Genomic DNA, 112,436 nt, shown 5'->3' on the forward strand with positions numbered 1-112,436 from the left:
TGAAACCGCTCAGCGCCGATGGTAGTGTGGGGTCTCCCCATGTGAGAGTAGGTCATCGTCAGGCACTTATTCAGAAAAAGCCCCGAGCATCGTGAGATGGTCGGGGCTTTTTTGCGTTCGTAGGAGGGGAGGTCAGCTCGCGGTCCTGGGCCCTGATGGCCGAGGTTAGACTTTGGTCTTTATACCAAGGTATAATGTTCGCCATTATCAATAGAGCCAGAGGTCCTTGTCATGATCAAGTCGGTCGAAGCCTTTCCTGCCATCTGGGACCGCAGCGGAACCTCGCGCCGTGTCGTAAAGCCTCTTCTGCGCGGCGTGTGGCGTGGAATGATCAAGCTGGCTGAAGCTCAGTGCGCTGCACATGCCCGCCGTGGTTTCATGCCCCACGTCTGAGCCTCGTCGCTTGCCGAGCCGGTCGGCGATACAGGCAACAACAGAAAAGCCCGGACCATGTGGTCCGGGCTTTTGCGTAGTGATGCTTCGGGGCGTGTGTCTTACACCACGCCCTGGTCGATCATCGCATCGGCCACCTTGCGGAAACCGGCAATATTGGCACCCAGCACCAGGTTGGTGGGTTCGCCGAACTCCTCGGCGGTATCGGCGCACTGGCGGTGAATATTGGCCATGATCTCCTTGAGCTTCTCGTCGACCTTCTCCAGCGGCCACTGCTCCATGCTGCTGTTCTGGGCCATCTCCAGCTGGCTGGTCGCCACACCGCCGGCATTGGCAGCCTTGCCGGGTCCGTAGGCGATCTTCGCCTCGAGGAAGCGGTCCACGGCATCTGCGGTGGAGGGCATGTTGGCGCCTTCGCTGATGCAGTAGACGCCGTTGTCCAGCAGGGCCTGGGCGTCGTCGGCGGTGAGTTCGTTCTGGGTGGCGCAGGGGAAGGCGGCATCGGCCTTGATACGCCAGACCGCGTGGCCACCCTCGGGGTACTCGCCGGCCGGAATGTAGGTCGCTTCGGGGTGCTGCTCCAGATAGGCCTCCAGCGAAGCGCGCTTGACCTCCTTGAGCTCCTTGAGCAGGTCAAGGTCGATGCCGCGGGCGTCATGCAGGGTGCCGCGGGAGTCGGAGCAGGTCACCGGCTTGGCGCCCATCTCGTAGAGCTTCTCGATGGTGTAGATCGCCACGTTACCGGCGCCGGAGACCAGGCAGGTCTTGCCTTCGAGGGCCTTGCCGAGGGCTTCCAGCATGTTCTGGGCGAAGTAGACCGCGCCGTAGCCGGTAGCCTCCTTGCGACCGATTGAGCCGCCCCAGTCCAGCCCCTTGCCGGTGAGTACGCCCTCATAGCGGCCGGTCAGGCGCTTGTACTGGCCGTAGAGGTAGCCGATCTCACGGCCGCCGACACCGATGTCGCCAGCGGGGACGTCGGTGTGCGGGCCGATATGCCGATACAGCTCGGACATGAAGGCCTGGCAGAAGCGCATGATCTCGCCATCGGACTTGCCCTTGGGGTCGAAGTCCGAGCCGCCCTTGCCGCCACCGATGGGCAGGCCGGTGAGGGCATTCTTGAAGATCTGCTCGAAGCCGAGGAACTTGATGGTGCCGGAGGTGACACTGGGGTGGAAGCGCAGCCCACCCTTGTAGGGGCCCAGCGCCGAGTTGAACTGGATGCGGTAACCCTTGTTCACCTGGACGCGGCCGTCGTCGTCGGTCCAGCAGATGCGGAACATGATCTGGCGCTCGGGTTCCACGATGCGCTCGATGATGCTGTGGTCCAGGTAGTGGGGGCTGTGCTGGAACAGCGGACGCAGGCACTCCAGGACTTCCTCGGCGGCCTGGTAGAACTCGGTCTGGGCAGGGCTGCTCTTGCGAAGGTTTTCCAGGGTATCGTGAACGTAGGGCATCATCGTTTCCTGTGTGAGTGAATGTGCCGGCCGCAACAGGCCAATCTGAAAGTGGTTTCCACGGGCAACGACTATATAGCAATGCACCATTATGCAGCAAATGTATGGGTCATGCGCTCGTTAGACATTGTTATGAGCCAAACACGCTTGTAAATCCGGAAAACACTTGCACCCAATTCATGCATCGATATTTCTTCATAGATGGTTTTTAAACGCAGGTTGCGTGATGTCTGCAATCCTTTACCGGCTTTCCTCGTGGGAAGCGTGGTGCTAAGGTGCTTCGCCCCCGGTTGCCCCGGCAGGGGCGGGGCCATAGGCATACACAGAAACAAGGTGCGGCATGGAGAAGACGATGACTTACCCGGGGGAGCTGCTCTGCTACTGTCGGCCTGGTTTCGAGCCCGATCTGGCAGCCGAGCTGGCCGACAAGGTCACGGCGCTCGGCAGAGAAGGTGAGGCTCACTACACGCAGGCCGATGGCTTCGTGCGTTTCCTGCTGCCTGAAGGCGAGGCAGCCAACGGCCTGCATCGTGACCTGCCGCTGACAGGGCTGGTCTTCGCCCGGCAGAGCCTGGTGGCTCTGCCACCACTGCTGCTGACGCGTGATGACCGGCTAACGCCGATCATCGACCAGGTGGTGGCCAGCGGCTGGAGCTTCGAGAGCCTGTGGCAGGAGACCCCGGATACCAACGAGGGCAAGGCGCTGTCCGGGCTGGCCAAGGCGCTGGAGAGGCCACTGACCTCGCTGCTGACCAAGCGCAAGGCACTGCGTCGCAAGGCCGGCGGGCGGCGGCTCCATCTGCTGTGGAGTGCCGGTGATCGTGTGCAGCTGGGCATGAGTTTTCCAGGCAATCGCAGCGAGCTGCCGGGCGGCATTCGTCGCCTGCGCTTCCCGAAAGCGGCGCCCAGCCGTTCCACCCTCAAGCTGGAGGAGGCGTGGCATGAGTTCGTGCCGCGCGCTGAGTGGGACGAGCGTCTCGGTCAGGGCATGCAGGCGGCGGATCTGGGGGCGGCGCCCGGCGGCTGGACCTGGCAGCTGGTGCAGCGCGGCATGCATGTCTACGCCATCGACAACGGCCCCATGGACAAGGCACTGATGGCCACCGGGCAGGTCGAGCACCTGCACGAGGATGGTTTTACCTGGGAGCCCCCGTATCGCCTCGACTGGCTGGTCTGCGATATCGTCGACAAGCCGTCACGGGTCGAGGCGATGGTGGAGCGCTGGCTGGTTAGGCGTTGGTGCCGAGAGGCGGTCTTCAACCTCAAGTTGCCGATGAAGCGACGCTGGCCCGAAGTGGAAGCCTGCCTGGGACGGCTCGCCGAGGCGCTGGAGGCTGCCAGGGTCGACGCCGAGATTGCCTGCCGTCACCTCTACCATGATCGTGAAGAGGTGACGGTGCATGTGCGCCTGCGGGGGTGATGCTCAGTGGGCGGTGGGCTCGTAGATGCGGATGCGCTCCTCCTCGGTCAGCAGTGGCAGCAGCCGCTGCATCACCCGGGTGCGGGTCTCGCTGGAGTACCACTCCTTCCAGGCGCGCATGTCGCGCCACTTGGTGATCATCAGACGCCGGTCACTGTGCCCCAGTTCCACGAGACTCTCGCCACCCACGAAGCCCCTGGCGCCCAGGGACTCACGCATGGCCTCGCGGGCAGCCTCCTCGTACTCCTCCTCGAGACCGGGCATGATACGGCGTTCGATAATGATCTTGATCATCTTGCAGGCTCCGACTGATTTTCTTAAGCAACCCACGAGGTCCTCGATGGCGGAGATACCCGACTTTCACGCCGAACTCGATACCACCGGGCTCTACTGTCCCGAGCCGATCATGCTGATGCACAACAAGGTCCGCGATATGCAGGCGGGCGAAGTGCTGAAGGTGATTGCCAGCGATCCGGCTACCACCCGCGACGTGCCCAGATTCTGCCAGTTCCTGGGCCATGAGCTGGTCGATCAGCGGCAGCTCGGAGACAGTTACCTCTACTTTATCCGGTTAGGCTAATTCTGTCCCGGCCCTGTTGGTCAGGTTCCGGGGTCGCTCTCCGGCATCACCATCAGGGCCAGTGCCTCCAGGATCGCAGGGTCTTCCTGACGGATGCGGTTGGCTATCTGACGCTGGAAGAAGTAGACCAGTCGGTGGCGGCTGTGTCCGGGATAGAGGCAGGCATCGCCGAGCAGGATAGGCGTCTCCTCGACGCGGCGCTCGTCGGCCAGCAGCGCTTCGATCTTGCCGTCGCTGTAGAGGCGCCAGCCGAACACCTGCTTTAGCTGCCAGGGTGCATCGCCGTCGTCCATGCACAGGGCATGGGTGCCCTGAATCTCGGGCAACTGCTGGATCAGGGTGACCTGCTCGGTCTCCTCATAGTCGAAGTAGTTCGCGGCGTGCTCCAGCTCCATCAGCTTGTGCTCCGGCGCTACCTCGAACAGCTCTTCGGTCTCGGGGTCTCGGTAGCCGACGAAGCGGCCGTGCTCGTCGTCATCGAGGCGATGGCAGGGCGTCAACGACTCCATCCACGCCACCAGTCCGACCACTTCACCATCCTCGCGCAGGCCCCAGGCCAGCAGCGGCATGCCATACAGGGTGTCCGGGCTGGAATCCAGGCGATACACCATCTCGAGCCCATCGAGTTCCGGTGCCAGTCGTATCAGGCGGCGTCTGGCCTGCTGACGCTGGCGCCTTGCTTCCAGGTCGATGACCCGGGCGGAGCGGGGTGACAGCTGGGTTCCCATGGCGTCTCTCCAGGTGCTGCTTGATCACGGGACCGGGCCGGGTGGCGGGCTCCCCGGGCCGGCGCGAAGCGCTCTGCGTCACTCAGGCACCACCAATAGCATAGACCCACCCCCAGGTTAAGCCCTGTGGCCTTGGGCCACCGTCGGGATAGACGCTCAACAGCGCGATGCCAGGCGGTGTCGCCGCTCCAGATGGCCTTGCATGGCCTGGCGAAAGCGGGGTAAAGGCGCCTCGTTGCGCTGTCGCGAGAGCCACGCCTGGCGGTACGCCTCCACATCGTCGGGCGGCGCTTTCAGGCTGGCGAAGAGCGGTTCCAGGCCCATGAGCCAGGCCGCGGCCGCGTCATCCAGTGCCTCCAGCCAGGCGGCGAGCCGTCGGGCCTCGGGGGTCTGCTGCAGGTCGGCGGTGAAGTCTCCTGTGGGGCAGTGCCCGGGGGTGGAGAGTGCCCGGTCGAGCAGGGCATTGGCTTCAGTGAGGCGCTGTTCGGCGAGCAGCAGGGTTCGCAGCAGCTCTGCCGTGTAGGGGCGGTCGTTGAGTGCCTGCAGGTGGTCCTCCAGCCTATCAGGGCTGGGTAGCGGTCGGTCTGCCTCGAAGGGGGCACGGCTCAGCTCGTGGAGATAGTCGAGGGCGGCCAGCTGCTCGCCTGGAGGCGCCAGGGCTTCCGGTGCCAGGGCGGAGCTGACCCGCGAAAAGCTATGCGCCCACTCCTCCGACCCGAACAACCCGTTCCAGATCGCGCGGGGCAGTTGCTCGCGCTTGGTCACGGTGAGCCGCTCTAGGCGGGCGAGATCATCCGCGGCGAGGCGCTCCGCCACCTCGCCCGACAGACATGACTCCAGGCGCCGCCAGAGCTCGAGCTCGTATTGCCAGCGCTGGCTGGCCGGTGCCACACGGCCCAGGGTGCTGTTGCGCTCGGCGACCAGGGTGGTGATGTGGCATTCGCGCAGGGCGTGGATGTCGAGCATGCCTTCGCGGGTCTCGGGAATGTTCACGCGGCGTTCGCGCAGTTCGGGGAAGGCGCCGATATTGCGGGGCTTGGCGTGCTCGGGGGGTGCCAGGTCGAGCCGCTCGGCGAGGGCTCGCTGGTAGTCGCGGAGCAGGTGGTCACTGGCGTCGTTGCCGCCGCAGCCGACCAGGCTTACCGACAGGACGATGCCCACGCCGACGCGGCGCAGTGAGTCAGGGATGGAGCGGGTCGCGTTCGCCATGGGCCACCGCCTTGCCGATTCGTCTCAGTCGCTCGCCGAGCATCACCGCGGCAGCGGTGAGCCCGCCGATCAGGCCGATCCAGTAGCCATGCACACCGAGAGGCTCGACGAGTCCGGGAATGCCGCGGGTGCCCAGCCAGTGACCGCCGGCCATGCCCACCAGCCAGTAGGAAGCCAGCGTGATCACCATGATGATACGCGTATCCTTGTAGCCGCGCAGCGCACCGGCCAGGTTGACCTGCAGTGAATCGGAGACCTGGTAGATCATGGCCAGCAGCACCAGCGACAGGGCCAGGCTGGCCACTTCGGCGTCGCGGGTATAGAGACCGATCACCGGTTCCGCGGTAAAGCGCAGCAGCAGGCCGTTGAACAGTGCCACGGCGAGGCAGACGGTGATGCCGTGCCAGGCCACCCGCCGAGCATAGCTCGGGCGGCCCTGGCCGAGCACGTTGCCCACGCGCACCGTCAGCGCCATGCTCAGCGACAGCGGGAGCATGAACAGGATGGACGTGTAGTTGAGCGCCACCTGATGGGCGGCCACGGTGATCTCACCCAGGCTGGCGATGAACAGGGCGATCAGCGTGAACAGCGTGACCTCGACGAAGATCGCCACGCCGATGGGCAATCCCACGTAGAGCAGCTCGCCGATCATCCGCCGCCGAGGGGGGCTGGGGGCGTGCCACAGCGAGACCTCGCCATAGGCTCGCGAGTGGCGGGTATAGAGCACCATGGCCAGGCACATGGTCCACAGCGACAGCGCCGTGGCGATGCCGCAGCCCAAGGCTCCCAGGGCTGGCAGCGTTTGAATCCAGCCCGGCAGCCAGCTGCCCAGCAGGTCGCTGAGACCCTCGCCGCCGTAGATCAGCACGAAGTTGCTGGGCACATTGACCGCGAGGCCCAGCAGGCTGATCCACAGCGAGGGACGGGTGTGATTCATGCCGTCGGAGAAGGCGCGCAGGGCCTGGAAGAGGGCGGCTCCGGGCATGCCGAAGGCGACCGCGAAGAGGTAGCTGCGGGAGCGCTCCGCCACCGCTTCGGGCACGTCCATCAGGGTGAAGATCGGGCCCACTGCGAACCACAGCAGGGTAGCGGCCAGCGCCCCCAGTGCCAGGGCCACCCACAATCCCTGGTGCACGTTGGGGCCGATCTCGCCTCCGCGTCGGCCACCCAGCAGCTGAGCGACGATGGGCGTCAGCCCCATCAGGGTACCGGTCATGAACAGCATCAGTGGCAGCCACAGGCTGGAGCCCACCGATACCGCCGCCAGGTCGGTGGCGCTCAGGCGTCCGGTCATCATCACGTCGGCCACGCTCATGCCGGCCTGGGCCAGCTGGGCACCGCAGATCGGCAGGGCCAGCACCAGCAGCGGGCGCGTCTCGCGGCGTGCGGTGTCGAGAAGGGTGGCAAGCGGGCGGCTCAAGGGGTGCCCTCCATGCGGCCGGGAAGGGCGCTCATGCTAGCAAGGCCGAGCGTTTTTTACCCGTCTGGCGACGGGTATACTGGCGCCTTACCCATGACCACGGAGGCCGCGTGACACACCGCCTCGAGGACATCATCGCCCTGTTCGACGGCCTGTTCGAGGAGACTTACCGGACTCGCCTGGTACGCGGGGGGGATGAACCCCTCTACCTGCCCGCCGACGCCGAGAGCCCCTGGCATCGAGTGATCTTCGCCCGCGGTTTCTTCACCAGCGCGCTGCACGAGATCAGCCACTGGTGCATCGCCGGCGCGCGGCGCCGCGAGCTGGAGGATTACGGTTACTGGTACCTGCCCGACGGTCGGGACGCCCGCCAGCAGCGTGACTTCGAGGCCGTGGAGGTGGCGCCCCAGGCGCTGGAACTGCTCTTCTCCCGGGCCTGTGGGCTGCGCTTTCACGTCAGCGTCGACAACCTCGACGGCGATGCCGAAGTGGATCGCGACGCCTTCCATGCCAAGGTCGAGGCGCGTGCCTGGCGCTATCTGAGCGAGGGCCTGCCACTTCGGGCCGAGGCGCTGCGCACTGCGTTGGCGACCTTCTACCGCGACGGCGCAGCACTCGACGAGGCGCTGGCGGCCGGTCGCGACCGGCTGCAGGTCGAGCCGGCCTGAAGCGTTGGCAAGCGTGAGTCGGCGGGTGCTGTTCGCAGCGGCCGCGAGCGGGCTAGGGTGTATGTTTTATCGCTGGCCGATGGAGTCACCGTGTACCCCGATCCGCACCCGCAGGAGCAACGCTTCCTCGAGGCCCTGGGCCAGGACGACTGGCCCGCTGCCGAGCAGGCCCTGAGCCTGGCGCAGGCAGGACTCTCCCCCGAGGCCCTGATCGAGCTGTTCGAATCGCAGCTGATGAGCCGCCACCTGGACCTCCAGGCGCGCCGCCTGCAGGCGCGTGGCGAGGCCTTCTACACCATCGGCAGCGCCGGCCACGAGGGCAATGCCGCCGTGGCCCTGGCGCTGCGACACACCGACCCCGCCTTCCTCCATTACCGTGATGCGGCCTTCTTCATCCAGCGCGCACGCATGGTGCCGGGTCAGGATCCGCTGCGCGATCTGCTGCTGAGCTTCGCGGCCTGTGCCGAGGACCCGATCTCCGGTGGCCGCCACAAGGTGCTGGGCTCCAGGGTGCTCAATGTGCCGCCCCAGACCAGCACCATCGCCTCCCACCTGCCCAAGGCCATGGGCACCGCCCACTCCCTGGCCCTGACGAAACGCCTGGGAGTCGCGGGCCAGTGGCCCCATGACGGGGTGGTGCTGTGCAGCTTCGGGGACGCCTCCTTCAACCACTCCACCGCTCAGGGGGCGCTCAATGCCGCGGCCTGGAGCGCCTACCAGGGCCTGCCGATGCCGCTGGTGTGGCTCTGCGAGGACAATGGCATCGGCATTTCGACCCCCACGCCCGCCGGGTGGATCGCGGCGAGCATGACGTCACGCCCCGGCGTTCACTACCTGGCCTGCGATGGCCTCGACCTGCTCGATACCTGGCGGGCGGCACGCGAGGCGGTGCATATCGCGCGCACCCGGCGGCGGCCGGTGTTCCTGCATATGCGCTGCGTACGGCTCTTCGGCCACGCCGGCTCCGATGCCCAGCAGGCGTATCTTTCTCCCGCGCGCATCCAGGCCGACGAGGCCCGCGACCCGCTGCTGATCACCGCCGGTCTGTTGCGCCGCCACGGCGTCCTGAGTCGCGACGCCATCGCCCAGCGCTATCATGACCTGCGTGAGCAGGTGGCGCGCCGTGCCGAGGAGGCGATCGGTCGTCCGCGTCTGACGAGTGCGGAGCAGGTGATGGCGAGTATCGTGCCGCCGCCTCGGCCGTCGCGTATCGCGCCCTGGCAGGGCACGGTCGATGTCACCCCCGACACCCTGGCGCGGCATCTCAATCGCGCCCTGGAGCGGCTGATGGGCCGCTACCCGCACCTGGTCATGGCGGGTGAGGACATCGGTCGCAAGGGCGGCGTCTACGGGGTGACCCAGAAGCTGCAGGCGCGATTCGGGGCGCATCGGGTGATCGATACCCTGCTCGACGAGCAGAGCATCCTGGGGCTCGGCATCGGCATGGCCCAGAATGGCCTGGTGCCGATCCTCGAGATCCAGTTCCTGGCCTACCTGCACAACGCCGAGGACCAGCTGCGCGGCGAGGCGGCCACGCTCAGCTTCTTCTCCAGCGGGCAGTACACCAACCCCATGGTGGTGCGTATCGCCGGACTGGGTTACCAGAAGGGCTTCGGGGGGCACTTCCACAACGACAATGCCATCGCCGTGCTGCGCGACATCCCGGGACTGCTGGTGGCCTGCCCCTCCAACGGGGCCGATGCGGTGGGGCTCCTGCAGGAGGCGGTTCGCCTGGCCGACGAGGAGCAGCGGGTGGTGGTGGTCATCGAGCCCATCGCCCTCTACCACACCCGCGACCTGTTCGCGGAGGGCGACGGCGCCTGGTGCTTCACCGATCCGGGGCCCGAACATCGCCTGGCGGTGGGTGAGCTGGGCCAGTGGGGCACCGGCCGGGACCTGGCCATCGTCACCTACGGCAACGGCGTCTACCTGTCGCGGCAGGCCGCGGAGCGGCTGCAGGCCGAGGGAATCGCGCTGCGCATCGTCGACCTGCGCTGGCTCACCGCCATCGACCACGATGCCGTGCATGCCGCCGTGGCCGACTGCGCGCGGGTACTGATCGTCGATGAGTGCCGTCGCTCCGGCTCGCCGAGCGAGGAGCTGGTGACCGGGCTGGTGGAGCGGGGGCTGGACGGCAGGCAGGTGATGCGACTCACCGCCGAGGACAGCTTCATTCCCCTGGGGCGCGCCGCCACCGTGACCCTGCCCGCCGCGGAGGACATCGTGGTGCGCGCCCGGGAGCTGCTGGGTCGATAGCCGGTCGTCTAGTCCGCCTCGCCGCCGTTGAGTCGCTGATGCAGTCGCAGCATCACTTCCACCTCGTGCTCCGGGCGCAGTGGCTCGAGGCCCAGTTCGCCGAAAAGCTCGCCGCGTGCCCGCGACCAGTCACCGGGGTCGAGGTCGTCATACAGGCTCTCCGCGGGAGCCAGTTCGACGAAGGGGTCCAGGCCGTAGGTGTCGAAGAGCCGTGACAGGGCCGCCTCGTCGTCGCCGACCCCGGCAGTGAACAGAGTGGCGCTGAAATGGTCGTTTTCCAGCTCGCGGATCACGTCCAGCGGGCTCACCCCCATGCTGCCGAGTTCCTCGAGGCTATAGCCGCCCAGCGAGACCAGCTCGGCCTCCAGCCACTCGTCCTCGGGCTGGATCAGGGTGTGCTTGACGCGGCCATCGGGCAGCGTCCAGGCGATCGCCAGCGGCAGCCCGCCCTCGTCGCCGGTCTCCACGGCGATAAAGCCGGGGATCGAAGTGTCATCGCCTTTGGGTGGCATGTCGGGTGTCCTCATGGTGTCGTGTCGCCGCGGCTCGCCTCGCGGGAAGCGTCGGCCGGCAGTCGGAAGAAGCGCCGGGCCGTTGTGGTCGTAGCCGCCGCCAGTTCGGCCTCGCTGTCGCCGCGCCAGTGGGCGATCTCGCGCAGGATCCAGGGCAGCAGCGCCGGCTCATGGCGCCTGCCCTTGAGTTTGGCAGGTAAGTTGCGCGGCAGCAGGTAGGGACAGTCGGTCTCCACCATCAGCCGCGTGGCGGGGATCTCCGCGACCAGCTCGCGCAGGTGGTGGCCACGGCGCTCGTCGCACAGCCAGCCGGTCAGGCCGATATGCAGGTCCAGATCGAGATAGCCGAACAGCGTTGCACGGTCGGCGGTGAAGCAGTGCACCACGGCATCGCCGATCGCGTCGCGCCATGAATGCAGCATCTCGCGCATGCGCTGGCCGGCGTCGCGCTCGTGGATGAACAGGGGCTTGCCGCTCTCCGCTGCCAGCCCCAGCTGGGCCTCGAAGGCGCGCTCCTGCTCGGCGGGGGTCGAGAAGTTACGGTTGAAGTCGAGGCCACACTCGCCCACGGCCACCACCTCGGGCTGGCGCTGCAGCTCGGCCATGTCGGCGGCAAGTCCCGCATCCCAGCGGCTGGCATCGTGGGGGTGGACCCCGGCGGTGGCGTGCAGCGCCAGGCCCTCGCCGGCGAGCCGACGGGCCATGGCCACCGCCTGCTCGGCGTGCTCGCGATCGGTGCCGGTGAGGATCAGTGTGGTCACGTTGGCCGCCCGGGCCCGGGCCAGCACCGCCGGCAGGTCCCGGGCAAAGCTGTCATGGGTCAGGTTGGCGCCGATGTCGACCAGCGGGCTGGGCGAGGTGAAGCGCAGCGCCTCGGGCAGGAAGTCATCGAAGGTGTCGGCCACGCCTAGGCTCCTGTGCAGTGGGGGTCGGCAGGGGGCGCTATTCTACCCGTCGGACGGAGGCCACGGCCACGTCCGGGCACGCTTGAGTTACACTGGGCGCCCTGTCGATCGAGGAGGACCCCGCGTGACCCTGCTACGTCTGGAACAGCTGCAACTGGCCTATGGTACCCATGTGCTTCTCGACGGCGCCGATCTGGTGCTGCAGAAGGGCGAGCGCCTGGCCCTGGTGGGGCGCAACGGCACCGGCAAGTCGACGCTGCTGCGCCTGGTGGCCGGCGAGATCCTGCCCGACGGCGGCAATATCTGGCGTGCTCCCGGGCTCAAGATCGGCGTGCTGGCCCAGGAGCTTCCCGAGGCCTCCGGCCAGACCATCTTCGACATGGTGGCGGGTGGACTGCCCGAGGCCGGCGAGCTGCTCTCCGAGTACCACCACCTGATCCATGAGGACGAGCCCGACATGCGCCGCATGGCCGAGCTGCAGACGCGGCTCGAGGCCATCGACGGCTGGTCCTTCCACCAGCGCATCGATGTGGTGCTGACCCGCCTCGGCCTGCCCGCCGAGGCCGAGATGGCAGACCTCTCCGGCGGCTGGCGTCGCCGTGTGGCGCTGGCCCGGGCGCTGGTCGCCGAGCCCGACCTGCTGCTGCTCGACGAGCCCACCAACCACCTCGACCTGGACACCATCGCCTGGCTGGAGGAGCAGCTGCTGGACTTCAGTGGTGCCGTGCTCTTCATTACCCACGACCGTGCCTTCCTGTCGAGGCTGGCCACGGCGATCCTCGAGCTCGATCGCGGGCGGCTGGGCCGCTATCCCGGGGAGTATGCCGCCTATCAGGCGCAGAAGAGCCACGAGCTGGAAGTCGAGGCCCGCGAGCATGCCGAATTCGACAAGAAGCTCGCCCAGGAGGAGGCCTGGATCCGCCAGGGCATCAAGGCCCGACGCACCCGCAACGAGGGCCGGGTCAGGGCACTGGAGCAGCTGCGCCGTGAGCGCAGCGAGCGCCGTGAGCGCCAGGGCAAGGCCGCGCTCTCCGTCGATAGCGGCGAGCGCAGCGGCAAGCGGGTAGTGAGCCTCGAGCATGTCACCCAGCGCTTTGCCGGCGAGCCGGTGATCCGCGACCTGTCGCTGGAGGTGCAGCGCGGCGACCGCATCGGCTTCATCGGCCGCAACGGTGCCGGCAAGACCACGCTGCTCAAGATCCTGCTCGGAGAGCTTCAGCCGAGCGAGGGCAAGGTGCAGTTCGGGACCAAGCTGCAGGTGGCCTATTTCGACCAGCTGCGCGCCGGGCTGGAACCCGAGAAGACGGTCTACGACAACGTCGCCCAGGGCAGCGATCGCATCAGCGTGGGCGGCCGCGACCGCCACGTGATGAGCTACCTGCAGGACTTCCTGTTCACCCCGGAGCGGGTGCGGCAGCCGGTCAAGGCGCTTTCCGGCGGCGAGTCCAATCGCCTGCTGCTGGCCAAGCTGTTCACCCAGCCCGCCAACGTGCTGGTGCTCGACGAGCCCACCAACGATCTCGACGTGGAGACCCTGGAGCTGCTCGAGGAGTTGCTGCTCGACTTCGACGGCACCCTGCTGCTGGTCTCCCACGACCGGGCCTTCATGGACAACGTGGTCACCAGCGTGCTGGCCTTCGAGGGCGAGGGCCGGGTGCGCGAATATGTGGGTGGCTACAGTGACTGGGTGCGCCAGGGCGGCAGTCTGCCGCCTGCCCCCTGGGAAGGGGCGGCGCGCCAGCACGCCGAGCCGGTGGCGGAGCCGTCGCCATCGGGGGGCACGACGGTTGTGGCCGAGGGGACGGAGAAGTCCGCCTCGGCCGGCCAGGCGTCGGCCGCTGACAAGGGTGCCTCCAGGAAGCCCGCCAAGCTCTCCTACAAGCTGCAGCGCGAACTCGACGGCCTGCCGGCGGAGATCGAACGGCTTGAGGGGGAGGTCGCCGGGTTCGAGGCCCAGGTCGGTGACCCGGGCTTCTATCAGCGGGAGGCCAGTGAGGTGACCGCCACGCTGGAGGCCCTCGCCGCGCGGCAGGCCGAGCTCGATGCGGCCATGGAACGTTGGATGGAGCTGGAGGCCCAGGCGTCCGGCGAGGCATGAGAAAGGCGCCCCGGAGGGCGCCTAGAGAAATGGGGCGACAGTAGGCGATTACTCTTCGCTCTTCTCGCCCTTCTGGCCCACGCGCACGGCCAGCACGTCGCACTGGGCGCCGTGGAGCACGCCGGTGGAGGTTGAGCCCAGCAGCAGGGCAAAGCCGTGACGGCCATGGGAGCCGACCACGATCAGATCGACATCGTGCTCCTCGGCGAAACGGTGGATCTCGGTGTCGGGCATGCCCACCACTACGTGCTGGTCCTCCTTGGCCACGCGCGGGTCGGCGATCTCGGCGAGACGATGCTTGGCATGCTCGTCGAGCTGGTCCTGGATGCTGGTCAGGTCCATGGGGATGTCGCCGCCATAGGCGAAGCCCAGCGGCTCCAGGGTGTGCATGATGGAGAGCTTGGCCTGGTTGCGGTCGGCGATCTGGGCGGCGCGCTCCAGCACCCGGTGGGAATCCTTGGTCAGGTCGACGGCGACCAGGACGTGACGATATTCGTTGCTCATGGGAGGGCTCCTCGACAGATGTCGTGCGGTCTATGGTGATGCCATCACTCTAGGCCGGCTGATCCGGCAAGACAACGGTCTATATCAACCATTTCGCATCCATTGTTGCGTATCAACCCGAAGGAGAGACGCCGATGATCTGGCTGTTCATCGTGCTGGCCATGCTGCTGGTGATCTCGCCGGTGATGTGGCTCAAGCCCAGCCCGCGACAGAAGCGTGTTGCGGCACTCCGCAACGCGGCCATGCAGACCGGGCTCAAGGTGACGCTGCAGGTGCCGCCGCTGCATGGCGACAAGGTGCCGATGCCGGCCTATCGCTGGCCCTATCCGCCACAGCGGCCGGGGCCGGATTTCATGCTGGTCCGCGGCTCGCATGCGGCCGCAGCGCTCAAGCCCTTCGCCCATGACTGGCGCTGGCGCAAGGAGCCGTTGCGGCCCCTGCCCGACGCGCTGGAGGCGAGGCTCAAGCGGCTGCTGGAGCGGTTGCCCCAGGATGCCCTGGTGGTGGAGTCCGATACCCGGGCCTTGACACTGTGGTGGCATGAATCCCAGGGCTATGAGCGCTTCTCGACCTATCTCGAGGATTTCGAGGCCCTGCGTGATGGCCTGGCAGGGCGGCCCGATGACCCACAGGCATCCGGTCCGCCGGTGCCGCCCGCCGTCTAGCCGTGCGCTTCATCCCCCCGCGCCTGCAGCGCCAGGCCATTGTTCTCGATGCGTGACAGCAGGTCGGCCAGGGTGGTCACCTCGGCCTCATCGAGGCCGGCGAGCATCTCGTTGCGTGCTTCTCGCACCACGTCGTCGATGCGCTCGAGCAGCGGCGTGGCCGCGGCGGTGAGATAGACGCGCTTGGTGCGACGGTCTTGGTCGCAGGGGCGGCGCTCCACCAGGCCCTGCTCGGAGAGCTGGTCGAGGGTACGCACCAGCGAGGGGGCCTCGACGCCGATGGCACGGGCGAGGTCGCACTGGGGCTGGCCATCACCCAGCCGCCACAGGTGGTAGAGCGTGACCCAGCGGGTCTGGGTCAGTCCCAGGGGGGCGAGACGCTCGTCGATGACCGCACGCCACAGGCGGGGCAAACGGCTGAGCTGGAACCCGATGTTCTCTTGCATGGACGTTGGGCCTTCGGTTCAGGAAATCTTCCTGAATTGTCGGAACCCACTGCGTGGATTGCAAGCGGGCTTATCATTCGCTTTTCCCTGCAGTTGCCGGCGCCGGTGTATCGGCGGGGCTGATCTCGCTCTCATCGCCACTCTCTTCCTCGCCACTTTCTTCCTCGCTTCTCTCGGGGTCGCCCGGCGTCTGCTCCATGGCTGCCTCCTGTGATGTCATCTCTGCGCCCTCGGCCTCACCATCGCCCGGGACGTGCGGCTGCCATGCCAGCCGCGGCAGGCCCGCTGGCCGGCGCGGACGCCCATCGGCCAGGGTGGCCGACTCATCCTCGGCCACCTGGAAGCGGATCACGCCGATGCGCTGGCCACCTTCGGTCATCACATCGATGCGCCAGTGCCCCGCGGGCGACTCGGGAAAATTCTGCTTGTGGCTCCAGGCGCGGTAGCCCGCCTCGCGGCCCCCCTCGATCACCAGCGGAATCCGGTCCACTTCCTGGCCATTCTGGCGCCACACATGCTGGATCTCCTCACGCAGGCCGCGAGGGGCCCGGATGGCCGTGTAGGCGAACAGCCCCTGGCTGCTCAGTGCCTCGGGGGTAAGGCGCAACTCGCCACTTGGTGCTCGGGCGGCCTCGTCGAAGCCCGGCGAGAGGGCGGTTGCAGTGATCCACAGGCTGGCCGGTGGCACCCAGGTGCGTCCCGCCCAGGCCGCCCCCGCCAGCAGCGGCAGAAGGACCAGCACCATCAGCCAGCGTCGTCCGCGCTGGTTGGCGGTCAGGTGCAGCAGGCTCGGCAGGCTGAACAGCAGCATGGCAGCGATGGCCAGCAGCAGGCTCTGGTAGGTGGTGAGGTGCAGCAGGGTGGGCAGGGTGACCAGCACCACCAGGAAGACGCACTGGGCGTGAAAGGCGAAGTAGAACCAGCGCTGCCGTTCGGCGATCCGGTGGTAGAGGGGATCGAGGACGGAAAACAGCGCCATGGCGATGATCAGCAGGGTGAACAGCGCCTGGCCGCTGCGCCACACCGTGGTGGCCAGCAGGAAGGGGAGACAGAAGAACAGCGTCTCCTGGTGGATCATCTGGGCAAGGAACTGGGTCACCGTGCGCGGCAGGGTGGGATAGCCGCGTCGCGCCAGCAGCCGACCGATCAGGCTTTCCGAGAGCAGCAGCAGCCAGGCGCCGAGCATCCCCAGCGCGAGCAGCGCGCCGAGCCACTGCTGGCGCTCCACCAGGAAGAAACTGCCGAGGCCGGCGGCGAAGGCAATGGGCGGCCACAGCCAGCTCCAGGGGCGCAGGCGGTGGATCAGTGCTTCGGCACAGGCCTGCAGGCGAGCGGCTCGGCTGGTGGCTGGCGTATTGTCGGGGTGGGACATTCGCATCTCGGTCGGCTGGCACCCTAGCAGACTAGCACTCGGCATATGGAGTCGCCGTCCGCCGACAGGCCGAGGTAGTGTACAAGGAAGTACTGGAAGCGTCCCAGCGGCGGTCCGGTGCTCCGGAGTCTGTCCCCGGAACCGCCTTGAGCGGTGCTGCCATCTGCGATGGCCCTGGGTCTTTGGCAGAGACACTTGACGCCGGCGCCAGGCTGAACCAAGCTGTGCGCATTCAAACGGCCGTATGAAATCGGGAGATTCGCGGAATGATCTATCAGGGCAATGCCATCACGGTGGTGCGTGGCGATGACGATATCGCCACGCTCACCTTCGATCTGCAGGACGAGTCGGTCAACAAGCTCTCCAGCGCGGTGGTCACCGAGCTGGATGAAGCGGTCAAGGCGCTGCAAGGCGAGAGTGGTCTGGCGGGCCTGCTGCTCACCAGCGCCAAGGAGGCCTTCATCGTCGGCGCCGACATCACCGAGTTCCAGGCCATGTTCGGCAAGGGGGGGGACTTCCTGGAGTCGATGCTGGTGCGGGTCCACGGGATCTTCAATGCCATCGAGGACCTGCCGTTCCCCACCGTCACCGCCATCAATGGCCTGGCGCTGGGCGGTGGCTGCGAGGTGCTGCTGACCACCGACTTCCGGGTGATGAGCGAGAGTGCCCAGATCGGCCTGCCCGAAACCAAGCTCGGCATCCTGCCCGGCTGGGGCGGCTGCGTGCGCCTGCCGCGTCTGATCGGCGCCGACAACGCCGTCGAGTGGATCGCCGGCGGCACCCAGAACCGGGCCGATGTCGCCCTGAAGATGGGCGCTGTGGATGCCGTGGTGCCGGCCGAGCAGCTGGAGGCGGCGGCCCGCGATATCCTGGCCCGCGCCATCGCCGGTGAGCTGGATTACCGGGCCCGCCGCGCCGAGAAGCAGCAGCCACTCAAGCTGGGGCCGATCGAGCAGATGATGGCCTTCGAGACGGCCAAGGGTTATGTGGCCGGCAAGGTGGGCCCGCACTACCCGGCGCCCGTAGAGGCGATCAAGGTGATCCAGAAGGGCGCCGGCGAGGAGCGCGCCCGGGCCCAGGCCATCGAGTCCAAGGCCTTCGTCAAGTTGGCGATGGGTGAGGTGGCCTTCAACCTGGTCGGCCTGTTCATGAACGACCAGGTGGTCAAGAAGAGGGGGGCCCGCTACGAGAAGCAGGCGCGCCCGGTCAAGCAGGCCGCCGTGCTCGGCGCCGGGATCATGGGCGGCGGTATCGCCTACCAGAGTGCCAGCAAGGGCACGCCGATCCTGATGAAGGACATCAAGGACGACGCCATCGAGCTTGGCCTCAAGGAGGCGCGCAAGCTGTTCGCCAAGCAGGTGGAGCGTGGCAAGCTCACCACCGAGAAGATGGCCGAGCGGCTCACCAATATTCGTCCGACCCTCGCCTACGGCGACTTCGGCCACGTCGACCTGGTGGTCGAGGCGGTGGTCGAGAACCCGAAGGTCAAGGAGGCGGTACTGGCCGAGGTGGAAGCCGAGGTGAGCGAGCAGACCATCCTGACCTCCAACACCTCCACCATCTCCATCACGCGCCTGGCACAGAACCTCAAGCGCCCCGAGAACTTCTGCGGCATGCACTTCTTCAACCCGGTGCACCGCATGCCACTGGTGGAGGTGATCCGCGGCGAGCAGACCAGCGATGCCGCCGTGGCCGCCACCGTGGCCTACGCCCGGGCCATGGGCAAGACCCCCATCGTGGTCAACGACTGTCCGGGGTTCCTGGTCAACCGGGTGCTCTTCCCCTACTTCGGCGGCTTCAGCCTGCTGATGGAGCAGGGCGCCGACTTCGCGCGGGTCGACAAGGTGATGGAGAAGTTCGGCTGGCCCATGGGCCCCGCCTACCTGCTCGACGTGGTGGGCCTGGATACCGCGGTGCACGCCGGCGAGGTGATGGCCGAGGGCTTCCCGGAGCGCATGGGCAGCCTGGCCGGTGGCGCCAAGGGTGAAGGCGACAGCCAGAGCGCCATCCAGATGATGTTCGAGAACGACCGCCTGGGCCAGAAGAATGCCAAAGGCTTCTACGCCTACGAGGAGGATCGCCGCGGCAAGCCGAAGAAGGTGCGCGACGAGGCCGCCATCGAGCTGGTCAAGGGGGTGGCCAGGGAGAGCCGCGAGTTCAGCGACGAGGAGATCATCGCGCGCATGATGGTGCCGCTGTGCCTGGAAGCCGTGCGCTGCCTCGAGGATGGCATCGTCGGCAGCCCGGCCGAGGCCGATATGGCGCTGATCTACGGCATCGGCTTCCCGCCGTTCCGTGGGGGGGCGCTGCGCTACATCGACGCCATGGGCGTGGATGCCTTCGTCGCGCTGGCCGACGACCTGGCCAAGGAGCTGGGTGCCCTCTATGCGCCCACCGACAAGCTGCGTGAGATGGCCGCCGCCGGCGAGCGCTTCTACGACACCCAGAACCAGGCCCCGGCCCAGGCCTGATCCCCGCCACGACAACAGGAGTCGCAAGCAATGAGTCTGAATCCGAGAGATATCGTGGTGGTCGACTGTGTGCGTACCGCCATGGCCAAGGCCAAGAACGGCGCCTTCCGACACGTGCGCGCCGAGAACCTCTCTGCCGCCGTCATGCAGTCGCTGTTCGAGCGCAATGCCGGCCTCGATCCGGCAGAGGTTGACGACGTGATCTGGGGCTGTGTCAACCAGACCCTGGAGCAGTCCATGAACATCGCCCGCAACGCGGCGATCCTGACCGGCATTCCGCGCAGCGTGCCGGCCCAGACGGTCAACCGCCTGTGTGGTTCCTCGATGAGCGCGCTGCATATCGCTGCGGCCAACATCAAGGCCGGCATGGGAGACTTCTACGTGATCGGTGGCGTGGAGCACATGGAGCACGTGCCCATGACCCACGGTGTTGACGTCAATCCGTCGGCCAGCAAGCATGTCGCCAAAGCGGCGATGATGATGGGCCTGACCGCCGAACTGCTGGGCAAGATGCATGGCGTCTCCCGTGAGGAGCAGGACGCCTTCGGCGTGCGTTCCCACCAGCGTGCCCAGGCGGCCATGGAGAAGGGCGGTTTCGACAACGAGATCATCGGCGTGGAGGGGCATGATGCCAATGGCTTCCGCACCCTGGTCAAGCGCGACGAGGTGATCCGTGCCGATGCCAGCCTGGAGAAGATGGCCGAGCTCAAGCCGGCCTTCGACCCGCGTGGCGGCACCGTCACTGCAGGCACCTCCTCGGCGCTCTCGGTGGGCGCCTCGGCCATGGCGGTGATGAGCTACGAGCGCGCCCAGGCGCTGGGTCTCGAGCCCATCGCTCGGGTGCTCTCCACCGGCGTGGCCGGCTGTGACGCCTCCATCATGGGCTATGGCCCGGTGCCGGCCTCGAAGAAGGCGCTCAAGGCCGCCGGCCTCACGGCCGACGATCTCGACACCGTGGAGCTCAACGAAGCCTTCGCCGCCCAGGCGCTGCCGGTGCTCAAGGATCTCGGGCTGCGTGATGTCATGGAGGAGAAGGTCAACCTGCATGGCGGCGCCATCGCCCTGGGCCACCCGCTGGGCTGCTCCGGCGCGCGCATCTGCACCACCCTGCTCAACGTGATGCGCGAGCGCGACACCACCCTGGGCCTGGCCACCATGTGTATCGGCATGGGCCAGGGCGTGGCCACGGTGTTCGAACGGCTGAAGTAGGGCCTCGGGTTTCCCTGAATACAAGCGGCGGCGCTCTCTGGACCGCCGCCGCTTGCGTTTGCAAGTGCCAAAGCTACAGCATGCCGCCCTCTAGCCCCGCGGCCATGGCCATGCCCAGTTCCTCCACCTGGCCGACGAAGTCCTCCTGCCACTCGCCGCGCAGGGTCAGCGGTTCCTGCACCCACTTCCAGCGCAGGCCGGTGATGATGCCCTCCACGGCCCGGCGGGTGCCGGTGCCGTCATGGCCGGCGCGGACATAGAGCGCGCAGGGCAGCCCCTGCTTTTCCTCCAGCACCGGGTAGTAGCTGCGGTCGAAGAAGTCCTTGAGGGCGCCGCTCATGTAGCCCAGGTTTTCCGTGGTACCAAGCAGGATGGCATCGCAGGCCAACACATCCTCGGGGCCGGCCTCCAGCGGTGCCTTGACGGTGATCTCCACGTCCTCGATATCGGGATGGCACGCCCCACGCTCGGCGGCCTCGAGCAGCCTGGCGGTGTTGGGGGAGGGGGCATGGGCGACGATCAGCAGGCGCTTGGGCATATTGACAGCTCCTCGGTTGTTTCCCAGGCTACATCGGCACTTATTCGCTTTCATCAGGAGGATCATCCATGGCATTCGCCCTGTCGACCCTGCGACTCTCCAGCCCCGCCTTCGAGGACGGGGGTGCCATTCCTGCCAAGCATACGGGTGAGGGCGATGATCTCTCGCCGGCACTGGTCTGGCAGGACGCCCCGAAGGGCACCAAGGGTTTCGCCCTGATCTGCCACGATCCGGACGCCCCGCTGGTGCAGAACGGCACCTACGGTTTCGTGCACTGGGTGCTCTACAACATTCCGGCGTCCACCGGCAGCCTGGAGGAGGCGACCCGGGTGGGAACTCGCGGCAAGAACGACTTCGGCAAGCTGGGCTACGGCGGCCCCATGCCCCCGGAAGGGCACGGCGACCACCGCTACTACTTCTGGGTGCTGGCGATGGACAAGCCCACCGACGACCTTCCCGAAGGGCTCTCGCTGCGTGACCTGCTGGTCAAGGTCGAGCCGCATCTGCTGGGCATGAATCGCCTGGTGGGCACCTACCGTCGCGGCTGATCATCTCCGCTCCAGACGACGACGCCCCGGTATCCTGATGGATGCCGGGGCGTCGTCATTTCCTGCCCTGGGTGGGGGCGCTGCCGGGTGGTCAGGCGATCACTCGGCCAGTGCCTCCAGCAGCACCCTGGCGACAGGCTCCGAGGAGGGCGGGTTTTGGCCGGTGATCAGGCGGCCGTCGCGGCAGGTATAGGGCGCGAAGTCATCCGCCTTGGAGTAGTCGGCGCCGGCGGCCTTCAAGGCCTCCTCCACCAGTTGCGGCACCACCTCGGTCAGCCCCACGGCGTCCTCCTCGCCGTTGGTGAAGCCGGTGACCCGGCGGCCTCGGACGAGCGGCTCCCCGTTGGCGTCGCGCGCATGGAGCAGCACGATGGGAGCGTGGCACACCGCCGCCACGGGCTTCTGCTGGGCCCAGAAGGTCTCGATCAGGCGGATGGAGTCGGGATTGTCCACCAGATCCCACAGCGGGCCATGGCCGCCGGGGTAGAAGATGGCATCGAAGTCGTCGGCGTTCACCTCGTCGAGACGACGGGTGGTGGCCAGTTGCTGCTGGGCTTCCGGGTCCTGCTTGAAGCGCCGGGTGGCCTCGGTCTGGCTCTCCTCGGCGTCGCTGCTGGGGTCCAGCGGCGGCTGGCCGCCGGCGGGCGAGGCGAGTACCACCTCGGCACCGGCATCCAGGCAGGCATAGTAGGGTGCCGCCAGCTCCTCCAGCCAGAACCCGGTGGGCTTGCCGGTGTCGCCGAGGCGGTCATGGGAGGTAAGGACCATCAGAATACGTTGGCTCATGGAGCTCTCCTGTCTGTAGCATTGTCTTCGCAAGCGTCGCGATCCATTGTGAAGCAAGAGCATGCCACTCGGGAATTGGAGTTTGGCTATGGCCGGCATGCAGGGTATCCATCATGTCGGCACGGGGAAGCGGAGGCCTGTCATGCCAGAGGGGCGTAACGACGTCTTGCGGGTCTACTACGACGGCATCTGCCCCGGTTGCCGGCGTGACCGCGCCCGCTACGAGCGCTGGGCCGGGGAGGCGGGCGCGCAGGTTCAGTGGTGCGACGTGACCGAGCATCAGCAGGCGCTACGGGACAGGGGCGTCGACCCCCAGGCGGCGCTGCTCTCGCTGCACGTGGAGGAGGAGGACGGGCGCATCAGCGAGGGCATCGACGCCTATATCCTGCTGATGCGCCGGGTGTCGCGGCTCAGGCCCCTGGCCTGGTTGATCGGTCTCCCCGGCGTCAAGTCGCTGCTGCGCCGGGGCTATGACGCCTGGGTCAGGCGACGCCTGGCGCGCCAGGGGCGCCTGCCGTAAAGGGCGTGTCATCTCGGCCTCTACGGCAGGTTGATGGCTGGCGAGCGTGGCGGTGTCTCAGTTTGCCTCCCGCGCCTTGCGCTCCTGGGGCAGCAGGGCCGAGTGGATCAGGGCGTTGACCGGGGTGGCCACCCCGGCCTCGCGGCCCAGGCGCACCACGGCCCCGTTCTGTGATTCCAGTTCGGAGGGGCGGCCGGCCATGATGTCGCGCTGCATGGAGGCGGTGCTCGCCTCGGGCAGGGCATCGATGAAGCCCAGCGCCCTCGCCTCGGCATCCTCGGGCAGGGCGATACCTCGCGCCCGGGCCACCGCGACGATCTCTGTGAGGATCTGCTCAATCATCTCGCGGGTCTCGGGCAGGCGGCGGGTCACGCCGATGGGTGCGCGGGTGATGGCTCCGATGCCGCTCATGGCGCAGATGAACAGGAACTTGCTCCACACCGCGGCCTGGATATCGTCGGGGATCTCGGCGGTGACGCCATGGGCCGCATCGAAGGCGGCCTTGAGGCGCTCGGCGCGCTCGCTCGTGTGGTTGTCGCGCTCGCCGAAGCGCACGAAGGGGGCGACGCCGGCATGCCTGATATGCCCCGGGGCCTCCTGCCAGGCGAGGATCCCGCACAGCCCCTCCAGTACGCTCTCCTTACCGAGTGCCTCGGCCAGGGTATCAGCGGCCTCGACACCGTTCTCCAGCGGGACCACCAGGGTCTCGGCCCCCACCAGGGGGCGTATCGCCTCGGCGGCCTCGCTGACCTGCCACGCCTTGACCGCCACGATGACGGCATCCACCACGCCGACGGTGTGCGGGTCGTCGGTTGCCTTCACCTCGGTCAGGTGCAGGTCGCCCTCGATGCTCGAGACTCGCAGCCCGTCGCGCTGCAGGGCGGCCAGGTGCTCGCCGCGGGCGATGAAGGTGACCTCGTGGCCGGCTGCGGCCAGGCGCGCGCCGAAGTAGCCGCCCACGCCGCCGCTGCCCATGATCGCGAAACGCATCCCTCTCTCCTCGTGCCGATGTCATCAGGCAGAGCCTACACCGCCGTGGCGCTAACGGCACGGCCGGCACCCCGGTTCAGCGTTCGCGGCGGGCCGACCAGTGGCGCTGCATCTCGAGGAAGGTGAGCGAAGCCGACCAGGTGATCAGCATGAAACCCAGCAGTGCCTCGCTGCCGGTGATGAAGCGGATCGGCCCGGTGGGAAATAGGTCACCGTAACCCAGGGTGCTGTAGGTGATGGCGGAGAAGTAGACGTAGTCGAGCAGGGTAACGGTCTCGAGTCCCACCAGCTGCCCTGCCAGGGGATGTTCGGCAAGCAGGGCCATGGCCACGCCGAAGATCCAGATCTCTGCCACATGGGCGCCAAACAGCACGAAGCTGAGCATCAGGAAGCGCCGGCGCAGGGTGCCATGGGCGCGTTCCAGTCCCCGCCAAAGCCGCATCGACACCTCGTAGTGCAGCAGGATGCAGAGCGTTACCGCGATCAGGGCAGTGGCCACGGCCCAGAAGTGGCCTGGATCCAGGTAGGCATCGAACACTGGAGGTACTCCGCTGGTCGGAAGCCGTCAGCCTAGCGTGATCCGACGACCCGCGTTAAGCCCCGCGCGACGCCATGACGCCCCGACGCGGCGGCTGGTAGGATGGAGGTATCCAACCAACCCGTGATGGTCCGGCCATGGGCCTGGCTGCCACGCCCCTGGACGTCGCCATGAAGAAGAGTTCCCCCGCGGTGGCACCGCTGGACGATACCCTCTCGCCGCTGGTACTCAAGCGGGTGGGTATCGACACCTATCGCGAAAACGTGGCCTACCTGCATCGCGAGTGCCACCTCTACCGTGCCGAGGGCTTCCAGGCCCTCTCCAAGGTGGAGGTGCGTGCCAATGGCCAGCGTATCCTCGCCAGCCTCAACGTGGTCGATGACCCCAGCATCGTCGACTGCCAGCAGCTCGGCCTCTCCGAGGACGCCTTCGTCTCGCTGGGGCTGGAGGAGGGACGGCCGGTGAGCGTCTCCCAGGCCGAGCCGCCGGCCTCGATTCCCGCCCTGCACCGCAAGATCCGTGGCGAGCGCCTCGAGCGCGACGACTACCGGGCGATCATCCAGGACATCGCCGAGCTGCGCTACTCGAAGATCGAGCTGACCGCCTTCGTGGTGGCCTGTGACCTGGGCGAGCTGGATCGCGAGGAGATCTTCTACCTCAGCGATGCCATGTGCCGGGTGGGGCGTCGCCTCGACTGGCACGAGCAGCCGGTGGTCGACAAGCACTGCATCGGCGGCATCCCCGGCAACCGGACCTCGATGCTGGTGGTGCCCATCGTCGCTGCCCACGGGCTGCTCTGCCCCAAGACCTCATCGCGAGCCATCACCTCGCCCTCGGGCACCGCCGACACCATGGAGGTGCTGGCCAACGTCGACCTGCCCTTCGACGCCCTGGGCGAGATCGTGCGTACCCATCGCGGCTGCCTCGCCTGGGGCGGCACCAGCCAGCTTTCGCCGGCCGATGACGTGCTGATCTCGGTGGAGCGCCCGCTCTCCATCGACTCACCGGGCCAGATGGTCGCCTCGATCCTCTCCAAGAAGGTCGCCGCCGGCTCCACCCACCTGCTGCTGGATATCCCCGTGGGCCCCCATGCCAAGGTGCGCTCCATGCCCGAGGCCCGCCAACTGCGCAAGCTGTTCGAGTTCGTTGCCGGACGCATGGGGCTGACGCTGGACGTGGTGATCACCGACGGCAGCCAACCCATCGGTCGCGGCATCGGCCCCATGCTCGAGGCCCGCGACGTGATGCAGGTGTTGACCAATCATCCTGATGCCCCCATGGACCTGCGCCAGAAGGCGCTGCGCCTGGCCGGGCGGATACTGGAGTTCGACCCCGACGTGCGCGGCGGTGACGGCTTTGGCATCGCCCGGGATATCCTCGATTCCGGGCGTGCCCTGGAGAAGATGCAGGCGATCATCGAGGCCCAGGGGGCGAAGCCCTTCGACCCGGAGAGTCCGCCCCTGGCGCCGCACCGCTTCGAGGTGTTGGCACCCGAGGATGGCGTGGTGGTGGGCATCGACAACCTCAAGCTGGCGCGCATCGCCAGGCTGGCCGGGGCGCCCAAGGCCCTCGGGGCGGGGGTCGACATGGCCGTGCGCCTGGGCGATACGATCAGGGCCGGCCAGACGCTCTATACCGTCTATGCCGCCTTCCGCAACGAGCTGTCGCTGGCCCACCAGTCCAGCGAGCGCGACAGCGGTGTGACCCTGGGGCAGCGTGATCAGCTGATGCACCTTAACGTGGAGATGTGATCCCTTGAACCGAGACAAGGCATGCGCACTCCTGCATTTCGCCGACGAGGCCGCCGCGGCTCGGCGCCTGGCCGACGCCACCGGCATGCAGTCACTGGCCGTCGAGCGCCACCGCTTCCCCGATGCCGAGCTGAAGCTGACCCTGCCCGTCAGCAGTGAGGGCGCCCTGCCCGAGAACCTGGTGGTCTATCGCAGCCTGGATCGGCCCAACGACAAGCTGGTCGAGCTGCTGCTGCTGGCCCGCCATGCGCGCCGCCAGGGCGTGAGGCGCCTGGTGCTGGTGGCGCCCTACCTCGCTTACATGCGCCAGGATATCGCCTTCCACCCCGGCGAGATCGTCAGCCAGACCATCGTCGGTGGCTTCCTGGCCGAGCTGTTCGACGCCGTGATCACCGTGGACCCGCACCTGCATCGCATCGAGCGCCTCGACCAGGCGATCCCCCTCGAGCACGCCATCGCGCTCTCCGGTGCGCCACGCCTGGCCGAACTGGTGGCCGAGAAGCGCCCCGCGGCACTGCTGCTGGGCCCGGACGAGGAGGCGAGGCAGTGGGTGGCCCAGGCTGCCGCGGTCACCGGCGGCGACTTCGGGGTGTGCCGCAAGGTACGCCACGGCGATCGTGATGTGTCGATCCAACTCCCCGAACTTTCTTTGGCGGGTCGCCAGGTGGTGCTGATGGACGACGTGGCGAGCTCCGGGCATACCGTGGCCCGGGCCACCGAGGCGTTGCTTGCCGCGGGCGCGGCGTCGGTGGACCTGGCCCTGACCCATGCGTTGTTTGCCGATGATGCCCTGGCGGTGATTCGCTCGGCCGGCGTAGGAGAAGTGTGGAGTACCGACTGTATTGCCCATCAGAGCAATGCCATCGCCATGGCGCCGGTGCTGGCCGAGGCCCTGGAAGGGTTGTGGTAACCCCCAGCCGGTCAAGGTGATGAATCCATACAAAACGACCGCGCCGCCCAGGAAGGCGGCGCGGTCGCAGGGTTGCTGTGCGGCTCAGGCGAAGGCGGGACGTGGCATGAAGGCCCTGAGGCTCTCCAGGCTCATCACCTTGTGACCGGTCTCGGGCTGGTCGGTCTGGAAGCCGATGTCGAAGCCCTGATCCTCCAGCCTTTCCTGCCAGAATTCCTGGGTGGCCAGTTCCTCGGCCTCGCCAGCGTTGGTGGCGTGGAAGATGCCGCCGCCGAGGTGGTGTTCATGGCCGCGGGGGTGGATAGCGTAGACGTCGACGAGGAAGGGTTGCATGACGCTCTCACTGGCTGGTGACTGTGAGACACATGATAGTCCCCTGCAGTGGATTTCCTGAGCGAATGTGAATGCCGTTGTCACACTCCCCATGACGCCAGTGCATCATTCCTCGCCGGCATGATGGATGCCGCAAACGACAGGACCCCGCATGCAGGCATGCGGGGTCCTGGTGTCGGTGTCACGACAGGCGTCGCGGAGTATCGGTCAGCTCTGCTGGTCTGCCGGTTTCTCGCCACCACGATGGCCCAGCGGACCGGCCTGGTCGAGGCGCGGATGGTGGTCGAGGAACTCGCGGTGCGGGTCGGGCAGGGCATCCAGGGCCTGCAAGCTGCGGGTGATGGCGTGGATCGCCGCCACCACATCCCGGGTGTTGCCGGTCTCCGAGATGGTGTGCATGTTGCGGATCGGGAAGCCGATGGAGGTGGCCACGCAGTCCACCGCGGCGAGCACGCCGGCCATGCCGTCGGTACCGGTGTCGACACCGGCGACGTCGCGCTGCATGGGGATGGCATGCTCGCGGGCGGTGCTCTCGATGATGCGGTTGAGCTGCTCGCTGGCGATGGAGCCCACCGACATGGTGAAGCCCTTGCCCATCTCCAGAGGCTGCATGCGGCGGTCGCCGATGCCGGGTGCGGCCACATAGTCGTGGTTGACGTCCACGGCGATGATGGCGTCCGGCTCGAGCTCCCCGGCCAGCACCCGGCTGCCGAAGCGGCCGATCTCCTCGTAGCTGGCGATGGCGAACATCACCCTGACCTTCTCAGTGCCGCCTGCCTCGGCGATCAGTCGCGCCACCTCGGCGGTGACGAAGCAGCCCAGGCCGTTGTCGAGGTAGGCGCCGTAGAAGGTGTCCGGGCTGAAGCCGTGGCGGATGGGACGCTCCAGCAGGATGGCGTCGCCGGGACGCACGCCCAGGTTCTCCACCTGCTGCTTCTTGTTGTCGCCATGGATCTGCAGGTCGAGGTAGAGCTGCTCCTTCTTGATGCCCTTGTCACCATTGCGCTGGGCCGGGTCGGAGAAGTGGATGGCGCCCAGTGCCTCCACGGTGCCGCCCTCGATGCGCCGGTAGCTTCCCGGTGCCTCGGGGTCCTCGCTGAACAGGGTCACCTCATGGCCGACCAGCACGTTGGGCAGGAAGGAGTCGCTGTTGATCCAGATCTTGCCGTCCTCGCCGATGGAGCGCACCTGCATGCGGATCTTGTCGGCGTGGCCGATGATCATCACCTTGAAGAGGTCGTCGCGGCCCGGGTGGGTGTCCAGCACCACACCGGCGTGCCCCTTGAACTGGTGGAGTTGCCAGCCATCGGGGGCAAAGCGCTCGAAATGGGGCTTGAGCACGCCGTAGGTCATGGCCCCTTCGAGCCCCACGGGGCTTGGTGCGGCGAGGATCTTGCGCATCAGCTCGAACTGCTCCTCGGGCATGGCGGACGTCCAGGGGGTATCGCTCATTCGTTGGTTCTCCTTGCATGGCGGGCGCCATGACCGGCGCCCGCGTCGTGATGGGTGTCGAGACGTGGGTCAGGCGCGCTGGGGAAGCAGGACGCCCAGCCGCTGGCGCAGCGGCTTGATGGCGAGTACCAGCAGTACCACCAGGGCCGCCGCTTCCAGCCATTCGGGCAGCAGTTCCTGCACCCCCTCGACCTGATCCGGGATATTCAGTTGCCAGACATTGGCCAGGACATCGGTGCCCAGCCCCAGCAGTAACACGCTGGTCAGGATGCCGGCCAGGTAGGCGATCAGCGCATGGCCCCCCAGTTCCCGGCGCAGCACCCCCAGGGTAGCCAGGCTGGTGACGGGGGCGGCCACCAGGAAGACCAGCACGGTGCCCGGCGAAACGCCGGCCAGCAACAGGCCAGCGGCTATCGGGGTGGCCGCGGTGGCGCACAGATACATGGGAATGCCGATCACCGCCATCAACAGCATGGCGGGGAGCCCGCTGCCGAAGGCGGCGAGCTGTTCGGCGGGCACCAGAGCGATCAGGGCACCGGCCACTACCAGGCCGACGAGCAACCAGCGGCTGATATCATCGAGGATATCGCTGAAGGCATAGCGCAGCCCGCCTGACAGGCGCCGGGCGAGGGGCTCGGGACCCTCGGGCTGGCTGCCCGAACCGGCACAGCCACCGCTCGCGCAGCAGCCGGAGCCGGCTGGTGTTGCCGCAGGAGCGGCGGGTGCAGCGCTTGCGGTGGTGCCGACCAGCAGCCCCGTGGCAATGGCGGTGATCACGGCGGTAAGTGCCCTGGCGGCGGCCATGAAGGGGCCCAGCAGGGCATAGCTGATGGCCAGCGAGTCGACGCCGATGCCCGGGGTGCCGATCAGGAAGGCGGTGGTCGGGCCGCGCGCGGCGCCGCCACGGTGCAGTGCCAGGGCGGTGGGAATGGCGCCACAGGAGCACAGTGGCAGCGGGGCGCCGATGATGGCGGCGCGGGTCACGCTGGCCACGCCGCGCCCGCCGACCCAGCGCTGCAGCAGCTGCTCGGGGAGCAGCGCCTTGATCAGGCCGGCGATGGTCAGCCCCAGCAACAGCCAGGGAGCGGCCGAGAGGGCAACCTGCAGGATGGCGTGAATCAGCGTCATGGCGATAGGCTCCCATGAGTGTGTTTCCCCAGCTTACCATGCACCGGCCCCCACTCAGCAGTGGCTGCCTGGCGTCACCGGATATGCGAAGCTGGCATTGAGGATATCGGTGAATCGGGGGAGCAGCATGCAAGGATACAAGCGTGGCGACCTGGAGCAGGAGCATCATCCCGAGGCCATTCGCCGCCGCCTGCAGGGCGGCAATGCTGGGCAGAGCCTGCCCGATGCCATCCTCGGTGGCATCGACGGCTGCGTGACCACCTTTGCAGTGGTGTCGGGTGCCTTCGGGGCCGGCTTCTCGGCCACGGTGGCGCTGGTGCTGGGCTTCGCCAACCTGCTGGCCGACGGTTTCAGCATGGCGATCAGCAACTACGAGGCGATCAAGGCGCAGCGTGAGCATGTCGACGGGGTGCGCCGCGATGAGCACCACCATATCGACGTGATCCCCGATGGCGAGCGCGAGGAGATCCGCCAGATATTTATCGCCAAGGGCTTCAAGGGGGAGGTGCTGGAGCAGGTGGTGGAGACCATCTGCAGCGACCGCGAGCTATGGGTGGAGACCATGCTGCGCGAGGAGCATGGCCTGCAGACCGAGGGGCTGAGCCCTCTGCGTTCGGGGCTTGTGACCTTTGCCGCCTTCCTGGTGGTGGGCGCGGTACCGCTGCTGCCCTACGCCGTGCCCGGCCTGGCCACCAATACCCAGTTCCTGGCGAGCCTTGCTCTCGCCGGAGTGATGTTCTTCCTGATCGGCATGGGCAAGAGTCTCGTCTACCACCAGCCGGTGCTGGCCTCCGGCGTGCGTACCCTGTTGATGGGGGGCGCCGCGGCGGGGCTCGCCTTCCTCACCGGCCATCTCGCCCAGGCCCTGTTCGGCGTCGGCCTCTAGTTGGCCCGGAGAAACAAGCAACGCCACGCATGGGCGTGGCGTTACGGTGGTGAACTGGCGCTGAATGGGCTCGCCTCAGTGCCCGGGCCAGGCCCTGGGGTCGACCTTGTCGGCCAGCCTGGGGAAGCGGCTTGGGTCGAAGGTGGGGGCCTGCCCCGCCTTGAGCTGGCGCTCATAGTCCCGGAACAGCGCGAAGGCCACCGGTGAGAGCAGCAGAATGGCGACCAGGTTGATCAGTGCCATCATGCCCATGGAGAGGTCGGCGAAGTTCCAGATGGCCCCCAGGCTTGCCATGGATCCGACCATTACCATTCCCAGCACGGCCAGGCGATAGAGCAGGATGGCCAGTGGTGCGCGGCGCGGGCCGGCCAGGTACTCCACGTTGGATTCGCCATAGGAGTAGTTGGCGATCACCGAGGTGAAGGCGAACAGCAGGATGGCAATGGCGATGAACTTGCCACCCCACTCGCCCACGTGCTGGGAGAGTGCGATCTGAGTGAGCTGGATGCCATTGGCCTGGTCGCTGGCCAGCAGCTCGGGGCCTGCCATGATGATGATGGCCGCGGTGGCGGTGCAGATCACCAGGGTGTCGAGGAAGACACCGAGCATCTGGATGAAGCCCTGGGCCGCGGGGTGATTGGGGTGAGTGGTGGCGGTGGCCGCGGCGTTGGGAGCCGAGCCCATGCCCGCCTCGTTGGAGAACAGCCCGCGCTTGATACCGTTCATGATGGCCTGGGCCACCGCATAGCCCACCGCGCCGCCGGCAGCCTGTTCGAGTCCGAAGGCGCTCCTGATGATGGTGCCCAGCGCTGCGGGCAGGTCGCCGATATTGAGCAGTACCACGGTCACCGCCAGCAGCAGGTAGAGCAGCGCCATCAGCGGCACCACCAGTTCGGCGACCCGGGCAATGGACTTGAGGCCACCGAAGATGATCGGTGCGACCACCACGACCAGTACCAGGCCCATGGCCCAGGTGGGTACCGCGAAGGCCTCCTGCATCGCCTGGGCGATGGAGTTGGCCTGTACGCTGTTGAAGGCCAGGCCGAAGGCAATGATCAGGCAGATCGAGAAGAGCACGGCCAGCCAGCGCAGGCCCAGGCCACGCTCGATGTAGCGCGCCGGACCGCCGCGGAAGGTCTGGTCACCGTGATCGACCTTGTAGGCCTGGGCCAGGGTGGATTCCACGAAGCTGGTGGCCATGCCGACCAGAGCCGTCATCCACATCCAGAAGATGGCGCCGGGGCCGCCGAAGTAGATGGCCACGGCGACGCCGGCCAGGTTGCCGGTGCCTACCCGAGCCGCCAGGCTGGTTGAGAGCGCCTGGAATGAGGAGATGCCACCGTCCCCCTCGCGGGAGTGTCTCAGCAGCTTGAACATATGGCCGAAGTAGCGGAACTGGATACCGCGAGTCATCACGGTGAAGTACAGACCGGCGCCGATCAGCAGGTAGATCAGTACGCTGCCCCACAGCAGGCCATTGCCGCCGTCTACCAGTCGGTTGAAGAATTCCATGAAAGTCGCCTGATTTGCGATGGGTTCGGGCGGCTATTCTTCATTTTCCGTTTCTGTTGGCAACTCTTTCCGCAGGGGAGTGTTGTTATGGTTTTTTCTTTTGCCTTGTTGGTGGAGGCAAGGGAGCCATGCTTGACATGTATCAAGTCGAGCGGGCGGGGCTGGTCTAGGCTGCTGATTGAGGGACCTGCCATTGCGGGCGTGGTGACGAGCGTCGCCGGGAGCTGCGTGCCGGGTCCTGCCATCAACCTGTTGCCAAGAGTCTGGAGGGTGCCTGTATGGCCAAGAAATCCAAGGAAACGTCCCCGGCTCCGAAAACGGCGTCGCGGAGCGTCAGTCCCTTGCAGGAGTTCGATCGCTTCTTCGATAACGTCTTCGATCGCGGCTGGATGCCCATGCTGCATCGCGACCACTCGCTGTGGGAGCGCTTTGCCGGGTTCGACAAGGGCATGCCCAAGGTCGACGTGATCGAGCGTGATGCCGAGGTAGTGGTGCGCGCCGAGGTGCCCGGCTTCGAGCGCGAGGATCTCGAGGTGTCGGTCAGCGACCGCAGCGTCACCGTCAAGGGCGAGCACCGGCAGGAGAGCAAGGAGGAGGAGGGCGAGTTCTATCGCTCCGAGATCACCACCGGCTCCTTCAGTCGCAGCGTGCCGTTGCCCAGCGATATCGACGCCGACAAGGCCGAGGCGAGCTTCAAGAACGGCATCCTCGAGTTGACCCTTCCCAAGCTCAACAAGGCCACTCGGCGCAAGGTCGAGGTCAAGTGAGCTAGCCGAGGAAGGCGCCGCGATGGAAGGCAGCGGCGGCTTCCACTTCGGCTATCCCGCGCTGCCCGGGTTCCGGCGGCGCCTCTCCGGCCAGCACGCGCAGCACCGCGCTGACCCCGCGTGACAGGGAGATGAGGTTGTAGCCTCCCTCCAGCACAAAGACCAGTCGACCTCCGCACTGCTCCCGGGCCAGGGCCTGGAGGATGCCGGTCATGGCGGCAAAGCCGTCATAGGAAACATTCAAGGCCAGGTCATGGCTGTGGGGATCGAAGCCCGCGGACACCAGGATCAGGTCGGGCCGAAAGCACTTCGCCGCGGGAACCAGGATCTCGCGGAACGCCTTGAGGTAGGCGGCGTCACCGGCATCGGCCGGTAGCGGCACGTTGACGTTGGTTCCATCACCGAGGCCTACCCCGACCTCCTCCAGGCTGCCAGTGCCGGGGTAGAAGGGTGCGCCGCGGTGGATGTCGAAGAGCAGCACGTCGGGATCGGCCCAGAAGATGTCCTGGGTACCGTTGCCGTGGTGGGCATCCCAGTCGACGATCATCACTCGCTCGCAGCCCAATATCGCCTGGGCATGGGCGGCGGCTACCGCCACGTTGTTGAACAGGCAGAAGCCCCGGGCGCGAACCGGCTCGGCGTGATGGCCCGGGGGCCTCACCAGGGCGAAGCTGCTCTCCGCGCGTCCCTCGATCACCGCCTCCACTGCCGCGATCGCCGTGCCGGCGGCCACCTCGGCCGCTTCGACGCTGCCGGGTGACACCGCCGTGGTGTCCACGTCCAGCCAGGCGCTCTTGCCGCGCAGCTGGAAGATGCTGTCGAGATAGGAGAGGGTGTGGACCCGTGCCAGCTGTTCGCGCGTCGCGGCCACGCCCGCCTCGAAGGTCACCCCGGGGACCGGCTCGAGTTCGAGGAAGTGGCGGATGGCAGTGAGCCTGGCGGGGTGTTCCGGGTACTTCCAGGGCACCCCGAGACCCGACAGCAGCGAGCGGATTCGCGTGTCCATGCGTCCCGGGAGGAATGGCGCCTCGATATCCGGCTCGTGGGCCAGCATGCGCTCGTCATAGAAGGCGATCACCCGATTCTGGTCGCTCACGGCTGGGGCTCCCTGATGGTCGAGGCCCGGCTGGAGGTGGGCCCGCCTTCCCAGCATAGCCGGCCAGGCGGCGCGCTGTCCGACGGGGATGCATATTGCGTCACCCACGGGCCCGTCAGTTTTCGGGCAGGCAGCGCGGCAGGCTGTCATGCAGGGTGCGCGGCACAATGCCGAGGTCGGCGAAGCCCCCAGCGTCCGGGTCGGCCAGGTTGTCGCGCTGCATCAGCCACACCTGGTCCCGGGTCAGCGGCGGCGAGGGCAGCGGGGAGAGCAGGGCGGCGGCCAGGCGCCAGGCGAGGAAGGGCAGCGGCACCAGCCGCGGATGACGCTCCAGCTGCGCCGCCACCCGCTGGACCAGTTCGCGGTAGCTGAGGATCTCGGGGCCACCCAGCTCGAAGAGTCGGCGCGCCACCGGGCGAGAGCCGCTCAGGCGCACCGCGGCGCGGGCCACGTCGTCCACATGCACCGGCTGCAGCCGGGTGGCGCCTCGCCCGAACAGCGGCACCAGCGGCAGGCGTACCAGCCGGGCGAGGTTGGCCAGCAGGGCGTCATCGGGGCCGAACAGCACCGAGGGGCGCAGCAGGATCGCCTTGGGCAGCGCCTCGAGCACGGCGTCCTCGCCGGCGGCGCGGGCGCGCACATAGGCGGAAGGGGAGTCGGCGCTGGTGCCGATGCCCGAGACATGCACCAGTCGCGCGATGCTGGCCTCCCGGGCGAGCCTGGCCAGTCGGTCGGCCCCCTCCGCGTGGATCGTGGTGAAGGTCAGCCCCGCCCGGCGCCGCTCCACGTAGAGGCCTACCGCATTGATCGCGGCGACGCTGCCTGCCAGGGCGGCGGCCACCTGACTCTCGTCGCGAATATCGCACGCCACGCTCTCGATGCGGTCTCCGGGCTCGCGCCAGTCGGGCAGGCGCGGGTGGCGCGCGGCGATGCGTACCGCCCGGCCGGCCTCCACCAGCTCGCGCACGATGGCGCGGCCGAGGAAACCGGTGCCACCGAATACCGTGGTCGGGCCCTCCTGCATGCTGCTTCCTTCTCGTCGATCAAGAGCGTCAATCCTGCCAGGCCGGGCCGCGGCCGTCATGTGTCCGCTGGAGACCCGTGTCGCCGCGGTGTACGCTTGGCGGCTTTCCGTCACCCCGTCAGGAGCCCGCCATGAGCGATCTGCCCGTCTGTCCCGCCTGCTCTTCCCCCTATACCTATGAGGACGGCATCCAGTATGTCTGCCCGGAGTGCGGCCACGAGTGGTCCGGGGAAGCGAACGTCGAGAGCGACGACACCCTCCACGTACGCGATGCCAACGGCAACCCCCTGGCCGATGGCGACAGCGTGACCGTGATCAAGGACCTCAAGGTCAAGGGCTCCTCCCTGGTGGTGAAGGTGGGCACCAAGGTCAAGAATATCCGCCTGGTGGAGGGCGACCACGATATCGACTGCAAGGTCGACGGGGTCGGCCCCATGAAGCTGAAGTCCGAGTTCGTGAAGAAGGCATGAGCAGGCTCGGGGCAAGGGTTGCGATAGCGGGCAACAATGAGAACGATAGACGTTCTTGATGCGAATGGTGCCTATCGTGCTGTAAAGCTGCCCCTCTGGCAGGGAAACCGTCTTGCGGGCTTCACATCGAATTCATACAGGACTAAAATGGTCCGCAATCGAGGCACGGTATTCCGCCGGGCCGCTCGCTGACAGGAGGCTCGTCATGCTCAAGCTCTCGCGGCTGACCGACTATGCCGCCGTTGTGATGGCCCAGATTGCCCGTCATCCCGAGCAGCCCCAGGCGGCGGCCGAACTCGCCGAAGCGGTCCAGCTTCCGCATCCCACCGTCAGCAAGACGCTGAAGATGCTGGTCAAGGCGGGGTTGCTGGAGTCGCGGCGCGGTGCCCAGGGGGGATACTCCCTGGCGCGGCCCGCCTCCGAGATCACCGCCATCGACATCATCACCGCCATCGAGGGGCCGGTGGCGATGACCGAATGCAGTCATGCCGAGGGCGACTGTGACCTGGCCGCTACCTGCGGCGTGGCCGACAACTGGCAGCGCGTTTCGCTGGGGGTGCGTACCCTGCTCGGCAGCGTGACCCTGGCCCATCTGGCCAGCGCCTCGCCGATCAAGCTGCCGGTGCAGCTGCCCATCCAGAGCGTGAGCCTGGCCGCCGACACGGCCTGAGCCACTCAAGTTTCATCGGATTCAATCGGCGAGCCCGTCTCGCCGGCCCAACCGCCCGGGAGGGGAGAGATCATGGCAAGTCAGGAAATGGAACAGCTGGTCCGTCGCGACTACAAGGAAGGGTTCGTGACCGACATCGAGAGCGACACGCTACCGCCCGGCCTCGACGAGGATGTGATCGCCTTCATCTCGAACAAGAAAGGCGAGCCGGAGTGGATGCTGGAGTGGCGCCTGGACGCCTATCGCAAGTGGTTGAAGATGACGCCACCCTCCTGGGCGCACCTCGACTATCCGCCCATCGACTACCAGGCGATCTCCTACTTCAGCGCCCCCAAGCGCCCCGAGGATCGTCCCCAGAGCCTCGACGAGGTGGACCCCAAGCTGCTCGAGACCTACGAGAAGCTGGGCATCCCGCTGCACGAGCGCGCCGCCCTTGCCGGCGTGGCGGTGGACGCGGTGTTCGATTCCGTCTCGGTGACCACCACCTTCAAGGAGAAGCTGGCTGAGGCCGGGGTGATCTTCTGCTCCATCTCCGAGGCGGTGAAGGAGTACCCGGAGCTGGTCAAGCAGTACCTGGGCAGTGTGGTACCCCAGACCGATAACTACTTCGCGGCCCTCAACTCCGCGGTGTTTACCGACGGCTCCTTCGTCTTCGTGCCCAAGGGCGTGACCTGCCCCATGGAGCTCTCCACCTATTTCCGTATCAACGCCGAGAACACCGGCCAGTTCGAGCGCACCCTGATCATCTGCGAGGAGGGGGCCCAGGTCTCCTACCTGGAGGGCTGCACCGCGCCGATGCGTGACGAGAACCAGCTGCACGCCGCGGTGGTCGAGCTGGTGGCGCTGGATGACGCCTACATCAAGTACTCCACCGTGCAGAACTGGTATCCCGGCGACGAGGATGGCAAGGGCGGCATCTACAACTTCGTCACCAAGCGCGGCGACTGTCGTGGCGACCGCTCGCGGATCAGCTGGACCCAGGTCGAGACCGGCTCCGCCATTACCTGGAAGTATCCCTCCTGCGTGCTGCGCGGCAAGGACAGCAAGGGCGAGTTCTATTCGGTGGCGGTGACCAACGGCCGTCAGCAGGCCGATACCGGCACCAAGATGATCCATATCGGCGAGGGCTCGCGCTCCAGCATCATCTCCAAGGGGATCTCCGCCGGCCGCAGCAACCAGTCCTACCGTGGCCTGGTGAAAATCGGCCCACGGGCCAAGGGGGCACGCAACTTCACCCAGTGCGACTCGCTGCTGATCGGTGACAAGTGCGGCGCCCACACCTTCCCCTACCAGGAGATCGGCAACAGCACCGCCACCGTGGAGCACGAGGCCACCACCTCCAAGATCGGCGAGGACCAGCTGTTCTACTGCCAGAGCCGCGGCATCTCCGAGGAGGACGCGGTGAGCATGATCGTCAATGGCTTCTGCAAGGACGTCTTCCAGGAGCTGCCCATGGAGTTTGCCGTCGAGGCCGAGGCGCTGCTCAGCGTCACTCTCGAAGGCTCCGTCGGCTGATCACCCTGTTGCCAATCGCTTTCTCGAATCAAAAGGTATTCACGATGCTCGAAGTCAAGGATCTGCACGTCACGGTCGAGGGCAAGGAAATCCTCAAGGGCCTTTCCCTGACCATCAATGCCGGTGAGGTGCACGCCATCATGGGCCCCAACGGGGCCGGCAAGTCGACCCTCTCCTCGGTGATCGCCGGCAAGGAAGGCTACGAAGTCACCTCGGGCTCCATCACCTTCGAGGGCCAGGACGTGCTGGAGATGGAGGTCGAGGAGCGCGCCCAGGCCGGCCTGCTGCTGGGCTTCCAGCACCCCGTCGAGATCCCCGGGGTGAAGAACATCTACCTGCTCAAGTCGGCGCTCAACGCCCAGCGGGCGGCCCGCGGCGAGGGCGAGATGCCTGCCCCGGAGTTTCTCAAGCTGATCAAGGAGAAGATCGCCGAGATGCAGATGGACGCCAGCTTCCTGCAGCGTTCCGTCAATGAGGGCTTCTCCGGTGGCGAGAAGAAGCGCAACGAGATCCTGCAGATGCTGGTGCTGCAGCCGAAGCTCGCCATGCTCGACGAGATCGACTCCGGCCTCGACATCGACGCCCTGCGCGTGGTGGCCGACGGGGTCAACAGCCTGCGCGCCGAGGACCGTGGCATCCTGCTGGTGACCCACTATCAGCGCCTGCTCGACTACATCGTGCCCGATCGCGTGCACGTGCTGATCGACGGCCGCATCGCCAAGAGCGGCGACGCGGAACTGGCGCGCGAACTCGAATCCCGTGGCTACGACTGGGTGCTGGAGGAGTCTGCCGCATGAGTGAAGAGACACAACGTTTTCTCGACCGCCTGGCCGAGTTCCGCGCCGGCCGCCTCGAGACTCGGGGCCAGGAGCCGACCTGGATCGCCGCCCGGCGCCAGGCCGGTGCGGCCCGCTTCGAGGCGATGGGCTTCCCCACCCGCCGCGACGAGGCGTGGAAGTACACCGACGTGCGCGCCATCGCCCGGGGCGACTTCGCCCTGGCCGAGGATGCCGAGTTCTCCCAGGCGGGCGCGGCGGCCCTGACCCTGCCCATCGATGCGCACCGGCTGACCTTCGTCGACGGCGTCTTCGCCCCGGCCCTGTCGCGGCTCGACGACCTGCCGGCGGGTGTCAGCCTGGTGCCGCTCTCGGCGGCCCTGGAGGAGAACCACGAGGCGGTGGGTGGTCCGCTGGGGCGCCTCACCGGGGTCGAGTTCTCGCCCTTCTCGGCGCTCAATACCGCCTTCATGGAGGAGGGCGCCGTGCTGCGCCTGGCGCCGGGCACGGTGGTCGAGAAGCCGATCATCCTGCAGTTCCTTTCCAGGAACGGAGCGCAGCCGGTGATGAGCCATCCGCGCATCCTGGTCCAGGCCGGCGGGCGCAGCCAGGCGACCCTGGTCGAGCACCACGTGGGCGAGGAGGAGGCCGCCAACTTCACCAATCTGGTGGAGGAGATCATCCTCGAGCGCAACGCCATCCTTACCCACTACAAGCTGCAGGAGGCGCCGCTGGCTGACCTGCATGTGGCCTCGATCCACGTCGAGCAGGCCCGCGACAGCCGCTACACCTCGTTCAACCTGAACCTGGGTGGCGCCCTGGTGCGCACCGACCTGATCAGCGAGCTGAATGGCGAGAATGCCACCTGCGACTTCTATGGCCTGTTCTACGGCCAGGGACGTCAGCACGTGGACAGCCACACCCTGGCCAACCACAACGCGCCCCATACCTTCTCCAACGAGAACTACAAGGGCATCCTCGATGACCGCGCCCACGGCGTGTTCAACGGCAAGGTGGTGGTCAAGCGCGACAGCCAGAAGATCGAGGGCTTCCAGAGCAACGCCAACCTGCTGCTCTCCGACCGTGCCGAGATCGATGCCAAGCCGGAGCTCGAGATCTACGCCGATGACGTCAAGTGCTCCCACGGCACCACCACCGGCCAGCTCGACGAGGAGGCGATCTATGCCCTGCGCAGCCGTGGCATCGACCGCCAGACCGCCCGCGGTCTGCTGACCCTGGCCTTCGCCGGCGAGGTGCTGGAGGAGGTGAACCTGGATGCCATCGCCGAGCGTGTGGAGCTCGCCGTGGCCGGCAAGCTGCCCGAGCGCTTCAACCTGGCCGGGCTGGTGGAAGCCGCCGTGGCCATGGGTGATGAATAACCGAGAGCCCATGAGGAGGAGCCTGCCATGAACGACCTGGCCACCCGTGCCGCGGCGATGCCGAGTCTCGATGTCGCGGCGATCCGCGCGGACTTCCCGATCCTCTCCCGCCAGGTGCATGGCAGGCCGCTGGTCTATCTCGACAACGCGGCGACCAGCCAGACCCCGCGCCAGGTGATCGCGGCGTTCGACGCCTACTACGGCGGCTACAACGCCAATATTCACCGCGGGCTGCACACCCTGGCAGACGAGGCCACGGCGGCCTTCGAGGGCACCCGGGAAACGGTGCGCGGTTTCCTGAACGCAGCCGAGACCCGCGAGATCATCTTCACCCGCGGCACCACCGAGGCGATCAACCTGGTGGCCAACAGCTGGGGGCGCGCCAACCTCAAGGCCGGCGACGAGGTGCTGATCTCGCGCCTCGAGCACCACTCCAATATCGTGCCCTGGCAGCTGCTGGCCGCCGAGCTCGGCTTCACCATCAAGGTGATCCCGGTGGACGAACGCGGCGTTCTCGACCTCGACGCCTACCGCGAGCTCTTCACCGAGCGCACCCGGCTGGTGGCGGTGAACCATGTCTCCAACGCCTTCGGCACGGTCAACCCGGTCAAGGCGATGGCGGCGATCGCCCATGCCCACGGCGCGCTGATCCTGGTCGACGGCGCCCAGGCCACGCCCCACCAGGCGGTGGACGTGCGCGATATCGACGCCGACTTCTATGCCTTCTCCGGGCACAAAGTCTACGGCCCCACCGGTGTCGGCGTGCTCTACGGCAAGGCCGAGCTGCTCGAGGCGATGCCGCCCTGGCAGGGCGGTGGCGAGATGATCGCCACGGTCTCCTTCGAGGCCGGTACCACCTTCGCCGGGCTTCCCCACAAGTTCGAGGCCGGCACCCCGGCCATCGCCGAGGTGATCGCCCTGGGCGAGGCGCTGAAGTGGGTCGCCGGCGTCGGTCTCGACGCCATCGGCGCCTGGGAGGGCCGGCTGCTGGCCCACGCCACCGAGCGGGTCCTGCACATCGATGGCCTGCGCATCCTGGGCACCGCCCCGGACAAGGCCGGGGTGCTGTCGTTCGTGGTCGACGGCGCCCATGCCCAGGATATCGGTCTGCTGATCGACCAGCTCGGGGTGGCGATCCGTACCGGTCACCACTGTGCCCAGCCGCTGCTCGCCCACTTCGGCGTGGACGCCACCTGCCGGGCATCGTTCGCCGCCTACAACACCCTGGAAGAGATCGACGTCTTCGCCGAGGCCCTGGAACGCGTCATCGGCATGGTCAGGTAAGCCCCGGTCGGACAGGGAATCCGCCAGATAAAGGAACGCCATGAGCGATATCGAGCAGATAGCGAGCCTCCACAAGGGGCAGGAGCTGCCCTTGCAGCGCGACGTGGAGGTGATCTCCATCCCCTTCGGCAAGACCGTGACCCTCGCCGAGGACAGCGTGGTCAGCGTGATGCAGGCCAAGGGCAGCACGGTCAGTGTCGGCTTCGAGGGGCGCCTCTACCTGATCGAGGGCGCCAACCTCGACGCCCTGGGCCTGGAGGCGCTGCCGCGCCCGACCCTGCCCGAGGACGCCTCCGACGAGGAGATCGAGCAGTTCGTGTGGGACCAGCTGCGCACCTGTTTCGACCCGGAGATCCCGGTCAATATCGTCGACCTGGGGCTGGTCTACGGCTGTCGCCTCGAGCGGCTGATCAGCGGCGAGCGCATCGTCACCATCCGCATGACGCTCACCGCGCCGGGCTGCGGCATGGGCGACGTGATCGCCGCCGATGCGCGCAACAAGATCCTCGGTGCCCCGCAGATCAGCAAGGTACACACCGAGATCGTCTTCGATCCGCCCTGGAGCCGTGAGATGATGAGCGACGAGGCCAAGCTCGAGCTCGGCATGTTCTAGCGGCCTGTGCTCGCGGCACCTCGGGGAGGTCGACCGGGACGTGCCGCACGCAGGGGGTACAGGAGATGCCGATGAAGTTGGCAGCATGGCGGGTCCTCCGGGCCATCCTGATGGCGCTGGGCACGGCGGTGCTGCTGGCGGCTCTGCTGTTGCTGCTCGCCAACCTCTGGGTGCTGGGAGAGACCCGTGAGCGTATCGAGCGTGATCTGCCGATGTGCCGTGCCGAACGGGTGGGCATCGTCTTTGGCACCTCACACTGGACCCGCAGCGGGGTCCGCAATCCCTACTTCGAGGCGCGCATGAGCGCCGCGGCGCAGCTGCTGAGCCTGGGCCGCGTCGACCACCTGCTGCTCTCCGGCGACAACCGCACTCTCTCCTACAACGAACCCATCACCATGTGGCGCGACCTGCGCGGCCGCGAGGTGCCCGAAACCGCCATGACGCTCGATTACGCCGGTTTCAGTACCTTCGATACCCTGGCCCGAGCCCGCCAGGTATTCGGCGTGGAGCGTGCACTGCTGGTCACCCAGGCCTGGCACCTGCCCCGAGCGCTGTTCATCGCCGAGGCGCTGGGCATCGAGGCCCAGGGCTGCGCGGTATCGACACGGGAGGTGAGGGGGCAGTGGCGGCTGGCGGCGCGGGAGTGGGTGGCGCGCCTGGCCACCCTGGGGGATCTCTATCTGTGGGGGCGTGAGCCCCACTTCCTGGGCCCTAGAGAGCCGCTGGTAATCGTGCCGCAGCGTCTGCCACCGCAGGGGTGGGCCGACGATACGCCGGGACCGCCAGCAGAGCGGCGCTGATCAGCAGCCCTCGGTGTCACCCAGAGCCTTCAGCGCCATTCGGGAATAAGCCTTCAGCGTCACTCGGACATAAGCCTTCAGCGCCATTCGGACAAGAGTGCTCAGCGCCGCTTGGGGCGGCTCTTCTGCAGCGTGTAGAGCTCGCGGATCAGCGCCCGGCAGCCCTTCCAGCACTCCTCTACCTTTGGCTCCAGGGCATCGGGCAGGGGGTGGGTCATCAGGTTGGAGAGTGCCTGCATCAGCACGCGTTCCTGCTCCAACAGCTCCCCGATCACCACCTGGCTCTCGTTGCCGACGAAGCTCTTCAGCCGGCTCCACAGCCACATGTAGTCGTCGCGCTCGACGTCGGCGTCCCGGGGCAGCATGTTGAGATGCTCCCGGGCGAGCTCCTGCAGCTCGCGCATCGACTGGCTGCGCGCCTCATAGTGCGGCTTGAGTGCGTCGCGCAGCGATGGGCGCAGGCGCTCCAGATTGTCCTGAAAGTAGTCGATGCTATCGGCCAGCGCTTCCAGCACGCTGTCCATCGCCACCTGGCGATTGTCGAGAAACATGAGCGGTCACCCCCTTTGGTGACGCAGATTGTGGCCGGGGAAACACTGTTTTGCTACCCCCGGACTGGAATAAGTGTGGAATCCGCGATGCCCATTGGGCCTGGCCTGTGCACAACTGGCAATTACCCCTTGGGCTTAGGCGGTGCCTTGCGGGCCGGGGCGGCATTCTTCTCCAGGTGTTCGATGATCAACCCGGCAATATCCTTGCCGGTGGCCGTCTCGATCCCCTGCAGCCCTGGCGAGGAGTTGACCTCCATGATCACCGGGCCGTGATTGGCACGCAGCAGGTCGACGCCGGCCACCCTCAGGCCCATGGCCTTGGCGGCGCGGATCGCCGTGGAGCGCTCTTCCGGCGTGATGCGGATCACGCTGGCGGTCCCGCCACGGTGCAGGTTGGAGCGGAACTCGCCATCGGCGGCCTGGCGCTTCATGGCCGCCACCACCTTGTCGCCGATCACGAAGCAACGGATATCAGCGCCGCGGGCCTCCTTGATGTACTCCTGGACCATGATATTGGCCTTCATGCCCATGAAGGCCTGGATCACGCTCTCCGCCGCCTGATTGGTCTCGGCCAGCACCACGCCGATGCCCTGGGTGCCCTCGAGCAGCTTGATGACCAGGGGGGCGCCCTTGACCATGGTGATCAGGTCGGGGATGTCGTCGGGGGAGTGGGCGAAGCCGGTGATCGGCAGTCCCAGTCCCTTGCGCGACAGCAGCTGCAGCGAGCGCAGCTTGTCCCGGGAGCGGGTGATCGAGACGTTATCGTTGAGCACATAGGTGCCCATCATCTCGAACTGGCGCAGCACCGCACAGCCGTAGAAGGTCACCGAGGCACCGATACGCGGCACCACCGCGTCGAAGGGCTCCAGCTCCTCCCCCTTGTAGTGGATCGAGGGGTTGTGGGCGGCGATGCTCATGTAGCAGCGCAGGGTGTCGACCACCCGGGCGGTGTGGCCGCGCGCCTCGGCGGCCTCCACCAGGCGCCGCGTGGAGTAGAGGTTGCGATTGCGTGACAGCAGCGCGATATGCATCGAGTAGCTCCGGGACGATGGGCCGGTCGGTTCAGGGTTCGCCGTGCAGGAAGGCGGCGCCGGGCGCCACCAGCAGGCGGCGCAGGGCGCGGCGGCCCAGCAGCATGGGGTGGCGCATATTGCGCCGGTCGGTCAGGGAGAGCTCCACCTGGTACTCCAGCGAGCCCAGGCGCATGGGCGTGCGGATCACGTAGCGCCACTCCTCCTGGCCGTTGGAGCTGCGCACCTTGCGGCGGTCGTGGAGGTGCATGCGAAAGACGTGGGGCGGTGTCTCGGGGCCCCCGCTGCGGGTGGTGAAGCTGACCCACAGGTGGCCGTCCTCCTCGAAGGACTCGATGTCCTCGGCGTGCAGCGCCGAGGTGCGTGCCCCGGTATCCGCCTTGGCGCACAGCACGAGGTGCATCTCCGGCAGCTCGACCATCTCGCGGCGGCCGATCACCGCCTTGGGGGTATAGGGCAGTTCCTTCATCATCGTCATGGGTCGTTCTCGCCTTCAGCGCGTCAGGGCCGCGAGCCGCCGGCCGATGGGCGAGTCGGCGGGCGCCTCGCGCAGGGTCATCAGCACCGGCAGTCGCAGCCTGGGAATCAGGGCCAGGTCGCGGGCCACTGTCATGAAGTCGGCCTGCTCGCAGCTGGCCAGGCGCTCCAGGTAGCGTGGCAGCCGCTGGCCATCCTCGAGCAGGGGCCAGCCGCGTGCGGCGATGGCCGCCAGCAGGTCGGGACCACAGGCGTGGGCATCGGCGAGCAGGCTGTCGAACCAGGCGCCGGCGGCCTCGCTTCCCGAGACGGCGCGCACACAGGCACACATGGCCTCCACGTCACCGGCCTCGGCGGCCGCCTCGCCCCGGGTGCGCAGGGCAGCGGCCAGCTCGCCATCGATGGCCACATGCTCCAGGCAGTAGCACAGCGAGATCAGTACCGCGTGGGGCAGGTCGGGAAGCCGCGCCACCAGCTGGCGGCGCTCCTCCTCGCCCATGCGCACCGCGAAGTCGGCCAGCCCCTGGAGGCCGAGGGCCTGCCAGTCGAGGGCCTGCTGGCCGCTCAGGTAGGCCTCCACCGGCTCCAGGTGCTGGCTGGCCGGACGGCCCAGGTCGTGACTGGCGCGGGCGTGCAGCATGGCCTGGAAGGGCAGCGAAGGGGTGAATGCCAGGGGATTGTCCTTCATCAGGTTATCCACCGCCTGGCCATCCTCGCGGCCGACGCTCCCCACGCTGCGCCCCAGGGTCTCGAGCAGCCGCTGCACGAAGGCATCGCGGGATGCCGGGTCGAGGCGGCCCTGTTCATCCAGGGGCAGCGCCAGGAACCAGATCAGCGGGTCCTGCATGTCACCCAGGCGAAAGACCAGACCCAGCCTGGCCTGGCCCTGCCAGGGGGCGGGCCAGGGCGTCGCGTCATCCTCCAGGGCCGCCAGGGTGGCCATCTCGCAGGGTTCCACGCGCCGGCCAAGGTGGTAGAGCCGCACCTCGGCACCGCTGCGCACGAAGAAATCGTGAAGGGTGTGGATGGGTTGCATGGCATCTCCGCTTGTCAGAGCGTGCACTCTACCGCGGCATCGATGGACTGTCAGCAGGTTCGCCGTGGATCCCGGGGCAATGGTCAAATCTTGACCGCCGGCCGCCGGCGCCCATGACATCGGGGCTGGCGAACTCTTTCCAGCGGTTATCCACAGCCCCGTTCACGGAAACTGTGAATGGGGGAGTGGACAGCGGTGCGACGGGTGGCCACTCGCCGCCGGGGGCGGGATAATGGCCCCACACCCGCATGGAGTTTCCCCGATGACGGTTCACGACGAACTCGACCAATCCCTGCGCCGGCTCGAGGCCACCATGAAGGCCGCCAACCTGTGGCGCATGGAGACGCCCGACCCCGCGGCGTTCGACAGCCAGCAGCCCTTCTGCGTCGATACCATGGCGCTGCCCCAGTGGCTGCGCTTCGTGTTTATCGCCCGCCTGGACGCCCTGGTGGAGCGGCGCGCCGCGCTGCCGGCAAGCTGCGACGTGGCCCCGGCGCTGGAGGCCTATCTCACCCAGGAGGGGGTGCGCGCCAGCGACCGGCTGCTGCTCTGCCAGGCGGTGGAGGAGATCGACCGCCTGGTCACCGAGAACTGAACCGGCCACCCAGTGGCCGGTTCGACGGATAGCCGGACCATAACGCAGCGGGGCCCGCCATTGGCGGGCCCCGCTGCGTTCGGTGTCGGCTGCGGATCAGAACCGGTAGCTGATGCCACCCATCACCACCACCGGGTCGATCTCGACCTTGCCGGCGTCAATGCCTGCGATCTTAGCGTCGGAGTCGATATCCATATACCAGACCGCGCCGTTGAGGGCCCAGTTGTCGTCGATCAGCAGGTCCACGCCCAGTTGGCCGACGGCGCCCCACGAATCATCAAACTCAACATCCACCTCTCCTACACCGGCAACAGTAGCCTTCTCATCGGAGAACTTGGTGTAGTTGACGCCCACACCCATATAGGGCTGCACATAGGCATCGGTGCCGCCCAGCGGGTAGTACTGCAGGGTCAGCGTCGGCGGCAGGTGGTCAGTAGAACCAGTCGCGGCGCCACCGCCGAGCGTAAAGTCATGGTCGAAGGGCTCGGCGGCCAGCAGCTCGACGCCCAGCTTGTCGGTAAAGCGATAACCCAAGGTAAAGGCGAAGGCGCTGTCGTCTTCCACATCAGTTTCCAGCCCGTACGCATCGATTGCGACCGCATCCAGCGAGCCGTTATCACTCTTGGGCTCGACCTTGGCCACGCCGACGCGGGTAAAGAAGTCGCCGGCGCCGTAAGCGAAGGCCTGGGTGCTGGCGGTGACGGCAGCGGCGGCGACGCTCGCCGCGATCAGGGTGGTGAGGGCACTCTTGCGCATGGTTTCGGCTCCTGCTGGCTCGGGTGCGGCACGACGCCGCAAGGGAAGATAAGTTCAGTGTAGCCGCGCTTCCCGCTGAGGGAGTTGATCCAGCGCAAGGAAATGATGCAGTGCGGTGAACTGCCACCTTTGGGGCCACCCTTGGCGTGGACTCGACGTTCGGAGAAGCGTAGCCGTCTGGCGACAGGTCGCCGAACTCGCCGCTATCGGCTTCACTTACGGGAGGACTAACCATGGAGGCGCCGGGATGGGAAACGCGAGCCCGCGGGACGAGAGCCGACTGACCCTGGTGGGACTGCTGCTGGCCGCCGGCCTGGCGGTATGGCTGCTGTTCGAGCCCGAGCTGATCGGTGCCCTGCCCATGCCGCTGAGGTTGCCGCTGGTGCTGCTGGGTGTTGCCACCCTGGGGGCGGCCTTTTCCGCCCCACTGGTGATGGAGAGGGCCAGGCGGGCGCCGTCGTCAGCCTGGCGGCTGGGGGCCCTGGTCGCCTTCACCCTGCTGCTGGCGGGACGGGCGCTCTCGGGGTAGACCGGCCCGCCGAAAAACGCCGCTAACGCAGCGGGCCGCCCGAGGGCGGCCCGCTGGTGGGAAGGGGCAGGCGAGGGCCTGCACGGTGTGGGTGGGATGGCGCGAGGGGGATACCCTCGCGCGTCTTGCCTGGCCTACTCGGCCGTGGCCAGCAGGCTGGCGTTGCCCCCCGCCGCGGTGGTGTCGATGCACAGGTGGCGCTCCACCACGTAGCGCTCCGGGGCGATGGCCTGGGTCTCCAGCGGCACGATGGCGCCTTCGCGCGCGGCCAACGCCAGGCGCAGCTCGCGGGTCCAGTCGCTGGTGCCGGCCGCGGCGACGCTGGCGATGCCCGCAAGCTCGGTCAGCGTCTCGGCCGCCACGCTGCCGTCGAGGCCGGCGACCGGTGCTCCCGCCTCGACCAGCGGCCCCACCGCCTGGCTCGCCCCCGGGGCGACCACCAGCGCAGGGGAGCCGCAACCGAGTGCCTGTACCGCCTGGGCGATGGCGATCTCCAGGGTCGGGCCGAGGCACAGCACCATGCCCTTCGGGTACATCGACAGGCGGTTGCTTTCCCCGGTGGGCCCGGGCAGCGTCTGGGGCGTCATGTCCAGCGCCGCGGTCTCGGCCAGCGCCTTGCGGATCACCCCGCCCTTGCCGGAGAGTGCGCGACGCAGCACCTCCACGCGATCGGGGCGCGCCGACCAGTTGCGCGCATCGAGGCCATCCAGCGCCGCCTGCAGCGCCTCCTTGCCGATGGCGTCACCCTCGGGCGCCGCGAGGCGCTCCTCCCGGGCGGTACGCCGGAAGCGGTTGACGTAGAGCGGGCCGCCCGCCTTGGGGCCGGTGCCCGAGAGCCCCTCGCCGCCGAAGGGCTGGGAGCCGACGATGGCGCCGATCTGGTTGCGGTTGACATAGATGTTGCCCACGTGGATGCGCTCGACGATCTGCTGCACGCGGTCGTCGATGCGGGTGTGCAGGCCGAAGGTGAGGCCGTAGCCACGGTCGTTGATGGTGTCCACCACCTTGTCGATGTCGCGCGCCTTGAAGGTGGCCACGTGGAGCACCGGGCCGAAGATCTCGCGCTCGAGGTCCTCGATCCCGCCGACCTCGACCACGGCGGGGGTGACGAAGGTGCCGACGTCCGGCGCAGGCAGCTTTTTCAATACCTTGCCGGCCTTTTCCTTCTCCGCCACGTAGGCGCTGATGTCGGCCTGGGCCTCGGCGTCGATCACCGGCGAGACGTCGGTGTCGGTGTTCCAGGGGTCGCCGATGGTCAGCGCGTCCATGGCGCCGTCGAGCATATGCAGTAGCCGCTCGCGCGCCTCCTCCTGCACATAGAGCATGCGCAGCGCCGAGCATCGCTGGCCGGCCGACTGGAAGGAGGAGATCAGGATGTCGCGCACCGCCTGCTCGGTCAGCGCCGTGGAGTCCACGATCATGGCGTTCAGGCCGCCGGTCTCGGCGATCAGGATGGCATCCGGCCCGGCGTTCTGTGCCAGGGTCTTGTGGATGATCTGCGCCACCTCGGTGGAGCCGGTGAAGCAGACCCCAGCGATGCGTGGATCGCTGGTCAGCGGTGCGCCCACGGTCGGGCCATCGCCGGGCAGCAGCTGCAGCGCCGCCTCGGGCAGGCCCGCCTCGCGCATCAGCTCGACGGCCCGCGCGGCGATCAGCGGGGTCTGCTCGGCAGGCTTGGCGAGCACCGCGTTGCCGGCCGCCAGGGCCGCGGCGATCTGGCCGGTGAAGATGGCCAGCGGGAAGTTCCAGGGGCTGATGCAGACGAAGGTGCCCCGAGCGCTGCCGGGCTCCTCCGTCTCCAGCCGCTCGCACTCGTTGGCGTAGTAGCGCAGGAAGTCGACCGCTTCGCGCACCTCGGCGATGCCGTCGAACATCATCTTGCCCGCCTCGCGGGTGCAGATCACCGTCAGCTCGGCGATGTGCTCCTCGTAGAGGTCGGCGGTACGTCGCAGTACCTCGGCGCGGTCGGCCACGGGGCGCGCCGACCACTCCTGGAAGCCCGCCTCGGCGGCGTCGAGGGCGGCCGTCACCTCCTCAGGCGTGGCCTCATGTACCTGGCCGACGACCCGGGTGCCGTCGGCGGGTGAGAGGGCATCACGGGCCTCGCCCCGGGGCGCGGGGCTACCGGCCAGCATGGGGCCGGCGCGCCAGGTAGTGTCGGCGAACGCCTCGCGGGCCTTCAGCAGCGGTAGGATGGAGGCGGGCTCATTGATGCGGTAGCCACGGGAGTTTTTCCGGTCAGGTGCGAAGAGCTCGCCGGGCTGGCGGATCATGGGGCTGGCAATGGTGTCGCCCAGCTCGAGCAGACCGGCCACCGGGTCCCGGGCCACCTCGCTCGGGGGGATCGAGTCGTCCACCACCTGGTTGACGAACGAGGAGTTGGCCCCGTTCTCCAGCAGGCGACGCACCAGGTAGGCGAGCAGGTCGCGGTGGGCGCCCACCGGGGCGTAGATGCGGCAGTGGGTCCCCTCGGTCTCCTTGACGATCTGGTGCAGCGATTCGCCCATGCCGTGCAGGCGCTGGAACTCGTAGCTGTCCTTGTCGTCGCCCGCCATGGCCACGATGGCGGCGCAGGTGTGGGCGTTGTGGGTGGCGAACTGCGGGTAGATGCGGTCCCGCCGCTCGAGCAGGAGCCGCGCACAGGCCATGTAGCTGACGTCGGTGTTGACCTTGCGGGTGAAGACCGGGAAGGTCTCGACGCCCATCTCCTGGGCCAGCTTGATCTCGGTGTCCCAGTAGGCGCCCTTGACCAGGCGTATCATGATGCGCCGGTCGTGGCGCTCGGCGAGGTCGTAGAGCGCCTCGATCACCGGGGCGGCGCGGCGGCCGTAGGCCTGCACCACGATCCCGAAGCCGTCCCAGCCGTCGAGGCTGGGGTCGGCCATCAGCGCCTCGATCACGTCCAGCGAGAGGTCCAGGCGGTCCTGCTCCTCGGCGTCGATGTTGAAGCCGATGTTGGCCTTCGCTGCCTGCTGCACCAGCTCCTTGGCGCGCGGCACCAGCACCTCCATCACGGTCTCGCGGTGGGTGGTCTCGTAGCGCGGGTGCAGCGCCGAGAGCTTGACCGAGATGCCGGGGCTGCCACGCACGTCGCCCTTGGCCTGCTTGGCGATCGCCGCGATCGCCGCGGCGTAGGCCTGGTGATAACGCAGGGCGTCCTCGTCGGTGCGAGCCGCCTCGCCGAGCATGTCGTAGGAGTAGGTGTAACCTTGCTTCTCGAGGTCACGGGCATTCTTCATGCCCTCCTCGATGGTCTGGCCGAGCACGAACTGGCGGCCGAGGATGCGCATCGACTGGCCGACCGCGGTGCGGACCACGGGCTCGCCCATGCGTCGCACCAGGCCGCGCAGCGCGCGCACCGGCCCCTTGGGATCGTCGTCGAGCACCTTGCCGGTCAGCATCAGCGCCCAGGTCGAGGCGTTGACCATCGATGACGAGGATTTGCCCAGGTGGGCTCCCCAGTCCGACGGCTCGATCTTGTCGTGAATCAGGTCGTCGATGGTCTCGGCATCGGGGACCCGCAGCAGGGCCTCGGCCAGGCACATCAGGCCGACCCCCTCGGCGGTGGAGAGGCCGTATTCGGCCAGGAATGCCTCCATCATCGAGGGGGAGGTCTCCTTGCGTACGCGGGCCACGTATCCCGCGCCGGCCTCGGCGATCCGGCGGCGCTCCTCCTCGGAGAGTCGGAGTTGCTCCAGCAGACCCTTCAGCACGCTGGCTTCATCAATAGAGTAGTGGTCGCGGATACGCGTACGCAGGGCGTTCTCGACCGGCTGGGGACCCGGGTTGGCGTGGTTCATGGTTGCTCTCCTGCAAGTGGCCCCGCGTGCGGGGCCACATGACATTGCTTGGTTCAGCGCGGAACCTGCCCTGACCTAGCGCTCGATATGCTGATATTCACCGGCATCGGCGGTGGCGAGGCTCACCACCATGATGGCCACCCAGGCCGCGATGAAGCCGGGGATGATCTCGTAGACACCGGGTCCGCCCATGAAGGAGCCGTTCCAGCCCAGCGAGATCCAGATCATCACGGTGAGGGCACCGACCACCATGCCGGCGATGGCGCCGGCGCCGTTGGTGCGCCGCCACATCAGCGAGAGGATGATCAGCGGGCCGAAGGCCGAGCCGAAGCCTGCCCAGGCGTTACTGACCAGGCCCAGCACCTGGGAGTCGGGGTTGGAGGCGATCATCACGGCGACGATGCCCACCAGCACCACGCACAGGCGACCGATCGCCACCGTCTCCTTGTCGGAAGCCTGCTTGCGCAGGAAGAGCCGGTAGAAGTCCTCGGTCAGCGACGAGGAGGAGACCAGCAACTGGCTGGAGATGGTGCTCATGATCGCTGCCAGCAGCGCGGCATACAGGAAGCCGGTGACCAGCGGGTGGAACAGCAGGTCGGCGAGGATGATGAAGATGGTCTCCGGGTCCTCGACATCCATGCCGTTGCGCACGGCGAAGGCGCGGCCGAACAGGCCCAGTGACACGGCGCCGATCAGCGAGATGGCCATCCAGGACATGCCGATGTTGCGTGCCACCGGAACCTCCTTGAGGCTGCGGATGGCCATGAAGCGCACGATGATGTGCGGCTGGCCGAAGTAGCCCAGGCCCCAGGTCACCGCGGAGAGCCAGCCGATGATCGTCAGGCCCTCGGTCCAGGTGAGCAGGGAGGGGTCCACCTCATTGAGCGTCTGGGAGGCCTGGGCGAAGCCGCCGCCGCCCTCACCGAAGAGCACCACGGCGGGCATGATCACCAGCGCCAGCATCATGATGCAGCCCTGCACGAAGTCGGTCAGGCTGACGGCCAGGAAGCCACCGATCACGGTGTAGACCAGCACGATGCCCAGGGTGATGACGACCCCGGCGCTGTAGTCGCTCATGCCGCCGAAGTTGAACACCCCGGCGAAGGCGCTCTCGAACAGCTTGCCGCCCGCCACCAGGCCGGAGGCGGTGTAGACCGCGAAGAACACCACGATGACGACCGCCGACACGGTGCGCAGCGACAGGGCGCGGGTCGGGAAGCGGTTGGCCAGGAACTCGGGGATGGTGATCGCGTTGCCGTAGTGGACCGTCTGTTCACGCAGACGCGGCGCCACCAGGGTCCAGTTGAAGAAGGCGCCCACCAGCAGGCCGATGCCGATCCAGGCCGAACCGAGGCCCGACACGAACATGGCCCCCGGCAGGCCCAGCAGCAGCCAGCCGCTCATGTCCGAGGCCCCCGCCGACAGCGCGGCCACCTTGGGGCTCAAGCCGCGGCCCCCCAGCATGTAGTCCTCGGAGGACGAGGTAGCCTTCTGCATCGCATAAACGCCGATGGCGATCATGAGTACGAAGTAGCCCAGCAGGCTGATCCATACACCAGTTTCCATGAAAACTCTCCAGTTCATCAGGGTGGAGCTTGGCTCCAAGTGGTTGGTGCCAGTGCCGAGGGGTCGGCAGTCGGACACCACTTTATTGACCTTGTTGTATCGATCTCGCCACGCCCGGATGTTCCGAGGCTTGTTGGCGGTGTCTTCCGGTGGTGGCCTCCTGTGATGTCAGTCGGTTCGTGTGGCGTCCGGGGCTGGACCCCCTCTCCGGCCTCGCCGGCGCCATGAGGGCGAAGCTCTTGCAGCCTGGCCTGCCCCTGACTGTAGGTGTCAGGCGCCGATGATGCTTATGGATTCCGCGGGAGTTGTTGCGAAAACCGCGGTAATTGCCCGACGATGGCGTCAGATGGTTAGACTTTTGTCTTAATTCGTGGTGAGGGAGCGGCGCGTCCCAGCGCGCCGGCGGTGGGCCGGGACGTGGCGGCCAGGCGCCCACGCAGGCGGCTCGGTGGCTGGCCATACGCCTCGCGACAGGCGTGGGAAAGCGCGCTCTGGGTGCTGAAGCCGGTGAGGGCGGCGATCTCGGCCAACGGCAGCCGGCTCTCGTCGAGCAGGCGCCGGGCAGCCTCCAGGCGCCGCCGGCGCACGAATTGCCAGGGTGTGAGACCGGTCTGTTGACGGAAGCAGTCGCGGAAGTGCGACTCGCTGAGGCACGCTTCTCGGGCCAGGTCGGCGACGCTCAGCCGGCGGGCAAGATGCGCCTCGATGAAACGCTCGAGTCGCTCCAGGTCGAGTCGCGGGGCAGGCGGCGGTTCATCACGGGCCAGGCGGCTGTGCAGGCAGCCCAACAGGGTGGCGGCGAGGCGCTCGCCCTGCTCGTGGTCGTGGGCCGAGTGTTCGAGTTCCAGCAACAGGAATTCCAGGTAGCGCTTGAGCGGGTCGTCCAGGGTAAAGAAGCGGGGAGCATCGAACAGCCGGGAGAGCCGCTGCTGGTGCCCGGTCAGGGCCACGGATCGGGTCGGCAGGTCGAGAATCAGCTGGCGGTTGTCGCCGGTGCCTGCGTAGTAATGCACATGGTTGGCCGGCACGATGCAGCCGGAGAGCGCCGAGATGGCGCCGCCCAGCCCCTCGATCTCGAACTCCGCGCGGCCGCGAAGGCCGATAACCACCTGATGGAAGTCATGGGCATGGTGGTGGGTAGCGGTATCGAGGGGAATCTGGCGGATCACGCTGGGCATGGCGGCCTCCCTCAGGCTGGCGGGCGAAGTGACATTTTACCTCTTGCGGCAGGATGTCTCATTCCACGCTGCGTTGACGCTCGCGCAGGGCCTGGCGGCTCGCCAGGTGGGCGCGCAGCGCCTCGAGCTCGCCATGTCCCGTCGCGTCCAGCAGCGGCTTGCCGCGGGCGGCGCGGCCGTGGTTGCCGTGCTCTTCCATCAGGCGCTGGGCACGGCGTCGCACGCCATCCAGATAGTCGTCGTGACGGATCGGGTAGCCCATGATGGCGTTCCATTCACTCTCGTTCACGCGGCCCTCCAGGGCCTGGTCGAAGAGCGTCAGCAGCTGCTCGGGGTCGGTGCGAAAGCGCGGCGTGCCGGAAAGCAGCAGGAGTCCGACCATGCCACCGAAGATCAGCAGGCAGACGGCGAAGACCAGCAGGAAGAGGGCCATGGCAAGCTCCATCGTGACCCCGTGTATCGGGGAAGGGAGGGCCACGGAGGGCGGGAAGAAACTGGAGCGGGTGAAGGGAATCGAACCCTCGTCTTAAGCTTGGGAAGCTTCTGCTCTACCATTGAGCTACACCCGCGATACCGAATCGATAGTAAAACCAACCGCTTAGCCATGCAAGCCCGAGCCGGTGGTTTTTCCGGGATGGCGGCGTGGCGGCGCCAAGCGGCTGTTTTACCAAGGGCTATTCCCGGCGAGGCAAGAAAAATTCGGTTGTGTCGCGAACTTTTTCTCCAGCCGCTGTCTGATCCTGTACAGCCAGTCGCAATAGCAGTCGCTAACACTGTTGCCCCACTGGCAGTTTCGATCGCATCTTGGCCGCCTCCTTCGAGGCGGCCTTCTTTCTGGTTCATCGCATTTTGCCGGGAAACGCGGCACGGATCTTCAGGAAGAAGTATTCCGTGTCGCGGTACCCATAGGCCTACTCGGATTTACCGCCGTTTCTCTATCCCGCCGTCGCCTAAGAGTACTTCGTTTTCACGCCAGTCTGCGAAGAACCAGAAAAATCGCCCCCATGGCCTGGCCATGGGGGCGATTTACATTAGACTGCTATCCAGTTTTCAGCTTAGGAGCTTTCCACATAGGCGCCCATCGCCCGCATCCGTGATTCGAAGCTCGCCACGTTGTCCACAAGGTCGTCTGGGCCGAACGCCACGCACTCGGCGAGCAGCGTCTCCACCAGGGTGATGGCGGAGAGGATCGACGGGAAGAAGTGCGGTGTGGCGTTGGCGACCGGGAAGGTGATGGTGGCCCCCGGCACCAGCGGCGAGCGCAGGGTGTCGGTGATGACGATGGCGCTTACCCCCGCCGCCCGGGTGATCTCGAGAGCCCGCATGGTCTCGGCGCAGTAGGGCTCGAACCCGAACACTACGACCACGTCCCCCTCGCCGAAGGGCGCAAGCTCGGTAAGCAGCCCCCCCTCCTGGCCGCGGATCAGCTGGATATTGGGCATGGCGATGCGCCCCACATAGGCGAAGTGGTAGGCGCAGGCGAAGGTGTCACGAAACCCCACCACGGCGATCCTGTCGGCCCCCAGCAGCAGCCGGGCGGCCTCGCGCACCCGTGCCTGGTTGTCCGCGGTAAACAGCCGCCCGATATTGTCGAAGGCGGCATCCCCCACATCGAGGAACACCTGGTCATCGGTCTGGCTGGCCAGGCTGCGCAGCTGGCTGGCGCGTCCGGAGAGCTCCACCGGGCCGGCCTGTACCGCCGACTGGAACACCTCACGAAACTGCTCATAGCTGTCGAAGCCCAGGCGCTTGGCCAGGCGCACCAGTGACGAGGCGGTGACCGCGGCCGCCGAGGCCGACTTGCGGATCGACTGGAAGGCGATCTCCACCGGGTGTTCCAGCACGTAGCCTGCGGCCAGCTTGAGCTGCGGGCTGAGCTCGGGATAGGCCTCGGCGAGCTGCTGGTTGACCGCGTCCAGGCGGCTCGGGCCGGCGTCCACCGGGGCGTCGTCTTGGCGATCGTTTTCCAGCACGGCGGTCTCCTGAGTGGTCGTGGATGAGGCAGGGGCGCGCATTGTAACCGATGTGTTCGGCAGGGTGGTGAAACAATCGTTTCTGTAGATCAATTCATGTGGCACGCACGTGTTGACCATAGGGCGGCCCTTGGTTAGGATGCAGGCAATACAAGCGTGCTGAAAACTCATCGATAATGACACGTTTGTTTTCAGTGGCGGAAACGTCCGTCACCCGTTATTGATCGCCGCGTTATTGATCACCACCATGCCGGAGCGCTTTCGACACCATGAGCCATGCCGCCTCGTCAGACCCCGAGACCCTCATCCTTCGCCGCCACGGCCAGGTGCAGGAGATTCGCCTCAACCGACCCCATCGCCTCAACGCCGTGACCCAGGTGCTCTACGACGAGCTCAATGATGCCCTGACCGTGGCCGAGCAGGATCCCGAGGTGCGCGTGGTGGTGATCACCGGCGAGGGGCGTGCCTTCTGTGTCGGCGCCGACCTCAAGGAGCACAAGGCCGGGCGCACCGCCTTCGATCGCCGCCAGTACCTGCAGGGCGAGCAGATCGTCTGCAAACGCCTGATGCAGATGAAGACCCCGGTGATTGCCGCAGTGAATGGCTTCGCCCTGGGTGCCGGGGCCGAGATCGCCCTCGCCGCCGACTTCCTGCTGATGGCCGACAGCGCCCAGATCGGCCTGCCCGAGGTCTCCATCGGCAACTTCCTGGGCGGTGGTGTCACCTGGCTGTTGCCGCGCCTGGTCGGCCTGGCCAAGGCTCGCGAACTGGTCTTCCTGGGGGAGCGCATCGACGGTCTCGAGGCGGTACGCATCGGCCTGGCCAATCGCCACTATCCCGATGAGGACTTTCTTGACGCCGCCCTGGCATTTGCCGAGAAGGTCGCCGGCAAGGCGCCGTTCTCCATGGCGCTGGCCAAGGAGCAGCTGACCATGTCCGGCGAGCGTACCCTGGATGCCTGCCTGACCGCCGAGCTCGAGGGCATGATGTTCGTCGGCACGACCCGGGACTGGCAGGAGGGCATCGACGCCTTCGCCGAGAAGCGCGCACCGCGCTTCGAGGGCCGCTGACACACGGCGCCACCCGCCGTCGAATCTCTATCGCCCGGCCACCGCCGGGCCGGAACCACACCCGTCATTCGCCCCCGAGGGCAAGGTCAGCCAGCATATGAATCCCATCGAAGGACACCTCGCCACCCGCAGCCCGCTGCACGACATCCTGGCCCCCAGCGGCATCGCCGTGGTGGGCGCCTCCGCCGATCCCACCAAGCGCGGCTACAAGGCCATGGTGGGCCTGATCAAGGATGGCTACCGGGGCGAGATCTACCCGGTCAACCCCAAGGCCGACATGATCCTCGGGGTCAAGGCGTGGCCCTCGGTCACCGCCATCCCCGGCAATCCCGAGCTGGCGCTGATCTGCACCCCGGCACCCTCGGTGCCCGGGCTGATCGCCGAGTGCGGCCGGCGCGGCATCAAGGGGGCGGTGATTCTGGCCAGCGGCTTCGCCGAGATCGGCGAGGAGGGGGCCGAGCTCGAGCGAGAGATGATGGATAAGGCACGTGCCCACGGCGTGCGCATCATCGGCCCCAATACCTCGGGCATCTTCAACCTCCACCACAAGGTCAACCTGCTGTCGCTGGACAACGTCAAGCCCGGTGACGTGGGGATCATCTCGCAGTCCGGCAACATGCTGCTGTCGCTGGCGCTGGAGGCGCAGTACAACGGCCAGGTGGGCTTCTCCACCTATGTCGGCCCCGGCAACCAGAGCGATATCGGCTTCAACGACTACCTGCGCTACCTAGGCGAGGACCACCACACCCGCGTCGCCACCCTCTATGTGGAGGGCTTCCGCGACGGGCGCAAGTTCCTGGAGGTGGCCCGCGAGGTCGCCGCCATGAAGCCGGTGGTGGTCTACAAGTCGGGATCCACCGCGGCGGGCCAGAAGGCGGCCAGCTCCCACACCGGGGCCCTGGCCGGCAGCTACGCCATGACGGTCGACCTGCTCAAGCAGTCGGGTGTCAGCGTGGTCCACCAGTCCGACGAGATCCTGCCCGTGGCCGAGGGGCTGGGGCTGCTGCAGAAGGCGCGCGGCAAGCGGGTGGCCGTCGTCTCCGACGGCGGCGGCCAGGCCACTATCGCTTCCGACCGCCTGACCGAGGCTGGACTGGAACTGGCCGAGCTCTCCGAGGCGACCCGGGCGAAACTGCGCGAGGTGCTCTTCCCCCAGGCCTCCACCGTCAACCCGGTGGACGTGGCCGGCTCCACCGATGCCAATCCCTCGCTGCTGGCCACCTGCATGGAGATCGTCGCCGCCGATGACAACGTCGACAGCGTCTTCCTGGTGGGCATGTTCGGCGGCTACAGCCAGCGCTTCGCCGAGTCGCTGCTGGGTGACGAGATGCGTGGCGCCGAGGCGATGGTGGACCTCTCCAATGCCACCGAGAAACCGCTGGTGATCTACAGCCTGTATACCCCGGTCAAGCCGCCGGCGCTGCGTCGCCTGCACGAGGCGGGGCTGCCGGTCTACGCCTCCATCGAGCATGCGGTGCGCGTGCTCTCGGCGCTGGGCGAGCGTGGCCAGTATCTGGCCCAGTACCATCGCCAGAGTCGCGAGCGCAGCGTGGAGCCGCTTCCCGAGCTCAGCGCCATGTTCCAGCAGGCCCGGGCCGAGGGAAGGGACCTCTTCGAGTACGAGGCCAAGCGCCTGCTTCGCGACCACGGCATCGAGGTGCCGCTGGAACTGGTAGTGCGCAACGAGGCGGAACTGGTGGATGCCGCAGGTCGTTTTGCTGGAGAGAGTGGCGAGACACCGTTGGCCATGAAGGTGGTATCAAAGGACATCCTGCACAAGTCCGATGCCGGTGGCGTGAAGCTCAACGTGGTAGGCGAGGCCGCGATGCGGGATGCCCGCGAGGCGATCCTCGCCTCCTGCCGTGAGTACGACGCCAGCGCCGAGATCGAGGGCGTGCTGGTCACCCCCATGGCGAAGAAGGGCGTCGAGGTGATCCTCGGGGTGATCCGCGACCCCATCTTCGGCCCGGTGCTGATGTTCGGCCTCGGCGGCATCTTCGTCGAGATCCTCGAGGACGTGGCCTTCCGCTCGATCCCGCTCTCGCGCCACGACGCCGAGTCCATGGTGGAGCAGATCAAGGCCAAGAAGATCCTCGGTGGGGTGCGCGGCGAGAAGGCGGTGGACAAGGCCTCGCTGGTCGACCTGCTGCTCAAGGTGTCGCGCATCGTCGAGGCCTACCCGGCACTTGCCGAACTCGACCTCAACCCGGTGATCGTCAACGCCGACGGCTATGCCGTGGTGGATGCCCGGGTTATCGTCGACCGTGACGCCGAACCCACCGACAAGGACGCAGACGCATGAGCCAGCACCAGCCGCAACTGACCGACGCCCGCCTTACCCTGGAAGGGCGAGTGGCCACCCTGACCCTGGACCGACACGATGTGCGCAATGCCCTGACCGGCACGGCCCTGGTCGATGACATCATCGCCGTGGCGCAATGGGTCAACGCCTGCGACGAGGTCTCGGTACTGGTGATCACCGGCGCCGGCAGCGCCTTCTCGGCCGGCGGCAACGTCAAGGACATGGCCAGCCGCGGCGGCGACTTCGCCGGCGACGTGGCCGAGGTGTCGGCGCGCTATCGTCGGGGCATCCAGCGCATCCCGCTGGCGCTTGCCGAGGTGGAGGTGCCGATCATCGCCGCGGTCAACGGCCCGGCCATCGGCGCCGGCTTCGACCTGGCCAACATGGCGGATATCCGCATCGCCTCCTCCCGCGCGAAGTTCGGCGAGACCTTCCTCAACCTGGGAATCATCCCCGGCGACGGCGGTGCCTGGTTCATGCAGCGCCTGATCGGCTATCAGCGCGCCTTCGAGCTGACGCTCTCGGGCCGGGTGATCGACGCCGAGGAGGCGAAGGAGTACGGCATCGTGCTGGAGGTGACCGAGCCCGAGGCGCTGATGGAGAAGGTGGGCGAGCTGGCCGGCCGCATCGCCGCCCAGCCGCCAAAGGCGACGCGCCTCACCAAGCGGCTGATGAAGATGGCGCAGCGCACCGAGCTCAAGGATTTCCTCGACCTCTGCGCGGTGTTCCAGGGCATGTGCCACAACGAGCCCGAGCACTTGGAGGCGGTCAACGCCATGCTGGAGAAGATGGCGAAGTAACGCGGGTCAACCTCCTGATTTCCGCTGATGCTCTGAGCGAGGGGCGCCGGGGACAAGTCGGAGGGGAGGTCCTACGCCAGGGATGGCGTCGGTAGCGCCCAAGGACGGGTTTACAGCGCCTCCCCGAAGGCTTGTCCCCGGAACAGCCTCGAGCGGAAGAAAAAACACTTGTCGCCGAGGTGCCTGCCTGGCGATGCTGGGGCCATCCGATCTCACAGGGAGGTGAACCGATGGCCGACAGCACCTTGGTCTTTATCGTGCTCGGGCTGACCCTGGTCGCCTTCGTCTGGGGCCGCTTCCGCTACGACCTGGTGGCGCTGGCCGCGCTGCTCGGCTCGGTGATCCTCGGCTTGGTGCCCGGCGATGAGGCCTTTCTGGGCTTCGGCCACCCGGCGGTGATCACCGTGGCCGCTGTGCTGGTGCTCAGCCGCGCCTTCGAGCACTCCGGCGTGGTGGATGTGATCGCCGACCAGGTGCTCAAGGTGGGGGAGCGGCTCTTCCTGCAGCTGGCGGCGCTCACCGGTACCGTGGTGGTGCTCTCCGGCTTCATGAACAACGTCGGGGCGCTGGCACTGCTGCTGCCGGTGGCCATGCGCCTGGCCCGGGAGCACGACACTTCACCATCGCTGCTGCTGATGCCGCTGGCCTTCGGCTCACTGCTGGGCGGTCTCACCACCCTGATCGGTACTCCACCCAATATCATCATCGCCAGCTACCGCGGCGACGTCACCGGCGAGGGCTTTGGTCTGTTCAGCTTCACGCCGGTGGGGGCCACGGTGGCCCTGGCGGGACTCGCCTTCATACTGCTGATCGGCTGGCGGCTGGTCCCACAACGGGCGGGCAAGGCCTCCACGGAAGCGATGTTCGATACCGCCCACTACCTGGTCGAGCTGCGTGTCGGCGAAGACGCCAAGGCCAACGGCCTGAGCCTGCGTGAACTCCAGCAGGAGCTGGAGGAGACCATCCCGGTGCTGGCCGTGGTGCGCGACGACAGGCGCCGTGCCGGCCACGCCTTCTTCGGCACCCTCAGGGAGGGCGACATCTTGCTGATGGAGGCCGGCCCCGAAGAGATGAAGTTGCTGGAGGAGAAGGCCGGCCTGAGCCTGGGCCAGGACGCCGAGGAGGAAGAGCGGGAGGAACAGAACGAGGAGGGTCGCGTGGCGAGGCCTCCTCGTGAAGACGCGACCGGGGATCAGGCCGGGGACAGGGAGACGGACAAGGATGAACGAAAAAAAAAGAAGGAAGAGAAGCGCGGCGTGGACACCGAGGGGCTACAGCTGATGGAGGCGGTGGTGCGCAACGACTCCATGATGGTCAACCGCACCGTGACCCAGCTGCGCCTCCACAACCAGTTCGGCCTGCACCTGGTAGCGGTGGCCCGGGACGGCGGCCGCCTCAAGCAGCGCCTGCGCGAGATCCGCTTCCGCCCGGGGGACGTGCTGCTGTTGCAGGGTGGCGAGAGCGAGCTCGCCGAAAGCTTGGCGACCCTGGGTTGCCTGCCCCTCGCCCGGCGCGATCTCCAGCTCGGCCAGCCGCGTATGCTGCTGGTGTCGCTTGCCATCTTTGCCGCCGCCATCCTGGCCATCCTCACCGGGGTGCTGCCCGCGGCGGTGGCGCTGGCCACCGCCGCGCTGGTCTCGCTGCTGGTGGGGGTGCTGCCCCTGCGCGAGGGCTACCAGGCCATCGACGGACCGGTGATCGTGCTACTCGGTGCCATGATCCCGGTGGGGCAGGCGCTGGAGACCAGCGGCGGCGCCGCGCTGATCGCCGAGGCGATGCTCGCCTGGGGTAGCGAATGGCCGGTGGTGGTCACCCTGACCGGTCTCTTCGTGGTCACCATGATGCTCTCCGACGTGGTCAATAATGCCGCGGCGGCGGTGCTGATGGCACCCATCGCGGCGAGCCTGGCCAATGGCTTCGGGGTCTCCCTGGATCCTTTCCTGATGGCCGTGGCAGTCAGCGCCTCCTGTGCCTTCCTGACCCCCATCGGTCACCAGTCCAACACCCTGGTGATGGGCCCCGGTGGCTACCGCTTCGGCGACTACTGGCGCATGGGACTGCCCCTGGAGGCGGTGATCACCCTGGTGGCCATCCCCATGATCCTGCTGGTGTGGCCGCTGTAAACGAATCGCCCCGGCACATGGCCGGGGCGTGGGGTTGGCGGGGATGAGAACCGTCAGGCGGCGTGGTGGCGCAGTACCTTGGCCTTGTCGATGACGAAAGCGTCGTACTCGAAGTCGTCCACGGTGAGCAGTTCCAGCACCTGGGCCTCGCGCTCGTGCATAAAGGTGGCATCCTCCTCACTGATGATGCCGGCTCTGGCAGCCTCTTCCACCCGCTGCTCGGGATGCAGTGCATCAGAGGGCAGCTCCCCCTTCGCATAGGCCTTGTTGACGGTGCGGTAGAGGGTCTCGGCACGCTCCTGGGTGGCCAGCAGGGCGTTGTACTGCGCCAGGGGGTTCGCCTGTTCGCCGTCGTCGGCGCTCCAGGTGTTGGCCAGCAGCTTCTCGCGCAGGGCGCTGTCTCGTGAGACCGCCTGGGCGATGCTACGGGCCAGGTCGTCATGGGGACGCTTGAAGCGTTTGCCGCGTGGCATCACCACCCGGCGCAGCACGCCGGCGAGCAGCCGGTTGGGCAGGTTGTCGAACAGCTCGTCCAGGGCCTGCTCGGCGCGGCCCAGCAGCAGCTGGCAGCTGTAGTGCAGCAGTGCCTCCTCGCCTTCCACCTTGTCTCCCTCGTGCCATTGCTTGAGCACCATGGAGGCGAGGTAGAGGTTCGACAGCACGTCGCCCAGACGCGCCGAGAGCATCTCGCGCAGCTTGAGGGTGGCGCCGAGGCTCGCCATGGCGGCATCGGCGCAGAGCCCGAAGCCGGCGGAGAGGCGCGCGACCTCCTGGGCGTAGCGCTGCGCCTCGCCATCGAAGGGCACCGCCTGCTTGCCGATGCCCAGCCCCTGGGTAAAGGCGCGGGCGGCGTTGCCGAAGATCAGGCCGGCGTGGCCGAAGAAGGCGCGGTCGAAGGCCTGGATATCGTCGGCATCCTTGGCTGCGAGTTCCTCGAGCACATAGGGATGGCAGCGGATCGCCCCCTGGCCGAAGATCATCAGGTTGCGGGTCATGATGTTGGCGCCTTCCACGGTGATCGCCACCGGATTGGCGCTGTAGCCTATCCCTAAGTAGTTGCGCGGGCCCAGGGTCACCGCCTTGCCGCCATGGATATCCATGGCGTCGCCGAGGATCACCCGCTGGAACTCGGTGAGCTGGCTCTTGAGGATCGCCGAGGGGACCGCCGGTTTCTCGCCACGGTCGATGGTGTTCGCGGTCTGGTAGACCGCCGCCTGGGCGATATAGCCCAGCGCCGTCATGCGGGCGAGTGGCTCTTGCACCCCCTCCATCTCTGCCACCGGCACGTTGAACTGCCGGCGGATACGCGCGAAGCCGCCGCTCCAGCCGATGGCGTAGCGGGCGGTGCCGGTGGCGCCGGAGGGCAGGGTGATGCAGCGTCCCACGGAGAGGCACTCCACCAGCATCCGCCAACCCTGGCCGATCATCGCCTCGCCACCGATGATGGTGTCCATCGGTACGAAGACATCCTTGCCCTTGATCGGGCCGTTGAGGAACGGGCTGCCGATGGGGTGGTGGCGACGGCCGATCTCCATGCCCGCGGTATCGCGGGGGATCAGCGCCAGGGTGATGCCGCGATCCTCCTCGTCACCCAGCAGCTTCTCCGGGTCGAACAGGCGGAAGGCCAGGCCCACCACGGTGGCGATGGGCGCCAAGGTGATCCAGCGCTTCTCGAAGTTGAGGCGCACGCCCAGCACCTCCTTGCCGTCGATCTCCTGTTTGCAGACCACGCCGGTGTCGGGCAGCGAGGTGGCGTCAGACCCGGCTCGAGGGCCGGTGAGGCCGAAGCAGGGGATCTCGCGGCCGTCGGCCAGCCGCGGCAGGTAGTGGTTCTTCTGCTCGTCGGTGCCGTACTTGAGCAGCAACTCGCCCGGGCCCAGGGAGTTGGGCACGCCCACGGTAACCATCAGGGTCTCGTTGATGGAGAGCTTCTGCAGCACCAGGGACTGGGCCTTGGCGGAGAAACCCAGGCCGCCGTACTCCTTCGGGATGATCATCCCGAAGTAGCGCTCCTGCTTGAGGTGGTCCCAGAGTTCCTGGGGCAGGTCGGCACGCTCCTTGGCGATATCCCAGGCGTTGCACATGCCGGCAGCCACGGAGCACTGGTGGTCGATGAAGGCACGCTCCTCCTCGGTGAGACCATTGTCCGTATAGTCCAGCAGCGCCTGCCAGTTCGGCTTGCCGGTGAAGAGCTCGCCGTCCCAGGCCACGCTGCCGGCCTCCAGCGCGGTGCGTTCGGTGTCGGAGACCTTCGGCGAGACCTTCTTGAACATGGCGAAGAGGCGCGGGGTCAGCCACTTGCCGCGCAGGGCCGGCAGGCCGGCGGCGGCGATAACCGCGGCTGCGGCGAGCAGGATGACGCCAAGCACCGCGGAGGCGACGAGCAGGCTTATCAGACCGGTGACGGCGAGAACCGCCAGGGCGGGCAGGGCGCCCGCCTCGCGGCGCATCACCGCGAGCAGGCCAACGATGGCCGCGAGAAGCAGGATCAGGGTGAGCATGGAGAGACTCCGGTTGTTGTAAGTCGCAAGGATTCGAACAGATGTTTGAATTCTTGCAGGTTAGCCCACATCGGTGCAACCGGCCAGTAGGCATGCATAGGGTTATCGCAGATTGCTCGTAGCTCGGGGCTGATCTGGCGACAAGTCCCGGGGCGCCGGACCGTAGAGGAGGCGCTGTGAACCCCTCCCTGGGCGCTACCGACGCCCTGCTTCGCTCTCGCGTCCCGCTCCGCTTGCAGGTCCGGTGCTGGCCATCCATGGCCAGCCCGTTCGGAGCGGTGCTCCTCACCCCTGGCGTAGGACCTCCTCTACGACTTGTCCCCAGCGCCCCTAAGTTCCTGCATCTGCGGTACCTCTGTTCCCACGAAAACGCCCCGCGCTGCAGGGCAGGGCGGGGCGTCGTGGTGCCGCGTGGACGTCTTCAGTCGAGGCGGCGCTGCGGCTCGCTGCGAGCGGGGGAGTCGCCCGCCACGTAGTAGGGGGCGTCGCTCTTCGGCAGCGGCTCGCGGCCGCGGATGCGGTCGGCGATCTTCTCGGCCAGCATGATGGTCGGCGCGTTGAGGTTGCCGGTGGGGATCTGCGGGAAGAGCGAGGCATCCACCACTCGCAGTCCCTCCACGCCGTGCACCCGACCCTGGCCATCCACCACGGCGTCGTCACCTGCGCCCATGCGGCAGCTGCCGCAGGGGTGATAGGCGGTCTCGGCATGCGCCTTCACGAAGGCGTCCAGCTCGGCGTCGGACTGCACGTCCGGCCCCGGCGAGATCTCCCGGCCGCGGTAGGCGTCGAAGGCGGGCTGATTGATGATCTCGCGGGTCAGGCGGATAGCGTCGCGGAACTCCTGCCAGTCCTTGTCGGTGGACATGTAGTTGAACAGGATGCTCGGCGCCGCCTCGGGGTCCCGTGAGGTCAGCCGAATGCGGCCGCGGCTCTCGGAACGCATGGAGCCCACGTGGGCCTGGAAGCCGTGGGCCTGCACTGCACTCTTGCCGTTGTAGCTGATGGCGATGGGCAGGAAGTGGTACTGCAGGTTGGGCCACGCCTCCTGGTCATTGCTGCGGATGAAGCCCGCCGCCTCGAACTGGTTGCTGGCGCCGATGCCGCGGCCGAGGAACAGCCACTCGGCGCCGATCTTCGGCTGGTTCCACCACTTCAATGCCGGGTAGAGCGAGATCGGCTGGGTGCATTCGTACTGGATGTACATCTCCAGGTGATCCTGGAGGTGGGCGCCGACGTTGTCGTTGATGTGAACCGCCTCGATGCCGCACTCGTCGAGGACCTCGCGGGGGCCGACGCCGGAGCGCTGCAGGATCTGCGGCGAGGCGATCGCCCCGCCGCACAGCAGGACCTCGCGGCGGGCGTGTACCCGCTGCTCCTGGCCGCGGCGCTGGTAGCGCACGCCCACCGCCCGCTTGGCCTCGAACTCGATGACGTCGGTGATGGCGCGGGTCTCGATAGTCAGGTTCTCGCGCTGCTTCGCCTGGTCGAGATAGCCACGGGCGGTGGAGGCGCGCCGGCCGTTGGGCGTCACGAAGCGGTCCATGGGGCCGAAGCCCTCCTGCTGGTAGCCGTTGACGTCCTCGGTCTCCAGGTAGCCGGCCTGCTTGCCCGCCTCGATGAAGGTGCGGTAGAGCGGGTTGTTCCCGGCTTTCGGCGTCGTGACGCTCACCGGGCCGTCGCCGCCATGGTAGTCGTTCGGGCCGATGTCGCGAGTCTCGGACTTCCTGAAGTAGGGCAGGCAGTCGGCGTAGCTCCAGTCCGCCAGGCCCGGCGCCTGGGCCCAGTGGTCGTAATCCAGGGCGTTGCCGCGGATGTAGCACATGCCGTTGATCAGCGAGGAGCCCCCCAGCCCCTTGCCACGGCCGCACTCCATGCGCCGGCCGTCCATGTACGGCTCGGGGTCGGTCTCGAAGGCCCAGTTGTAGCGCTTGCCCTGCAACGGGTAGGCCAGGGCCGCCGGCATCTGGGTGCGGAAGTCGAAGCGGTGGTCGGGACCACCGGCCTCGAGCAGCAGCACCGAGACCTCCGAGTCCTCGGTGAGGCGGGTGGCGAGCACATTGCCGGCCGAGCCGGCGCCGATGATGACGTAGTCGAATTCACGGATCTGGGGCACGGGATCTCCTTAAAATACCGACTCGAAGGGGCCCATCTCGACCTGCACCGACTTGGTCTGGGTGTAGTGGGTCAGTGTCTCGAGGCCGTTCTCGCGGCCCACGCCGGACTGCTTGTAGCCGCCCACCGGCATCTCGGCGGGGGACTCGCCCCAGGTGTTGATCCAGCAGATGCCCGCCTCGAGGCGGTGGATCACCCGATGGGCGCGGTTGAGGCCCTCGGTGAAGACACCTGCGGCCAGCCCGTAGTGGGTGTCGTTGGCGCGGAGGATCACCTCCTCCTCGTCATCGAAGGCGAGAATCGACATCACCGGGCCGAAGATCTCCTCGCGCACGATGCGCATCTCGTCCGTGCAGTCGGTGAATACCGTGGGGGCGGCCCAGGCGCCGTTCGCCCGCTCGCCCTCTTCCCAGGTCTCGCCGCCGGCCAGCACCCTGGCGCCTTCCTGCTTGCCCAGCGCGATATAGGAGAGCACCTTCTCCTGGTGCTCGAAGCTCACCAGGGGGCCGAAGTTGACGCTGGGGTCCAGCGGGTCGCCGGCCCGGATGCGTGCCACGCGCTCGGCGATCCTGGCCTCGAAGTCCGCCTTCACCGAGCGCTCGACGAAGACCCGGGTACCGTTGGTGCAGATCTGTCCGCTGGAGTAGAAGTTGGCCATCATGGCGGCGTCGGCGGCGCGGTCGAGGTCGGCATCATGGAAGACGATCAGCGGCGACTTGCCACCCAGCTCCATGGTGACGTCCTTGAGGGTGGAGCCCCCGGCGGCGGCCATCACCTTCCGGCCGGTACCCACCTCGCCGGTGAAGGAGATCTTGTCGATGCCGGGGTGGCCGGTCATCAGGGCACCGACACTGCCGTCACCGTGGATGACGTTGAACACACCGTCGGGCAGGCCGGCCTCGGAGAAGATCTCGGCCAGTTTCATGGTGGTCAGCGGGGTGACCTCGCTGGGCTTGAAGACCACCGCGTTGCCGGCGGCCAGTGCCGGGGCGGACTTCCAGCAGGCGATCTGGATGGGGTAGTTCCAGGCGCCAATCGCACCGATCACCCCCAGCGGCTCGCGACGCGTGTAGACGAAGGAGTCCGCACGCAACGGGATCTGGCTGCCCTCGATGGCCGGTGCCAGGCCGGCATAGTACTCGAGCACATCGGCGCCGGTGACGATGTCCACCGCGGCGGTCTCGCTGATCGGCTTGCCGGTGTTGCGGGTCTCGAGTTCGGCGATCTCGTCATTGCGCTCTCGCAGGAGGGCCACGGCGCGGTTGAGGATGCGGCCACGCTCCATGCCGGACATCGCCGCCCAGACGCGCTGGCCCTGGCGGGCCGCGGCCACGGCGGCATCCACGTCCGCCTCGGCAGCCTGCTGCACCTGGGCAAGCCGCGAGCCATCGAAGGGGTTGACCACCGAGAAGGTCTCGCCGGAGGTGGCGGCCGTTTGGCGGCCGTTGATGTAGAGAGGCAGGCTAGGCGTGTCGGTCATGAGTCTCTCCTTGAGGAGGTGTCGGTAGCGGAGGCGGCAAGTAGCCGGTCGAGGGTGGCGAGCGCCGCGCGGCGCGCGCCGTCGGCGTCCAGGCCCTCCGGCGTCAGCGCCCCGCGCAGCCACAGGCCATCGATCACTGCCGCCAGTGTGCGTGAGGCCAGGCGGGCCTCCTCATGCGGCATCAGGCGGCGGAACTGGGCGCACAGGTTCGAATAGAGGCGTCGGTCGTTGACCTGCTGCAGCCGGGCGAGGCTCGGCTTGTGCATGCTGCTGGCCCAGAAAGCCAGCCAGGTCTTGGCGACAGGGTCGGTCACCTGGCTGCGATCGAAGTTGCCCTCGATAATCGCCTCCAACCGGGCTCGCGGGGTGTCATGCGGCAGCTCGCGGCGGCAGGCAGCAACGGCGTCGCCCAGGTCGGTGAGGATCTGGCGCATGGTGGCTTCGAGCAGTCCATCCTTGCCGCCGAAGTAGTGGCTGATGATGCCGGCGGAGACGCCGGCATGCCGCGCGATGCGTGCCACGGTCGTGTCGGCCAGGCCGACCTCATCGATGGCCGCCATAGTCGCCTTGATCAGCTGCTGGCGGCGGATGGGTTCCATTCCGACCTTGGGCATCGTTGAGCCCTCCCTTGTCCGGATGACTTGCCACCACACCGGTATGTGCGGTTAGGATAGGCACAGCTTGCCATTTCTTTATTGAACGTTCAATCAATAAAAGTGTGGCAGACTCCGACTATACTCAATTCCCCTCACCGGAGGATATTTCATGAGTGCATCTCCCCTGACTTTCCGCCTCGGCCTTGGCCTGGGCGCCACTGTCCTGGCCCTCGGCGCGACCCCGCTGTATGCCCAGGAGTCCGAGAGCTGCAGCACGCTGCGCTTCGCCGAGGTGGGCTGGACGGATATCACCGCCACTACCGCCCTGACCACCGAGGTACTCGAGGCGCTGGGCTATGACACCCGCATCGACACTGTCTCCGTGCCCATCGCCTACCAGGGCATGAAGAACGGCGACTTCGATATCTTCCTGGGCAACTGGATGCCCTCCATGGCATCGATCAGCGACCCCTACGTCGAGGACGGCAGCGTCGACCGCCTGGGTGCCAATCTCGAGGGCGCCAAGTACACCCTGGCGGTGCCGCAGTACGTGCACGATGCAGGCGTTACCTCGGTAGAGGATCTCGCCGAGCATGCCGAGAAGTTCGATTCCTCCATTCACGGCATCGAGGCCGGCAACGATGGCAATCAGCTGATCCAGCAGATGATCGACGATGATGCCTTCGGCCTGGGGGACTGGCAGCTGATCGACTCCAGCGAGGCGGGCATGCTGTCCGAACTGGGTGCCAGGGTGCCGGACGAGGAGTGGATGGTATTCCTGGGCTGGGAGCCCCACCCGATGAACACCAACTTCGATATGGCCTATCTCGAGGGTGCCGGCGACTACTTCGGCCCCGACCTGGGCGGTGCCACGGTCTATACCAACACCCGTAGCGGCTTCGTCGAGGAGTGCGGCAACGTCGGCACCCTGCTTTCCAACCTCGAGTTCACCCTCGAGATGGAGAACCAGCTGATGGGCGAGATCATGGACGAGGGTGAGGATCCCCGCGACGCCGCCCGCGCCTATCTGCAGGCCAACCCCGAGGTGCTCGAGGCGTGGCTCGAGGGCGTCGAGACCCGCGATGGCGAGGCGGGCCTTGCCGCGGTGCGCGAGGCACTCGATATCGACTCCTGAGGAGATGCTGCCGGGCTTGCCAAGCGGCGGGCCCGCGTGCATAATGCGTCTCCATTGCTCGGCCGAGGTCGGGCAATCTTGTGAAAAGGCTACGTAGCTCAGCTGGTTAGAGCACATCACTCATAATGATGGGGTCCCCTGTTCGAATCAGGGCGTAGCCACCAGGATCTTCCCAGCGCCCGCCCGGCAATTGCCGCGCGGGCGCTGTGCGTTTTGATGGGTGTGGGCAAGGATCATCGTGGAGGTCCTTGACCTGGCCGGGCGGATCCGTATACTACGCCCCGTGTTCGACGCCGTTCCCGGATAGCTCAGTTGGTAGAGCAAGTGACTGTTAATCACTGGGTCGCAGGTTCGAGTCCTGCTCCGGGAGCCACCTTCTTCCCCCCTGCACTAGCCACACCCTTGTATCACGACTCCTGTCCGGCCAAGCTCCGGCGTTTCTGCGTGTCCGTTCGTTGGCGGTGACGGCGATCTGCCGCCATGAAAAAGGCCGCCGCCCATGGGTGACGGCCGTGTATCGGCAGGGTGGGGCGATTCAGTCGCGGTGGGCGAAGCGGAAGTTGCTCTCCAGCTGGGCGTAGTCGAGCAGGATCTGGGCCGCTTCCTGCACCTGCACCTGCTCCACCGGTTCCTCCTCCTGTTCTTCGCCGCTCTCATCTTCCTCGCCCCGGGCGTCGATCCACTCCTCCAGGGGTTCCAGACCCAGGGCCTCGCGGCGCTGGTTCTCCAGGGCCAGCTGTTCGGCCTCCTGGGCCTCGGCTTCCTCCTGGCGGAGCTCACGGTTGAGACTGAGGCTGGTGGTCTCCTCGCGCATCCGGCGGTTCAGCTCGGCCTGCTGCTCGAGATAGCGGAAGTTGGGGTGGGCCTCGGTGCGCTGGCGATGGCGGTCGCGCAGCGACTCCAGGAAGCGCCACGGCTCGCCGTACTCGCGGTACTGCACCGAGCGCACGGTGTCCCAGTCCAGGGCGTTGTCGAGGCTGCTCTCGCCGATCAGCTCGGGGTCGATCAGGCTCGGGAAGATGATGTCCGGCTCCACGCCGCGGTGCTGGGTGCTCTCGCCGGAGATGCGGTAGAACTTGGCGCGGGTCAGCTTGATCTCGCCATGGCTGAGCTCGTTGAGGGTCTGCACCGTGCCCTTGCCGAAGGTGGGGGTGCCCACCACCAGGCCGCGACCGTAGTCCTGGATGGCGCCGGCGAAGATCTCAGAGGCGGAGGCCGACAGGCGGTTGACCAGCACCACCAGCGGGCCGTCGTAGGCGGCGCCGGTCTCGGTATCGCCGTAGAGACTGATGCGCCCGCGGGCATCGCGCACCTGGACGGTGGGCCCGCGGTCGATGAACAGCCCGATCAGCGAGTTGGCCTCCTGCAGCGCGCCGCCACCGTTGTTGCGCAGGTCGAGCACGATGCCCTCGATTCCTTGCTCCTGGAGTGACTCGATCTCCTTGGCCACGTCGCGGGTGGTGCTGCGGTAATCCTCCTCGCCGGCCTGCCAGGCGTCGAAGTCGACGTAGAAGGTGGGGACCGTGATCACTCCGACACGGTGAGTGCCGTCGTCGCGCTCGAGCTCGATCACCTCGCTCTGGGCGGCCTGGTCCTCGAGCTTCACGGTGTCCCGGGTGATCTGCACCTCCTTGGAGCGGGTCATGTCCACCGCCTGGGCGGGCACCACGTCGAGACGGACCACCGAGCCCTTGGGGCCACGGATCAGCTCCACCACCTCGTCCAGGCGCATGCCCACCACGTTGACCATCTCGCCCTCTTCCTGGCCGACCCCGACGATGCGGTCGGCGGGCTCGAGCACGCCGGCCCGTTCCGCCGGCCCGCCGGGCACCAGGCTCGATACCTTGACGTATTCGCCGTCGGCCTGGAGCAGGGCGCCGATGCCTTCCAGCGACAGACGCATCTGGATATCGAAGGACTCCCCCTGGCGAGGGGAGAGGTACTCGCTGTGGGGATCGATGGTGCTGGTGACGGCGGCCATCAGCAGGCCGAAGACATCTTCCGGCTTGGTCTGGCGCAGGCGGTTGAGCTGGCCCTCGTAGCGCTGGCGAAGGTTGGTCTCGATCTGCTCGTCGTCCTGGTCGCTGATCGCCAGGGTCAGGGCGGCGTTCTTGAGGCGGCGGGTCCACAGCTCGTCGAGGGCCTGGGTGCTCTCCGCCCAGGGTGCATCCTCGCGGTCCACTTCCAGGCGCTGCTGGCCGTCATAGGTGAAGTCGAGGCCCTCGTCGAGGCGCGCCAGCAACCATTCGAAGCGTGCCTCGGCGCGCTCGTGGTAGCGCTGATAGAGCGCGAAGAAGGGGGATAGCTCACCATCGAGCAGGGCGTCATCGATCTGCTCTTCCAGCGGGAGGAACTCCGCCACGTCCTGTTCGGTCAGGAAGGCGCGCTGACCGTCAAGCACGTCGAGATAGCGCTCGAAGGCCTGGCGTGACCAGTTGTCGTCCAGGCTGACGTCGGCGTAGTGGCCGTAGCGCAGCGATTCGGCCACTTCGGTGGCGACCTGGCGCTGGGCGTCGGTGGGTTCTGGCTGTGCCAGGGCGACGCCGGCGGTCAGCAGCAGGCCTGCCAGCACGGCCATGGATCGTCCCGTATGGGCAAGCGGGCTCATCGATGAAGCACTCCCGGTTTGATGTACACTCATTTCCCTTGACCCTGATCCGGCCCGCGAGTTGCGCTGGCCGAGGATGCATTGTAGCAGCTTACCTGCTGCGCCCATCACCTCCAGCCCAGAGGAACCCATGTTGTCTCAGGACGATCTGCTCCAGCGGCTTCTCGACTTCCTGCATCGCTCGCCCACCCCCTGGCACGCCACCGCCAACATGGCCGCGCGCCTCGAGGAGGCCGGCTTCCGGCGCCTCGATGAGCGCGAGGCCTGGGCGCTGACGCCCGGCGAGCGCGTCTACGTGACGCGTAACGACTCGTCGATCATCGCCCTGCAGCTGCCCGAAGGCAGGCTCGAGGCGCTACGCATGATCGGCGCACACACCGACAGCCCCGGGCTACGGCTCAAGCCCAATGCCGCCCAGACCGCGGCCGGCTGGCTGCAGCTCGGCGTCGAGGTCTACGGCGGGGCGCTGCTCGCCCCCTGGTTCGACCGCGACCTCGGTCTCGCCGGACGCGTCCATGTGCGCCACCCCGACGGGCGTCTCGAGGGACGGCTGCTGCATGTCGACCGCCCCGTGGCGATCATTCCCAGCCTCGCCATCCACCTCGACCGCGAGGCCAACAACGGGCGTGCACTGAACGCCCAGACCGAGATGGCGCCGGTGCTGCTGCAGGGTGGTGAGCTGGGCGATTTCGAAAAGCTGCTCAAGGCGTGGATTGCCGAGCAGCACGGCCTGGCCGACGTCGAGCTGCTCGACTTCGAACTGGGATTCCATGATATGCAGCCGCCGGCACGAGTGGGGATCAACGGTGAGCTGATCGCCAGCGCCCGGCTCGACAACCTGCTCTCCTGCTTTATCGGCCTGGAGGCGCTGCTGGCCAGCGATGGCCGGCAAGGGGCGTTGCTGGTGGCCAACGACCATGAGGAGGTGGGGAGTGCCAGCGCCTGCGGCGCCCAGGGACCCTTCCTGGGGGACGTGCTGCGTCGGGTCAGCGAGCAGCTTGGCGACGGCAGCGAGGAGGGCTTCATCCGCCTGATCCAGGCCTCCAGGATGATCTCCTGCGACAACGCCCACGCGCTGCACCCCAACTTCCAGGACAAGCACGATGCCGCCCATGGACCGGCGCTCAACGGGGGCCCGGTGATCAAGGTCAATGCCAGCCAGCGTTACGCCACCAACAGCGCCACCGCAGCGCTGTTCCGCGACCTCTGTCGCGAGGCCGAGGTGCCGGTGCAGAGCTTCGTGACCCGTGCCGACATGGGTTGCGGCAGCACCATCGGGCCGATCACCGCCACCGAGCTGGGTGTGCCGACCCTGGACGTGGGGGTGCCTCAGTGGGCCATGCACTCGATCCGCGAGACCGCGGGCAGTCAGGATGTGGCCTACCTGACGCGGATGCTGGCCGCCTTCTGCAATCGCGCCGAGCTGGCCTGACCCCTGCCGGCCGCCGGTAAGGCGGCCGGCTGCCTGTTGCGCGAAGCCCGAAGCCAAAAAAGCCCGCCTGACGATGTCAGGCGGGCTTTTCGGTGTCTGGCTGGTGGCTACGCCCTGATTCGAACAGGGGACCCCATCATTATGAGTGATGTGCTCTAACCAGCTGAGCTACGTAGCCAGCGGCGCGTACTCTATCTTCCGCGGGGCGGGCTGTCAACTGCCTGATATGGAAGGCATGCCAAGGCTTGACACCCTGCCGAGGGCTCGATAATATGCGCGCCACCTCGACGAGGCGAGACATTGCGTCCCATTCGTCTAGTGGTCCAGGACACCGCCCTTTCACGGCGGGAACAGGGGTTCGAACCCCCTATGGGACGCCACTCGACTCATCAGGTAACCGGAGTGCGGGAATAGCTCAGTGGTAGAGCATCGCCTTGCCAAGGCGAGGGTCGCGAGTTCGAATCTCGTTTCCCGCTCCATCTTCCTTTAGGAAGACGATGCGTCCCATTCGTCTAGTGGTCCAGGACACCGCCCTTTCACGGCGGGAACAGGGGTTCGAACCCCCTATGGGACGCCACTTCCCATTCGTCTAGTGGTCCAGGACACCGCCCTTTCACGGCGGGAACAGGGGTTCGAACCCCCTATGGGACGCCACTTCTCCGGACAGCAAGTGCAGCATGCGAGACAAGCGGGAATAGCTCAGTGGTAGAGCATCGCCTTGCCAAGGCGAGGGTCGGGAGTTCGAATCTCCTTTCCCGCTCCGTCCCATTCGTCTAGTGGTCCAGGACACCGCCCTTTCACGGCGGGAACAGGGGTTCGAACCCCCTATGGGACGCCACCTCGCCCGCTCAGCGGTACCGATCAAGCGGGAATAGCTCAGTGGTAGAGCATCGCCTTGCCAAGGCGAGGGTCGGGAGTTCGAATCTCCTTTCCCGCTCCAATCGGTCACCTGCAACAGGCCAAGGCTCGCGTCAGGAGCCGAAAGTCGGCCCAGTCGCATCTCCTTTCCCGCTCCAATCGGAACCTCCCCCCCTAATTTGATGTTGCTTCAGTCTGCCGATGCGCAGGCCATTTTGCGTGCCTGACATCCGGGCTTGGCCGCTGCCGGCTTGAACTTCATGCCAGGCGCCCCCATATCGATATGCCTTTGCGGCATGCCCGCCATCGAACCCCGAACCGTTTCAAGGATTGCGCATGGCCGAACCGGCTCTGTCCATCCGTGGCCTGACCAAGGTCTACGGCAATGGCTTCCAGGCCCTCAAGGGCATCGACCTCGATGTCGCCGAAGGGGACTTCTTCGCACTGCTGGGCCCCAACGGTGCCGGCAAGTCCACCACCCTGGGGGTGGTGTCGTCGCTGGTGCAGAAGAGCGCCGGCCGCGTGTCGATCTTCGGCATCGACATCGACCGCGACTTCGCCCGCGCCAAGTACCACCTCGGCGTGGTGCCCCAGGAGTTCAACTTCAACCAGTTCGAGAAGGTGCTCGACATCGTTCTGGCCCAGGCGGGCTACTACGGCATGTCGCGGCGCCAGGCGCTGCCCCGCGCCGAGGAGCTGCTGCGCGACCTGGGGCTGTGGGACAAGCGCAATGGCAGCGCCCGGATGCTCTCCGGCGGCATGAAGCGCCGGTTGATGATCGCCCGGGCGCTGATGCACCGTCCGAAACTGCTGATCCTCGACGAGCCCACCGCCGGCGTGGACATCGAGCTGCGTCGCAGCATGTGGGAGTACATGCGCCGCATCAACCGCGAGGAGGGCACCACCATCATCCTCACCACCCACTACCTGGAGGAGGCGGAGAGCCTCTGCCGCAACGTGGCGATCATCAACCACGGCGAGATCATCCGTAACACCAGCGTGCGTGACCTGTTGATGGAGCTGGATACCGAGACCTTCCTGCTCGACCTGGCCCATCCCGTGGAGGCCGCCCCCGAGGTCGAGGGCTTCGAGCTCAGCCAGCCGGAGCCCGCCCAGCTGGCGGTGGTGGTGCATCGCGGCCAGCGGCTCAACGACGTCTTCGAGGCGCTCTCCGCCCGCGGCATCCAGGTGGTCTCCATGCGCAACCGCGCCAACCGCCTGGAGGAGATGTTCGTCTCCATGGTGGAGCAGGGCAACCAGGCCCTGGACCGGGCCGCCGAAGATAAGGGCAAGGACAAGGAGGCGCGCGCATGAACCCTCGTCAGATCGCCATCGCCCTGTGGACCCTGGTGGTCAAGGAGATCAAGCGCTTCACGCGCATCTGGCCGCAGACCCTGCTGCCGCCGTCGATCACCATGACCATGTACTTCATCATCTTCGGCAACCTGATCGGCTCGCGCATCGGCGAGATGGACGGCTACAGCTATATGGACTTCATCGTCCCCGGGCTGATCATGATGGCGGTGATCACCAACAGCTACTCCAATGTCGCCTCCTCCTTCTTCTCCAACAAGTTCCAGCGCAGCGTCGAGGAGATGATGGTGTCGCCGATGCCGAGCTGGGTGATCCTCTCCGGCTTCGTGCTGGGGGGCATGGCCCGCGGCCTCGGCGTGGGGCTGATCGTCACCATCGTGTCGCTGTTCTTCACCCGCCTCGAGGTGGCCCACCCGGTGCTGACCCTGCTGGTGGTGGTGATGACCGCGGCGCTGTTCGCCATCGGCGGCTTCATCAACGCCCTGCTGGGCAAGAAGTTCGACGACATCTCCATCGTGCCGACCTTCATCCTGACGCCGCTGACCTACCTGGGCGGGGTCTTCTACTCCATCTCGCTGCTGCCGGCGTTCTGGCAGGGGGTGTCGATGCTCAACCCCATCCTCTATATGGTCAACGTCTTCCGCTACGGCTTCCTGGGCGTCTCGGACATCCCGGTGGGCTGGGCGCTGGCCGCCATCCTCGCCTTCATCGCGGTGCTCTTCACCATCGCCCTGCGCATGCTGGAGCGTGGCCAGGGGATCCGCTCATGAGCCGGCGTCCCGAGACCCTCGCCGACGCCCCCCTGGGGCGCGAGTCTGCCTACCCCGAGCACTACGATGCCGGGCTGCTCTATCCCATCCCCCGCGCCGCCAACCGCGCGCCGCTGGGCATCGAGGAGGGCGCGCTGCCCTTCGTCGGCGAGGACGAGTGGCACGCCTTCGAGGTCAGCTGGCTCAACGCCCGCGGCAAGCCAGTGGTGGCCGTGGCGCGCTTCCGGTTGCCGGCGGACTCGCCCAACCTGATCGAGTCCAAGTCCTGGAAGCTCTACCTCAACGGCTTCAACCAGAGCCGCTTCGCCAGCCGTCAGGCGGTCATCGAGATCCTGGAACGGGACCTGTCGCGGGCCGCCGGGGCGCCGGTGTCGGTGGAGCTCTTCGCGGTCGACGACGAGGCGCTCGCGCCGCGCCGGCTGCCCGGCGAGTGCCTGGACGACCTGGATATCACCATCGACGACTACACCCCCAGCGCCGATCATTTGCGCGTCGGCGACGAAGTGGTGGAGGAGACCCTCCACTCCCACCTGCTCAAGTCCAACTGCCCGGTCACAGGGCAGCCCGACTGGGGCAGCGTGCTGATCCGCTATCGCGGGCCGCGCCTCGACCGCGAGGGGCTCCTGCGCTACCTAGTGGGTTACCGCCAGCACCAGGACTTCCACGAGCACTGCGTGGAACATATCTACATGGACCTGATGGCCCGCGCCCGGCCCGAGCGGCTGCTGGTGTTGGCGCGTTACGTACGCCGCGGCGGGCTGGACATCAGCCCCTGGCGCGCCACCCCGGGAGAGCATCCGCCGACGCCGCTGCGCCTGGCCCGCCAGTAGCGGTCGGCACGACAGCCCGCCGGCACGCTGGTAGAGTGACGAGAAAGATTCTCGTGGGACGACAGCCAAGGGAGAGACCGATGGATGCGATGACGCTGCTGCATGAACGCAGCTCCATGGGCAAGCTGATGGGGCCGCCGCCCGACACCGAGCAGCTCGAGGCCATCTACCGGGCGGCGCTGCGTGCGCCGGACCACAAGGAGCTGCGCCCCTGGCGCTTCATCGAGTTCTCCGGCGAGGGCCGCGAGCGCCTGGGCGAGCTGTTCGCGGAGGCGGACTACCGCGAGGACCCCCACGTCGGCGACGCCGCCCTGGACGCCGCCCGCAAGAAGCCGCTGCGCGCGCCCATGGTGATCGCGGTGATCGCCAGGGTCACCCCGGACGTGCCCAAGGTGCCGAAGATGGAGCAGGTGATCTCCGCCGGCTGCGCCGCCCACGCCATCCTGCTCGCCGCCCACGCGCTGGGCCTCGGCGCCATGTGGCGCAGCGGCAAGTACGCCTTCGATCCGGTGGTGCGCAAGGGGCTGGGGCTCGAGGAAGAGGACGAGGTGGTGGCCTTCATTTACCTGGGTACCTTGGGTGGGCGCCACAAGCCGATCCCCGAGCACGATATCGAGGGCTTCGTGGAGCGCTGGCGCTGAGATGCGCGGGGTCGGCGTTCCCCATCCGCGCCTCCCGCTGCCGTCCCCCGGCGGCGAGGATGACCCCGCCGAGTTCCTGACCTGGCTCGGCGAGGCGATTCCCATGGTGGCCCATCTCGGCATCCGCGAGATGCGCCGCGACGGCGCCCGACTCACCTGGGAGCTGGCCCTCACCCCCAGCCTCAACGACAAGGGCACCGGCTTCGGCGGGGCCCTGGCCGCCCAGACCACCCTGCTCGGCTGGTGCTGGACCACCCTCTGGCTGCGTCGTCACGGGCTCTCCCGCGATGTCGTGGTGGCCGAGGCGACCCAGCGCTTCCTGGCCCCGGTGACCGGCGACTACCGTCTGGAGTGCCTGCCCGAAGACGAAGCGGGGCCCGAGCGCCTCAACACGCGGCTGGCCGACAAGGGCCGCGGGCGCATCGCCCTGGTACAGCGCCTGTGGTGCGGCGACACCCTCTGCCTGGAGGCGCGCGGCGATTACGCGGTACTGCCAGCGACTTGATGCAGGTCAAGACAGTGTTATAACCCATTGTAAAAATTTCATGACTTGTGACAAGCTTTCCCCCGGTTCATCCTGGGGTAATCCTGTTGCCATCCACCTCACCCACTTTCCTCGGCACGCGGCCGCATGTCTCGCGTGCCCGTGCGTTTGTGCTCTACGGCGCCGTGCTGGTCGTGACCGGCCTGGTGATGGGCTGGTCCCTCAGGAGCGGGACGCTCCAGTTATCTTCCTGTGGCCCTGGCACCGACGCCTATCCGGCGCTTGCCGATTGCAGTCTGCAGCAGATCCTCTGGCATCAGGTCGCCCTCCTGGGAGGAGGCTGGCTGTTCCTGGCCCTGGTGGGCCTTGTCGCCCTGCGCCGGCACCTGAGCCTGCTGGCTGCCAAGGACCGCCTGCGCGAGGAGACGAGGCACCGCGCCGAGGCCCAGCGGCGTGTCGAGGAGAGTGCCGCGGAGCTCAAGATCGCCGCCATGGCCTTCGATACCCATCTCGGCATGTTCATCACCGATGCCGCTGGGCGGGTGCTGCGTACCAACCCCACCTTCAGCCGTATTACTGGCTACGCCGCAGATGAGGTCAAGGGCCGTAACCCCAGCATGTGGGCCTCCGGTCGTCACGATTCCACCTTCTATACCGAGATGTGGCAGACCATTGCCGCCGAGGGCAGCTGGCAGGGGGAGGTATGGAATCGGCGTCTACCCCCAGTGGCTGACCATCAGCGCCATGCGCGGCGATATGGGCGAAGTCCGCCACTACGTGGCGACCCTGAGCGATCTGTCCGAGGCCAAGGCGGCGGAGTCCACCATCCAGCGCCTGGCGTTCTACGATCCGCTGACCGGCCTGCCCAATCGTCGCCTGTTGCTCGACCGCCTGGGGCAGGTGATCAGCCACACCCGGCGCCGCAATCACTACGCCTCCCTGCTGCTGGTGGGTCTGGACAACTTCAAGGCCTATAACACGACCCTCGGGCACGCCAGCGGCGACACCCTGCTGCGCCGCCTGGCCGAGGTGCTGCGTGACAGTCTGCGCGAGAGCGACACCCTGGCGCGCTGGGGCGGTGACCAGTTTGCCCTGCTGGTTCAGGACCTGGGGGACGAGCCGGCCCACGCCGCCCGGGGGGCCGAACGGCTGGGGGAGAAGCTGTTACGCGAGATCGCATGCACAGCGGGTGGCGGCGACGAGAGCCTGCCACTCACGGCCAGCATCGGTATCTCGCTGTTTCATGACGACGACCTGGATGGCGCCGAGGCGATTCAGCAGGCCGAGCTGGCCATGTACGAAGCCAAACGCGAGGGCGGTGCGGCGCTGCGTTTCTTCGACCATGCCATGCAGGCCAGCGTGACAGAGCGTGCTCATCTTGAGGCCGATCTGGACCGGGCCCTGGAGGGCAGCGAGCTGAGGCTCTTCTACCAGCCCCAGGTCGATACCACGGGCGTCACCGTGGGGCTGGAGGTGCTGCTGCGCTGGGAGCACCCTGTTCGCGGCATGGTCTCGCCCGGGGTGTTTATCCCCCTGGCCGAGGAGAGCGGCCGTATCGTGGCCATCGGTGGCTGGGTGCTGGAGAGCGCCTGTCAGCAGCTGGCGCAATGGGCCGAACAGCCACGGCGACGGGATCTGACCATTTCGGTCAACGTCAGCCCGGTGCAGTTTCGCCAGGCGGGTTTCGTCGACAGTGTGCGCGAGATCCTGGCGAGAAGCGGTGCCGATCCGCGCCATCTGGTGCTGGAAGTGACCGAATCGCTGTTCCTGCAGGATCCGGAGCAGGCCCGCGATACCATGCTGGCACTCAGCGCGCTTGGTGTGCGCTTTGCCCTGGACGATTTCGGTACCGGCTACTCGTCGCTTGGCTACCTCAAGCGTCTTCCCCTCGACGAGCTCAAGATCGACCAGAGTTTCGTACGGGATCTGCTCGAGAGTTCCGCCGATGCCGCCATTGTCGAGACCATCATCGCCCTGGCCGACAGGTTGGGGATGCGGGTGATCGCCGAAGGCGTGGAGACCGAGGAGCAGGCGAACTGGCTGCGTGAGCATGGCTGCCGGCGCTTCCAGGGTTACCTCTATGCGCGGCCGGCGCCGTTGGTGAGCGGCAAGGAGGCCCTGCCAGGGTTTCCGAGCTGACGACTTCCCGGCTGACGGTGGGTATAGGTCAGCGGCCGTAGCGGGACAGCATCGCCTCGGGCTCCAGCGGCCGGGCAAACAGGAAGCCCTGTAATTCGTCGATGCCCAGCGAGCGCAGCCACTTGGCCTGTTCCGGTTCCTCGACCCCTTCGGCCACCACCGCCAGCCCGAGGTGGCGGGAGAACTGCACCATGGCAGCATAGGCCTCCCGGGCCCGGGGATAGCGGTCGGCGCCCAGCAGCAGGCTGCGGTCCATCTTGATCGCCGTGAAGGGCAAGCGCTGGATTAACTGGAAGGAGGTGTTGCCGGTGCCGAAGTCGTCCAGCGCCAGCCGCACGCCGTGGGCCCGCAGGTCGTTCATGTGCCGCTCCACCGCCTCCAGGTCACGGAAGTCGGAGTGCTCGGTGACCTCCAGCTCGATCATCGCCGCCGGTAGCGACAGGGCCTGCAGGCGTTCCAGCAGGCGGCGCCGGAAGGCCGCCTCGGCCAGGGTCGCCAGCTTGACGTTGATGGCCAGGCTGCCGAGCCCGGGCAGCCGCGGCCTGGCGGCGGCCAGCCAGGCGAGGCTCTCCTCCATCACCCAGTGATCCAGCCGCGAGGCCAACCCGAGAATCTCCGCCACCGGCAGGAACTCGCCGGGAGAGATCTCGCCCAGCACCGGGTGATGCCAGCGCAGCAGCACCTCGGCGCCACGCAACTCGCCATCGGCCGCGGCCACCTTGGGCTGCAGCACCAGCCGCCACTCGCGGCCGGGGTCGTCGATCAGCCCCTCCAGGGCATCGGAGAGCTGCCGGAAGCGGGTGGCGCGCTCCCGGTCGACCGGCTCGACCCGGATCAGCGGCTGGCGCCAGCCCTGGCGCTCGAGGCGAAACAGGCCATCGTCCAGGGCGGCGCGGCACTGGGGGAAGTCTGCCTCGCTGCCGGGCAGGCGCAGCAGGCTGGCGTACCAGGCCAGGCGACGCATGCCGCCATCGTCGCTGGCATGTCCCAGGGAGGTGAGCATCCGGTCGACCAGAGGCTCGGCCTGCTCGCGATCGTGGAGCGGCAGGAAGCCAATCACCCCCAGGTCGGCGTTGAGGTAGAGTCGACCCGTGCGCGGCAGCAGGGTGCGCAGGGTGCCGAGCTGCTCCCGGAACAGCGCCTGGGCGGCGGGCAGGCCGAGGTGCTGGCGGTAGTCACGCAGCCCCGGCGAGACAAGCGCGAACAGCCAGCCGCCGGCGTGGCGACGGCATAGCGCAGGCAGTTCGCTCTCCAGCACCTGGCGCGTCGGCAGGCCGCTGGCCGGGTCGATAGCCAGCCGGCGCTGGGCGCGCCGGGCGCGCCGCCGCGACAGCGCCATCAGCAGCAGGGCGGCGAGCAGCATGACGGTGACCGCCGCTCCCCCGCGGACCAGCAATGAGATCCGGCTGTCGGCACTGGCGATGGTGCCTTCCACCGCTAGCCACTCGATGGAGTCGCGATGGGCCTCGGGCGTGCGCTGATAAAAGCTGGCATGTAGGGCATAGCGCCCTACACCCACCTCCTGAAGCGACGGCAGTGCCTCGAAGGCCGGGCTGATCAGCGACTCTAGGGCCAGCCTACCCAGGCGCCGGGTGTCGAGCAGGGCGCCCCCGGCACAGCCCAGCGTCACCTGATAGGGCAGGTGACAAAAGACCCGCACCCCACGCTCGCCGAGCCGCTCCAGCCACTCCCGGGAGCCGGGGTAGAGGTCCTGGGCACCGGTGGTATGGCCCTCCACCAGGTAGACGCGCGTATCGGCCGGCAGGCGCTCGAGGGCTGCCAACACGCTCGCCGGGCGCCAGTCCCACAGCACGCTGGCGCTGCGGACCCCAGGCTCCTCGGCCACGCTGTCGAGGAAATGCTGGGTCAGGTAGCGCCCGCTGCTCTCCTCGTCGCCCAGCACCAGCAGCGACAGCGGTTCGCCGAACAGATCGCGCAGGAAGGTCAGCGATTGCCGTTCCACCGCGCGGGTCACGATCACCCGTACGCCGCGCTCGGTGGCGCGGGCGAGCAGCTCGGGGTCATTGATGCCGATCGCCACCACTCGCTCGGGGTGATGTAGGGCGCCGGGGTAGCCGAGGTAAAAGCGCAGGGCGGCATCATCGATCAGTAGCACCCGCTCGGCGGGAGCCACGGCGCGGCGCTCGGCGAGGCGGCGGCGCTCGATGTCGAAGGCGGTCTCGAGGCCCAGCCGGCGGGCGTCCAGATAGTCGACGTCCAGGCCCTCGTCCCAGCCGAGCTGTATCGCCGCCTCTTCGATTCGGTCGACCAGCTCGTCCGACCAGGGGCTGCCCCGGTGGTAGGAGGCGAGCACCTGGATGGCATCGCCCGTTGCTTCGGCATCGGGTTGCGCCTGGGCTGTCGGCCCCAGGCTTCCGGCCAGCAGCAACCAGGGAGCGCCCCAGCGGGTCAGTCGGCGCAGGCCCCTGTGCATCAGGCCACCACCAGTCGGTCGCGGCCGTTCTCCTTGGCGCGGTAGAGCGCCTCGTCGGCGCGCTGCAGCGCGCTTTCCAGCGTCTCGCCGGGCTGGGCCAGGCAGGCGCCCACGCTGACGGTGACACCGCCACCTGGGTAACGGGCCTGCTCGGCGACTTCCCGGCGCAGGCGGGCGGCGATTGTCATCAGGTCGTCGGCCTCACAGGGGGTCAGCAGCACCAGGAATTCATCACCGCCCCAACGTGCTGCGTGGTCGTAGCCGCGCAGGCCGGCCTCCAGTACCCGCGCCACCTCGCACAGTGCCTGGTCGCCGGCGGCATGGCCGGCGCCATCATTGATGTCCTTGAAGCGATCCAGGTCGAGCCAGATCAGGCCGAAGGCGAGGTTGTCGCGGGCCGCCCGCGCGGTCTGCTCCTCCAATAGCAGGGTCATGCCCCGGCGATTGAGTAACCCGGTCAGCACGTCGACTCGGGCCAGGCGCTCCAGCTCCTCAGTGCGCTCGCGTACCTTGGCTTCCAGCGCCTCGGTGTGGCGGGTGACCTCGTCGGCCATGTCGCCGAAATGGCGGATCAGCTGGCCCATCTCGCCGCTACCGCGGGGCAGAGAAACCTCGCGGCGCCCCTCGCGCAGCGCCCCCATGGCCTGCCTGAGCGAGGCCATGGGGCTGAGCAGCTGGCGGTGTAGCGCCCAGTAGAACAGCAGCAGTGCCACCAGCAGAAAGGCGATCAGCAAGCCTAGCGCCGGCACGAAGCTGGCCACCGGCATCACCTCGTCGAGGTCGAGCAGCGTGACCTCGAACCAGCCGATGCTGGCCAGGTAGGCGATGCCGGCGAGGTGGCGTTTGCCGTCCACGGTGACGAAGTCGGTGATCACACTGGGTTGCTCCAGCGGGGCGTCGCGCAGGCGACGCATGCGCTCCATCACCCGCTCGCCGTCGCTGGGGAGGTCGAACAGCAGGTCGAGGGTGCGCTTCTGCCCCTCGGGCTTGACGAAGCTGGCGAAGTCGATGAAGCGTGGATCGCGGTAGAGCTGGATGGCGCCGTTGACGTCGGCAAACAGGGTGGTGATGCCGCGCTGATCGATGTCGATGATCTGCTCGAGGATGTTGCCGAGCTCGATGCCGGTGCCTACCACGCCGAGGATCTCGCCCTCTTCGTCGCGCATCAGCACGTCGATCCACAGCTGGGTGATACCGAGCTCGACGTCCGGGTTGACGTTGAGGTGGAAGTCTCGCCCCTCTTCGATCAGCTGATAGAACCAGGCGTCGGCGGGGCGGTTCTCGCGCAGGTGGTAGCGCAGCGGGTCCTCGCCGAATTCGTTCTCGGCGTTGTTATGGTAGTAGGCGCCGCTCTCGCGAAGGGCGACGAAGTAGTTGCGGTCGATGAAGTTGCGCCGGAAGCTCTCCATCTCGCTGATCGCCTGGGCGCGCAGCAGGGGCTCCTCGGGGTTTGCCGCCCAGCGCTTGAGCACCTGGGAGTTGGCGAGCTGGTGGGCGAGGGCGACCTCGCGCTCCAGCGGCTGCAGCAGGCGGGCGCTGTCGTATTGCACCTGCACCTCGGCTACCCGTCGTCCCCACTGCTCGACGATCCGCTCCGCCATGTACTGGAAGCTGAACCAGGCCAGCAGCGAGGCACCCAGCATCAGGGCCGCCGCCACCAGCAGGAAGCGCAGTTTCAGGCTCAAGAGAGGCTCCTTCGTTTCTCATCTGCAACGGCGTGGAGGGGATTCGGTATATCTTCAGGATACCTGCTATGCCGGTGACGGTATTCAGCGCTGGACGTGACGCTGTCAACGCGGAGGAAGATAGGCTTTGAGGAACTCCTCAGTGCTCCTCGAGGATGGCCCGCAGCCCTTCGAGGGAGAGGATGGTCAGCTCTCGCGTGGCAATCTGGATCACCCCCTGGCGCTGGAAACGCCCCAGCACACGACTGACCGTCTCCAGAGCCAGGCCGAGGTGGCTGCCGATGTCACCGCGGGACATGGCCAGGCGGAACCGGTAGCGGCTGCAGCCGCGCTGCTGGAAGCGTTCGGAGAGCCCCAGCAGGAAGCCGGCCAGGCGCTGCTCGGCGGTGCGTCCGGACATCAGGCAGAGCTGGCGCTTCTCGCCGCGCAACTCGCGGCTCATGCGATGAAGAAGCGACTCACTGAGGGAGGGGTTGTTGCAATACAGCTCGCTCAGGCGCGCATAGGGCAGCTCACAGACGAAGGTGGTTTCCATCGCCACCACCGAGGCGGGACAGTGAGATTCGCCGATCCCTTCCAGGCCCACCGTTTCACCCGGCAAGTAGAATCCCACCACGTGTTCCAGTTCCTGGCCCAGCGGCCTGACCACCTGCTTTAGGCTACCGCTGCGCACCAGATAGAGGCTGGTGAAGGCATTGCCCTGGGTGATCAGGGATTCACCACGCTTGAGCGGGCTGGGCTGGTCGAGCATCGAGTCGAGCCGCTCCAGTGCATCCGCGGAGAGGTCCTGAGTCAGGCAGACCCCATGCAGGCTGCAGACGTCACACTGGGCGCCCGGCAAACGGGTGCCGGGGTCCTGTTCGGTGGCGGTCATCTTTCGTCCTTGGATGTTGCCGATCAAACCTTGACCCAGGTCAGCCTAGCCCACCATGGCGAAATTTAATAGGCGGATAGGCGTGCCCAGGCAGGTGGCCTGCAAGGTAAAGCGGGTATGGGGTGGAGGGCAGCAACGCTAACGCGCCTTGCGGGCCCGCTTGCGTGTATACATCTCGGCATCCGACAGCTGCAGCAGCGTCATGGCATCGGTATCACTTGGCGTCGAGGTGATCACGCCGACGCTGGCCCCGGGATACTGGATGCGCTCGCCGCAGACTCGGAACTCGCCGGCGGTCAGAGCCTCCAGCGCCGCCTTGAAGGCGTCATGCTCGGCCGATGGATGCTCGCCTGCCTGGCGCACGATCACGAACTCGTCGCCGCCGAAGCGTGCCACCAGGTCGTCGGCCTGACACCCGCCGACCAGGCGGTGGGCCATCTCGATCAGGAAGCGGTCCCCCGCGTCGTGGCCATGTTGGTCGTTGATCGCCTTGAAACCGTCCAGGTCGATGAAGGCTACATGCAAGCGGCCACCGGCGCCCGCCGACTGCTCGAGGCGCCGCGTCAGCTCCTGGAGCAGCGCGCGGCGATTGGCGATGCCGGTCAGCGGGTCGGTGTTGGCATGCTGGGCCAGGGTGCGGTTCTCGCTGACCAGCTGGCGCAGCAGGCGTTCGCTGTCCACGTAGCGGGCGATCAACTCGGCGAAGGTGTCCAGCGTCTCCATTGCCTCCGCCGACACCTCGATGGCCTGGTCGCTGGCCGCGCAAAGGGTGCCCAGCAGCGTCTCGTCGCCCAGGCGGATCGGTTGGCTGAGGTAGGTCTGCAGGCCGAGCTCGCGCGCCGCCTCGGAATCCCCCCAGCAGCTCGCCACGTCGGCGGTGTAGCGCTGCCCCTCGAGGATCGCCCGGCGGCAGAGGGTGTCCTCCCAAGGCACCGACAGCCCCTCGGGCAGTTGCAGACTGCCGCTGTTGCGGGCATACAACACCCGCTGCACGCCGGCCTGTTCGTCGATCAGCGTGAAGTAGGTGGAGTGCAGCCCGGTGACCTCCTCCGGCAGGCGTAGCAGCGGGCGTATTACCGCCTCCGGGCGCGCGCCGAGTACTGGCGTCTGCAGCAGCGACTGCGGGTTGACTCGGTCGTTCATTCGGCCTCCTCGGAATCCGTGGGTGTCGCAGGGCCGAGCCACTCTTCGGCGAACGCTTCGGCGGCGAGCGGACGGCCGAAGTAGTAGCCCTGGGCCTCGTCGCAGCCCATCTCGGCGAGCGCCTCGGCCTGCTCGGCGGTCTCGACCCCTTCCGCCACGGTCTTCATGCCCAGCGCCTGGGCCATGGCGATGACCGTGTCGACGATGGTGCGGTCGTGCGGGTTTGCCAGCATATGCCGGACGAAGGACATGTCGATCTTGAGCGCCTGGGCGGAGAAGCGGCGCAGGTAGGCCAGCGACGAGTAGCCGGTGCCAAAGTCGTCGATGGCCAGGGTGAAGCCCGCCTTGCGCAGTGCCTGGGTGATGACCACCGCCTGCTCGGGGTCGCGCATGAAGTCGCTCTCGGTGAGCTCAAGGGCGATGGCGGTGGTGGAGAGCCCGGCGGTCAGGCGCTGGATATGCTCGGCCAGGTGAGGGTCGGCGAACTGCTGGGCCGAGATGTTGAGCGAGAGCCGGCCGGGCAGCGTCAGCCCCTGTGCGCCCCAGGCCAGCAGCTGGCGGGTGGCCTGCTCCAGCACGCGGTCTCCCAGCGGGCGGATCAGCCCGCGCTCCTCGGCCAGGGGAATGAACTCGCCGGGGCTGACCCAGCCCCATTGGGCATCCTGCCAGCGGCACAGCGCCTCGGCGCCGGTCAGCTCCCCCGTGCGCAGGTCGATCTGGGGCTGGTAGTACAGCGCCAGGCGGTCCTCGCGGATGGCCTCGCCGAGGCGCTCGGTCATCTGCTGGCGGCGCTCCAGGTCGCGGTGCATGGAGGCGCTGAAGGGGCAGACCCCATCGTCCTCGCGCTTGGCGTGATAGAGCGCGATGCTGGCCGCCTTGAACAGCTCTCCCGGCGTTCGCGCATCGCGCGGGTAACCCGCCAGGCCGATTGAGACCCGCAGCGAGAAGGCGTGGTGCTCCAGATAAATGGGCCGTGCGATGACCCCGCGCATGCGGGCCACGCACTGTTCGATGCGTTCCGGGGTGGCATCGGGAACCAGCAGGGCGAACTCGTCACCAGAGAGCCGCGACAGCGCTTCGCCCGGCGCCACCGAGCGCTGCAGGCGTCCCGCCAGGGTGGCCAGCAGGCTGTCGCCCAGCTGGTGGCCGTGGAGGTCGTTGATCTCCTTGAAGCGCCGGATGTCCAGCAGCAGCAGGCCCAGGGGCTTCAGATCACGCTCGGCTACGTCGCGCATCGCCACCAGGTCCTCCATGAAGCGCACGCGGTTGGCGAGCCCCGTGGTACCGTCGAAATAGGCGAGCTGGCGCATGCGCCGATGATCCTGGCGACGCTCCACCTCCGCGGCGGCGCCGCTGGAGAGGATACGCAACACCGAGGAGGCGAAGCCGTTGGTCTCCGGCGGTTCCCGGTAGAGCACCACGATGATGCCCACCGGCTCACCCTGGGTGTTGTCCAGGCGCCGACCGATCCAGGCGGCCTGCTCCTCGGCCAGGCCCGGCCAGCGCAGCGGCGGATCCGCCTGCTCGGCACATTCTGGCGTCGTCATCAGCGCCGTGAAGGGCGAGGCCGAAAGGTCGAAGGCGTGGTTCTCCAGGCGCCCGCCATCGCCCACCGCGCTGACGGTGGTGAGGTGGCAGGGCGCGACCGAGGCCGTGCCCTGTCGTCGGGAACCCTGCTGGGTGAAGGTGGCGATGAAGCCGGCATCGGCCTCGAGGATCTCCACCAGGTGGCGCACCAGCTTATGGAAGTAGCCGTCACCGATGCGTGTGGTGATCGCTGCGGCCACTCGCGCCACGGCATCCTGCACCCGCTGGGCCTCGTACTGCTCGGTGATGTCGCTGATGAAGCCCTCCAGCACCGTCACCTCGCCCTCGGCGTCGTAGAGCGCCTGGCCCTGCTCCAGCATCCAGCGCCACTGCCCGTCGGCGATGCGTAGCCGATAGACGACCCGAAAGGGGCTGCGAGCGGCGACGCCTTCCTCGACGGCGGAATCCACCTTGGCGCGGTCCAGCGGATGGATCAGCGCCGCGTAACTGACCTCGCGGTTGTGCAGCAGCGCCTCTGGCCGATAGCCGGTCAGCGCCTCGGCGCCCTGGCTCACCACCAGCATGGTCCAGTCGGCGTCGTTCAGGCAGCGGTAGGCCATGCCGGGCAGGTGGTTGAGCAGCGTCTCGAGACGGCGCTCGCTCTCGCGGGCCACCGCCTCGCTCCTCTGCAGCGCCTGGCTGGTCTGGCTGCGCTCTATCTGGGCGCTCGCCTGGGCCGCGGCGATATGCAGGATCTCGGACTCGAGGCCCGCCAGCTGCATGAGGCGATTGTTGAGTACCGCCAGCAGGCCCAGCGGTCGGCCGTCCATGGCGAAGAGGGGGAGGCCCAGATAGCTCTCCGCCCCGAGCCGCTGCAGCAGCTCGTCGTCGGGGAAGCGCCGCTGAACGCCTTCGGGATAGAGGCAGGCCTCCTGGCCCGCCACCGTCTCGCAGGGCGTGCCGGTCAGGTCGTAACTGAGGTTGGGTGCCAGCCCGCCCTGCGACCACACCGCCAGGGTGTGCGCGCGATGATCGTCGCCGACCCGGGCCACCAGCACGTGGTCCACGTCGAGGATCTCCGCCAGCTTCGCCACCAGGGTGACGAAGAAGGTATCGCCGGTGGCGCGGCTCATCCCGTCTGCCAACAGCCGGAAGGCGGCTTCGGCGGTCACGCGGGCTTGCATCGCTTCATCCTTGTTCCAATGGCACTCCAAGCACACGACCACCATAGCATTTCGGCACAGTGTGCAAGGTGAAGCTTACTTCGCCTCCGCGTCGTCCGATTGATGCCTGGGCTGCCATCCAATGGCTCTCTGGCCTATCTGTCAGGCCCCGTGTGATGGCGTTACCGGAATCGTCCATTGGTCTCAGTACGATCTGCCATGTAGGCAGGGATTGCCCCGGCTCCGCTGCCTTACGCCTGGCATATCCATGTTTGGCTATGCTTTTCAATACATTGATTTTATGGGGTTTGATTTAGGGTTTTTCTGTACTTACCGAACGAGTGAGGTATGCCCTCCAACTCCCTCGGTATTGGCCGAGCCGCTGAGGCAGCGATCACACTTGCCGGTCACGTCATGCGGACTCAGGTGAAGATCATGTCGCAAACCACCGGCGCGGCCGAACGGACGCCCTAGACCGAAGCGGCTGCCTTCAAGCCATTCTCCCTCGTGCTGGGGCTCGTCATTGGCCTGGGGGTGTTCTTCCTGCTGCCCGAGTCATTGGCCGTCAACGCCCGTATCGTGGCGGCCATCGCCATGCTGGTGGCCACCTGGTGGATGACCGAGGCCATCCCGATCCCTGCCACCTCGCTGCTGCCACTGGTGCTGTTCCCTTTCTTCGACATCGCCTCGGTGGGGACCACGGCCTCACCCTATGCGCACAGTATCGTCTTCCTGGTGCTGGGCGGGGTGCTGCTCGGCCTGGCGACGCAGCGCTGGAACCTGCATCGACGCTTCGCCCTGCTGACGGTGCTCACCGTGGGCACCAGGCCCGCGCAGATCGTCTTCGGGCTGATGTTCGCCAGCTGGTTTATCACCATGTGGGTCAGCAACACCGCCACCGCGGTGATCATGGTGCCGATCGGAGGCTCCATCATCGCCCTGGTGAAGTCGCTGGGGAATGGTGAGGACACGCCCAAGTTTTCGGCCGCCGTTCTGCTGGGTATCGCCTACGCCATCACCATCGGCTCCATGGCGACACTGATCGGTCAGCCGCCCATGGCGCTGATGCGCGCCTACATGGAAGACACCCATGGCCTGTCCATCGGCTTTGGCCACTGGATGCTGATGGGCGTGCCGTTCTCCGCCACCATGCTGGTCCTGGCGTGGTTCGTGCTGAACAAGATCGTGTTCCGTGCCGAGGTCGAGGACATCAAGGGCGGCAGGCAGATGATCGAGTCCGAGCTCAAGGCCATGGGGCGACTGACCCCGGAAGAAGGGCGGGTGCTGATGGTCTTCGCCGGGGCGGTCTTCTGCTGGGTGTTCCTGCCGCTTATCGCGAGGATTCCTGCGGTGCAGGGCGCGCTGCCGTGGCTCTCCAACATCAACGACACCAGCGTGGCGATCCTGGCCGCGATCCTGATGTTCGTGATTCCGGCCTCCAGGGGGCAGGGCGCGCTGCTGGAGTGGACGGCGACCCGGGACGTCCCCTGGGGCGTACTGATCCTGTTCGGGGGTGGCCTGACCCTGTCAGCGCAGTTCACGGCCACCGGGCTGAGCGTCTGGATTGGCGAGAGCGTCTCGGGCCTGTCGGGGCTCCCGCCGATCATGATCCTGGCCGTCACCGCCATCGTGATCATCCTGCTCACGGAGCTGACCAGCAACACGGCCACGGCGGCGGCCTTCTTCCCGATCATGGGGGCCATTGCCGTCGGGCTGGGTATCGAGCCCTTCCTGATGACCATCGTGGTGACCTTCGCCGTCAGCTGTGCCTTCATGCTGCCGGTGGCGACACCCTCCAACGCCGTCGCCTTCGCCACCGGGGACCTGCCGATCAAGAACATGATCCGTGCCGGCATCTGGCTCAATGTGATCGGCCTGCTGGTGATCATGGTGGCGCTCTACACCATCGTGCCACTGGTCTTTGACGTCTCGTTCTAACCCGATCAGCGCTGCTCTCGACGGCGCCCTTGCGGCGCCGTCTTCCTTCGTTTACCTCCTCTCCCTGTCCCCTTTCCAGAGGGTTCCCCTCACGGACCCTCCAGCTCCCACCATCCGGCCATGGTCTTCCCGCCCCAAGTTTGATGAGATAGGTGCCAGTCACCACGGCCGTCTGAGACGGCCGGCTCATCGCACAGGGAACGGCCATGACCACCTTCGACAGCACCAAGCGCTCGCTGCCCGATGGTGCTCTCGCCCAGTAACCACCGAGGCCCGAAAAAGACAGGGACAGCACCGATGCCGACTTACGGAAATATCCTCCTCAGACAGGACGAGAATGGCGCCTTCACCACCGCCCGGCGGGCGCCGCTGGGCTTCACCGATGGCCGCAACGAGGCCTGGCTTCGGGATCTACTCGCCGGCAACCCGGACTTGCTGCCCATCGAGGAGGTCGATCCCTCCTTCGCCCCGCTGGTGCCGCTGTGTACCGAGCTCTCGACCGAGGCCGGCCCGGTGGATGCGGTCTTCATCAGCCCATCCGGCCGACTGACGCTGGTGGAGTGCAAGCTGTGGCGCAACCCCGAGGCGCGGCGCAAGGTGATCGCCCAGATCCTCGACTACGCCCGGGCCGTCTCCGGCTGGAGCTACGCCGACCTGCAGCGCCGGGTCGCCGCCGCCACCGGGCACAAGGGCAACGTGCCCTTCGAGGCCGCTCGGGAGCTGCAGCCGGACCTCGACGAGGCCGCCTTCGTGGACGCCACCGCCCGCGCCCTGCGCGAGGGGCGCTTCCTGCTGCTGATCGCCGGCGACGGTATCCGCGAGGGCATCACCGGTATGGCGGACCTGATCACCCGCAACGCCGCCCTCGGCTTCAGCTTCGGGCTGGTGGAGGTCGCCCTCTACCAGTTCGGCGAGCAGGGCCTGGTGGTCCAGCCGCGGGTGGTGGCCAGGACCGAGACCCTCGAGCGCACCTTCGTACAACTCCAGGCCAGCGATGGCGGCGCGCTCCAGGAGGTCACAGAGGAGGGAGACGTCGAGGTGGGAGGCGAAGCCCCCTCAATGAGCGACGAACGCGCCTGGTGGGAGCCGCTAACGCGCATCACCTTCGACGACCCGGAGCAGGAGTCGCCGACCTACCGGCCCCGCAACCATGTCCGGGTGGCCATGCCCTATCCGGGGATCTGGCTTACCGCCTACCGTTCGATGGGAGATGGCGTCTGCGGCGTGTTCTTCACCGGGGCAAAGTCGGAGGCCAGGCAGGTGCTCGACCGCCTCAACGAGGAGCGCGAGCAGATCCTCGCCGAGCTCCCGGAAGGCGCCGACAACCGGCGCTCCAGTGGCCAGCCCGGTTACGCCAGCTATGCTCGACTCAGTGACTTCGCCAGCGACGACGAATGCCGTGAGTGGCTGGCGCAGCAGCTCAACCAGTTCGTCAACGCCCTGCGCCCGCGGTTGAAGGCAATGGGCCACTGACGCGGCTTTGAGCCGAGGGAGCGCCTCGATGAATCGGTATCGCACCACAGGATCACAGGGCAGCGCCGAGCCCGGCTCAGGTGGCCGGGTCATGGCCAACAAGCTCGGCATCACCGATCAGGAGAGCCTGGACGAGGCCGAAGCCGAGCTGCTGCTGAAGCTGTACGAGGAGGTATTCGGCTCATTGGCAGAGGATCAGCCGCTTGATACCGCACTGCTCAAGCACTGGCATCAGCGCTGGCTCGGCAGCCTCTACGACTGGGCGGGAGAAGAGCGCCAGGTCAACCTGGAGAAGGATGGCTTCCCCTTCGCCGCCGCGAGACAGCTGCCCTTTCTGCTGCGCGAGCTGGATCAGAAGTGGCTGAGCCGGCTGACGCCTTGCAACGGCATGAGCCGCGAGGAGGCGATAGGCGCCATCGCCCAGGTCCACGTCGAGCTGATCCTGGTGCATCCCTTCAGAGAGGGAAACGGCCGCATAGCCCGTCTACTGGCCGATGCCATGGCCTATCAGGCGGGGCTGGGGCTACTGAATTACGATGACTGGAGAGTGAACAAGGAGGCCTACATCCAGGCCATCCATGCCGGACTCGCCGGCGACTATGCGCCGATGGTGGAGCGGGTCAGGCAAGCGGCAGGGACTTGAAGCGGGACTTGCCGGAGCGAAGACGGGCTTCGATGCCGCGGCTGGCCTCGCCGGTTTCCACGGCGGTAGAGGAGGCGACGCTCTTCAGGAGGGCGTCACGGCTCACGGTACGGCGCTTCTTGGGGGAGCGGGATGTGGTCATGCCTGTCTCTCCTTGCTGATATGCTCATTTTACGCGCATACCGCGCCCCCTGCATCAAACACCTACAGCACCTTGGAGTCACGGTATGGCAGGACCCGAGAACACGGATGTCGAGAAGCCCTTCATCGACCAGCTGGTGGGGCAATGCTGGGAGTTCCTTGCCGGCTCGGTGACGATCCCGCCGTGATCCACCTCGAGAACTTCGGCCAGGTGGTGATGGAGCCGATGCTGCGTGAGCGGCTACATGAGAAAGATCAACCTGTGTGATGGCGCCAGGCTGGAAGAGCACGCCCAACGCACGGGTGTGGCCCATCACGGCATACAGCCAAAGCGGAGATCTACGAGGGAAAACCGTCAGGCAAAGAAAAAGCCGCTGATTTCTCAGCGGCTTTTTGCAATGCGGTGGCGGAGGGGGAGGGATTCGAACCCTCGAAGCCTTTCGACTTACACACTTTCCAGGCGTGCTCCTTCGACCACTCGGACACCCCTCCGCATTGTGGTTCTTACGCCCGGGCAGCTGTGCCTTTCGCGTCAGAACGGCGCATATAATATCGACCTAAGTGCGCGAATGCAAGCGGTTTCCTGGCTGCGGCCAGTGGTGCCCACGGCTCGGGGGCTGCGTAGCGTCCCGGGCTGTGCCGGGGTGCGCCGGTCCGCTATGCTGGGGGCGAATCCACGACAGGGAGAGTCCCATGTCCTTTCGCACCATGTCATTGCCCCCCATGCTTGCCGGCCTGCTGCTGGCACTGCCGATGACCGCCCTGGCCGAGACGCCCAACATCGTGCCCGGGGAGTGGGAATTCACCAGCACCACCTCGGTCTCCGGCGACATGCCGATCCCCGACCAGACCGAGACGACCCGCGAGTGTATCGCCCAGGGCGACCTCGCCGATCCCGACTTCCAGATGATCGAGGAAGAGGAGGGGTGCGAGCTGCTCGAACACAATGTCGGTGTCGATGGCATGGACTACCGCATGGTCTGTGAGGCCGAGGGTGGCCAGGCGGACATCGTCGGCCATATGGACTTCCTCGGCGAGACCACCGAGGGCCGCGTGGAGGTGACCGTCCAGTCGCCGCAGATGGGCGAGATGGAGATGGTCACCGAGGTCGAGGGCCGTCGCATCGGCGACTGCTGACAGCGATCATGCTGGTTGCAACGCAAGACGGCCACCCGTAGGTGGCCGTCTTGCGTTGAGTGGGTTCAATGCCCTTCCGGGGTGGCCTCCATCTCCTGCTCCAGGCGCCTGGCCACGTCGCCGGGAGAGCCGGTGCGACGTGCCAGCAGGTCGTAGGCCACCGGCACCACGAACAGTGTGAACAGGGTGGCGGCGGCCAGGCCACAGAGGATGACGATGCCGATCACCAGGCGGGTCTCGGCGCCGGCGCCACTGGAGATGATCAGCGGCACAGCGCCGGCCATGGTGGTGGCAGCGGTCATCACGATGGGGCGCAGGCGGGTCACCGAAGCCTCCACCAGTGCCTCGTGGAAGGCCATGCCCTGATCGCGCAGCTGGTTGGCAAACTCCACGATCAGGATGCCGTTCTTGGCGGCGAGCCCCACCAGCATCACCAGCCCCACCTGGCTGTAGATGTTCAGCGACTGGCCGGTGACATAGAGCCCCAGCAGGGCGCCGCAGATCGCCAGGGGGACGGTGAGCATGATCACGAAGGGGTGCACGAAGCTCTCGAACTGGCCGGCCAGCACCAGGAACACCACCAGGATTCCCAGCCCCAGCAGGAAGCCAGTGGCGCCGCTCGCCTCCTGGTAATCCCGCGAGGCGCCCTTGACGTCGGTCTGGGCCTCGGGCGGGAGCAGCTCCCGCACCGTCTCCTCAAGATACTCCAGGGCCTCGCCCAGCGGATAGCCGTCGGCCAGGTCCGCCTCGAGGGTGATGGCGCGAACCCGGTTGAAGCGATTCAGTGTGCTGGGGCCGGCGAAGTCGGAGATGCTCACCAGGCTGGCCAGGGGAATCAGCTCCCCGCTGCGCTGTGAGCGCACGCGCAGGCTCTCCAGACTCTGCGGGCTGGGGCGCGCGCCGGGTTCGCCTTCGAGGATGACATCGTACTCCTCGCCGTCGTCGATATAACGGGTCGCGGTGCGCCCGCCCAGCAGGGTCTCCAGGGTGCGGCCGATCTCGGTGACGGTAACGCCCAGTTCGGCGGCCCGCTCGTAGTTGATGTCGACTTCGAGCTGGGGCTGACTCTCCTCGTAGTCGCTGTCCAGGCCGGTCAGGCGAGGGTTGTCCTCGCGAATATGCTCGAACAGGGTGTCGCGCCACTCGGCCAGCTCTTCGTAGGTGCCGCCGCCGAGCACGAACTGCACCGGCTTCTCGACACTCGAGCCGAAACCCTGGCGCATCACCGGGAAGGCGCGAACACCGGGCAGGTCGGCGAGGTTGCGTCGGATCTCGTCCATGATCGCCCACGCCGAGCGCCGCTCGCCCCAGTCGGCCAGGTTGACGATCACGAAGCCGCTGTTGAAGTTCTCGATATTGCCCCAGCCGCGTGGCGCGCGTACCACCACACGGTCGACTTCACCGGTCTCGAGCATCGGCAGCAGCCGTGCCTCGATCTCGTCCATATAGTCGAGCATGTAGTCATAGGTGGCGCCGGGGGGGCCGTTGACCAGTACCCAGAAGTTGCCGCGATCCTCCTGGGGGGTGTACTCGTTGGGCAGCTCGCCATTGAGCCAGACCATGCCGCCGATCACTCCGAGCAACAGCGCCACCACCAGCAGGCGCAGCTTGAGGGCCCGCTCGAGGAGTCGCCGATAGACGCAACGCGAGTGCTCCAGTGCCCACTGCACACCGCGAGCGAGGCGGCTCTCGTGCATGCCCGACTTGAGGATCTTGGACGCCATCATCGGTGTCAGGGTCAGCGCCAGCAGGCTGGAGATAGCCACGGCGGCGGCCAGGGTCAGGGCGAACTCCGAGAACAGTCGGCCGATATCGCCCTCGAGGAAGCTCAGCGGCACGAATACAGCGATCAGCACCAGGGTGGTGGCGATCACCGCGAAGGCGATCTGACGGGTGCCGCGGAAGGATGCTACCAGCGGCGTCTCGCCGTGGTCGTGCATGCGGCGGTGGATGTTCTCCAGCACCACGATGGCATCATCGACGATCAGGCCGATGGCCAGCACCAGCGCCAGCAGGGTCAGCAGATTGATAGTGAAGCCCATTGCCGCCAGGGCGCCGAAGGCGCCGATCAGGGCGATGGGCACGGTGACCGCGGGGATCAGAGTGGTGCGCAGGTTGCCCAGGAACAGGAAGATCGCCACCACCACCAGGCCCATGGCGATGAACAGGGTCTGCACCACCTGGGAGATGGCCCCCTCGACGAATACCGAGGAGTCGAAGTTCAGCGCCAGCGTCATGCCCTCGGGGAGTCCCGGCTGCTGCCGCGCCATTTCGGCCTGCACCTCCCGGGAGATCTCCAGCACGTTGGCGGTGGACTGCTTGACCATGCCCAGGCCCACCATGGGGGTGCCATTGCCGCGGAAGATGGTGCGCTCCTCCACGGCGCCGATCTCCACCCGGGAGATATCGCCCAGGCGTACCAGGTAGCCGTCGTCGGCCTCGTCCAGCACCAGGCTGCGGAAGTCCTCGGGCGTGGCGAAGCCGCGCGGCAGGCGCACGATGAACTGGCGCTCGCTGGATTCGATGGAGCCACCGGGAAGCTCGACGTTGTCGGCGCGCAGGGCGTCCTCGACGTCGCCGGCGGTGAGGCCGCGGGCCGCCATGGCATCGGCGTCGAGCCATACGCGCATGGCGTATTCTCGGCCGCCGCCGATGATCACCCGCGACACGCCGGGCTGGATCGAGAAGCGATCGACCAGGTAGCGGTTGGCGTAGTCGGTGAGCTCGGCCATGGTGTAGCCCTCGCCGGAGAGCGACAGCCAGATCACCACCTCGGAGCTGGAGTCGGCCTTCTCGACCTCGGGCGGGTCGGCCTCATCGGGCAGGTTGCCGGCGGCGTCGGAGATGCGGTCGCGGATATCGTTGGCCGCCGAGTCGATGTCCTGGTCGAGACCGAACTCGATATTGATGCTGGAGCGTCCGTCCTGGCTGGAGGAGGAGATCACCTGGATGCCGGAGACGCCGGCGATGCGATCCTCGAGCACCTGGGTGATGCGGGTCTCCACCACGCTGGCCGAGGCGCCCGGATAACGGGTATCGACACTGACGATGGGCGGGTCGATGGAGGGATACTCCTGCAGCGGCAGGCGCTGCAGGGCGAGCAGGCCGAAGGCCACGATCAGGGCGGCCAGCACGGTAGCCAGCACCGGCCGCTGGACGGAGATATCGGAGAGGCGCATCAGCCGTTGGCCCCTGCATCGTCACGGTCCTGGCGCAGCAGCTCGGGGACGCTGGTGCTCTCGTCGAGAATGCCCAGCAGGCGAGTCGGCTGGCCGTCGCGCACGCGCTCGGTGCCATGGGCCACCACCAGCTGGCCCGCATCCAGCCCGTCGAGGACCTCTACCTCGCCCTGTCGACGGGCGCCGATAGTGATTTCGCGGCGTGTCACCCGGTGCTCGTCACTCGGCTCGAGGGTGAGCACGAACTGGCGGCGTCCCTGGGGAATCAGCGCCGACTCGGGAATCACCATGGCCTGGCGGGCCTCGCGCTCGACCGCCACGTTCATCAGCATGCCGGGACGCAGCTGGCCGTCGGGATTGTCGATCTGTGCCCGCACGGTGATGCTGCGGCTGACCGGATCAACGCGGGTGCCGATGGTGTCGATCTCCCCCTGGAACGCGGTGTCGGGATAGGCGGCACTGGTGGCGCGCAGTGCCAGGCCCGGCGTGATCTCGCCAAGGGCCCGTTCCGGCAGGGTGAAGTCGAGCTTCATCACGTCGAGCTTGTCGAGGGTGACGAGCTCGGCGCCAGGGGTGACCAGGGTACCCACGCTGACGTTGCGAAATCCCACTCGGCCGTCAAAGGGGGCGTGGATGCGGTAGTCGGCCAGCCGCGCTTCCAGGGCCTGGATCTCGGCCTCGACCTGGCGAAGTCGCGCCTGGGCATCCTCCAGGTCACCCCGCGGTGCCAGGTTGCGTTCCTGCAACTGGCTAAGGCGATTGACGGCGTTGCGGCGCTCCTCGCGCAGGGCCTGGGCGGCCCGCAGGTCGGCCTGGGCCTCGTCATCGGCGAGGCGGACCAGCAGCTGCCCTGCCTCGACGCTGTCACCATCCCGGAAGTTCAGCTCGCGCACCACGTCGGTCACCGTAGCCGAGAGTGTCACGCTCTCGTCGGCGCGCAGGGTGCCCAGCGAAGCCAGTGGATCGGACCAGGGAGCCAGGCGCACCTCGGCGGCGATCACTGCGGTGGGCTGCTGGGCCTGGAGTGGCATGGCCACCACCAGCAGCAGGCCCAGCAGCAGCGGCAGGAGTCTTGGGACGTGGCGTAGGGGCATGGGAGCAGTCTTGTCGGTGGACGGTGGCTGGCGGTGTTCGCGCGATACTTGTACAGCGTAAACGGGGGCGGGCCGGGAGAGTGTGGCAATAATTCACAAGCCGGTATGCCGCCACTACTCCTACAATGTACAAGGCTTGTATATGTTTTGCCACCCTCGGCCTGGCCTGGCGTGACTGCTAGAATGCGCGCCTCGCCGTTGGCGATACAGGCAATAGCCGGGAGGGCTTGAGGGTGACATACGATGTGGTGGTGATCGGCGCCGGTGCCGCCGGCCTGATGTGCGCACTTACCGCCGGATATGCGGGGCGACGGGTGCTGGTGGTGGACCATGCCAACAGGGCTGGCAAGAAGATCCTGATGTCCGGTGGCGGGCGCTGCAATTTCACCAACCTCAACTCCACGCCGGCCAATTTCTTCTCCGCCAATCCCCACTTCTGCATCTCGGCACTGAAGCGCTACCGGCCCGAGCACTTTGTCGAGCTGGTGGAGCGCCACGCCGTCGAGTACGTGGAGAAGGCCCCGGGGCAGCTGTTCTGCGCCGATTCCAGCAAGGAGATCGTGCGCGTGCTGCTCACCGAGTGCGAGTGGGCCGGAGTGGAGATTCGCCTGAAGACGCGTATCGACGCGGTGGAGCGGCGGGGGGAGGGCGTCCGTCTGGCGACGTCCGCGGGCACGCTCGATGCCGGTGCCCTGGTGGTGGCCAGCGGTGGCCTGTCGATTCCCAGCATGGGGGCCAGCGGCTTCGGCTACGAGATCGCCCGCCAGTTCGGCCTGGCGGTGACCGACACGCGCCCTGCGCTGGTGCCCTTTACCCTGACCTCACACTGGAAGGCGCGCGCCGAGGCGCTGGCCGGGGTGAGCTGCGAGGTGGAGGCCAGTTGCCGGGGTGGGCGTTACCGTGAGCCGATGCTGTTCACCCATCGCGGCCTCTCCGGTCCGTCCATGCTACAGGTCTCGAGTCACTGGCAACCCGGCGACGAGATCGTCATCGATCTGCTCCCCGGTGAAGATGCCTTCGCGGCGCTGTGCACCGCCCGCGACGCGACTCCGAAGCGGCGCCTCTCCACCTGGCTGGGTGAGCGCCTGCCGAAACGGCTGGCCCAGGCGCTGGTGGAGTGGCAGGGCGACGACGGGGTGCTGGCGGAGTGCGGCAACGCTCGCCTGCAAGCCTGGGCCGAGGCGCTGAACCGCTGGCGGATCAAGCCTGCCGGCACCGAGGGGTGGCGCACCGCGGAGGTGACACTGGGCGGGGTCGATACCCGTGCCATTTCGTCCCGGGACTTCGCGGTGGCGGGGCTGCCCCAGCTGCGTTTCATCGGCGAGGTGCTGGATGTGACCGGGGAACTGGGGGGCCACAATTTCCAGTGGGCGTGGGCCAGCGGGGTGGCCTGCGGCCAGAGCCTGTAGCCTATGCCCGGCATAGGCAGGCCCGAAAGTAGGCGGTGCTCAGCTCAGTCGCTGGGCAACTTCTTCCCATAACTGATGGTAGGCCTGGGCGGCGGCGGTGCGCGGCGCGAAACTGCGTAGTGGGGCGCGTTCGAGCCCCATGCGCTCGACCACACTGGCGCTTGGGATGGTATGCGAGAGACGCAGCGGCCAGCGCTCCGGCAGCGAGTCGATGATCTCGCGGTGCAGGGTGCGGCGGCGGTCGGCCAGGGTGATGAAGGGCCATACCGGGCAGGGAATATCACGCTCGTCGAGGAAGTCACGCAGCTGCTCCAGGGTGCGTAGCGACAGCACCGTGGGCACGATGGGCACCAGCAGCGCATCGACGCTGGCGAAGACGCTCTCGGAGAGGGTCGAGAGACTGGGCGGGCAGTCCAGGATCACCAGGTCGTAGTCATCGCGGATCGGCTTGAGGATGCGCCGGAGCTGGTTGTCGTGCCGTTCGGCGAGCAGGTGGTCCAGTTCGCGTGAGGCCAGCGCCGCCGGCAACAGGTCGAGGTTCTCGACCTGGGTGGCGCGGATCACCTTGTCGTAGGCGGCCTTGCCCTTGACCAGCCGGGCGACCCCGCCGCGCACCTTGGGTTTGGCGCGCAGATAGAAGGTGGTGGCCGCCTGGGGGTCGAGGTCCCAGAGCAGTACACGCTGACCGGCGGCGGCCGCCTCGGCGGCCAGGTTGACCGCCGAGGCGGTCTTGCCGACGCCGCCCTTGATGCTGTAGAGGGCCAGCATGCGCAAGACGCATCTCCTGTGTCAGTAAGGCGAATAGTGATTCTATCAGGCCGCCGCCGCCCCCATATGACAGAAGTATGACGGCTGGGTGTCACGCCAGATAGCGGCCGCCGGCAGCGATGGCGCTGGTCAACATGCCGAGGATCAGGTTGAGGCCCACCAGGCGGCGGATACTGGCCAGCTGCTGGCCACCTTCCGGCCAGGCCTCGGTGTCCACCGCCCGTTGCAGGCGCTGCCAGGGCACGAACCACAGGTGAAGATAGATGGCCATCATGGCCAGGCCCAGCGCCAGCATCAGGTGGATATGCCAGCGTGCTCCGGCCATGCCGCCGAACACCGCGAAGAGCATCCACAGTCCGGTGGCCAGCAGGACTGCCACGGCGGCCCACACCCAGGGGAAGAAGCGCGCGAATACGCCACGCCACAGGGTCAGCCGAGCGGGTGGCTCCAGCTGGCTGGCGGCCACCGGGCGCAGCACGACCCAGGCGAAGAACATGCCGCCGACCCAGATCACGGCGGCGAGAACGTGCAGGGTGATGGCGAGCGTCATGGGTGGCTCCTCGGGCAGAATCGGGTGGCGGTGACGGGCTGTGCTGCTGTTGGCACCTTACCCCAGCCCGGCCTCCCTGCCCAGGCGTGCAGGAGCTTGCGCTGGCGGTGGCCGGCACCCCGCGGCATCATGGGAATCGTTTGGCTGGCAATGAGGCCGTGATGAAGAGAGTGTTGTTGGTAGCGCTGCTGGCGCTGGCGGGCCTCTCCTGGTTCGAGGGAACGCTGGATTGGCGTGGCGGCGGTGATCCTCCTGCCGTGGAGCAGCAGCTGCCGGGGCAGGCGCAGATCGACGCGACCCTGCGGCTGATCGAGCGCGGCGGCCCCTTCCCGCACTCCCAGGACGGCACCACCTTCTTCAACCGCGAGGGGCGGTTGCCGCAGGAACAACGGGGCTACTATCGCGAGTACACCGTGGAGACGCCGGGGCTGTCCCACCGTGGGGCTCGCCGCATCGTGACCGGTGGCCAGCCACCCGAGGTCTTCTACTACACCAATGACCATTACGATTCGTTCCGGGTACTGGAGGATCGACGTTGACCGCCCCGCTGACCTCGCTGGAAGCCCTGGCTCGCTACCTGGAAGATCCGGCCCATGCCGGGGTGTATGGCCTCGAGGCGTCGCATGCCGCGGGGCTGGACGAGGAGACGGCCGGCACGGTGGGGCTCGACTGGCGTCGCCTGGCGTCGGCGCCGTTCTGGAGCCGCGAGGCGCTGCTCGATGGTCTGGCCGAGAGCCTGGCGTTTCCCGATTACTTCGGGCGCAACTGGGATGCCGCCTGGGACTGCCTGACGGAGCTGGAGTGGGAGACGGGGAGGGCCCGGGTGGTGGTGGTGCCGGTCGCTGCTGTCGATGTAGCCGCCATGGTCGCCTTCCTGGAGTTGATGCAGGATGCCGCCGAGCACTGGGCGTCCCGCGGGCATGCACTGGCCACGTTGCTTCTCTGGGAGGGGGAGGCTCCGTCCTGGGCCCTGGAGTTGCCGGCGCTGCCCCGGGAGGCGGTCGGGTAGCCCGGGGTTCAGCGCAGCATGCGCCGGACTCGGTTGACTACCAGGGCTCCGGCGGTGGCGCGGCGGCCGAGACGCAGCAAGCGTCCCGGATGCCGGCCGAGTCGAAACAGCAGCAACCCTCCCGCGGCATAGAGCGGCGCCTTGAAGCGCATCAGGGTGCGCCAGCCGTCATCGATGGGCCGGGTCGCGCTTCGCCAGCGGCTCGCCGCGACCAGGATATCCACGCGCTGCTGCTCGATTTGCGCCTCCAGTTCCGCCTTGGTGACGGTGCGGGAGGGGCGGTTAGTCGTCATGTCGACTCTCCCGACGATCCTGTTCGACCAGGTCGCGGTCGGTGGCGAGGTGCTTCAGGGTGCTGGCCAGCAGGGTGCGCCGGCGCGCCAGCTGCATGACCCGCAGGCAGAGCAGTACACCGCCACCGAGCAGCACTCCGGCGCTCACGCCGATGGCAGTCAGCCGGTAGCTATCCCAGAAGGCCACGATCACCAGGGTAGTGAGTACCGCGATGCCAAGCAGCAGCAGTATCATTGCCAGCCCGGCAAGCAGCAGCATGCCAACCAGGCGAGCGCGTTCCTCTTCCAGCTCCAGCACGGCGAGACGCAGGCGCGTCTCGCCGGTTGCCAGCAGGCTGCCCAACAAGCGCCTGCCGGCAGTGAAAACCCGCTGAGCCGGTCCCTGGCTGGATGCCATCAGCGACGCCCGATAAGCATGCCGATCACGACCCCTACACCGGCGCCGATGCCGATGCTGGTCCAGGGGTTGTCGCGGACGTAGCGATCGCAGGCATCCACCTGGTGGTCGAGAGTCTCACGGGCTTCCCCGTAGAGGCGCTCGCCGCGAGACTCGAGACGCTCGCGGGTTTCCTTGAGACGCTTCTCGGCTCGTGAACGCAGCTCCTTGATATTGCTGCGTGAGTCGTCGGCGGTGGCGCTGACCAGCTCCTCGATGGTCTGGCTGAGGTGCTGCAGGTCTTCCTTGAGCTGCTCGGTGGATTCTTGGGTGCGATTGGCCATGTGAGTCTTCCTGTGACAGTGGGTGACAGGCCCAGCATAGCAGCCGGGGCGCGGCTTGACAGTGCCCCGGCGGCGGATGATTGACGCCGGTCAGGGCTAGCGCAGCAGACCGCTGCTGGGTGAGAACAGCGGGTTGAGGCTGAAGCCCAGGCTTAGGCGCTGTGTGTTCTGGTCGTAGTCGATCAGGCTCTCGCCGTAGCCGTGGTAATACTGCACGTGGGCGCGCACCTTGCTGTCGAAGAGTGGCCAGGAGTAGTCGAACTGGCCCCCCATGTGTCCCGCCCCGGGGTTGCCGCGCACCATCAGGCTGAGCTCGTTGTCGCCGAAGCGCCGGGCCAGCGTGATATCACCGTAGCCCATGTAGCGCTCGATATCGGGGTTGTCGTCATCGCCGGTGGTCTCCGGCAGACGGTAGTGGGGGGCCAGGCTCACCGCCCAGTCGCCACGCTGGAAGATCGTTTCCAGGTAGAGGCGGTTCCAGCTGCGCGACAGCTCGTTGGAGCGGCCATTGGACTGATGATTGATGGCCACACGGTTGCGTATATTGGCCCAGCCAAGTACCTGCCAGTCGTTGTCGACGCTGAGAAACACCTCGGGCTCATAGTTGGTTTCGCGGAACGGCGATGAGTCGTCGGTGTTATAGGCCTGCCACCAGCTGCGCTGGGTGTAGGCAAAGTAGAGGTCACCGGTATCGCCGAACAGCCCTTCGGCAAGGGCTACCTTGGCGCTGAACTGAAATTTCAGCTCGCTGCGCTCCATCCCGTCATCACCGGTCAGGCTCGCATAGGCCTCATGGTTGGGTTTGCGGTTGTAGGTCAGCGGGAACAGGTAATTACGCCGATAGGCGGTGATGGCATAGGGATTGCGGTTCGAGGCCTGTTCGAGCTGGCGCCGGCCGGCGGCCTCGGCCACGGCAACGTCACCTGGGGCGAGCTGCTGCTCAGAGGGCCAGGCGAACTCCCCGGCATCCGGCATGGCATCGGCTGGCTGGGCATCCATGGCGTCGAGCCTGGCTTTTACCGCGGCAGCTTCGGTGTGCAGCTGGGCAAGGCGCGCCTCCAGCTCGGCGCGGCTGGCTGCGTCCGGTGCCGCCTGAGCCGTGCCGACGATCAATAGAGCTTGTGAGGCGAGGACAGCGGTGCGAATCGGCAGGCGCATGGTGGTTTCCAGGGCAGAGAGGGCTGGATGATCGTTCTACCACGCCCGGAAGACAAGTCAACCGCCGGAGAGAATCACGATTGCCTTGCGGATGATGGGGGCACAGAATCGACAGCCAGGAAAACGCGACGGGAGAGGGGCGTGAGGACGGCAACAGCGGGAAGTGCCAGGCAGGGCAGAGGATATGCAGCGGTCTGCTGGCGGCTGCGATGGGTTCTGCTGGGGTGGATACTGCTGGCCATGGCGTGGCCGGCCCTGGCCCAGCAGGAGCCACTGCCCGAACGTGTCGCCGTGGAGGAGCGCCTGACCGCTCTGGAGGAGGGCGCCGGCGAGACTGGCCCCTCCGATGCTGAGCAGGCCACCATCGAGCTTCTCGACGCGACACTCGCCGACCTCGATGCCCTGGCTGAGCTCGAGCAGCGTCGTGAGGCTCTCGAGAACCGTGTGGAGCAGGCCCCCCAGGAGCTGCTGCGCCTGGAGCGCGAACTGGAGAGCGAGGAGGCGGCGGCCACCCGTGTCTCCGCCGCTGAACTGGATGAACTGAGCCTGGACGAACTGGAGACCCGCCAGCAGGAAGCGGTGGTGGAACTGCAGCGCCTCCAGGATCGCCTCGCCGAGGTCAATGCGCAGCTGCTTACCGCCCAGACCCTGCCGGAACGCGCCCAGAAGTCTATCGCCGACGCCATGCAACGGGTGGAACAGGCGCGACGCGACCTCGACGAACTGGATGTCAACGATGTCGCCGCGGACGATCCCAGGCGCTGGCAGCGCCAGGTGGCCCGGGCCCTGGCCGAGGCGCGGCTGCTCTATCACCAGCGCGAGCTGGGTACCAATACCCGCATGCGCGAGCTGGACCAGCGACGCCAGGAGCTGTTGACGCGGCAGCAGGCGCGTCAGGAGGCGGAGCTTGCGCTGCTGCAGAATGTCATCGAACGCAAGCGGAGACTGGCCTCCGAACAGGCTATCGCCGATGCGGTCCGGGATGATCCGCTGCTGGAGGAGGGGCATCCGGTGCTGGTGAGTGCCCAGCAGGTCAACCGCACCCTCAGACAGGAACTGCTGCGTGCCAACGATCGCAGTAACGTCCTGGTGCGCGAGAGTCTCATGGTACGCAGCAAGCTCGATCAGGTGCGCCAGCTGGAGCGCAGCCTCAACGAGCAGATCGAGGCGATTCGCGGTTCGACCCTGCTGGCGCGCATCCTGCGGGAGCAGCGCCGTGCGCTGCCCCAGGTGGAGTCGCAGCGCGACCTGCAGGACGAGATCGCCGATCTGCGGTTGCGCCAGTTCGACCTGGCGCGCCAGCGCGACCAGTTGCGCGAGGGGGAGCGCATGGCCAACCAGCGCCTGGCGGAGGCGGGAGTGGAGAGCAACGCGGAGCTGGTCGACTCTCTGCAGCGCCTCTATCAGTCCCGTCGCGAACTGGTCGACCGGCTAGAGCAGACCTATGGCAGCCTGCTCAGCTCGGCCATCGAGCTGCAGCTAAACCAACAGCAGTTGCTGGAGACCTCTCGCGGGCTGCGTAGCACCATCGATGAGCAACTGTTCTGGGTCGCCAATACGCGCCCGCTGGGTCTGGCTTGGGTTCGCCAGCTTCCCGACAACCTCGCTCTGGAGTGGCGTGAAGGGGAGTGGCGCCAGGTGCTGCCCACCACCTGGAACCTGCCGTCGGCGGGGGCCCTGGCGGGATTGCCGCTGTTGCTGCTGGCGACCTTTTTGCTGTGGAGACGTCGGCGCCTCCAGACGCGTCTCGCCCGTCTGCATGAGCAGATAGGGCGCCTGCGCAGCGATAGCCAGCTGCATACACCGCTGGCGATACTCCTCAATGCGCTGCTGGCGGCACCGGGCCCGCTGCTGCTGGCGGCGGCCAGCCTGGCACTGCTCGCTGGCGGCGATGCCATCGCCGATGCGCTGGGCATGGCCGGGGTGCAGCTCTCCCTGGCGTGGGGCGTGGTGGCATGGTCGCGCCGCCTGCTGGCGACAGATGGCGTGACCACCCAGCACTTCCATTGGCCGGAGGACTATGTGGCGCGCCTGCGTCGGCTGCTGGGCTGGCTGGGACTTGCCCTGATACCGGTGCTCGGCATCGCGATCCTGGCCCGGGAATCCGAGTTCGGGCTGAGCCAGCGTCCGTTGGCGCTGAGCCTGCTGCTGCTCGGCTTGCTGGCCATGAGTGTGTTGCTGGCCAGGCTGATCCTCTCCCATGTGCCGTTCTTCGGGGTCAAGCTGTTTCGTCTGGCGCTGGGCCTGACGATGGCGTGTGTGCCACTGGTGCTGGTCGGGCTGATTGTCAGCGGGTTCGAGTATACCGCCCTGAGCCTGGTCGGCCGCTTTGTGATCACGCTCTACCTGCTGGGGCTTTGGATCCTGGTGGAGGCATCGGTGGTGCGGGGCCTGGCCGTGGCAGCGCGGCGGCTGGCGTTCCGGCGTGCCCTGGCAAGGCGCCGCGCCGAAGGCAAGGAGGGCGCCGACGGTGGGCCGGAGGTCGTCGAGGAGCCTCCGCTGGACATGGAGCAGATCAACCAGCAGTCGCTGCGTCTCTCCAAGCTGATCCTGCTGATCGGCTTCGTGCTGCTTTTCTATCTGGTATGGGCAGACCTGCTCACCGTGCTGGGCTATCTGGAGGAGGTGGCGCTCTGGGGGGGCGAGGGAGATGACCTGGTTACCGATGCCCTGTCGGTGGCCGACCTGTTCATGGCACTGCTGATCATCGCCCTGACCCTGATGCTGGCGCGCAATCTGCCGGGCCTGCTGGAGGTCAGTGTGCTGTCCCGCCTGGAGTTGAAGCAGGGCAGCGCCTACGCCATCACCTCGCTGCTCTCCTACACCATCGTCGGCACCGGCCTGGTGGCGTCGCTGGGCACCCTGGGGGTCTCCTGGGACAAGTTGCAGTGGCTGGTGGCGGCGCTGGGTGTCGGCCTTGGCTTCGGCCTGCAGGAGATCTTCGCCAACTTCGTCTCGGGGCTGATCATCCTCTTCGAGCGACCGGTGCGTATCGGCGACACCGTGACCCTGGGCAACCTTACCGGCACGGTGAGCCGCATCCGCATCCGCGCCACCACGGTGACCGACTTCGACCGCAAGGAGATCATCATCCCCAACAAGACCTTCGTCACCGACCAGCTGATCAACTGGTCGCTGTCGGACACCGTCACCCGGGTGGTGCTGACCTATGGCGTGGCCTACGGCTCGGATCATCGCCTGGTACACCGCCTCCTGCGCCAGGCCGCCGACGAGAATGCCCGGGTACTGGCGGACCCCGAGCCCCAGGTGTTCTTCATGAACTACGGTGACAGTACCCTCGATTTCGAGTTGCGCATCTTCGTCAACAGCCTCGGCGATCGGCTCTTCGCCACCGACGAGATCAACTGCCGGGTCGGCGAGCTGTTTGCCGATCATGGTATCGAGATCGCCTTCAACCAGCTCGATGTCCGGCTGCATCGCGCCAGCGACGGGCTGGAGCGCCGGGTGGAGAGGCGCAGCGCCGAAGCGCTGGTGGAGCCCCATCCAGCGCCGGGTGCCCAGGGAGATCCGGGGGATATCGAGACCGGGGATGCCGATGGCGGAGAGGCGGGAGGCGACGGGCGCTGAACAGGCGCCCCTGGGGGTCAGCGCCGCACGGCGTGGAGCAGGAACTCGCGGTTGCCGTCGCCACCCAGCAGCGGGCTCTCCTGCCAGTGGCGGACCTCCAGGCCCACTTCAGCACAGCAGTCGCGGATGCGCGCCTCCACTTCGGCGTAGCGGCCAGCATCGGTGACCAGTCCTCGGGCGTTGACCCCACCGGGGCCCACCTCGAACTGGGGCTTGACCAGGCTGGCCAGCTGGCCACCTGCGGGTAGCAGTGCGGCCAGCTGGGGCAGGATCAGCATCTGGGAGATGAAGGAGACGTCCATCACCGCCAGCTCCGGTCCGGTGGCGCCCTGCGCCGCGAAGGCCGTCTCGAGGCGGGTATCGTCGGCCATGGCCCGGGCGTTGAGCCCCTCCAGGCAGGTCACCCGGGGATCTGCGCGCAGCTCGGGGTCGAGCTGGTCATGGCCCACCTCCACGCCGACCACATGGCGGGCACCGAAGCGCAAGGCGCAATCGGTGAAGCCGCCGGTGGACTGGCCCACGTCGAGTACCAGCCGGTCCATCAGCTCAAGGCCTAGCGTCTCGATCAGCGCCTCGAGCTTGAGTCCCGCCCGGGAGACGTAGCGCTCCTCGGGGTCCTCTTCGACAATCAGCCGGGTATCGTCGGGGAGCTTCTCTCCGGGCTTGGTCAGAACCCGGCCGCCTTCGGCCAGGGCAACTCGCCCATGACGAATCAGCCGCTGGGCGCGGGTGCGGGAGCGGGCCAGCCCCTGTTGCAGCAGGAGCTGGTCTAGCCTGGGCATGTGACGTAAGCCTCCAGGATCAGGGGCCCTCGTCGGCCTGCAGGTCGGTAGGAGGGATGCGGTCTGCGCCCCAGCTGCGGTGGATATGGCCGATCACCCGATCGAGCTCCTCCTGGGTGATCTGGGCCAGTTCGCCGCGCTCCAGGGGATCGTAGTGGAAGATGTAGAGTCGCGAAGCGAACTGCTCGAATGGCAGCGACGCCTCTCCTGCTCGCTCGCCGTGGCCGGCGGTGCTGACCTTGATGCCATCACCCCAGTCCTGGCCGCTGTCGTTGTTGGGGTTGAAGAAGTAGACCCGCATCACGTCGGAGGGATCGAGGTTGACTCGGAGCACGGTGATGGCGTGCCAGCCGATGAAGCGTGCCGCGCTGTCGGTGACCGCGATGCCCGCGGGCTGGGGATGGATCAGCGGCTGGTTGCCGTTGTAGTAGGGGTGGTAGCTGGCATAGAAGTGGCGCAGGAAGGTATCCAGCTCATGCAGCTGGCCGCTGGCCACGTCGACGTTGATGCGAAAGCCTCGCCCGGACCACCAGCCGTGGAACTCGGGATTGACCCAGCGGTGCGGGTCGCCTTCGCGGCCGATGCAGCGTCGCCCCATCTCGGCGTAGATACGGTCGAGGTGGGGTACCACGATCAGCGACACCGGGTCGAGGTCCATGGGCAGACTCTGGGCCACCCCCGAGAGGCTGGCCATGGAGGAGATCGGCTGGCCCTCGAAGTGCATGATGATCTCGTCGTCACGCGCCGCCCAGGCCACCATCTGCAGCAGGTAGTCCGGGTCGTTGTAGGCCCACATGGAGAGCGCCCGGGCCGACTGGCAGGTGGGGTTGTTGCCCTGGCCCACACCCAGTGGCTGGCCGAGCATGCACAGCACCCCTTCGAGCAGCCTGGCTCGCGGCGAGATCGCCTCGCCGAAGGCCAGGTTGAGCCGTGACTGTGACCATTCGGAGAGCGTCAGGCTCAACTGGCGCCACATGGCCGGGGCCACCGGGGGCTGGTAGAGGATGCCGCGTTCGAGGGTCAGGGCCAGGCCGTAGGCGGCCTGGGGAGTGGCCGGGTGCACGCCGCCGCGGATCAGCGCCGAGACCAGCTCGCGATAGCACAGCAGGCAGTCGCGGCCGGTGGCGGAGAGGCCCAGTGCCTCGGCCAGCAGGTGGTCACCGTGATCCAGCAGGTGGCGCAGCAGCACGCTGTGATAGGGCGATACCAGGCCGGTATCATGCATCGCCCGGGCGAAACCGGTGGCCTCGCCCTGCAGGGCGGCGGTGTCCATGCTGGCGAGCCGCTCGCGGTAGACCTCGATGCCCGGATCCTCGCGGCAGGCCCAGGTAGGGCCGAACAGCGAACTGACCAGGCGGTCGGCGCCCTGGCCGCTGGCGCCGAGATCGATATCCGGGTTGGTCTGGCACAGCGCGATCTGGGTGATCATCTGCTTGACCGGCTCCACCTGGATGGGCCGCTGCTGCAGGATGCGCCAGATCTCCTCGATCAGGCTGTCGACGATATGTTCGTAGCCGATGCGTTCGGCCAGGTGACGGAACAGATGGCGGGGGATATTGGCCAGGCGCCCCTGGGTCTCCCGTTCGGCCTCGCTGGGCGCGCCGAACAGCAGCCACAGGTTGATGGCCATCACCTGGGTCAGATAGTGGTGTGCCTGCTCGGCGGAGATCATGGGGTGAAGGTACTCCCCCTTGGCCACCGCCAGCAGGCGTAGCTCGCTCAGCGCCTCGATGACCACCGTGTTGGGGTCGGCGCTCTTCAGTGCGTGGGTGGTCAACGTGGGCAGCAGGTACTGGGGGGTCTCCCAGTCGGAGCCGGCGAAGATGCCGGCCTGCTCGAGGGTCTGGGCGCGGGCCTCGATGGCCGCGGCACCCCCTTCCTGAAGGAGCACCCGGCGGGCCGTATCCAGCACCCGCGGCAGTTTACCGGGCTTGGCGAAGTCGCGCGCGCCATCGAGCAGGGCGGTCGCTTCGTCGAGCTTTTCCAGCAGGCCGCGCAGCTTGGCATCGTCGGGTGGCGACTCACCGCCACCCGGATGTTTCTCATCTTGCGTCGTCACGCTGAATCCTTGTCGTCCGGCTGTCATGTCTTACATGACGCCTAGGTCACGCGAAGAAATCAAGCTCAGACATAGAAATCAAGATCTTCCATATGCTTGAGCAGTTCCTTCATGCGCGCCGCCTCGTCGCCCTTGAAGTAGATCAACCCCCAGTGGGTGCCGAAGGCCGTGCGCTTGGTGACGGTCTCCTCAATGGGCGCGGTGAGCTCGTGGGATTCGAAGTAGGGGTCGTCCTCGACCTCTTCGGGAATCTCCAGCTTGCTGACCACGCGGCGGCGCGGATAGACCCCGAAGCAGCCGGCGTAGCCGTCGGCGTCCACCACTTCCTTGGGGAAGAAGGCCTTGACCTCCTCGGTGGTGGCCTTGGGGTCGAACACCAGCATGCT

General features: G+C 67.2%; 98 protein-coding genes, 11 tRNA genes and 1 pseudogene (1 of these 110 cut by a window edge). 54 read left to right on the top strand and 56 right to left on the bottom strand.

The features are described from left to right. Positions 1-231 precede the first annotated feature (231 nt). The gene (locus GRB96_RS15590) at positions 232-393 is read left to right on the top strand and encodes a hypothetical protein (RefSeq protein ID WP_205743537.1); all 162 of its coding nucleotides are present in this window, start codon (positions 232-234) and stop codon (positions 391-393) included. A 101-nt stretch (positions 394-494) separates the two neighbouring features. Here the strand turns inward: GRB96_RS15590 and gdhA are convergent, their stop codons facing one another. Beyond that, positions 495-1,847: an NADP-specific glutamate dehydrogenase gene (gdhA, locus tag GRB96_RS13220; protein WP_161432574.1), complete on the bottom strand. Its 1,353-nt coding sequence runs from the start codon at positions 1,845-1,847 to the stop codon at positions 495-497. Positions 1,848-2,187: 340 nt separating this feature from the next. On the opposite strand from gdhA, the gene rlmM reads away from it, so the two are divergent. After that, positions 2,188-3,267: a 23S rRNA (cytidine(2498)-2'-O)-methyltransferase RlmM gene (rlmM, locus tag GRB96_RS13225; RefSeq protein ID WP_240894169.1), complete on the top strand. Its 1,080-nt coding sequence runs from the start codon at positions 2,188-2,190 to the stop codon at positions 3,265-3,267. Between the two features lie 3 nt (positions 3,268-3,270). Here the strand turns inward: rlmM and GRB96_RS13230 are convergent, their stop codons facing one another. Continuing rightward, positions 3,271-3,561, bottom strand: coding sequence for an antibiotic biosynthesis monooxygenase family protein (locus tag GRB96_RS13230; protein ID WP_161432576.1), 291 nt, complete (start codon positions 3,559-3,561; stop codon positions 3,271-3,273). A 46-nt stretch (positions 3,562-3,607) separates the two neighbouring features. Between GRB96_RS13230 and tusA the strand changes: the two genes are divergently transcribed. Continuing rightward, complete coding sequence (gene tusA / locus GRB96_RS13235; RefSeq protein WP_161432577.1) at positions 3,608-3,847, top strand: sulfurtransferase TusA; 240 nt, start codon at positions 3,608-3,610, stop codon at positions 3,845-3,847. A gap of 20 nt (positions 3,848-3,867) precedes the next feature. On the opposite strand, the gene GRB96_RS13240 is transcribed toward tusA, so the two are convergent. From GRB96_RS13240 to GRB96_RS13250, 3 genes are all read right to left on the bottom strand, one after another. Continuing rightward, on the bottom strand, positions 3,868-4,575 hold the full coding sequence (locus GRB96_RS13240) for a hypothetical protein (RefSeq protein ID WP_161432578.1): 708 nt from the start codon (positions 4,573-4,575) through the stop codon (positions 3,868-3,870). 156 nt (positions 4,576-4,731) lie between these two features. Beyond that, positions 4,732-5,784 carry a DUF3080 family protein gene (locus GRB96_RS13245; protein WP_161432579.1) on the bottom strand — a complete coding sequence of 351 codons (1,053 nt, stop codon included), beginning with the start codon at positions 5,782-5,784 and terminating at the stop codon, positions 4,732-4,734. Beyond that, positions 5,756-7,204, bottom strand: a complete 1,449-nt coding sequence (locus GRB96_RS13250) for an MATE family efflux transporter (RefSeq protein ID WP_161432580.1) — start codon at positions 7,202-7,204, stop codon at positions 5,756-5,758. The genes GRB96_RS13245 and GRB96_RS13250 overlap by 29 nt, the downstream gene beginning before the upstream one ends. A 110-nt stretch (positions 7,205-7,314) precedes the next feature. Here GRB96_RS13250 and GRB96_RS13255 point away from each other — a divergent pair, with 110 nt between their 5' ends. Further along, complete coding sequence (locus tag GRB96_RS13255) at positions 7,315-7,872, top strand: elongation factor P hydroxylase (RefSeq protein ID WP_161432581.1); 558 nt, start codon at positions 7,315-7,317, stop codon at positions 7,870-7,872. A 90-nt stretch (positions 7,873-7,962) separates the two neighbouring features. Then, the gene (locus GRB96_RS13260) at positions 7,963-10,128 is read left to right on the top strand and encodes a thiamine pyrophosphate-dependent enzyme (RefSeq protein ID WP_338074040.1); all 2,166 of its coding nucleotides are present in this window, start codon (positions 7,963-7,965) and stop codon (positions 10,126-10,128) included. An 8-nt stretch (positions 10,129-10,136) separates the two neighbouring features. On the opposite strand, the gene GRB96_RS13265 is transcribed toward GRB96_RS13260, so the two are convergent. Continuing rightward, positions 10,137-10,640 carry a hypothetical protein gene (locus GRB96_RS13265; protein ID WP_161432582.1) on the bottom strand — a complete coding sequence of 168 codons (504 nt, stop codon included), beginning with the start codon at positions 10,638-10,640 and terminating at the stop codon, positions 10,137-10,139. 11 nt (positions 10,641-10,651) lie between these two features. Continuing rightward, complete coding sequence (locus tag GRB96_RS13270; RefSeq protein WP_161432583.1) at positions 10,652-11,545, bottom strand: TatD family hydrolase; 894 nt, start codon at positions 11,543-11,545, stop codon at positions 10,652-10,654. Between the two features lie 124 nt (positions 11,546-11,669). Here GRB96_RS13270 and GRB96_RS13275 point away from each other — a divergent pair, with 124 nt between their 5' ends. Further along, positions 11,670-13,643, top strand: coding sequence for an ATP-binding cassette domain-containing protein (locus tag GRB96_RS13275; RefSeq protein WP_161432584.1), 1,974 nt, complete (start codon positions 11,670-11,672; stop codon positions 13,641-13,643). A gap of 48 nt (positions 13,644-13,691) precedes the next feature. Here GRB96_RS13275 and GRB96_RS13280 read toward each other — a convergent pair whose 3' ends face one another. Then, entirely contained in the window at positions 13,692-14,147 is a 456-nt protein-coding gene (locus GRB96_RS13280) for a universal stress protein (protein WP_161432585.1), read from the bottom strand. Between the two features lie 134 nt (positions 14,148-14,281). On the opposite strand from GRB96_RS13280, the gene GRB96_RS13285 reads away from it, so the two are divergent. After that, positions 14,282-14,812, top strand: coding sequence for a preprotein translocase subunit YajC (locus GRB96_RS13285; protein ID WP_161432586.1), 531 nt, complete (start codon positions 14,282-14,284; stop codon positions 14,810-14,812). Here GRB96_RS13285 and slyA read toward each other — a convergent pair. Together slyA and GRB96_RS13295 are read right to left on the bottom strand one after the other, a co-directional pair. After that, the gene (slyA, locus tag GRB96_RS13290; RefSeq protein WP_161432587.1) at positions 14,809-15,258 is read right to left on the bottom strand and encodes a transcriptional regulator SlyA; all 450 of its coding nucleotides are present in this window, start codon (positions 15,256-15,258) and stop codon (positions 14,809-14,811) included. The two genes, GRB96_RS13285 and slyA, sit on opposite strands and share 4 nt — an antisense overlap. A 73-nt stretch (positions 15,259-15,331) precedes the next feature. Next, positions 15,332-16,630 (bottom strand): DUF5924 family protein, encoded by a 1,299-nt coding sequence (locus GRB96_RS13295; protein WP_161432588.1) that lies wholly within the window; start codon positions 16,628-16,630, stop codon positions 15,332-15,334. A gap of 266 nt (positions 16,631-16,896) precedes the next feature. Here GRB96_RS13295 and fadB point away from each other — a divergent pair, with 266 nt between their 5' ends. Continuing rightward, positions 16,897-19,101 carry a fatty acid oxidation complex subunit alpha FadB gene (gene fadB, locus GRB96_RS13300; protein ID WP_161432589.1) on the top strand — a complete coding sequence of 735 codons (2,205 nt, stop codon included), beginning with the start codon at positions 16,897-16,899 and terminating at the stop codon, positions 19,099-19,101. 30 nt (positions 19,102-19,131) lie between these two features. Next, positions 19,132-20,310: an acetyl-CoA C-acyltransferase FadA gene (gene fadA / locus GRB96_RS13305; protein ID WP_161432590.1), complete on the top strand. Its 1,179-nt coding sequence runs from the start codon at positions 19,132-19,134 to the stop codon at positions 20,308-20,310. A gap of 73 nt (positions 20,311-20,383) precedes the next feature. On the opposite strand, the gene GRB96_RS13310 is transcribed toward fadA, so the two are convergent. After that, positions 20,384-20,848, bottom strand: coding sequence for a flavodoxin family protein (locus GRB96_RS13310; RefSeq protein ID WP_161432591.1), 465 nt, complete (start codon positions 20,846-20,848; stop codon positions 20,384-20,386). A 68-nt stretch (positions 20,849-20,916) separates the two neighbouring features. Here GRB96_RS13310 and GRB96_RS13315 point away from each other — a divergent pair, with 68 nt between their 5' ends. Continuing rightward, positions 20,917-21,396, top strand: coding sequence for a YbhB/YbcL family Raf kinase inhibitor-like protein (locus GRB96_RS13315; protein ID WP_161432592.1), 480 nt, complete (start codon positions 20,917-20,919; stop codon positions 21,394-21,396). A gap of 99 nt (positions 21,397-21,495) precedes the next feature. On the opposite strand, the gene GRB96_RS13320 is transcribed toward GRB96_RS13315, so the two are convergent. Further along, positions 21,496-22,182, bottom strand: coding sequence for a type 1 glutamine amidotransferase domain-containing protein (locus tag GRB96_RS13320; protein ID WP_161432593.1), 687 nt, complete (start codon positions 22,180-22,182; stop codon positions 21,496-21,498). Positions 22,183-22,324: 142 nt separating this feature from the next. On the opposite strand from GRB96_RS13320, the gene GRB96_RS13325 reads away from it, so the two are divergent. Further along, positions 22,325-22,702: a thiol-disulfide oxidoreductase DCC family protein gene (locus tag GRB96_RS13325; protein ID WP_161432594.1), complete on the top strand. Its 378-nt coding sequence runs from the start codon at positions 22,325-22,327 to the stop codon at positions 22,700-22,702. 57 nt (positions 22,703-22,759) lie between these two features. On the opposite strand, the gene GRB96_RS13330 is transcribed toward GRB96_RS13325, so the two are convergent. Together GRB96_RS13330 and GRB96_RS13335 are read right to left on the bottom strand one after the other, a co-directional pair. Next, positions 22,760-23,692, bottom strand: coding sequence for a 2-dehydropantoate 2-reductase (locus tag GRB96_RS13330; protein WP_161432595.1), 933 nt, complete (start codon positions 23,690-23,692; stop codon positions 22,760-22,762). A 76-nt stretch (positions 23,693-23,768) separates the two neighbouring features. Continuing rightward, positions 23,769-24,230, bottom strand: coding sequence for a potassium channel family protein (locus tag GRB96_RS13335; protein ID WP_232913090.1), 462 nt, complete (start codon positions 24,228-24,230; stop codon positions 23,769-23,771). 170 nt (positions 24,231-24,400) lie between these two features. Here GRB96_RS13335 and GRB96_RS13340 point away from each other — a divergent pair, with 170 nt between their 5' ends. Continuing rightward, entirely contained in the window at positions 24,401-25,981 is a 1,581-nt protein-coding gene (locus GRB96_RS13340; protein ID WP_161432596.1) for a thymidine phosphorylase family protein, read from the top strand. A 4-nt stretch (positions 25,982-25,985) separates the two neighbouring features. After that, positions 25,986-26,891: a ribose-phosphate diphosphokinase gene (locus GRB96_RS13345; RefSeq protein WP_161432597.1), complete on the top strand. Its 906-nt coding sequence runs from the start codon at positions 25,986-25,988 to the stop codon at positions 26,889-26,891. Between the two features lie 84 nt (positions 26,892-26,975). Here GRB96_RS13345 and GRB96_RS13350 read toward each other — a convergent pair whose 3' ends face one another. The 3 genes from GRB96_RS13350 to GRB96_RS13360 form a co-directional block, all read right to left on the bottom strand. Next, a complete protein-coding gene (locus tag GRB96_RS13350) occupies positions 26,976-27,224 on the bottom strand; it encodes a hypothetical protein (protein WP_161432598.1) in 249 nt (82 codons plus the stop codon). A 207-nt stretch (positions 27,225-27,431) separates the two neighbouring features. Further along, positions 27,432-28,676, bottom strand: a complete 1,245-nt coding sequence (locus GRB96_RS13355) for a M20/M25/M40 family metallo-hydrolase (RefSeq protein WP_161432599.1) — start codon at positions 28,674-28,676, stop codon at positions 27,432-27,434. Positions 28,677-28,745: 69 nt separating this feature from the next. Beyond that, complete coding sequence (locus GRB96_RS13360) at positions 28,746-29,804, bottom strand: SO_0444 family Cu/Zn efflux transporter (protein ID WP_205743539.1); 1,059 nt, start codon at positions 29,802-29,804, stop codon at positions 28,746-28,748. Positions 29,805-29,931: 127 nt separating this feature from the next. Between GRB96_RS13360 and GRB96_RS13365 the strand changes: the two genes are divergently transcribed. Then, positions 29,932-30,690, top strand: coding sequence for a VIT1/CCC1 transporter family protein (locus GRB96_RS13365; RefSeq protein ID WP_161432600.1), 759 nt, complete (start codon positions 29,932-29,934; stop codon positions 30,688-30,690). Between the two features lie 75 nt (positions 30,691-30,765). On the opposite strand, the gene GRB96_RS13370 is transcribed toward GRB96_RS13365, so the two are convergent. Next, on the bottom strand, positions 30,766-32,202 hold the full coding sequence (locus tag GRB96_RS13370; RefSeq protein ID WP_161432601.1) for an alanine/glycine:cation symporter family protein: 1,437 nt from the start codon (positions 32,200-32,202) through the stop codon (positions 30,766-30,768). 341 nt (positions 32,203-32,543) lie between these two features. Here GRB96_RS13370 and GRB96_RS13375 point away from each other — a divergent pair, with 341 nt between their 5' ends. Then, positions 32,544-32,969, top strand: coding sequence for an Hsp20/alpha crystallin family protein (locus GRB96_RS13375; protein WP_161432602.1), 426 nt, complete (start codon positions 32,544-32,546; stop codon positions 32,967-32,969). Between the two features lies 1 nt (position 32,970). Here the strand turns inward: GRB96_RS13375 and GRB96_RS13380 are convergent, their stop codons facing one another. Next, complete coding sequence (locus tag GRB96_RS13380; protein ID WP_338074041.1) at positions 32,971-34,065, bottom strand: histone deacetylase family protein; 1,095 nt, start codon at positions 34,063-34,065, stop codon at positions 32,971-32,973. A gap of 115 nt (positions 34,066-34,180) precedes the next feature. Next, positions 34,181-35,089: a complex I NDUFA9 subunit family protein gene (locus GRB96_RS13385; protein WP_161432603.1), complete on the bottom strand. Its 909-nt coding sequence runs from the start codon at positions 35,087-35,089 to the stop codon at positions 34,181-34,183. A gap of 131 nt (positions 35,090-35,220) precedes the next feature. Between GRB96_RS13385 and GRB96_RS13390 the strand changes: the two genes are divergently transcribed. From GRB96_RS13390 to GRB96_RS13425, 8 genes are all read left to right on the top strand, one after another. After that, on the top strand, positions 35,221-35,559 hold the full coding sequence (locus GRB96_RS13390; RefSeq protein ID WP_161432604.1) for a zinc ribbon domain-containing protein YjdM: 339 nt from the start codon (positions 35,221-35,223) through the stop codon (positions 35,557-35,559). Positions 35,560-35,764: 205 nt separating this feature from the next. Continuing rightward, a complete protein-coding gene (locus GRB96_RS13395; protein ID WP_161432605.1) occupies positions 35,765-36,229 on the top strand; it encodes an SUF system Fe-S cluster assembly regulator in 465 nt (154 codons plus the stop codon). A gap of 72 nt (positions 36,230-36,301) precedes the next feature. Beyond that, positions 36,302-37,744, top strand: coding sequence for a Fe-S cluster assembly protein SufB (gene sufB / locus GRB96_RS13400; RefSeq protein ID WP_161432606.1), 1,443 nt, complete (start codon positions 36,302-36,304; stop codon positions 37,742-37,744). A gap of 44 nt (positions 37,745-37,788) precedes the next feature. After that, a complete protein-coding gene (sufC, locus tag GRB96_RS13405) occupies positions 37,789-38,541 on the top strand; it encodes a Fe-S cluster assembly ATPase SufC (protein WP_161432607.1) in 753 nt (250 codons plus the stop codon). Then, complete coding sequence (gene sufD, locus GRB96_RS13410) at positions 38,538-39,899, top strand: Fe-S cluster assembly protein SufD (RefSeq protein WP_161432608.1); 1,362 nt, start codon at positions 38,538-38,540, stop codon at positions 39,897-39,899. The genes sufC and sufD overlap by 4 nt, the downstream gene beginning before the upstream one ends. A 27-nt stretch (positions 39,900-39,926) precedes the next feature. Beyond that, entirely contained in the window at positions 39,927-41,183 is a 1,257-nt protein-coding gene (locus tag GRB96_RS13415; protein ID WP_161432609.1) for a cysteine desulfurase, read from the top strand. Between the two features lie 40 nt (positions 41,184-41,223). Beyond that, positions 41,224-41,796 (top strand): putative Fe-S cluster assembly protein SufT, encoded by a 573-nt coding sequence (gene sufT / locus GRB96_RS13420; protein WP_161432610.1) that lies wholly within the window; start codon positions 41,224-41,226, stop codon positions 41,794-41,796. 71 nt (positions 41,797-41,867) lie between these two features. Then, the gene (locus tag GRB96_RS13425) at positions 41,868-42,596 is read left to right on the top strand and encodes a SanA/YdcF family protein (protein ID WP_240894170.1); all 729 of its coding nucleotides are present in this window, start codon (positions 41,868-41,870) and stop codon (positions 42,594-42,596) included. 101 nt (positions 42,597-42,697) lie between these two features. Here GRB96_RS13425 and GRB96_RS13430 read toward each other — a convergent pair whose 3' ends face one another. From GRB96_RS13430 to GRB96_RS13445, 4 genes are all read right to left on the bottom strand, one after another. Beyond that, positions 42,698-43,147 carry a hypothetical protein gene (locus GRB96_RS13430; protein WP_161432611.1) on the bottom strand — a complete coding sequence of 150 codons (450 nt, stop codon included), beginning with the start codon at positions 43,145-43,147 and terminating at the stop codon, positions 42,698-42,700. 122 nt (positions 43,148-43,269) lie between these two features. Continuing rightward, on the bottom strand, positions 43,270-44,178 hold the full coding sequence (gene rimK / locus GRB96_RS13435; RefSeq protein ID WP_161432612.1) for a 30S ribosomal protein S6--L-glutamate ligase: 909 nt from the start codon (positions 44,176-44,178) through the stop codon (positions 43,270-43,272). Positions 44,179-44,209: 31 nt separating this feature from the next. Continuing rightward, positions 44,210-44,647 carry an ATP-dependent zinc protease family protein gene (locus tag GRB96_RS13440; protein WP_161433130.1) on the bottom strand — a complete coding sequence of 146 codons (438 nt, stop codon included), beginning with the start codon at positions 44,645-44,647 and terminating at the stop codon, positions 44,210-44,212. A 24-nt stretch (positions 44,648-44,671) separates the two neighbouring features. Next, on the bottom strand, positions 44,672-45,691 hold the full coding sequence (locus GRB96_RS13445) for a DUF3549 family protein (RefSeq protein ID WP_161432613.1): 1,020 nt from the start codon (positions 45,689-45,691) through the stop codon (positions 44,672-44,674). Positions 45,692-45,953: 262 nt separating this feature from the next. Between GRB96_RS13445 and GRB96_RS13450 the strand changes: the two genes are divergently transcribed. Further along, positions 45,954-46,286, top strand: a complete 333-nt coding sequence (locus GRB96_RS13450) for a YqcC family protein (RefSeq protein ID WP_161432614.1) — start codon at positions 45,954-45,956, stop codon at positions 46,284-46,286. Between the two features lie 96 nt (positions 46,287-46,382). Here GRB96_RS13450 and GRB96_RS13455 read toward each other — a convergent pair whose 3' ends face one another. Continuing rightward, entirely contained in the window at positions 46,383-47,042 is a 660-nt protein-coding gene (locus GRB96_RS13455; RefSeq protein WP_161432615.1) for an OmpW/AlkL family protein, read from the bottom strand. A 247-nt stretch (positions 47,043-47,289) separates the two neighbouring features. On the opposite strand from GRB96_RS13455, the gene GRB96_RS13460 reads away from it, so the two are divergent. After that, entirely contained in the window at positions 47,290-47,571 is a 282-nt protein-coding gene (locus tag GRB96_RS13460) for a hypothetical protein (protein ID WP_161432616.1), read from the top strand. Between the two features lie 134 nt (positions 47,572-47,705). Here GRB96_RS13460 and putA read toward each other — a convergent pair whose 3' ends face one another. The 6 genes from putA to GRB96_RS13490 all read right to left on the bottom strand — a co-directional run bounded on the left by putA (position 47,706) and on the right by GRB96_RS13490 (position 56,088). Further along, complete coding sequence (gene putA / locus GRB96_RS13465; RefSeq protein ID WP_161432617.1) at positions 47,706-51,371, bottom strand: bifunctional proline dehydrogenase/L-glutamate gamma-semialdehyde dehydrogenase PutA; 3,666 nt, start codon at positions 51,369-51,371, stop codon at positions 47,706-47,708. Positions 51,372-51,446: 75 nt separating this feature from the next. Continuing rightward, the gene (gene putP, locus GRB96_RS13470; protein ID WP_161432618.1) at positions 51,447-52,937 is read right to left on the bottom strand and encodes a sodium/proline symporter PutP; all 1,491 of its coding nucleotides are present in this window, start codon (positions 52,935-52,937) and stop codon (positions 51,447-51,449) included. 350 nt (positions 52,938-53,287) lie between these two features. Next, positions 53,288-54,115, bottom strand: coding sequence for a helix-turn-helix domain-containing protein (locus GRB96_RS13475; protein WP_161432619.1), 828 nt, complete (start codon positions 54,113-54,115; stop codon positions 53,288-53,290). 58 nt (positions 54,116-54,173) lie between these two features. Further along, positions 54,174-54,548, bottom strand: coding sequence for a hypothetical protein (locus tag GRB96_RS13480; protein WP_161432620.1), 375 nt, complete (start codon positions 54,546-54,548; stop codon positions 54,174-54,176). Positions 54,549-54,610: 62 nt separating this feature from the next. Next, positions 54,611-54,684: transfer RNA gene (locus tag GRB96_RS13485), tRNA-Gly, on the bottom strand. A 486-nt stretch (positions 54,685-55,170) separates the two neighbouring features. After that, positions 55,171-56,088, bottom strand: coding sequence for a MurR/RpiR family transcriptional regulator (locus GRB96_RS13490; RefSeq protein WP_338074042.1), 918 nt, complete (start codon positions 56,086-56,088; stop codon positions 55,171-55,173). A gap of 269 nt (positions 56,089-56,357) precedes the next feature. Here GRB96_RS13490 and GRB96_RS13495 point away from each other — a divergent pair, with 269 nt between their 5' ends. From GRB96_RS13495 to GRB96_RS13510, 4 genes are all read left to right on the top strand, one after another. After that, positions 56,358-57,158, top strand: coding sequence for an enoyl-CoA hydratase/isomerase family protein (locus GRB96_RS13495; protein WP_161432622.1), 801 nt, complete (start codon positions 56,358-56,360; stop codon positions 57,156-57,158). A 97-nt stretch (positions 57,159-57,255) separates the two neighbouring features. Continuing rightward, positions 57,256-59,460 (top strand): acetate--CoA ligase family protein, encoded by a 2,205-nt coding sequence (locus GRB96_RS13500; RefSeq protein WP_161432623.1) that lies wholly within the window; start codon positions 57,256-57,258, stop codon positions 59,458-59,460. Then, positions 59,457-60,260 carry an enoyl-CoA hydratase-related protein gene (locus GRB96_RS13505; RefSeq protein ID WP_161432624.1) on the top strand — a complete coding sequence of 268 codons (804 nt, stop codon included), beginning with the start codon at positions 59,457-59,459 and terminating at the stop codon, positions 60,258-60,260. Before GRB96_RS13500 ends, GRB96_RS13505 begins: the two co-directional genes overlap by 4 nt. A 230-nt stretch (positions 60,261-60,490) precedes the next feature. Next, positions 60,491-62,383 (top strand): SLC13 family permease, encoded by a 1,893-nt coding sequence (locus GRB96_RS13510; RefSeq protein ID WP_161432625.1) that lies wholly within the window; start codon positions 60,491-60,493, stop codon positions 62,381-62,383. Positions 62,384-62,436: 53 nt separating this feature from the next. On the opposite strand, the gene GRB96_RS13515 is transcribed toward GRB96_RS13510, so the two are convergent. The 4 genes from GRB96_RS13515 to betI all read right to left on the bottom strand — a co-directional run bounded on the left by GRB96_RS13515 (position 62,437) and on the right by betI (position 69,090). Beyond that, the gene (locus tag GRB96_RS13515) at positions 62,437-64,884 is read right to left on the bottom strand and encodes an acyl-CoA dehydrogenase (RefSeq protein WP_161432626.1); all 2,448 of its coding nucleotides are present in this window, start codon (positions 64,882-64,884) and stop codon (positions 62,437-62,439) included. A gap of 421 nt (positions 64,885-65,305) precedes the next feature. After that, positions 65,306-66,997: a choline dehydrogenase gene (gene betA, locus GRB96_RS13520; RefSeq protein ID WP_161432627.1), complete on the bottom strand. Its 1,692-nt coding sequence runs from the start codon at positions 66,995-66,997 to the stop codon at positions 65,306-65,308. Between the two features lie 9 nt (positions 66,998-67,006). Next, positions 67,007-68,476 (bottom strand): betaine-aldehyde dehydrogenase, encoded by a 1,470-nt coding sequence (gene betB / locus GRB96_RS13525; RefSeq protein ID WP_161432628.1) that lies wholly within the window; start codon positions 68,474-68,476, stop codon positions 67,007-67,009. Beyond that, positions 68,473-69,090 carry a transcriptional regulator BetI gene (gene betI / locus GRB96_RS13530; protein ID WP_205743540.1) on the bottom strand — a complete coding sequence of 206 codons (618 nt, stop codon included), beginning with the start codon at positions 69,088-69,090 and terminating at the stop codon, positions 68,473-68,475. The genes betB and betI overlap by 4 nt, the downstream gene beginning before the upstream one ends. A 151-nt stretch (positions 69,091-69,241) precedes the next feature. Between betI and GRB96_RS13535 the strand changes: the two genes are divergently transcribed. The 3 genes from GRB96_RS13535 to GRB96_RS13545 all read left to right on the top strand — a co-directional run bounded on the left by GRB96_RS13535 (position 69,242) and on the right by GRB96_RS13545 (position 70,580). Continuing rightward, complete coding sequence (locus GRB96_RS13535) at positions 69,242-70,207, top strand: choline ABC transporter substrate-binding protein (RefSeq protein WP_161432629.1); 966 nt, start codon at positions 69,242-69,244, stop codon at positions 70,205-70,207. 87 nt (positions 70,208-70,294) lie between these two features. After that, positions 70,295-70,371: transfer RNA gene (locus tag GRB96_RS13540), tRNA-Met, on the top strand. Between the two features lie 133 nt (positions 70,372-70,504). After that, a tRNA-Asn gene (locus GRB96_RS13545) sits at positions 70,505-70,580 on the top strand. Positions 70,581-70,742: 162 nt separating this feature from the next. Here GRB96_RS13545 and GRB96_RS13550 read toward each other — a convergent pair. Next, complete coding sequence (locus tag GRB96_RS13550; protein WP_161432630.1) at positions 70,743-72,815, bottom strand: carboxy terminal-processing peptidase; 2,073 nt, start codon at positions 72,813-72,815, stop codon at positions 70,743-70,745. A gap of 133 nt (positions 72,816-72,948) precedes the next feature. Here GRB96_RS13550 and GRB96_RS13555 point away from each other — a divergent pair, with 133 nt between their 5' ends. Further along, on the top strand, positions 72,949-74,247 hold the full coding sequence (locus GRB96_RS13555; RefSeq protein ID WP_240894172.1) for a M18 family aminopeptidase: 1,299 nt from the start codon (positions 72,949-72,951) through the stop codon (positions 74,245-74,247). A gap of 101 nt (positions 74,248-74,348) precedes the next feature. On the opposite strand, the gene GRB96_RS13560 is transcribed toward GRB96_RS13555, so the two are convergent. Next, positions 74,349-74,425: transfer RNA gene (locus GRB96_RS13560), tRNA-Met, on the bottom strand. 126 nt (positions 74,426-74,551) lie between these two features. On the opposite strand from GRB96_RS13560, the gene GRB96_RS13565 reads away from it, so the two are divergent. The 11 genes from GRB96_RS13565 (at position 74,552) to GRB96_RS13615 (ending at position 79,165) form a co-directional block, all read left to right on the top strand. Next, positions 74,552-74,627: transfer RNA gene (locus GRB96_RS13565), tRNA-Glu, on the top strand. Between the two features lie 24 nt (positions 74,628-74,651). Continuing rightward, positions 74,652-74,726 (top strand) — tRNA-Gly (locus GRB96_RS13570). Positions 74,727-74,748: 22 nt separating this feature from the next. After that, a tRNA-Glu gene (locus GRB96_RS13575) sits at positions 74,749-74,824 on the top strand. A gap of 111 nt (positions 74,825-74,935) precedes the next feature. Further along, positions 74,936-75,007: transfer RNA gene (locus GRB96_RS13580), tRNA-Gly, on the top strand. 2 nt (positions 75,008-75,009) lie between these two features. Continuing rightward, positions 75,010-75,085: transfer RNA gene (locus GRB96_RS13585), tRNA-Glu, on the top strand. A 27-nt stretch (positions 75,086-75,112) separates the two neighbouring features. Further along, positions 75,113-75,187 (top strand) — tRNA-Gly (locus GRB96_RS13590). Between the two features lie 254 nt (positions 75,188-75,441). After that, positions 75,442-76,419, top strand: coding sequence for an ABC transporter ATP-binding protein (locus GRB96_RS13595; protein ID WP_161432632.1), 978 nt, complete (start codon positions 75,442-75,444; stop codon positions 76,417-76,419). Beyond that, a complete protein-coding gene (locus GRB96_RS13600; RefSeq protein ID WP_023005087.1) occupies positions 76,416-77,189 on the top strand; it encodes an ABC transporter permease in 774 nt (257 codons plus the stop codon). Before GRB96_RS13595 ends, GRB96_RS13600 begins: the two co-directional genes overlap by 4 nt. Beyond that, positions 77,186-78,019 carry an NADPH-dependent 7-cyano-7-deazaguanine reductase QueF gene (gene queF / locus GRB96_RS13605; protein ID WP_161432633.1) on the top strand — a complete coding sequence of 278 codons (834 nt, stop codon included), beginning with the start codon at positions 77,186-77,188 and terminating at the stop codon, positions 78,017-78,019. Before GRB96_RS13600 ends, queF begins: the two co-directional genes overlap by 4 nt. An 80-nt stretch (positions 78,020-78,099) precedes the next feature. Continuing rightward, positions 78,100-78,660 (top strand): nitroreductase family protein, encoded by a 561-nt coding sequence (locus tag GRB96_RS13610; protein ID WP_161432634.1) that lies wholly within the window; start codon positions 78,100-78,102, stop codon positions 78,658-78,660. 1 nt (position 78,661) lies between these two features. Beyond that, positions 78,662-79,165: a YiiD C-terminal domain-containing protein gene (locus GRB96_RS13615; RefSeq protein WP_161432635.1), complete on the top strand. Its 504-nt coding sequence runs from the start codon at positions 78,662-78,664 to the stop codon at positions 79,163-79,165. 221 nt (positions 79,166-79,386) lie between these two features. Here GRB96_RS13615 and GRB96_RS15545 read toward each other — a convergent pair whose 3' ends face one another. After that, positions 79,387-79,653, bottom strand: coding sequence for a hypothetical protein (locus GRB96_RS15545; protein WP_170293760.1), 267 nt, complete (start codon positions 79,651-79,653; stop codon positions 79,387-79,389). Positions 79,654-79,659: 6 nt separating this feature from the next. Here GRB96_RS15545 and GRB96_RS15850 point away from each other — a divergent pair. Beyond that, a pseudogene (locus GRB96_RS15850) lies at positions 79,660-79,800 on the top strand (PAS domain S-box protein); the annotation flags it as partial. Between the two features lie 100 nt (positions 79,801-79,900). Further along, positions 79,901-81,283 carry a putative bifunctional diguanylate cyclase/phosphodiesterase gene (locus GRB96_RS13625; RefSeq protein WP_161432637.1) on the top strand — a complete coding sequence of 461 codons (1,383 nt, stop codon included), beginning with the start codon at positions 79,901-79,903 and terminating at the stop codon, positions 81,281-81,283. A 28-nt stretch (positions 81,284-81,311) separates the two neighbouring features. On the opposite strand, the gene GRB96_RS13630 is transcribed toward GRB96_RS13625, so the two are convergent. The 5 genes from GRB96_RS13630 to GRB96_RS13650 all read right to left on the bottom strand — a co-directional run bounded on the left by GRB96_RS13630 (position 81,312) and on the right by GRB96_RS13650 (position 90,130). After that, positions 81,312-83,717: an EAL domain-containing protein gene (locus GRB96_RS13630; RefSeq protein WP_161432638.1), complete on the bottom strand. Its 2,406-nt coding sequence runs from the start codon at positions 83,715-83,717 to the stop codon at positions 81,312-81,314. Further along, the gene (locus GRB96_RS13635; protein WP_161432639.1) at positions 83,717-85,402 is read right to left on the bottom strand and encodes a sensor domain-containing diguanylate cyclase; all 1,686 of its coding nucleotides are present in this window, start codon (positions 85,400-85,402) and stop codon (positions 83,717-83,719) included. The genes GRB96_RS13630 and GRB96_RS13635 overlap by 1 nt, the downstream gene beginning before the upstream one ends. Positions 85,403-85,541: 139 nt before the next feature. Beyond that, positions 85,542-86,276, bottom strand: coding sequence for a helix-turn-helix domain-containing protein (locus GRB96_RS13640; RefSeq protein ID WP_161432640.1), 735 nt, complete (start codon positions 86,274-86,276; stop codon positions 85,542-85,544). 138 nt (positions 86,277-86,414) lie between these two features. Then, the gene (locus GRB96_RS13645) at positions 86,415-87,419 is read right to left on the bottom strand and encodes a GGDEF domain-containing protein (RefSeq protein ID WP_161432641.1); all 1,005 of its coding nucleotides are present in this window, start codon (positions 87,417-87,419) and stop codon (positions 86,415-86,417) included. Further along, on the bottom strand, positions 87,416-90,130 hold the full coding sequence (locus GRB96_RS13650) for an EAL domain-containing protein (protein WP_161432642.1): 2,715 nt from the start codon (positions 90,128-90,130) through the stop codon (positions 87,416-87,418). Before GRB96_RS13650 ends, GRB96_RS13645 begins: the two co-directional genes overlap by 4 nt. A 486-nt stretch (positions 90,131-90,616) precedes the next feature. Between GRB96_RS13650 and GRB96_RS13655 the strand changes: the two genes are divergently transcribed. The 3 genes from GRB96_RS13655 (at position 90,617) to GRB96_RS13665 (ending at position 94,163) form a co-directional block, all read left to right on the top strand. Next, a complete protein-coding gene (locus tag GRB96_RS13655; protein WP_338074043.1) occupies positions 90,617-92,047 on the top strand; it encodes an SLC13 family permease in 1,431 nt (476 codons plus the stop codon). A 297-nt stretch (positions 92,048-92,344) separates the two neighbouring features. After that, on the top strand, positions 92,345-93,520 hold the full coding sequence (locus GRB96_RS13660) for a PDDEXK family nuclease (RefSeq protein WP_161432643.1): 1,176 nt from the start codon (positions 92,345-92,347) through the stop codon (positions 93,518-93,520). Positions 93,521-93,611: 91 nt separating this feature from the next. Next, a complete protein-coding gene (locus GRB96_RS13665) occupies positions 93,612-94,163 on the top strand; it encodes a Fic/DOC family protein (RefSeq protein ID WP_205743541.1) in 552 nt (183 codons plus the stop codon). Here the strand turns inward: GRB96_RS13665 and GRB96_RS15550 are convergent. After that, positions 94,141-94,305, bottom strand: a complete 165-nt coding sequence (locus GRB96_RS15550; RefSeq protein WP_170293779.1) for a hypothetical protein — start codon at positions 94,303-94,305, stop codon at positions 94,141-94,143. The two genes, GRB96_RS13665 and GRB96_RS15550, sit on opposite strands and share 23 nt — an antisense overlap. Before the next feature lie 403 nt (positions 94,306-94,708). Next, positions 94,709-94,796 (bottom strand) — tRNA-Ser (locus GRB96_RS13675). Positions 94,797-94,997: 201 nt separating this feature from the next. On the opposite strand from GRB96_RS13675, the gene GRB96_RS13680 reads away from it, so the two are divergent. Next, positions 94,998-95,441, top strand: coding sequence for a DUF3617 domain-containing protein (locus tag GRB96_RS13680; protein ID WP_240894173.1), 444 nt, complete (start codon positions 94,998-95,000; stop codon positions 95,439-95,441). Positions 95,442-95,506: 65 nt separating this feature from the next. Here GRB96_RS13680 and GRB96_RS13685 read toward each other — a convergent pair whose 3' ends face one another. Further along, on the bottom strand, positions 95,507-98,620 hold the full coding sequence (locus GRB96_RS13685; RefSeq protein ID WP_161432645.1) for an efflux RND transporter permease subunit: 3,114 nt from the start codon (positions 98,618-98,620) through the stop codon (positions 95,507-95,509). After that, entirely contained in the window at positions 98,620-99,714 is a 1,095-nt protein-coding gene (locus GRB96_RS13690) for an efflux RND transporter periplasmic adaptor subunit (protein WP_161432646.1), read from the bottom strand. Before GRB96_RS13690 ends, GRB96_RS13685 begins: the two co-directional genes overlap by 1 nt. A gap of 233 nt (positions 99,715-99,947) precedes the next feature. On the opposite strand from GRB96_RS13690, the gene GRB96_RS13695 reads away from it, so the two are divergent. Next, complete coding sequence (locus tag GRB96_RS13695) at positions 99,948-101,123, top strand: aminoacetone oxidase family FAD-binding enzyme (protein WP_161432647.1); 1,176 nt, start codon at positions 99,948-99,950, stop codon at positions 101,121-101,123. Positions 101,124-101,162: 39 nt separating this feature from the next. On the opposite strand, the gene GRB96_RS13700 is transcribed toward GRB96_RS13695, so the two are convergent. Both GRB96_RS13700 and GRB96_RS13705 read right to left on the bottom strand, forming a co-directional pair. After that, positions 101,163-101,897 (bottom strand): ParA family protein, encoded by a 735-nt coding sequence (locus GRB96_RS13700; protein WP_161432648.1) that lies wholly within the window; start codon positions 101,895-101,897, stop codon positions 101,163-101,165. 85 nt (positions 101,898-101,982) lie between these two features. Continuing rightward, on the bottom strand, positions 101,983-102,441 hold the full coding sequence (locus tag GRB96_RS13705) for a CopD family protein (protein ID WP_161432649.1): 459 nt from the start codon (positions 102,439-102,441) through the stop codon (positions 101,983-101,985). Positions 102,442-102,602: 161 nt separating this feature from the next. Between GRB96_RS13705 and GRB96_RS13710 the strand changes: the two genes are divergently transcribed. Next, a complete protein-coding gene (locus GRB96_RS13710) occupies positions 102,603-102,980 on the top strand; it encodes a guanyl-specific ribonuclease (RefSeq protein WP_161432650.1) in 378 nt (125 codons plus the stop codon). Then, positions 102,977-103,450, top strand: a complete 474-nt coding sequence (locus GRB96_RS13715; protein ID WP_205743543.1) for a barstar family protein — start codon at positions 102,977-102,979, stop codon at positions 103,448-103,450. Before GRB96_RS13710 ends, GRB96_RS13715 begins: the two co-directional genes overlap by 4 nt. Before the next feature lie 8 nt (positions 103,451-103,458). Here the strand turns inward: GRB96_RS13715 and GRB96_RS13720 are convergent, their stop codons facing one another. From GRB96_RS13720 to GRB96_RS13735, 4 genes are all read right to left on the bottom strand, one after another. After that, positions 103,459-103,743, bottom strand: a complete 285-nt coding sequence (locus GRB96_RS13720) for a YqjK-like family protein (RefSeq protein ID WP_161432651.1) — start codon at positions 103,741-103,743, stop codon at positions 103,459-103,461. After that, positions 103,733-104,140 carry a phage holin family protein gene (locus GRB96_RS13725; protein ID WP_161432652.1) on the bottom strand — a complete coding sequence of 136 codons (408 nt, stop codon included), beginning with the start codon at positions 104,138-104,140 and terminating at the stop codon, positions 103,733-103,735. Before GRB96_RS13725 ends, GRB96_RS13720 begins: the two co-directional genes overlap by 11 nt. Beyond that, entirely contained in the window at positions 104,140-104,463 is a 324-nt protein-coding gene (locus GRB96_RS13730; RefSeq protein ID WP_161432653.1) for an ElaB/YgaM/YqjD family protein, read from the bottom strand. Before GRB96_RS13730 ends, GRB96_RS13725 begins: the two co-directional genes overlap by 1 nt. 96 nt (positions 104,464-104,559) lie before the next feature. Beyond that, the gene (locus GRB96_RS13735) at positions 104,560-105,621 is read right to left on the bottom strand and encodes a phospholipase A (protein WP_161432654.1); all 1,062 of its coding nucleotides are present in this window, start codon (positions 105,619-105,621) and stop codon (positions 104,560-104,562) included. A 216-nt stretch (positions 105,622-105,837) separates the two neighbouring features. Between GRB96_RS13735 and mscK the strand changes: the two genes are divergently transcribed. Continuing rightward, positions 105,838-109,209 (top strand): mechanosensitive channel MscK, encoded by a 3,372-nt coding sequence (gene mscK, locus GRB96_RS13740; protein ID WP_276608763.1) that lies wholly within the window; start codon positions 105,838-105,840, stop codon positions 109,207-109,209. A 17-nt stretch (positions 109,210-109,226) separates the two neighbouring features. Here mscK and GRB96_RS13745 read toward each other — a convergent pair whose 3' ends face one another. From GRB96_RS13745 to GRB96_RS13755, 3 genes are all read right to left on the bottom strand, one after another. After that, entirely contained in the window at positions 109,227-109,991 is a 765-nt protein-coding gene (locus GRB96_RS13745; RefSeq protein ID WP_161432656.1) for a TlyA family RNA methyltransferase, read from the bottom strand. Positions 109,992-110,010: 19 nt separating this feature from the next. Further along, complete coding sequence (locus GRB96_RS13750; RefSeq protein WP_161432657.1) at positions 110,011-112,050, bottom strand: transporter permease; 2,040 nt, start codon at positions 112,048-112,050, stop codon at positions 110,011-110,013. A 65-nt stretch (positions 112,051-112,115) separates the two neighbouring features. Then, a protein-coding gene (locus GRB96_RS13755; RefSeq protein ID WP_161432658.1) for an ATP-grasp domain-containing protein crosses the window boundary here: on the bottom strand, positions 112,116-112,436 show its end. The gene runs 903 nt beyond the window's last position; only the last 321 of its 1,224 coding nucleotides appear in the window; its start codon lies beyond the right edge, outside the window — the gene reads right to left on this strand; its stop codon occupies positions 112,116-112,118.

The organism is Halomonas alimentaria (genome assembly GCF_009902005.1).
Lineage (GTDB): Bacteria > Pseudomonadota > Gammaproteobacteria > Pseudomonadales > Halomonadaceae > Halomonas > Halomonas alimentaria.

Excerpts from the sequence above, each read along its gene's own strand:
- GRB96_RS13515 (WP_161432626.1), bottom strand. The coding sequence starts at position 64,884 with ATGCTCACCCTGATCCTGCTTCTCGCGGCCATCGTTGGCCTGCTCGCG.
- GRB96_RS13480 (WP_161432620.1), bottom strand. The coding sequence starts at position 54,548 with ATGGCCCTCTTCCTGCTGGTCTTCGCCGTCTGCCTGCTGATCTTCGGT.
- betB (WP_161432628.1), bottom strand. The coding sequence starts at position 68,476 with ATGACCGACACGCCTAGCCTGCCTCTCTACATCAACGGCCGCCAAACG.
- GRB96_RS13445 (WP_161432613.1), bottom strand. The coding sequence starts at position 45,691 with ATGCAACCCATCCACACCCTTCACGATTTCTTCGTGCGCAGCGGTGCC.
- GRB96_RS13310 (WP_161432591.1), bottom strand. The coding sequence starts at position 20,848 with ATGCCCAAGCGCCTGCTGATCGTCGCCCATGCCCCCTCCCCCAACACC.
- GRB96_RS13240 (WP_161432578.1), bottom strand. The coding sequence starts at position 4,575 with ATGGGAACCCAGCTGTCACCCCGCTCCGCCCGGGTCATCGACCTGGAA.
- GRB96_RS13535 (WP_161432629.1), top strand. The coding sequence starts at position 69,242 with ATGAGTGCATCTCCCCTGACTTTCCGCCTCGGCCTTGGCCTGGGCGCC.
- GRB96_RS13280 (WP_161432585.1), bottom strand. The coding sequence starts at position 14,147 with ATGAGCAACGAATATCGTCACGTCCTGGTCGCCGTCGACCTGACCAAG.
- GRB96_RS13710 (WP_161432650.1), top strand. The coding sequence starts at position 102,603 with ATGAAGAGAGTGTTGTTGGTAGCGCTGCTGGCGCTGGCGGGCCTCTCC.
- GRB96_RS13680 (WP_240894173.1), top strand. The coding sequence starts at position 94,998 with ATGTCCTTTCGCACCATGTCATTGCCCCCCATGCTTGCCGGCCTGCTG.
- GRB96_RS13415 (WP_161432609.1), top strand. The coding sequence starts at position 39,927 with ATGAACGACCTGGCCACCCGTGCCGCGGCGATGCCGAGTCTCGATGTC.
- GRB96_RS13370 (WP_161432601.1), bottom strand. The coding sequence starts at position 32,202 with ATGGAATTCTTCAACCGACTGGTAGACGGCGGCAATGGCCTGCTGTGG.
- rlmM (WP_240894169.1), top strand. The coding sequence starts at position 2,188 with ATGGAGAAGACGATGACTTACCCGGGGGAGCTGCTCTGCTACTGTCGG.
- GRB96_RS13360 (WP_205743539.1), bottom strand. The coding sequence starts at position 29,804 with ATGACGCTGATTCACGCCATCCTGCAGGTTGCCCTCTCGGCCGCTCCC.
- GRB96_RS13685 (WP_161432645.1), bottom strand. The coding sequence starts at position 98,620 with ATGCGCCTCTCCGATATCTCCGTCCAGCGGCCGGTGCTGGCTACCGTG.
- GRB96_RS13320 (WP_161432593.1), bottom strand. The coding sequence starts at position 22,182 with ATGAGCCAACGTATTCTGATGGTCCTTACCTCCCATGACCGCCTCGGC.
- GRB96_RS13350 (WP_161432598.1), bottom strand. The coding sequence starts at position 27,224 with ATGCAACCCTTCCTCGTCGACGTCTACGCTATCCACCCCCGCGGCCAT.
- GRB96_RS13735 (WP_161432654.1), bottom strand. The coding sequence starts at position 105,621 with ATGCGCCTGCCGATTCGCACCGCTGTCCTCGCCTCACAAGCTCTATTG.
- GRB96_RS13640 (WP_161432640.1), bottom strand. The coding sequence starts at position 86,276 with ATGACCGCCACCGAACAGGACCCCGGCACCCGTTTGCCGGGCGCCCAG.
- GRB96_RS13330 (WP_161432595.1), bottom strand. The coding sequence starts at position 23,692 with ATGCGTTTCGCGATCATGGGCAGCGGCGGCGTGGGCGGCTACTTCGGC.
- GRB96_RS13615 (WP_161432635.1), top strand. The coding sequence starts at position 78,662 with ATGCGCGGGGTCGGCGTTCCCCATCCGCGCCTCCCGCTGCCGTCCCCC.
- GRB96_RS13325 (WP_161432594.1), top strand. The coding sequence starts at position 22,325 with ATGCCAGAGGGGCGTAACGACGTCTTGCGGGTCTACTACGACGGCATC.
- GRB96_RS13665 (WP_205743541.1), top strand. The coding sequence starts at position 93,612 with ATGGCCAACAAGCTCGGCATCACCGATCAGGAGAGCCTGGACGAGGCC.
- GRB96_RS13600 (WP_023005087.1), top strand. The coding sequence starts at position 76,416 with ATGAACCCTCGTCAGATCGCCATCGCCCTGTGGACCCTGGTGGTCAAG.
- putP (WP_161432618.1), bottom strand. The coding sequence starts at position 52,937 with ATGGAAACTGGTGTATGGATCAGCCTGCTGGGCTACTTCGTACTCATG.
- GRB96_RS13460 (WP_161432616.1), top strand. The coding sequence starts at position 47,290 with ATGGGAAACGCGAGCCCGCGGGACGAGAGCCGACTGACCCTGGTGGGA.
- GRB96_RS13315 (WP_161432592.1), top strand. The coding sequence starts at position 20,917 with ATGGCATTCGCCCTGTCGACCCTGCGACTCTCCAGCCCCGCCTTCGAG.
- GRB96_RS13230 (WP_161432576.1), bottom strand. The coding sequence starts at position 3,561 with ATGATCAAGATCATTATCGAACGCCGTATCATGCCCGGTCTCGAGGAG.
- GRB96_RS13595 (WP_161432632.1), top strand. The coding sequence starts at position 75,442 with ATGGCCGAACCGGCTCTGTCCATCCGTGGCCTGACCAAGGTCTACGGC.
- tusA (WP_161432577.1), top strand. The coding sequence starts at position 3,608 with ATGGCGGAGATACCCGACTTTCACGCCGAACTCGATACCACCGGGCTC.
- GRB96_RS13625 (WP_161432637.1), top strand. The coding sequence starts at position 79,901 with ATGGGCGAAGTCCGCCACTACGTGGCGACCCTGAGCGATCTGTCCGAG.
- slyA (WP_161432587.1), bottom strand. The coding sequence starts at position 15,258 with ATGCAAGAGAACATCGGGTTCCAGCTCAGCCGTTTGCCCCGCCTGTGG.
- GRB96_RS15590 (WP_205743537.1), top strand. The coding sequence starts at position 232 with ATGATCAAGTCGGTCGAAGCCTTTCCTGCCATCTGGGACCGCAGCGGA.
- sufB (WP_161432606.1), top strand. The coding sequence starts at position 36,302 with ATGGCAAGTCAGGAAATGGAACAGCTGGTCCGTCGCGACTACAAGGAA.
- GRB96_RS15550 (WP_170293779.1), bottom strand. The coding sequence starts at position 94,305 with ATGACCACATCCCGCTCCCCCAAGAAGCGCCGTACCGTGAGCCGTGAC.
- GRB96_RS13690 (WP_161432646.1), bottom strand. The coding sequence starts at position 99,714 with ATGCCCCTACGCCACGTCCCAAGACTCCTGCCGCTGCTGCTGGGCCTG.
- GRB96_RS13500 (WP_161432623.1), top strand. The coding sequence starts at position 57,256 with ATGAATCCCATCGAAGGACACCTCGCCACCCGCAGCCCGCTGCACGAC.
- GRB96_RS13475 (WP_161432619.1), bottom strand. The coding sequence starts at position 54,115 with ATGCCCAGCGTGATCCGCCAGATTCCCCTCGATACCGCTACCCACCAC.
- sufT (WP_161432610.1), top strand. The coding sequence starts at position 41,224 with ATGAGCGATATCGAGCAGATAGCGAGCCTCCACAAGGGGCAGGAGCTG.
- GRB96_RS13245 (WP_161432579.1), bottom strand. The coding sequence starts at position 5,784 with ATGGCGAACGCGACCCGCTCCATCCCTGACTCACTGCGCCGCGTCGGC.
- queF (WP_161432633.1), top strand. The coding sequence starts at position 77,186 with ATGAGCCGGCGTCCCGAGACCCTCGCCGACGCCCCCCTGGGGCGCGAG.
- GRB96_RS13355 (WP_161432599.1), bottom strand. The coding sequence starts at position 28,676 with ATGAGCGATACCCCCTGGACGTCCGCCATGCCCGAGGAGCAGTTCGAG.
- GRB96_RS13650 (WP_161432642.1), bottom strand. The coding sequence starts at position 90,130 with ATGCAAGCCCGCGTGACCGCCGAAGCCGCCTTCCGGCTGTTGGCAGAC.
- putA (WP_161432617.1), bottom strand. The coding sequence starts at position 51,371 with ATGAACCACGCCAACCCGGGTCCCCAGCCGGTCGAGAACGCCCTGCGT.
- GRB96_RS13365 (WP_161432600.1), top strand. The coding sequence starts at position 29,932 with ATGCAAGGATACAAGCGTGGCGACCTGGAGCAGGAGCATCATCCCGAG.
- GRB96_RS13730 (WP_161432653.1), bottom strand. The coding sequence starts at position 104,463 with ATGGCCAATCGCACCCAAGAATCCACCGAGCAGCTCAAGGAAGACCTG.
- GRB96_RS13705 (WP_161432649.1), bottom strand. The coding sequence starts at position 102,441 with ATGACGCTCGCCATCACCCTGCACGTTCTCGCCGCCGTGATCTGGGTC.
- GRB96_RS13510 (WP_161432625.1), top strand. The coding sequence starts at position 60,491 with ATGGCCGACAGCACCTTGGTCTTTATCGTGCTCGGGCTGACCCTGGTC.
- GRB96_RS13455 (WP_161432615.1), bottom strand. The coding sequence starts at position 47,042 with ATGCGCAAGAGTGCCCTCACCACCCTGATCGCGGCGAGCGTCGCCGCC.
- GRB96_RS13550 (WP_161432630.1), bottom strand. The coding sequence starts at position 72,815 with ATGAGCCCGCTTGCCCATACGGGACGATCCATGGCCGTGCTGGCAGGC.
- sufC (WP_161432607.1), top strand. The coding sequence starts at position 37,789 with ATGCTCGAAGTCAAGGATCTGCACGTCACGGTCGAGGGCAAGGAAATC.
- GRB96_RS13295 (WP_161432588.1), bottom strand. The coding sequence starts at position 16,630 with ATGTCCCACCCCGACAATACGCCAGCCACCAGCCGAGCCGCTCGCCTG.
- GRB96_RS13630 (WP_161432638.1), bottom strand. The coding sequence starts at position 83,717 with ATGCACAGGGGCCTGCGCCGACTGACCCGCTGGGGCGCTCCCTGGTTG.
- GRB96_RS13645 (WP_161432641.1), bottom strand. The coding sequence starts at position 87,419 with ATGAACGACCGAGTCAACCCGCAGTCGCTGCTGCAGACGCCAGTACTC.
- GRB96_RS13725 (WP_161432652.1), bottom strand. The coding sequence starts at position 104,140 with ATGGCATCCAGCCAGGGACCGGCTCAGCGGGTTTTCACTGCCGGCAGG.
- GRB96_RS13440 (WP_161433130.1), bottom strand. The coding sequence starts at position 44,647 with ATGAAGGAACTGCCCTATACCCCCAAGGCGGTGATCGGCCGCCGCGAG.
- GRB96_RS13395 (WP_161432605.1), top strand. The coding sequence starts at position 35,765 with ATGCTCAAGCTCTCGCGGCTGACCGACTATGCCGCCGTTGTGATGGCC.
- GRB96_RS13610 (WP_161432634.1), top strand. The coding sequence starts at position 78,100 with ATGGATGCGATGACGCTGCTGCATGAACGCAGCTCCATGGGCAAGCTG.
- GRB96_RS13505 (WP_161432624.1), top strand. The coding sequence starts at position 59,457 with ATGAGCCAGCACCAGCCGCAACTGACCGACGCCCGCCTTACCCTGGAA.
- GRB96_RS13265 (WP_161432582.1), bottom strand. The coding sequence starts at position 10,640 with ATGCCACCCAAAGGCGATGACACTTCGATCCCCGGCTTTATCGCCGTG.
- fadB (WP_161432589.1), top strand. The coding sequence starts at position 16,897 with ATGATCTATCAGGGCAATGCCATCACGGTGGTGCGTGGCGATGACGAT.
- GRB96_RS15545 (WP_170293760.1), bottom strand. The coding sequence starts at position 79,653 with ATGGGTATCGAAGGCCATGGCGGCGATCTTGAGCTCCGCGGCACTCTC.
- GRB96_RS13285 (WP_161432586.1), top strand. The coding sequence starts at position 14,282 with ATGATCTGGCTGTTCATCGTGCTGGCCATGCTGCTGGTGATCTCGCCG.
- GRB96_RS13390 (WP_161432604.1), top strand. The coding sequence starts at position 35,221 with ATGAGCGATCTGCCCGTCTGTCCCGCCTGCTCTTCCCCCTATACCTAT.
- betI (WP_205743540.1), bottom strand. The coding sequence starts at position 69,090 with ATGCCCAAGGTCGGAATGGAACCCATCCGCCGCCAGCAGCTGATCAAG.
- GRB96_RS13660 (WP_161432643.1), top strand. The coding sequence starts at position 92,345 with ATGCCGACTTACGGAAATATCCTCCTCAGACAGGACGAGAATGGCGCC.
- GRB96_RS13385 (WP_161432603.1), bottom strand. The coding sequence starts at position 35,089 with ATGCAGGAGGGCCCGACCACGGTATTCGGTGGCACCGGTTTCCTCGGC.
- GRB96_RS13745 (WP_161432656.1), bottom strand. The coding sequence starts at position 109,991 with ATGCCCAGGCTAGACCAGCTCCTGCTGCAACAGGGGCTGGCCCGCTCC.
- sufD (WP_161432608.1), top strand. The coding sequence starts at position 38,538 with ATGAGTGAAGAGACACAACGTTTTCTCGACCGCCTGGCCGAGTTCCGC.
- GRB96_RS13720 (WP_161432651.1), bottom strand. The coding sequence starts at position 103,743 with ATGACGACTAACCGCCCCTCCCGCACCGTCACCAAGGCGGAACTGGAG.
- GRB96_RS13430 (WP_161432611.1), bottom strand. The coding sequence starts at position 43,147 with ATGTTTCTCGACAATCGCCAGGTGGCGATGGACAGCGTGCTGGAAGCG.
- rimK (WP_161432612.1), bottom strand. The coding sequence starts at position 44,178 with ATGCATATCGCGCTGCTGTCACGCAATCGCAACCTCTACTCCACGCGG.
- fadA (WP_161432590.1), top strand. The coding sequence starts at position 19,132 with ATGAGTCTGAATCCGAGAGATATCGTGGTGGTCGACTGTGTGCGTACC.
- GRB96_RS13425 (WP_240894170.1), top strand. The coding sequence starts at position 41,868 with ATGAAGTTGGCAGCATGGCGGGTCCTCCGGGCCATCCTGATGGCGCTG.
- GRB96_RS13495 (WP_161432622.1), top strand. The coding sequence starts at position 56,358 with ATGAGCCATGCCGCCTCGTCAGACCCCGAGACCCTCATCCTTCGCCGC.
- GRB96_RS13450 (WP_161432614.1), top strand. The coding sequence starts at position 45,954 with ATGACGGTTCACGACGAACTCGACCAATCCCTGCGCCGGCTCGAGGCC.
- gdhA (WP_161432574.1), bottom strand. The coding sequence starts at position 1,847 with ATGCCCTACGTTCACGATACCCTGGAAAACCTTCGCAAGAGCAGCCCT.
- GRB96_RS13340 (WP_161432596.1), top strand. The coding sequence starts at position 24,401 with ATGAAGAAGAGTTCCCCCGCGGTGGCACCGCTGGACGATACCCTCTCG.